The 114,489-nt window shown below is 64.8% G+C and carries 101 protein-coding genes and 1 tRNA gene (1 of these 102 only partly in view); 46 read left to right on the forward strand and 56 right to left on the reverse strand.

Features of this window, described 5'->3' with window-relative positions:
* The first annotated feature begins 102 nt into the window (after positions 1-102).
* Complete coding sequence (locus tag BM193_RS13905) at positions 103-1,707, forward strand: response regulator (protein WP_092796651.1); 1,605 nt, start codon at positions 103-105, stop codon at positions 1,705-1,707.
* A 26-nt stretch (positions 1,708-1,733) separates the two neighbouring features.
* On the opposite strand, the gene BM193_RS13910 is transcribed toward BM193_RS13905, so the two are convergent.
* Together BM193_RS13910 and BM193_RS13915 are read right to left on the reverse strand one after the other, a co-directional pair.
* Positions 1,734-2,189: a response regulator gene (locus tag BM193_RS13910; protein WP_092796653.1), complete on the reverse strand. Its 456-nt coding sequence runs from the start codon at positions 2,187-2,189 to the stop codon at positions 1,734-1,736.
* Between the two features lie 9 nt (positions 2,190-2,198).
* The gene (locus BM193_RS13915) at positions 2,199-4,439 is read right to left on the reverse strand and encodes an ATP-binding protein (protein WP_092796655.1); all 2,241 of its coding nucleotides are present in this window, start codon (positions 4,437-4,439) and stop codon (positions 2,199-2,201) included.
* A gap of 180 nt (positions 4,440-4,619) precedes the next feature.
* Between BM193_RS13915 and BM193_RS13920 the strand changes: the two genes are divergently transcribed.
* Together BM193_RS13920 and BM193_RS13925 are read left to right on the forward strand one after the other, a co-directional pair.
* Positions 4,620-6,968: a DNA polymerase II gene (locus BM193_RS13920; RefSeq protein ID WP_092796657.1), complete on the forward strand. Its 2,349-nt coding sequence runs from the start codon at positions 4,620-4,622 to the stop codon at positions 6,966-6,968.
* Between the two features lie 285 nt (positions 6,969-7,253).
* Positions 7,254-8,576 (forward strand): enoyl ACP reductase FabMG family protein, encoded by a 1,323-nt coding sequence (locus BM193_RS13925; protein WP_092796659.1) that lies wholly within the window; start codon positions 7,254-7,256, stop codon positions 8,574-8,576.
* A 62-nt stretch (positions 8,577-8,638) separates the two neighbouring features.
* Here BM193_RS13925 and BM193_RS13930 read toward each other — a convergent pair whose 3' ends face one another.
* Positions 8,639-9,403, reverse strand: a complete 765-nt coding sequence (locus tag BM193_RS13930; protein WP_092796661.1) for an SDR family oxidoreductase — start codon at positions 9,401-9,403, stop codon at positions 8,639-8,641.
* A 174-nt stretch (positions 9,404-9,577) separates the two neighbouring features.
* Between BM193_RS13930 and BM193_RS13935 the strand changes: the two genes are divergently transcribed.
* Positions 9,578-9,664 (forward strand) — tRNA-Leu (locus BM193_RS13935).
* Between the two features lie 64 nt (positions 9,665-9,728).
* On the opposite strand, the gene BM193_RS13940 is transcribed toward BM193_RS13935, so the two are convergent.
* The 3 genes from BM193_RS13940 to BM193_RS13950 form a co-directional block, all read right to left on the reverse strand.
* Positions 9,729-10,304, reverse strand: coding sequence for a GNAT family N-acetyltransferase (locus BM193_RS13940; protein WP_092796663.1), 576 nt, complete (start codon positions 10,302-10,304; stop codon positions 9,729-9,731).
* Between the two features lie 19 nt (positions 10,305-10,323).
* On the reverse strand, positions 10,324-10,902 hold the full coding sequence (locus BM193_RS13945) for an NnrU family protein (RefSeq protein ID WP_092796665.1): 579 nt from the start codon (positions 10,900-10,902) through the stop codon (positions 10,324-10,326).
* 69 nt (positions 10,903-10,971) lie between these two features.
* Entirely contained in the window at positions 10,972-11,364 is a 393-nt protein-coding gene (locus BM193_RS13950; RefSeq protein ID WP_092796667.1) for an Imm10 family immunity protein, read from the reverse strand.
* A 147-nt stretch (positions 11,365-11,511) separates the two neighbouring features.
* Here BM193_RS13950 and BM193_RS13955 point away from each other — a divergent pair, with 147 nt between their 5' ends.
* The 3 genes from BM193_RS13955 (at position 11,512) to BM193_RS13965 (ending at position 13,249) form a co-directional block, all read left to right on the forward strand.
* Positions 11,512-11,928 (forward strand): GNAT family N-acetyltransferase, encoded by a 417-nt coding sequence (locus BM193_RS13955; RefSeq protein WP_254786124.1) that lies wholly within the window; start codon positions 11,512-11,514, stop codon positions 11,926-11,928.
* A 7-nt stretch (positions 11,929-11,935) separates the two neighbouring features.
* Positions 11,936-12,682: a M56 family metallopeptidase gene (locus BM193_RS13960; protein ID WP_092796671.1), complete on the forward strand. Its 747-nt coding sequence runs from the start codon at positions 11,936-11,938 to the stop codon at positions 12,680-12,682.
* A gap of 66 nt (positions 12,683-12,748) precedes the next feature.
* Positions 12,749-13,249, forward strand: a complete 501-nt coding sequence (locus tag BM193_RS13965; RefSeq protein WP_092796673.1) for a hypothetical protein — start codon at positions 12,749-12,751, stop codon at positions 13,247-13,249.
* Between the two features lie 3 nt (positions 13,250-13,252).
* Here the strand turns inward: BM193_RS13965 and BM193_RS13970 are convergent, their stop codons facing one another.
* A complete protein-coding gene (locus tag BM193_RS13970; protein WP_092796675.1) occupies positions 13,253-14,059 on the reverse strand; it encodes a class I SAM-dependent methyltransferase in 807 nt (268 codons plus the stop codon).
* A gap of 293 nt (positions 14,060-14,352) precedes the next feature.
* On the opposite strand from BM193_RS13970, the gene BM193_RS13975 reads away from it, so the two are divergent.
* From BM193_RS13975 to BM193_RS13990, 4 genes are all read left to right on the forward strand, one after another.
* Entirely contained in the window at positions 14,353-17,709 is a 3,357-nt protein-coding gene (locus BM193_RS13975; RefSeq protein ID WP_254786125.1) for an MHYT domain-containing protein, read from the forward strand.
* Positions 17,709-18,728, forward strand: a complete 1,020-nt coding sequence (locus BM193_RS13980) for an HD-GYP domain-containing protein (protein ID WP_092797190.1) — start codon at positions 17,709-17,711, stop codon at positions 18,726-18,728. The genes BM193_RS13975 and BM193_RS13980 overlap by 1 nt, the downstream gene beginning before the upstream one ends.
* Positions 18,729-19,051: 323 nt before the next feature.
* The gene (locus BM193_RS13985; RefSeq protein ID WP_092796677.1) at positions 19,052-19,888 is read left to right on the forward strand and encodes a universal stress protein; all 837 of its coding nucleotides are present in this window, start codon (positions 19,052-19,054) and stop codon (positions 19,886-19,888) included.
* Positions 19,889-19,957: 69 nt separating this feature from the next.
* The gene (locus BM193_RS13990; RefSeq protein WP_092796679.1) at positions 19,958-20,827 is read left to right on the forward strand and encodes a hypothetical protein; all 870 of its coding nucleotides are present in this window, start codon (positions 19,958-19,960) and stop codon (positions 20,825-20,827) included.
* Between the two features lie 51 nt (positions 20,828-20,878).
* Here the strand turns inward: BM193_RS13990 and BM193_RS13995 are convergent, their stop codons facing one another.
* From BM193_RS13995 to BM193_RS14005, 3 genes are all read right to left on the reverse strand, one after another.
* Positions 20,879-23,197 carry an NADP-dependent malic enzyme gene (locus BM193_RS13995; protein ID WP_092796681.1) on the reverse strand — a complete coding sequence of 773 codons (2,319 nt, stop codon included), beginning with the start codon at positions 23,195-23,197 and terminating at the stop codon, positions 20,879-20,881.
* Between the two features lie 192 nt (positions 23,198-23,389).
* Positions 23,390-23,752, reverse strand: coding sequence for a hypothetical protein (locus BM193_RS14000; RefSeq protein WP_217638421.1), 363 nt, complete (start codon positions 23,750-23,752; stop codon positions 23,390-23,392).
* A gap of 33 nt (positions 23,753-23,785) precedes the next feature.
* The gene (locus BM193_RS14005; protein ID WP_092796683.1) at positions 23,786-24,985 is read right to left on the reverse strand and encodes an MFS transporter; all 1,200 of its coding nucleotides are present in this window, start codon (positions 24,983-24,985) and stop codon (positions 23,786-23,788) included.
* Between the two features lie 137 nt (positions 24,986-25,122).
* Here BM193_RS14005 and BM193_RS14010 point away from each other — a divergent pair, with 137 nt between their 5' ends.
* Positions 25,123-25,641: a MarR family winged helix-turn-helix transcriptional regulator gene (locus tag BM193_RS14010; protein ID WP_092796686.1), complete on the forward strand. Its 519-nt coding sequence runs from the start codon at positions 25,123-25,125 to the stop codon at positions 25,639-25,641.
* Here the strand turns inward: BM193_RS14010 and BM193_RS14015 are convergent.
* Positions 25,638-26,240 (reverse strand): hypothetical protein, encoded by a 603-nt coding sequence (locus BM193_RS14015; RefSeq protein WP_092796688.1) that lies wholly within the window; start codon positions 26,238-26,240, stop codon positions 25,638-25,640. The two genes, BM193_RS14010 and BM193_RS14015, sit on opposite strands and share 4 nt — an antisense overlap.
* Positions 26,241-26,329: 89 nt before the next feature.
* Here BM193_RS14015 and thiL point away from each other — a divergent pair, with 89 nt between their 5' ends.
* A complete protein-coding gene (thiL, locus tag BM193_RS14020; RefSeq protein ID WP_092796690.1) occupies positions 26,330-27,310 on the forward strand; it encodes a thiamine-phosphate kinase in 981 nt (326 codons plus the stop codon).
* 2 nt (positions 27,311-27,312) lie between these two features.
* Here thiL and BM193_RS14025 read toward each other — a convergent pair whose 3' ends face one another.
* From BM193_RS14025 to BM193_RS14035, 3 genes are read right to left on the reverse strand one after another with little or no spacing between them, the layout of a single operon-like run.
* Positions 27,313-29,889 carry an EAL domain-containing protein gene (locus BM193_RS14025; protein ID WP_092796692.1) on the reverse strand — a complete coding sequence of 859 codons (2,577 nt, stop codon included), beginning with the start codon at positions 29,887-29,889 and terminating at the stop codon, positions 27,313-27,315.
* The gene (locus BM193_RS14030) at positions 29,886-31,916 is read right to left on the reverse strand and encodes a sensor histidine kinase, YfiR-like protein-associated (RefSeq protein ID WP_092796694.1); all 2,031 of its coding nucleotides are present in this window, start codon (positions 31,914-31,916) and stop codon (positions 29,886-29,888) included. Before BM193_RS14030 ends, BM193_RS14025 begins: the two co-directional genes overlap by 4 nt.
* Positions 31,917-32,438 (reverse strand): TOL_0243 family YfiR-like periplasmic protein, encoded by a 522-nt coding sequence (locus BM193_RS14035; protein ID WP_175533279.1) that lies wholly within the window; start codon positions 32,436-32,438, stop codon positions 31,917-31,919. It lies immediately after the preceding gene.
* Between the two features lie 318 nt (positions 32,439-32,756).
* On the opposite strand from BM193_RS14035, the gene BM193_RS14040 reads away from it, so the two are divergent.
* Positions 32,757-33,239: a CinA family protein gene (locus tag BM193_RS14040; RefSeq protein WP_092796698.1), complete on the forward strand. Its 483-nt coding sequence runs from the start codon at positions 32,757-32,759 to the stop codon at positions 33,237-33,239.
* Here the strand turns inward: BM193_RS14040 and BM193_RS14045 are convergent, their stop codons facing one another.
* Positions 33,240-35,021, reverse strand: a complete 1,782-nt coding sequence (locus BM193_RS14045) for a GGDEF domain-containing protein (protein ID WP_254786126.1) — start codon at positions 35,019-35,021, stop codon at positions 33,240-33,242.
* Between the two features lie 212 nt (positions 35,022-35,233).
* On the opposite strand from BM193_RS14045, the gene BM193_RS14050 reads away from it, so the two are divergent.
* The 3 genes from BM193_RS14050 (at position 35,234) to BM193_RS14060 (ending at position 39,232) form a co-directional block, all read left to right on the forward strand.
* Positions 35,234-35,962 (forward strand): P-loop NTPase family protein, encoded by a 729-nt coding sequence (locus tag BM193_RS14050; protein ID WP_092796702.1) that lies wholly within the window; start codon positions 35,234-35,236, stop codon positions 35,960-35,962.
* A complete protein-coding gene (locus BM193_RS14055; RefSeq protein ID WP_092796704.1) occupies positions 35,962-36,333 on the forward strand; it encodes a hypothetical protein in 372 nt (123 codons plus the stop codon). The genes BM193_RS14050 and BM193_RS14055 overlap by 1 nt, the downstream gene beginning before the upstream one ends.
* Positions 36,334-36,418: 85 nt before the next feature.
* On the forward strand, positions 36,419-39,232 hold the full coding sequence (locus BM193_RS14060; RefSeq protein ID WP_092796706.1) for a M16 family metallopeptidase: 2,814 nt from the start codon (positions 36,419-36,421) through the stop codon (positions 39,230-39,232).
* Between the two features lie 6 nt (positions 39,233-39,238).
* Here BM193_RS14060 and BM193_RS14065 read toward each other — a convergent pair whose 3' ends face one another.
* Complete coding sequence (locus BM193_RS14065; protein WP_092796708.1) at positions 39,239-39,640, reverse strand: ribosomal maturation YjgA family protein; 402 nt, start codon at positions 39,638-39,640, stop codon at positions 39,239-39,241.
* Between the two features lie 113 nt (positions 39,641-39,753).
* Positions 39,754-40,659: a LysR family transcriptional regulator gene (locus tag BM193_RS14070; RefSeq protein ID WP_092796710.1), complete on the reverse strand. Its 906-nt coding sequence runs from the start codon at positions 40,657-40,659 to the stop codon at positions 39,754-39,756.
* A 97-nt stretch (positions 40,660-40,756) separates the two neighbouring features.
* Between BM193_RS14070 and BM193_RS14075 the strand changes: the two genes are divergently transcribed.
* A complete protein-coding gene (locus tag BM193_RS14075; RefSeq protein ID WP_092797194.1) occupies positions 40,757-42,049 on the forward strand; it encodes an SGNH/GDSL hydrolase family protein in 1,293 nt (430 codons plus the stop codon).
* Between the two features lie 164 nt (positions 42,050-42,213).
* Here BM193_RS14075 and cysK read toward each other — a convergent pair whose 3' ends face one another.
* Both cysK and BM193_RS14085 read right to left on the reverse strand, forming a co-directional pair.
* A complete protein-coding gene (gene cysK, locus BM193_RS14080) occupies positions 42,214-43,146 on the reverse strand; it encodes a cysteine synthase A (protein ID WP_092796712.1) in 933 nt (310 codons plus the stop codon).
* A gap of 88 nt (positions 43,147-43,234) precedes the next feature.
* Positions 43,235-43,699, reverse strand: coding sequence for an FKBP-type peptidyl-prolyl cis-trans isomerase (locus tag BM193_RS14085; protein WP_092796714.1), 465 nt, complete (start codon positions 43,697-43,699; stop codon positions 43,235-43,237).
* A 94-nt stretch (positions 43,700-43,793) separates the two neighbouring features.
* Between BM193_RS14085 and thpR the strand changes: the two genes are divergently transcribed.
* Positions 43,794-44,318, forward strand: coding sequence for an RNA 2',3'-cyclic phosphodiesterase (gene thpR, locus BM193_RS14090; protein WP_175533280.1), 525 nt, complete (start codon positions 43,794-43,796; stop codon positions 44,316-44,318).
* On the opposite strand, the gene tcdA is transcribed toward thpR, so the two are convergent.
* A complete protein-coding gene (gene tcdA, locus BM193_RS14095; RefSeq protein WP_092796718.1) occupies positions 44,315-45,157 on the reverse strand; it encodes a tRNA cyclic N6-threonylcarbamoyladenosine(37) synthase TcdA in 843 nt (280 codons plus the stop codon). The two genes, thpR and tcdA, sit on opposite strands and share 4 nt — an antisense overlap.
* 113 nt (positions 45,158-45,270) lie before the next feature.
* Here tcdA and pdxH point away from each other — a divergent pair, with 113 nt between their 5' ends.
* Positions 45,271-46,494: a pyridoxamine 5'-phosphate oxidase gene (pdxH, locus tag BM193_RS14100; protein ID WP_092796720.1), complete on the forward strand. Its 1,224-nt coding sequence runs from the start codon at positions 45,271-45,273 to the stop codon at positions 46,492-46,494.
* Between the two features lie 113 nt (positions 46,495-46,607).
* Positions 46,608-47,849, forward strand: a complete 1,242-nt coding sequence (locus BM193_RS14105) for an SAM-dependent methyltransferase (RefSeq protein WP_092796722.1) — start codon at positions 46,608-46,610, stop codon at positions 47,847-47,849.
* Between the two features lie 34 nt (positions 47,850-47,883).
* Here the strand turns inward: BM193_RS14105 and msrA are convergent, their stop codons facing one another.
* Positions 47,884-48,417 carry a peptide-methionine (S)-S-oxide reductase MsrA gene (msrA, locus tag BM193_RS14110; protein ID WP_092796724.1) on the reverse strand — a complete coding sequence of 178 codons (534 nt, stop codon included), beginning with the start codon at positions 48,415-48,417 and terminating at the stop codon, positions 47,884-47,886.
* Positions 48,418-48,627: 210 nt separating this feature from the next.
* Between msrA and BM193_RS14115 the strand changes: the two genes are divergently transcribed.
* Positions 48,628-49,134, forward strand: a complete 507-nt coding sequence (locus tag BM193_RS14115; RefSeq protein WP_092796726.1) for a flavin reductase family protein — start codon at positions 48,628-48,630, stop codon at positions 49,132-49,134.
* Positions 49,135-49,172: 38 nt separating this feature from the next.
* Here BM193_RS14115 and BM193_RS14120 read toward each other — a convergent pair whose 3' ends face one another.
* The 11 genes from BM193_RS14120 to BM193_RS14170 all read right to left on the reverse strand — a co-directional run bounded on the left by BM193_RS14120 (position 49,173) and on the right by BM193_RS14170 (position 60,454).
* Positions 49,173-49,859: an OmpW/AlkL family protein gene (locus BM193_RS14120; RefSeq protein ID WP_175533281.1), complete on the reverse strand. Its 687-nt coding sequence runs from the start codon at positions 49,857-49,859 to the stop codon at positions 49,173-49,175.
* Between the two features lie 99 nt (positions 49,860-49,958).
* Positions 49,959-51,374: an SGNH/GDSL hydrolase family protein gene (locus tag BM193_RS14125; protein WP_092832393.1), complete on the reverse strand. Its 1,416-nt coding sequence runs from the start codon at positions 51,372-51,374 to the stop codon at positions 49,959-49,961.
* Between the two features lie 242 nt (positions 51,375-51,616).
* On the reverse strand, positions 51,617-52,657 hold the full coding sequence (locus BM193_RS14130; RefSeq protein WP_254786129.1) for an L-threonylcarbamoyladenylate synthase: 1,041 nt from the start codon (positions 52,655-52,657) through the stop codon (positions 51,617-51,619).
* Positions 52,654-53,850 (reverse strand): 5-(carboxyamino)imidazole ribonucleotide synthase, encoded by a 1,197-nt coding sequence (locus BM193_RS14135; RefSeq protein WP_092796730.1) that lies wholly within the window; start codon positions 53,848-53,850, stop codon positions 52,654-52,656. The genes BM193_RS14130 and BM193_RS14135 overlap by 4 nt, the downstream gene beginning before the upstream one ends.
* 15 nt (positions 53,851-53,865) lie before the next feature.
* The gene (gene purE / locus BM193_RS14140) at positions 53,866-54,366 is read right to left on the reverse strand and encodes a 5-(carboxyamino)imidazole ribonucleotide mutase (RefSeq protein WP_092796732.1); all 501 of its coding nucleotides are present in this window, start codon (positions 54,364-54,366) and stop codon (positions 53,866-53,868) included.
* A 1-nt stretch (position 54,367) separates the two neighbouring features.
* The gene (locus BM193_RS14145; RefSeq protein ID WP_092796734.1) at positions 54,368-55,261 is read right to left on the reverse strand and encodes a phosphoribosylaminoimidazolesuccinocarboxamide synthase; all 894 of its coding nucleotides are present in this window, start codon (positions 55,259-55,261) and stop codon (positions 54,368-54,370) included.
* Between the two features lie 104 nt (positions 55,262-55,365).
* The gene (gene fba, locus BM193_RS14150; protein WP_092711814.1) at positions 55,366-56,430 is read right to left on the reverse strand and encodes a class II fructose-bisphosphate aldolase; all 1,065 of its coding nucleotides are present in this window, start codon (positions 56,428-56,430) and stop codon (positions 55,366-55,368) included.
* Between the two features lie 78 nt (positions 56,431-56,508).
* Positions 56,509-57,969: a pyruvate kinase gene (gene pyk / locus BM193_RS14155; RefSeq protein ID WP_092796737.1), complete on the reverse strand. Its 1,461-nt coding sequence runs from the start codon at positions 57,967-57,969 to the stop codon at positions 56,509-56,511.
* A 118-nt stretch (positions 57,970-58,087) separates the two neighbouring features.
* Entirely contained in the window at positions 58,088-59,299 is a 1,212-nt protein-coding gene (locus tag BM193_RS14160; RefSeq protein WP_092796739.1) for a phosphoglycerate kinase, read from the reverse strand.
* Between the two features lie 77 nt (positions 59,300-59,376).
* Positions 59,377-59,718, reverse strand: a complete 342-nt coding sequence (locus tag BM193_RS14165; protein ID WP_175533291.1) for an AzlD domain-containing protein — start codon at positions 59,716-59,718, stop codon at positions 59,377-59,379.
* A 1-nt stretch (position 59,719) separates the two neighbouring features.
* Positions 59,720-60,454 (reverse strand): AzlC family ABC transporter permease, encoded by a 735-nt coding sequence (locus tag BM193_RS14170; protein ID WP_092796743.1) that lies wholly within the window; start codon positions 60,452-60,454, stop codon positions 59,720-59,722.
* Positions 60,455-60,712: 258 nt separating this feature from the next.
* Here BM193_RS14170 and BM193_RS14175 point away from each other — a divergent pair, with 258 nt between their 5' ends.
* The 4 genes from BM193_RS14175 to BM193_RS14190 are packed head-to-tail and all read left to right on the forward strand — an operon-like array spanning position 60,713 to position 62,999.
* Entirely contained in the window at positions 60,713-60,907 is a 195-nt protein-coding gene (locus BM193_RS14175; protein WP_092796745.1) for a zinc-finger domain-containing protein, read from the forward strand.
* A gap of 58 nt (positions 60,908-60,965) precedes the next feature.
* Entirely contained in the window at positions 60,966-61,391 is a 426-nt protein-coding gene (locus BM193_RS14180; RefSeq protein WP_092796747.1) for a YybH family protein, read from the forward strand.
* Positions 61,391-62,416, forward strand: a complete 1,026-nt coding sequence (locus tag BM193_RS14185; protein ID WP_092796749.1) for a YheT family hydrolase — start codon at positions 61,391-61,393, stop codon at positions 62,414-62,416. Before BM193_RS14180 ends, BM193_RS14185 begins: the two co-directional genes overlap by 1 nt.
* Positions 62,409-62,999, forward strand: coding sequence for a DUF2946 family protein (locus tag BM193_RS14190; protein ID WP_092796751.1), 591 nt, complete (start codon positions 62,409-62,411; stop codon positions 62,997-62,999). Before BM193_RS14185 ends, BM193_RS14190 begins: the two co-directional genes overlap by 8 nt.
* Positions 63,000-63,002: 3 nt before the next feature.
* Here the strand turns inward: BM193_RS14190 and BM193_RS14195 are convergent, their stop codons facing one another.
* Entirely contained in the window at positions 63,003-64,616 is a 1,614-nt protein-coding gene (locus BM193_RS14195) for a M48 family metalloprotease (RefSeq protein ID WP_254786133.1), read from the reverse strand.
* Positions 64,617-64,794: 178 nt separating this feature from the next.
* On the opposite strand from BM193_RS14195, the gene moaC reads away from it, so the two are divergent.
* Positions 64,795-65,301, forward strand: a complete 507-nt coding sequence (moaC, locus tag BM193_RS14200) for a cyclic pyranopterin monophosphate synthase MoaC (RefSeq protein ID WP_092796753.1) — start codon at positions 64,795-64,797, stop codon at positions 65,299-65,301.
* Here moaC and BM193_RS14205 read toward each other — a convergent pair whose 3' ends face one another.
* A complete protein-coding gene (locus BM193_RS14205; RefSeq protein WP_092796755.1) occupies positions 65,302-65,682 on the reverse strand; it encodes a DUF6713 family protein in 381 nt (126 codons plus the stop codon).
* 162 nt (positions 65,683-65,844) lie between these two features.
* On the opposite strand from BM193_RS14205, the gene BM193_RS14210 reads away from it, so the two are divergent.
* Entirely contained in the window at positions 65,845-66,567 is a 723-nt protein-coding gene (locus tag BM193_RS14210; protein ID WP_092796757.1) for a flagellar brake protein, read from the forward strand.
* A 21-nt stretch (positions 66,568-66,588) separates the two neighbouring features.
* Here the strand turns inward: BM193_RS14210 and BM193_RS14215 are convergent, their stop codons facing one another.
* From BM193_RS14215 to recA, 6 genes are all read right to left on the reverse strand, one after another.
* A complete protein-coding gene (locus BM193_RS14215; RefSeq protein WP_092796760.1) occupies positions 66,589-67,053 on the reverse strand; it encodes a pilin in 465 nt (154 codons plus the stop codon).
* A 218-nt stretch (positions 67,054-67,271) separates the two neighbouring features.
* Entirely contained in the window at positions 67,272-68,153 is an 882-nt protein-coding gene (gene sucD / locus BM193_RS14220; protein WP_076565931.1) for a succinate--CoA ligase subunit alpha, read from the reverse strand.
* 13 nt (positions 68,154-68,166) lie between these two features.
* A complete protein-coding gene (sucC, locus tag BM193_RS14225; RefSeq protein ID WP_092796762.1) occupies positions 68,167-69,336 on the reverse strand; it encodes an ADP-forming succinate--CoA ligase subunit beta in 1,170 nt (389 codons plus the stop codon).
* Between the two features lie 84 nt (positions 69,337-69,420).
* Positions 69,421-69,981, reverse strand: a complete 561-nt coding sequence (locus BM193_RS14230; protein ID WP_092797202.1) for a DUF2889 domain-containing protein — start codon at positions 69,979-69,981, stop codon at positions 69,421-69,423.
* 527 nt (positions 69,982-70,508) lie between these two features.
* Entirely contained in the window at positions 70,509-70,964 is a 456-nt protein-coding gene (gene recX, locus BM193_RS14235) for a recombination regulator RecX (protein ID WP_092797204.1), read from the reverse strand.
* A gap of 190 nt (positions 70,965-71,154) precedes the next feature.
* The gene (recA, locus tag BM193_RS14240) at positions 71,155-72,261 is read right to left on the reverse strand and encodes a recombinase RecA (protein WP_071321836.1); all 1,107 of its coding nucleotides are present in this window, start codon (positions 72,259-72,261) and stop codon (positions 71,155-71,157) included.
* Positions 72,262-72,511: 250 nt separating this feature from the next.
* On the opposite strand from recA, the gene BM193_RS14245 reads away from it, so the two are divergent.
* The 8 genes from BM193_RS14245 (at position 72,512) to BM193_RS14280 (ending at position 84,687) form a co-directional block, all read left to right on the forward strand.
* Positions 72,512-73,231, forward strand: a complete 720-nt coding sequence (locus BM193_RS14245) for a response regulator (protein ID WP_092796764.1) — start codon at positions 72,512-72,514, stop codon at positions 73,229-73,231.
* Entirely contained in the window at positions 73,228-74,760 is a 1,533-nt protein-coding gene (locus BM193_RS14250) for a sensor histidine kinase (protein ID WP_254786137.1), read from the forward strand. Before BM193_RS14245 ends, BM193_RS14250 begins: the two co-directional genes overlap by 4 nt.
* Positions 74,753-75,028 carry a DUF4212 domain-containing protein gene (locus BM193_RS14255; RefSeq protein ID WP_092796766.1) on the forward strand — a complete coding sequence of 92 codons (276 nt, stop codon included), beginning with the start codon at positions 74,753-74,755 and terminating at the stop codon, positions 75,026-75,028. The genes BM193_RS14250 and BM193_RS14255 overlap by 8 nt, the downstream gene beginning before the upstream one ends.
* Entirely contained in the window at positions 75,025-77,073 is a 2,049-nt protein-coding gene (locus tag BM193_RS14260) for a sodium:solute symporter family protein (RefSeq protein WP_092796768.1), read from the forward strand. The genes BM193_RS14255 and BM193_RS14260 overlap by 4 nt, the downstream gene beginning before the upstream one ends.
* A gap of 109 nt (positions 77,074-77,182) precedes the next feature.
* Complete coding sequence (locus BM193_RS14265; protein ID WP_092796770.1) at positions 77,183-79,234, forward strand: S9 family peptidase; 2,052 nt, start codon at positions 77,183-77,185, stop codon at positions 79,232-79,234.
* Positions 79,235-79,315: 81 nt separating this feature from the next.
* The gene (locus tag BM193_RS14270) at positions 79,316-81,319 is read left to right on the forward strand and encodes a S9 family peptidase (protein WP_092796772.1); all 2,004 of its coding nucleotides are present in this window, start codon (positions 79,316-79,318) and stop codon (positions 81,317-81,319) included.
* Positions 81,320-81,382: 63 nt separating this feature from the next.
* The gene (locus BM193_RS14275; RefSeq protein WP_092796774.1) at positions 81,383-83,440 is read left to right on the forward strand and encodes an alpha/beta hydrolase family protein; all 2,058 of its coding nucleotides are present in this window, start codon (positions 81,383-81,385) and stop codon (positions 83,438-83,440) included.
* 32 nt (positions 83,441-83,472) lie between these two features.
* Positions 83,473-84,687, forward strand: coding sequence for a 6-phosphofructokinase (locus tag BM193_RS14280; protein WP_092796776.1), 1,215 nt, complete (start codon positions 83,473-83,475; stop codon positions 84,685-84,687).
* On the opposite strand, the gene BM193_RS14285 is transcribed toward BM193_RS14280, so the two are convergent.
* Entirely contained in the window at positions 84,684-85,532 is an 849-nt protein-coding gene (locus BM193_RS14285) for an IclR family transcriptional regulator (protein WP_092797208.1), read from the reverse strand. The two genes, BM193_RS14280 and BM193_RS14285, sit on opposite strands and share 4 nt — an antisense overlap.
* 164 nt (positions 85,533-85,696) lie before the next feature.
* Between BM193_RS14285 and BM193_RS14290 the strand changes: the two genes are divergently transcribed.
* Complete coding sequence (locus BM193_RS14290; protein WP_092796778.1) at positions 85,697-87,313, forward strand: GMC family oxidoreductase; 1,617 nt, start codon at positions 85,697-85,699, stop codon at positions 87,311-87,313.
* A 160-nt stretch (positions 87,314-87,473) separates the two neighbouring features.
* Positions 87,474-88,796, forward strand: a complete 1,323-nt coding sequence (locus BM193_RS14295) for an MFS transporter (protein ID WP_092796780.1) — start codon at positions 87,474-87,476, stop codon at positions 88,794-88,796.
* 66 nt (positions 88,797-88,862) lie between these two features.
* On the opposite strand, the gene purM is transcribed toward BM193_RS14295, so the two are convergent.
* Positions 88,863-89,906, reverse strand: a complete 1,044-nt coding sequence (gene purM, locus BM193_RS14300) for a phosphoribosylformylglycinamidine cyclo-ligase (protein ID WP_092796783.1) — start codon at positions 89,904-89,906, stop codon at positions 88,863-88,865.
* A gap of 188 nt (positions 89,907-90,094) precedes the next feature.
* On the opposite strand from purM, the gene BM193_RS14305 reads away from it, so the two are divergent.
* From BM193_RS14305 to panB, 6 genes are all read left to right on the forward strand, one after another.
* Positions 90,095-91,177 carry an AI-2E family transporter gene (locus tag BM193_RS14305; protein WP_092796786.1) on the forward strand — a complete coding sequence of 361 codons (1,083 nt, stop codon included), beginning with the start codon at positions 90,095-90,097 and terminating at the stop codon, positions 91,175-91,177.
* 77 nt (positions 91,178-91,254) lie between these two features.
* Entirely contained in the window at positions 91,255-91,923 is a 669-nt protein-coding gene (gene hda, locus BM193_RS14310; RefSeq protein ID WP_092796788.1) for a DnaA regulatory inactivator Hda, read from the forward strand.
* A complete protein-coding gene (locus BM193_RS14315; protein ID WP_092797210.1) occupies positions 91,923-92,594 on the forward strand; it encodes a histidinol-phosphatase in 672 nt (223 codons plus the stop codon). Before hda ends, BM193_RS14315 begins: the two co-directional genes overlap by 1 nt.
* A complete protein-coding gene (gene pcnB, locus BM193_RS14320) occupies positions 92,587-93,963 on the forward strand; it encodes a polynucleotide adenylyltransferase PcnB (RefSeq protein ID WP_092796790.1) in 1,377 nt (458 codons plus the stop codon). Before BM193_RS14315 ends, pcnB begins: the two co-directional genes overlap by 8 nt.
* 8 nt (positions 93,964-93,971) lie before the next feature.
* Positions 93,972-94,460 carry a 2-amino-4-hydroxy-6-hydroxymethyldihydropteridine diphosphokinase gene (folK, locus tag BM193_RS14325; RefSeq protein WP_092796792.1) on the forward strand — a complete coding sequence of 163 codons (489 nt, stop codon included), beginning with the start codon at positions 93,972-93,974 and terminating at the stop codon, positions 94,458-94,460.
* Between the two features lie 110 nt (positions 94,461-94,570).
* The gene (panB, locus tag BM193_RS14330; RefSeq protein ID WP_175533282.1) at positions 94,571-95,446 is read left to right on the forward strand and encodes a 3-methyl-2-oxobutanoate hydroxymethyltransferase; all 876 of its coding nucleotides are present in this window, start codon (positions 94,571-94,573) and stop codon (positions 95,444-95,446) included.
* Positions 95,447-95,549: 103 nt separating this feature from the next.
* Here panB and BM193_RS14335 read toward each other — a convergent pair whose 3' ends face one another.
* The 7 genes from BM193_RS14335 to BM193_RS14365 all read right to left on the reverse strand — a co-directional run bounded on the left by BM193_RS14335 (position 95,550) and on the right by BM193_RS14365 (position 103,881).
* On the reverse strand, positions 95,550-97,037 hold the full coding sequence (locus BM193_RS14335) for an aldehyde dehydrogenase (protein WP_092796794.1): 1,488 nt from the start codon (positions 97,035-97,037) through the stop codon (positions 95,550-95,552).
* A 30-nt stretch (positions 97,038-97,067) separates the two neighbouring features.
* Positions 97,068-97,919: an ABC transporter permease gene (locus BM193_RS14340; RefSeq protein ID WP_092796796.1), complete on the reverse strand. Its 852-nt coding sequence runs from the start codon at positions 97,917-97,919 to the stop codon at positions 97,068-97,070.
* Positions 97,916-98,845, reverse strand: coding sequence for an ABC transporter permease subunit (locus BM193_RS14345; RefSeq protein ID WP_092796799.1), 930 nt, complete (start codon positions 98,843-98,845; stop codon positions 97,916-97,918). The genes BM193_RS14340 and BM193_RS14345 overlap by 4 nt, the downstream gene beginning before the upstream one ends.
* A gap of 7 nt (positions 98,846-98,852) precedes the next feature.
* Positions 98,853-100,001, reverse strand: a complete 1,149-nt coding sequence (potA, locus tag BM193_RS14350; RefSeq protein ID WP_092796801.1) for an ABC transporter ATP-binding protein — start codon at positions 99,999-100,001, stop codon at positions 98,853-98,855.
* Between the two features lie 218 nt (positions 100,002-100,219).
* Positions 100,220-101,680, reverse strand: a complete 1,461-nt coding sequence (locus tag BM193_RS14355) for an aspartate aminotransferase family protein (RefSeq protein WP_092796803.1) — start codon at positions 101,678-101,680, stop codon at positions 100,220-100,222.
* A gap of 11 nt (positions 101,681-101,691) precedes the next feature.
* Entirely contained in the window at positions 101,692-103,062 is a 1,371-nt protein-coding gene (locus BM193_RS14360) for a glutamine synthetase family protein (protein WP_035822563.1), read from the reverse strand.
* A gap of 54 nt (positions 103,063-103,116) precedes the next feature.
* On the reverse strand, positions 103,117-103,881 hold the full coding sequence (locus BM193_RS14365; protein ID WP_092796805.1) for a gamma-glutamyl-gamma-aminobutyrate hydrolase family protein: 765 nt from the start codon (positions 103,879-103,881) through the stop codon (positions 103,117-103,119).
* Positions 103,882-104,157: 276 nt separating this feature from the next.
* Here BM193_RS14365 and BM193_RS14370 point away from each other — a divergent pair, with 276 nt between their 5' ends.
* Positions 104,158-105,303, forward strand: a complete 1,146-nt coding sequence (locus BM193_RS14370) for an MFS transporter (RefSeq protein WP_092796807.1) — start codon at positions 104,158-104,160, stop codon at positions 105,301-105,303.
* 6 nt (positions 105,304-105,309) lie between these two features.
* On the opposite strand, the gene BM193_RS14375 is transcribed toward BM193_RS14370, so the two are convergent.
* From BM193_RS14375 to BM193_RS14395, 5 genes are all read right to left on the reverse strand, one after another.
* On the reverse strand, positions 105,310-106,095 hold the full coding sequence (locus BM193_RS14375; RefSeq protein WP_092796809.1) for a hypothetical protein: 786 nt from the start codon (positions 106,093-106,095) through the stop codon (positions 105,310-105,312).
* The gene (locus tag BM193_RS14380) at positions 106,092-106,655 is read right to left on the reverse strand and encodes a sigma-70 family RNA polymerase sigma factor (protein WP_254786140.1); all 564 of its coding nucleotides are present in this window, start codon (positions 106,653-106,655) and stop codon (positions 106,092-106,094) included. Before BM193_RS14380 ends, BM193_RS14375 begins: the two co-directional genes overlap by 4 nt.
* A 49-nt stretch (positions 106,656-106,704) precedes the next feature.
* Positions 106,705-108,591 carry a beta-propeller domain-containing protein gene (locus BM193_RS14385; RefSeq protein WP_092796811.1) on the reverse strand — a complete coding sequence of 629 codons (1,887 nt, stop codon included), beginning with the start codon at positions 108,589-108,591 and terminating at the stop codon, positions 106,705-106,707.
* A 96-nt stretch (positions 108,592-108,687) separates the two neighbouring features.
* Entirely contained in the window at positions 108,688-109,311 is a 624-nt protein-coding gene (locus BM193_RS14390; protein WP_092796813.1) for a trimeric intracellular cation channel family protein, read from the reverse strand.
* Positions 109,312-109,315: 4 nt separating this feature from the next.
* Entirely contained in the window at positions 109,316-111,745 is a 2,430-nt protein-coding gene (locus BM193_RS14395; RefSeq protein ID WP_092796815.1) for a penicillin-binding protein 1A, read from the reverse strand.
* A 144-nt stretch (positions 111,746-111,889) separates the two neighbouring features.
* Between BM193_RS14395 and BM193_RS14400 the strand changes: the two genes are divergently transcribed.
* Positions 111,890-112,777: an HTH-type transcriptional regulator ArgP gene (locus BM193_RS14400; RefSeq protein ID WP_092796817.1), complete on the forward strand. Its 888-nt coding sequence runs from the start codon at positions 111,890-111,892 to the stop codon at positions 112,775-112,777.
* Here BM193_RS14400 and BM193_RS14405 read toward each other — a convergent pair whose 3' ends face one another.
* Positions 112,778-113,650 carry an ABC transporter permease gene (locus tag BM193_RS14405; protein ID WP_175533283.1) on the reverse strand — a complete coding sequence of 291 codons (873 nt, stop codon included), beginning with the start codon at positions 113,648-113,650 and terminating at the stop codon, positions 112,778-112,780.
* Positions 113,647-114,489 carry the 3' portion of an ABC transporter ATP-binding protein gene (locus BM193_RS14410; protein ID WP_092796820.1) on the reverse strand. 3 nt of this gene lie beyond the right edge of the window, so only the last 843 of its 846 coding nucleotides appear in the window; the start codon falls outside the window, past its right edge; the stop codon is at positions 113,647-113,649. Before BM193_RS14410 ends, BM193_RS14405 begins: the two co-directional genes overlap by 4 nt.

A 114,489-nucleotide genomic window follows, 5' to 3' on the forward strand; every position in this document is an offset into this window, starting at 1 on the left:
TCCGCAGCCATGCCGGCAAAGGGATGCGTCAAAGCTCCTGTAGAATATTTTTTGCGCCAGCCTGGCATGCCGAATAGCGCCTCCTTTACCCCGATTTTGCTTATGAATCAAGAATCTCCGTGCTTCTCCGTTTTACTCATCGATGATGAAGCCCTGGCGCTCGATTTCATCGCGTACGGCTTCGAACACTGCAACGATGTGCGGCTGCGCTACGACGCCCGCTCGGAAAACGCAGTGGCCCTGGCCCGCGAAGTGTCGGCCACCACCGTGCTGGTCGACTTGCGCATGCCCGGCGCGGACGGTTTCGATGTCATCCGCATGCTGCGCGCCGATCCCGCCACGGAGCATATTCCCGTGGTGTTGCTGTCATCCGAGGAAGATCCGTCGATCAAGGTGGCCGCCTTTGCCAGCGGTGCCAATGATTACCTGGTGAAATGGCCGGACCCGCGCGAATTGCTGGCCCGCGTGCGCTACCACAGCGCAGCCTACGTGGCGCGCCAGCAGCGCGATGCCGCCTTCATCTCGCTGCGCCTGAGCCAGGAAGAACTGGCCGTGAGCCAGTCGGCGCTGCACCAGGCGCAGAAGATGGAAGCCATCGGCCAGCTGACGGGCGGCGTCGCCCATGATTTCAACAACGTGCTGCAAATCATCGGCGGCAATCTGCAGCTGATCAAACTGCTGGGCGGCGTCAGCGAGAAAGCCCTGCGCCGCATCGACATCGCCCTGGGCGGCGTGGAAAGGGGCGCCAAGCTGTCGGCGCACCTGCTGGCGTTTGCCCGGCGCCAGCCGCTGCAGGCGCAACTGGTCAATCCGGGCCAGGTCTTGCGCGATATGGGCGACATGATCCGCCGCCTGCTCGATCCCCGCGCCACCATCGTCACCGATATCGAAGCGGGGCTGTGGAGCACCATGGTCGACGCCAACCAGCTCAATAATGTGCTGCTCAACCTGGCCATCAACGCGCGCGACGCCATGGGGAGCGATGGCACCCTGACCATCCGCGCGCAAAACCTGCCGGCCGGCTCCGCCCTGCTGTCGGAGGTGGGCAATGAAAATTATGTCATGTTGGAAATTGCCGATACGGGCAAGGGCATGGAGGTGGCGGTGCTGCAGCGCGCCTTCGAGCCATTCTTCACCACCAAGCCCACGGGACAGGGCACGGGCCTGGGCCTGAGCATGGCGTACGGTTTCGTCAAGCAATCGGGCGGCGAAATCATTCTCGACAGTACGCCAGGCGTGGGCACCAGCGTGAAGATTTTCCTGCTGCGCAGCGAAAGCCAGGCCGCAGCCGTCGAGGAGCCCGTGACAGTGCCGCTCAGCCGGGGCCTGGAAACCATCCTGGTGGTCGAAGACGAGGAAGAGGTGCGGCGCTCGACCGTCGAACTGCTGTCGGCCCTGGGCTACCGCGTGCTGCAGGCGGCCGATGCGGGCAAGGCCATGAGCCTGGTCCATTCCGGCATGCCGATCGACCTGGTGTTTACGGATGTCATCATGCCGGGCGACACCAGCAGCCTGCAGCTGAGCGAGGCCGTGCGCCAGCATTTGCCCGACACGCAGATCCTGTTCACCTCGGGCTATGCCGAGGGCGTGCTGACGCATGAGGGACGGCTCGATCCCGGCGTGAACCTGCTGCAAAAACCGTATACGCCGGACGTGCTCAGCGCGCGCATCCGGCATTTATTGCGCCGGCGCAAGGCCGCCGGCTGAGACCGGCCTCAGGCCGGCCCGCCCTCCTATTGCGGACGCACGTAGCGGTGCGATCCCGGTGGCGGTTCGTTGAGGACCGCCCAGAATATGCCCAGGTCGGCAATGGCGCGCACGAATTCCTCGAAATCGACGGGCTTGACGACATACGCGTTCACGCCCAGCTCGTAGCTGCGCAACAGGTCCTGCTCCTCCTTTGATGAGGTCAGCATGACCACCGGGATGCTGCGCAATCCCGTCGTGCTGCGAATTTCCTTCAACACTTCCAGTCCATCGACTTTCGGCAGCTTCAGGTCCAGCAGGACGACGGCCGGGTTGCCCGCCTCGCGCCGCGCGAACTGCTCGCGGCACAGCAGGTAGTCGAGCGCTTCGGCACCGTCGCGGGCGATGATCACTTCATTGGCCAGCTGGCTTTTCGCCAGGGCGATCAGGGTCAGTTCCAGGTCATGCGGGTTATCTTCGACTAACAGAATGGGTTTTAACATAGGCGTTCCTTACATAACAATGTCTTTGGGGATACTGAACGAAAACGTGGCGCCGGCGCCGGGCACGGACTCGGCCCAGACCCTGCCGCCATGGCGTTCGATGATGCGGCGCACATTGGCCAGGCCGATGCCCGTGCCGGGAAAATCCTCCATGCGGTGCAGGCGCTGGAAGACGCCGAACAGCTTGTGCACATATTCCATATTGAAGCCGGCGCCATTGTCGGCCACGTGGAACACCACTTCCTGCGCGTTCTCGCTGGCCGTGACGGCAATGCGCGCGAGCGCTTCCTGGCCCGTGAATTTCACGGCGTTCGACAGCAGGTTGTACAGCGCCAGCTGGATGAACGTGGGATCGGCCTGCACGGTCGGCAGGATGCCGATGTCCCACTCCACCTGGCGCCCGCGGATATCGAGCGCCAGCTTCTGGATGCAGCCGCGCACCAGCTCCGTCATGTTCACCAGGCTGGGGTGCAGGGAAGCGCGGCCCATCTGCGAAAAGCTCAGCAGATCGTCCACCAGCTTGCCCGCCAAGCGCGCCGAATCCTTGATGTTCTTCAGGAAGCGGCGCCGCTTTTCCTGGTCTTCCGCGCCCGCCGTCTCCATCAGCAAATCGGAAAAGCCCACGATATGGCGCAGCGGCGCACGCAAATCATGCGATACGGAGTACGAGAATGCCTCCAGTTCCTTGTTGGCGCGCCCCAGTTCCTCGGCCAGCTCAGCCATCTGCTCGGCGCGCTCGAGGACAATGCCCAGCAAGGCGCCGCGGAACTCCGTCGCCAGTTCGATTTCGCCGTCATGCCAGGGCAGGCTGCTGCCCAGAATGGTTTCGCGCCAGGCATCAAAGCTCAGGCGCGGCGTCAGCTGGTGCACGCCCGCCTTGTCCTGCGGCTTGCCGGCCCAGTCGATCGTATGCACGACTTCAGGGCGGAACCACAGCAAATAATGCGGATGGATGCGCGAGATCGACATCGACAGCAGGCCGCTGGCATTGCGCGTATAGGCGGCAGCCGGCGGGTAATCCCGGCTCAGCTGGTCGGTATGGAACACCTCGCCATGGCCACTCGCGCCCAGCCATTGCACCAGCGCCCGGATCTCGTGTTCGGCAGGGGTGTCGCCATGGCACAGCACGCGGTCGTCGACGACGATGGCAGCGCCGCTGGCGCGGGCAAAGCGCAGCAGCTCGGGAAACACGCCGCTCAGGTTATCGGCAAAATCGCCCTGCTGCGTCAACCCGGCCAACATGCTGACCATGGTGCGGCGCACTTCCAGGCGAAATTGCAGCTCGCCCGCATCCGTGCGTGTCTCGATGCACAGGGCCAGGATCTGTCCCAGCTGCTCGCACACGGTGCGCTGTTCGAAGGCCACCGGCATCGGCGTCGCGTTGTGGCAGGAAATCAAGCCCCACAGCTGCCCCTTGACCACCAGCGACACCGACATCGAGGCCAGGGTGCCCATGTTGCGCATGTATTGCAAATGGATGGGCGAGACGCTGCGCAGCGCGGCGAACGACAGGTCGTTGGGCGCGCCCGTCAGCGGGTTGAGGTCCGGCACCAGGCGCGCCGGCGTGTAGTTGGCGTCGCCAATCAGGCGGATGCGGTTGAGCATGTACAGTTCGCGCGCCTGGCGGGGAATATCCGAAGCGGGAAAGCGCTGGCCCAGGTAGGAGGCATAACCCTCCTCCCGGCTTTCCGCCAGCACGTGGCCGTGGCCGTCGCGGTCGAACTGGTACACCATCACGCGGCCAAAGCCCGTCACCTCGCGCATTTGCGCGGCGGCCAGCGCGCTCATCTCGGCGATGTCCTGCACGTCGTTGATTTTCAGGAGGAAGTTCCCCACCTTCGGATACAGGTGGCGGAAATCGGGCGCGGCGGCGCGGCGCGCCGCCTCGAACTCCAGCAGCAGCAACTGGTCGCACACATGGGCCAGCACGTCGAAGTGGCGCCCATTGGCGATCCGCACCGTGCCCAGGTAGACGGGCTGCGCGCCGGGCGCGCCGGCGGCCAGCGCGGCTTCGAGCTGCGCCGCAGCCGGCGCGCCCAGGATGGCGTCCCAGTCCCGCCCCAAGGCTTGCGCTGCCGAGACGTCCGTCATCTGCGCCAGGTTGGCGCTCGCCTGCAGGATGGTGCGCGCGCCCTCCTGCGGCAAGGCCAGCAGGAATCCATGCGGCTGGATGCTGCCCGGTATGCGGATCGGTTCCTGCTCACAAGTCGTCAGGTTCAGGGGATGGGGAGCGGGCGTGACTGGCAGCATATTATTTCATGTCGGCAACTCGTGCCTGTGCGGCGGTGGGAGATGTTTTATTCTACTAGAGGCCGACAACGTCGCGCCGCACCGCATGGCTGGCGGCGGCATAGGCGAATGGGGGCATTTACATTACCATGCAGCACCGCCGGATGGCGGCGAGCATTTTTAATCAACAAGGGCAGCGCGGTGCATCCATCACAACAGGGGTTTATCCTGACCCGCCACTGGCGCGACACCAGCGCCGGCTCGGAGGTCGATTTCTGGCTGGCAACAGACGCCGGCCCCCGCCACGTGCGCCTGCCCGTGCAGACGGCCGTCGCTTTTATTCCCATGGAGCAGCGCGAGCAGGCGGAACGGCTGCTGCGCGGCGAACGCCATGCGGAACTGCGCCCCCTGTCGCTGTGCGATTTCCACCACCGGCCCGTGCTGGGGCTGTACTGCAAGCAATACCGGCATTTGCTGAAACTGGAAAAGCAGCTGCGCGCGCACGGCATCGATGTGTACGAGGCGGACATCCGCCCGCCCGAGCGCTACCTGATGGAGCGCTTCATCACGGCGCCCGTCACCTTCAGCGGCGACGCGGCGCAGGAGGTGCAGCTGAAACCGGTAGCCGGCTACCGTCCCGCATTAAAGCTGGTGTCGCTCGATATCGAAACGACGGCCCACGGCGAGCTGTATTCGCTGGCGCTGGAAGGCTGCGGCCAGCGCCAGGTGTACATGCTGGGGCCGCGCAATGGCGGCGAGGAGGCGCTGGACTTCGACCTGGAATACTGCGACACGCGCGCGCAGATCCTCGAACGCCTGAACGCCTGGATGGCGCGGCACGATCCGGACGCCATCATCGGCTGGAACCTGGTGCAGTTCGACTTGCGCGTGCTGCGCGAACACGCCGAACGCTACCAGGTGCCATTGCAGCTGGGGCGCGGCGGCGCCGTGATGGAATGGCGCGCACACGGCGGCAAGCAGGAGCATTACTTTGCCACCGCCGCAGGGAGATTGATCATCGACGGCATCGAAGCGCTGCGCTCGGCGACGTGGAACTTTTCCTCGTTCAGCCTGGAAAACGTGGCGCAGACCTTGCTGGGCGAAGGCAAGTCCATCGACAATCCCTACCAGCGCATGGCCGAGATCGACCGCCGCTTCCGCGAAGACAAGCCGGCGCTGGCGCGCTACAACCTCAAGGATTGCGAACTGGTCACGCGCATCTTCGCGAAAACCGAACTGCTGACCTTTTTGCTGGAGCGGGCCAGCGTGACGGGCCTGGCGGCCGACCGCAGCGGCGGCTCCGTGGCCGCCTTCGAGCATCTGTATCTGCCGCTGATGCACCGGCAGGGCTACGTGGCACCGAACCTGGGCGACGTTTCCGGCGAGAACAGCCCCGGCGGCTTCGTCATGGATTCGCAGTCTGGCCTGTACGATTCCGTGCTGGTGCTCGATTACAAAAGCCTGTATCCATCCATCATCCGCACTTTCCTGATCGACCCCGTGGGCCTGGTGGTGGGCACCAGCGGCGACGAGGCCGATACCGTGCCCGGCTACCGGGGCGCGCAGTTTTCACGCGTCAAGCACTGCCTGCCGGCCATCGTGAAACAGGTGTGGCAAGGACGCGAGGTCGCCAAGCGCGAGCGCAACGCGCCCTTGTCGCAAGCGTTAAAGATCATCATGAACGCGTTTTATGGCGTGCTGGGGTCCAGCGGCTGCCGCTTTTTCGACCCGCGCCTGGCCTCGTCGATCACCCTGCGCGGCCACGACATCATGCACCGCACGCGCGAACTGATCACGGAACAGGGCTACCAGGTCATCTATGGCGACACGGATTCCACCTTCGTGTGGCTGAAGACGGCGCATACGGATGAAGAAGCGGGCACCATCGGCCGCGCCCTGGTGGCGCACGTGAACGCCTGGTGGCAGCGGTACCTGCGCGAGGAATTCGGCCTCGAGAATGCGCTGGAGCTGGAATTCGAGACGCATTACCGGCGCTTCCTGATGCCCACCATCCGCGGCTCGGAAGAAGGCAGCAAGAAACGCTACGCGGGCCTGGTGGGCAAGCCCGACGGCAGCGAGGAGATGGTCTACAAGGGCCTGGAAACGGTGCGCAGCGACTGGACGCCGCTGGCGCAGCAATTCCAGCAGGAGCTCTACCGGCGCATCTTCCAGCGCACGGCCTACCAGGACTATGTGCGCGACTACGTGGCGCGCACCGTGCGCGGCGAATGCGACGCCTTGCTGGTCTACCGCAAGCGCCTGCGCCGCCCGCTCGACGATTACCAGCGCAACGTGCCGCCCCATGTGCGCGCGGCGCGCACGGCCGACGCCTACAACCTGGCGCAGGGACGGCCGCTGCAATACCAGAACGGCGGCTGGATCAGCTATGTGATCACGGTGGCGGGACCGGAGCCGCTGGAGACGCAGCGCTCGCCCATCGACTACCAGCATTACCTGACGCGCCAGCTGCAGCCGGTGGCCGACGCCATACTCCCCTTCCTCGGCGACGATTTTTCGCGCCTCGTGTCGGGCCAGCAAGATCTGTTTTGAATTTGTTTTAAATCAATTCTGCTTACCTGCACGGCCAAGCTGAGGTAATATCGGCGCCTGCCGGGCGTCGTCTGGCCCTGTCCGCAGGCGCTGCGCGCCGCGGCAGCGTAAAATACGCCATGGCGAAAGAATAAGAGCTCTACCCAAGAAGAAGATGCCGTTCCAGACGAGAATCGTTCGCAAGCGGATTTTCCCCTCTGGAATGGCGCATAATTTACAACTCTGTTGAACCAGCTGGCTGGACTGCCCATCGTCCGCCGGCTAATTTTTGAATGAATTGACACCATGACCGAGATCACGTCCCTGAGAGACATCCCGCAAAAAAATATCTTCCGCAAGGGCGACACCTTTGTGCTGTTCGGCGAGCTGTTCGGCCGCGGCTATGTGAATGGCTTGCTGGACGAAGCGCGCAAGGCGGGCATGAATATCGTCGGCATGACGGTGGGCCGCCGCGATGAAAACATGGCGCTGCGCCCGCTGAACGCGGAAGAGCTGGCCGAAGCCGAAGCCAACCTGGGCGGCCGCATCATCAACGTGCCGCTGATGGCCGGTTTCGACCTCGACGCGCCACCGGGCGAGCCGACGCCGACGGCCCTGCTGGCCGACATGACCCTGAAAAGCTGGCAGGAAGACAAACTGGACTGGGCGCAGATCGAGCGCTGCCGCGAAGCGGGCGTGGCCCGTTTCACGGCCTCCGTGGCGAAAGCCATGGCCGAGCTGGACACCTTGATTCCTGACGGCAGCAATGTGTATTTCGCCCACACCATGGCCGGCGGCATTCCGAAGGTCAAGGTCTTCCTGGCCATCGCCAACCGTATCTATAAAGGCCGCGGCGAGCGCTTCATGTCTTCGCGCGCCCTGCTCGACAGCGACTTGGGCAAGCTGATCCTGATGAACTTCGACGAAGTCACGGCCAACACCCTGCAGCACCTGATCGACGGCAGCGCCGCCATCCGCGCGCGCATCGAGCAAACGGGCGGCCAGGTACGCTACAGCGCCTACGGCTACCACGGCACCGAGATCCTGATCGACGGCAAGTACCAGTGGCAAACCTACAGCAACTACACGCAAGGCCTGGCCAAGATGCGCCTGGAAAACGTGGCCAAGGCCGCGTGGGAAAAAGGCATCAAGGCCACCGTGTTCAACTGCCCGGAAATCCGCACCAACTCGTCCGACATTTTCGTGGGCGTGGAACTGTCGCTGTTCCCCCTGCTCGACGCGCTGAAAAAAGAAGGCGGCGCGGCCTGGGCCGAAGAGCAGTGGAAAATCTGCCAGGGCTTGCTGGAAGACGGCGTCTCGCTGCAGGACTTGCTCGACCGTATCGCCGCCTACAACGGCGACGCCACCAGCGTGCAGTTCCGCAACTTCGCCGCCTGGCCGATGGACAACACGCCGGAACTGGCCGAAGTCATGATCGGCACCTCGGATGACATCACCAAGCTGCACAAGGACCGCAAGGAACTCATCACCGACCATCTGAGCTCGCTGGTGCTGGAAGGCACGGGCCCGCTGATGTTCCACGAAATGTCGGACCCGAAAGCGCCCGTCATCTGGCTCAACCACGACATCATCGCGCGTCAGTTGAACTCGGTTCACAACGGAGCCTGATGTAGCAAACCACCACCGACGGCCCGGCTCATCCCCGGGCCGTCGGCGTTTCTGCGCATGTTTTATGCGCGCACGATGGACACGCCGCCGTCGGCCAGCAGCGCCGTGCCGGTGGTAAAGCTCGAGGCATCGGACGCCAGGTACAGCGCCGAGCGGGCGATCTCGTCCGGCGTGGCCAGGCGTTTTAACGCATGCAAGCCCGCCACGAAGGCCAGCGCCTCGGGCGTGGCGGCCACCGCGCGCCCCATGGGCGTATCGGTGCCGCCCGGCAGCAAGGCATTCACGCGGATGCCCGCCGCGCCATACTCGGCCGCCAGGGCCTTCGTCAAGCCGATCACGCCCGCCTTGCTGGCCGCATACGCGGCCATGCCGGACATGCCCAGCGTATGGCCGACAAAGGTCGAGGTAAAGATCAGCGAGCCGCCGCCGCGCGCCGCCATGGCGGGCAGCTGGTATTTGGCGGCCAGGAAGGCACTGGTCAGATTGGTGTCGACGGCCGCGCGCCAGTCTTCCAGGGCAAGCTCGGGCGTGGGTCCCATGGGCCCCAGGGTGCCCGCATTATTGAAGGCGATATCGAGGCCGCCAAAGCGTTGCAGCGCCAGCGCCACGGCCGCTTGCGCGCACGCCGCGTCGGCCACATCGCCGGCACAGGCCACGGCTTGCGCACCGCCGTCCGCCAGCTGCGCCACCAGCGCATCGAGTTCCTTCCGCCGCCGCGCCACCAGCACCAGCCGCGCGCCATGGCGCGCAAACAGCCGCGCCGCAGCATGGCCGATGCCCGAGCTGGCGCCCGTGATGATGGCGACTTTATTTTCCAGTTGTAACATTTGCTTCCCCTTCAAGTGGTTGAAAGGGAAAAGATAGGCCGGCAAGCCAGGCGCGGCACTCCGCTTCTTGCGCTGGAATCGGCGTCTTCACAGATTCTCCCTGCTTGTGCCAAACGCACGCCAAGCATAAAACTTGCCAGATTGTGACAAATCAGTGATAATGCGTCTCGCGTTGCCGGGATGGCGGAATAGGTAGACGCACGGGACTCAAAATCCCGCGCTGGAAACAGCGTGCCGGTTCGATTCCGGCTCCCGGCACCACAGGACATCGCGTAGTAATGATTGAAACCCGCACATCGCCAGATGCAGCGGGTTTTTTTATGCCCTAGCGCCCCAGCCTGCGTTCCAGCCCCGCCTTCACCGCTGCCCACTCCGTATCGATAATGCTGAAGCGCACGGAATTGCGCTTGCGGCCATCCGGCATGATGCGCTCGTGGCGCACGATCCCTTCCTGCACGGCGCCCAGGCGCAGGATGGCGGCGCGCGATTTGTCGTTCAGTTCATCGGTGGTCAATTGCACGCGCACGGCGTGCATGGCTTCGAAGGCGTGCGTCAGCAGCAGCCATTTCGCTTCCGTGTTCACGCCCGAGCGCTGCGCCGAGGCGCCGAGCCAGGTGTGGCCGATTTCCATCTTGCGGTTGAGGCGGTCGATCTTCCAGAAGCGCGTGCTGCCGACGATGGCGCCGGTGGATTTGCGCACGATGACGAAGGGCATGACCGTGCCCGCCTGCCGGCCCTGCAGCGCCGTGGCGACGTAGCGCGCGATGGTGTCGGGACCCGGCACGACCGTCACGGTCATGTTCCACAGCTCGCCGTCGGCGGCCGCCTGCAGCAGCTGCGGCGCGTGTTCCGCCTGCATGGGCAGCAAGTCGACCAGCTGGCCGTGCAAGCTGGGCTGCATCGTTTTCTCCATGTCATCCCTAGCCAAACGGCCGCACGCCGAACAGCACGCCATGCAGCCAGAACGCCAGCAGCAGCCACAGCGCGCAGCCCGCGACTATGGCGATCACGGTGCCTTGCGCGGTGCCGCCCTCGTACGCCACGCCGGCCGCGCGGTCGCGCCGCAGGGCGGAGCGCAAGTCGGCCAGCGACCAGATGAGAAAACCGCCGAACAGCAGCACGTCGGCCACATTGCCGTTGGCCAGCAAATGCGCCACGGCCCACAGTTGCGTGCCCAGCAGCATGGGGTGGTGCACCACGGTCTTGATGCGGTTGCGCGGCACATTGGCCGCCGCCAGTAAAATCAGCGAAAACAGCATCAGCAGGCCGCTGGCGTGGCGCATGCCCATGGGTGGCGTCCACAGCACTTGCGGCTGCTGGCGCGCCAGGCCGTAGCCCCAGATGATCAGGCCCAGCCCCACGAACGCCACCAGCGAATAGACGCCCTTCCAGCGCTGCTCGCCCAAGCGCGCCAGCTGGGCGCTGCGCCAGCCGTCGGCAACGATGCGCACCGAGTGCAGACCGAGAAACAGCAGCAAACCGAGTATCAGCAACGTCATCGTCTTCTCCCCCAGTTGGTACCCGCTATCGAGCATACGCGACGCCGTGGCCGGCGCCGTCCGCGCAGATCAACGCTCCTCGCGATAATAGTCGCAACCGTCGAACGTGGTGCGCAGCGCCTGCTGCAACTGGGCGTAGCGCTCCGGCGTCAGGTTGAAGCGCACGTCGATCTGGCCGTCGTCGTCCATCTGCATGGCCGCCTCGGCATCCATCTGCACGGACAGGCGGTTCGGATGCAGGATCACGGCGTGCATGTGGCCGTACCAGGCAAATTCCTGGCCGCAGTATTCAATATACGGTTCGTCCATGCCCAGCGCCACGTCCTGCTCGTCGTATTCATCGGCGCGCTGCAGCATCAGGTAGACGGGGTCGCCCTTGGCGGCAGGCGCGGCCAAGGTGGTGATCAGGGCCTCGTCTTCATTCGTGACGGACAATTCGGTGGCGGTAAATCCTGCGGACATGGCGTGCTTTCAACAATTCAAGGGATGCCGCCACCATAGCGCAAAAGCGGCGCGGACAACATAGGGCGCGGCGAATAAAGCGTACGGCCCCGGCGCGCGATGGCCCACTATAATTGCCCAATATCATACATTTCACAGGAGACCGCCTTGACCGCCGCAACACCCTACACCATTCGCCTGGCCATCCCTTCCATCGCCACCTACCGGCAACTGCGCGTCGCCGCCGGCCTGAGCGCGAAAACAGCGGAGGCGGCGGCCAAGGGCTTGCCGAACTCCCTGTTCGCCGTGCAAATCCTGCACGGCGACGCGGTGGTGGGCATGGGCCGCATCATCGGCGATGGCGGCTGCTTCTTCCAGGTGGTCGATATCGCCGTGCTGCCGGCCCACCAGGGCAAGGGCCTGGGCAAGCGCATCATGCGCGAGATCCGCGCCTTTATCGACAGCGAGGTGCCGGCCAGCGCGTATGTCAGCCTGATCGCCGATGGCCAGGCGCAAGACCTGTACGCGCAGTTCGGTTTCCAGCACACGGCGCCCGCCTCCGTCGGCATGGCGCTGAAGCGCTAGGCGCCCGATGCCGGTCTGGCTGCTGTGCTGCATGCTGCTGGCGCTGCTGTTGAGCGCTGCCGCCTGGCGCGCCGAACGCGCGCGGCAGCGGCGCGGACGCACGACGCGCTGGCCGTGGCTGGCGGCCATCGCCGCGTCCGTCATCGTGCCCCTGGCGTGGCTGCCCGGCGTGCTGGCGGCCATGCCGGCGGAGCAGTCACAGCTGAAACTGGGCTGGTTTGTCTTATCGAGCGGCATGCTGCTGATGCTGGCGCTGCGCAGCCTGTGGCTGCTGTCGCACCAGCGCCGCTGGCAAAAAACCGCCTTGCTGGGCACGCCCGTTTTCCTGAGCGGCGGCATCGGCCCCTGCGTGGCGGGCTTGCTGCGCCCGCGCATCGTGATGCCCGTGTGGCTGTCGCTCATTTCACCCCAACAACAGGCGTTGCTGCTGGCGCACGCGCAATGCCGGCTGGCGGCGCGCGACCCGCAATTACTGGCCCTGGCGTATGCCCTGATCGCGCTCATGCCGTGGAACCTGCCCCTGTGGTGGCAGCTGCACCGGCTGCGCTTTGCCATCGAAGTCGACTGCGACTCCCGCATGCTGGCGCACGGCCATGCCGTGCGTGACTATGCCATCGTGCTGCGCCAGCACGGCCAGTATTATTCGGGCCTGACGGGCGCCTCGCCGCTGGTGCTGAACGACCCGCGCGCGCTGCGGCGCCGGAGGCGCCTGATGGGCAGATTTAGCCGGGGCCAGGCGGCGAACTTGCTATAGTAGCGGCAGCGGCGCGCCGCGCGCCCGTGCCCCCGGCTTACCCTACCCCGAAATCAGAGAGATACCATGCTTTACCTGCTTGCCATCGTGATCGTCATCGCCCTGCTGTATTACGTCTTCAGCGGCCGCACGCCCGCGCAGCCCCTGCAAAAACCGCTGCTGTCGATACGCCAGTACGTGCCGACGATTCCGCCCGGCGCGCCCGCGCACCACTGGAGCGACGGGGGACGCTTTGCATCGGAAGTGGAAAATGAATCGATGTACCAGAGCGCCATCGCCAAGCTGGCTGGCGAGCATGGCCCCGGCAACGCGGAAGAAAAATGCCTGGCCCTGCTCGTCTGCGACGACGCCAACCCGTTCCAGGACAAGGCCATCGCCGTCTTCATCGATGGCCAGCTGGTGGGCTACCTGTCGCACAACGACGCCCTGCGCCTGCGCCGCAACCTGGGCCGCCAGGACCTGGTGGGCCAGCTGACCTCGTGCGACGCCGTCATCCGCGGCGGCGGCCTGTGGAATGGCAAGCGCCTGGCGTACGCCGTGTGGCTCGACCTGCAGCCCTACAACTAAAACCTATGCCGCGCGCGCCTGCCTGACGGCGCGCGTGGCGATAAAGCTGGGCAGGTATTTTTCAATTTCAAAGCGCGGGTGGGGATGCATTTCCTCGTGATACCCCGCCAGCATGAAGCCCGCCGCCAGCTGGCCGCCGATCTGGCTGTCCAGACCGTGGCCGAAGACCAGCGCCTCGCCCCTCTCCATGCGCGCCGCCAGCGCATCGGCTTGCATATCCTTCACATCCGAATATGGCAGCACAAAACGGGGCCGTATCAAACCCTGCTGCGCCCATTGCGGATCGCGGTCGCCGATGAACACGGCAGGATTGAAGAAACTGCTCAGCAGCACGCCGCCATCGGCCAGCACGCGCGCGCATTCGCGCCACACGGGGGCGATATCGGGCACGTACTGGTTCGACACGGGGTGGACGATGACATCGAAGCTGGCATCGGCAAAACAGCCCAGGTCGCGCATGTCGCCCTGCACCGTGGCCAGCTGCAAGCCATCGCGTTCGGCCACCATGCGGTCTTTCGCCAGTTGCTGCTCGGACAGATCGAAGACGGTCACGTGCGCGCCGGCGGCAGCCAGCACGGGCGCCTGTTGCCCGCCGGCACCGGCCAGGCACAAGATGCGCTTGCCGTGTACCGCATCCAGCCAGCCGGCCGGCAAAGGTCCGGGCGTCAAGTGGATTTGCCACTGCCCGGCGCGGGCTGCGGCGATGCTGGCGCTGTCGACAGGCTGCGACCATGGACTATTCTGCGCCGCCTGGGCATCCCAGGCTTGCTGGTTGTGCTGCAAGAAGTTGTTACCTAAAGGCATCGTCATCCTTTCAGAAAAAGCAGGACGCGAATGTAGCATGGCACAAGGTACGACGTCGCACTTTGCAAAAAAACCACACAATTCCTCATCGCAACTTCCTCGCCAGCAGCGCCCTTCCATGGGGGCGGCAAGGTATGCGCCCCGCTTTCCCGCATGGCCACGGCTTGGACGACAGGGAAAATAATTACAATTAAGATATTTGTTTCCTGAAATCTGGTAAGGTAATCCGCAGCGGCACCCCGCAGTGGCGGCCGGTCCCGATCGTGTTTCCAGCGCCAAGACGCTCTACCTGTCTGTTTATGATGATCCCTGCCAGCGTCCAGCAACTATTTCATCTTCCCGCCGATCCGGCCCTGCTGCACCATGGACAGCATGCGCCGGGCCTGGTGGTCCTGTCGCTCGTGATCGCCATTTTCACGTCGTGGATGGCGCTGCAGATGACGGCCTACAGCCGCTCGCAGGCCAGCATCAGCCGCCAGCTGCACCTGCTGTGCCTGATGGCCGGCAGCCTGGCGCTGGGCTGCGGCGTGTGGGCCATGCATTTCATCGGCATGCTCGCTTTCGAACTGGGCACCAGCGTCGATTACGCTCCCGGCCTGACCCTGCTGTCCATCGTGCCCGGCGTGGTGGCCTCGTTCGTGGCGCTGTCGACCATCAGCCGGCGCGCCATCTCCGCGCAGCGGCTGCTCGGCAGCGGGCTGCTGGTGGGCCTGGGCATCGGCGCCATGCATTACCTGGGCATGCATGCCATGCGGCTGGCCTTGTCGCTGCGCTACGACCCTGTGCTGTTTGTCCTGTCGCTGCTGGTTGCCGTGGTGCTGGCCACCCTGGCCCTGTGGATACGTTTCGGCCTGCGCGGCTGGAGCACCACCCTCGGGCCGTCGCAGCGCAACCTGATCGGCGCCGGCGTCATGGGCTGCGCGATTGCCGGCATGCATTACGTGGGCATGCATGCCGCGCGCTTCGTGGGAACGATCCCTCCTGGCAATGATGCCGATGCGGATCGTCCCTTGCTGGTCTTCAGCGTGACCCTGATGACCATCGCCCTGACCATCCTCGTCGCCTCGGCCGTGGGCGTGCTGCGCTACCGCGAACTGTTCCGCCACCTGAACCAGAGCGAAAACTGGACGCGTTCGCTGCTGACGAGCACGGTCGACGGCGTCATCACCATCGACAGGGCGGGCCAGATCGTGGCCTTCAACGGCGCCGCCGAACACATCCTTGGCTGGCGGCAGGCGGATATCATCGGCCGCCATGTCAGCGCGCTGATCACGGATGTGCGCCAGTCGGAAGAGCACGGCCTGCTGCACTATCTGCGCACGGGGGAAGGCGATGCCTTCCACAGCAGCAAGGAAGTGCTGTACATGCGCAAGGATGGCGCCCCGGTGGCCGTGCAGCGCTCGATGGCCCGCGCGCGCCTGGCCGACCAGGACTTGTACGTGCTGTTCATTACGGACATCAGCGAACGGCGCGCCATGCTGGCCGCCCTGCGCGAAAGCGAGCAGCAATTCCGCTCGCTGATCGGCAACATTCCCGGCATCGCCTTCCGCTGCACCACGGCGGAAAACCAGCCCATGCTGTTCATCAGCGACGGCGTGGAGGCCGTCACCGGCTATCCGCCCGCCGACTTCCTGGGCGCCACGCCGCGCCTGAGCGTCACGGGGCTGATCGTCGCCGAAGATCGCGGCTACGCCATCGACGTCTTCAACCGCAGCGTCGCCAGCGGCGAGCCCTACCTGCTCGAGTACCGCCTGCGGCACGCCGACGGCAGCCTGCGCTGGCTGTGGGAGCGGGGCGCCGTGGTGCTCGACCAGATGGGCGCCGTGCGCTGGGTCGACGGCGTCATCCTCGACATCAGCGAGCGGCGGCAAATGGAGGAGGACTTACGCATGGCCAAGGAAAAGGCGGAGCTGGCGGCCGCCACGCGGGCCAGCTTTGTCGCCAACATGAGCCATGAAATCCGCACGCCCATGAATTCCATCCTCGGTTTCACCGATGTGCTGCTCGATTCGCCGTTGACGCCGGAACAGCGGCGCCACCTGGACACGGTGCGCCAGTCGGGCCGCTCGCTGCTGCGCCTGCTCAATGAAGTGCTCGATACAGCCAAGCTGGAAAAAGGCGCCGTGGCGCTGGAATTGCGCGACTACAGCCTGCTGGCCCTCATCGATGAACTCGCGTCCACGTATGGCGGCAATGCGCGCGCCAAGGGCTTAACCATGGAAATCGAGTACGACCCGCAACTGCCGGCCATGCTGCATGGCGATGAACTGCGCATGCGGCAAGTGCTGGGCAACCTGCTCGACAACGCCATCAAATTCACCGCCCGCGGCGCCGTCAGCCTGACGGCCCGCCAGGAAAACGGCCGGCTGCACCTGCTGGTGCAGGACAGCGGCATCGGCATCGCCCCCGAGCGGCGCGAGGCCATCTTTGAACCGTTCGTGCAAGCCGACGCCTCGACCACGCGGCGCTATGGCGGCACGGGCCTGGGCACCACCATCAGCAAGCAGCTGGTGACTCTGATGCGCGGCAGCATCCGCGCCGAGGCCGCCGTGCCGCACGGCAGCGTGTTCCACGTCATTTTGCCCCTGAGCCCGGCACGCCGGGCGGCGCTGCCCGCCAGCGAACGCCGTAGCGTGGCCTTGCCCCCGCTGCGCGTGCTGGCCGCCGACGATGTGCCGCAAAACCTGGAACTGCTGTGTTTGCTGCTGCGCCAGCGCGGCCATACGGTGCAGACGGCCAGCGATGGCGAGCAAGCCCTGCACATGTCACAGCGCGATGATTTCGACGTGCTGCTGCTGGATCTGCAAATGCCGCGCATGGATGGCCTGGCCGCCACCCAGGCCATCCACGCCGCCGCCCTGCGCGACGGGCGTCCACGCGTGCCGGCCATCGCCATGACGGCCAGCGTGCTCGAGGCGCACCGCAAGGCGGCGCTGGCGGCCGGCATGGATGGCTTCGCCACCAAGCCCGTCGACTGGCATGCCCTGTCGCAGGAAATCGCGCGCGTGCTGGACTTGCGCGCCGGGAACCTGGCCGACAACGACGAGCAGGCCGCGCCTGCGGGGCGGCGCGTGCTGCACCATGCGGGCGCCGTGCAGCGCTGGGCCGGCAACGACAGCGCCTACCGCGCCGCGCTGGAACGTTTCGGCCAGGAACATCCGCGCGTGCCGACCGCGCTGCTGGCCGCCATCGACGCCAGCGACCACGCGCGGCTCCTGCCCCTGTGCCACCGGCTGCGCGGCGTGGCGGGCAACCTGGGCCTGGAACAGCTGGCGGCCAGCCTGGCGGCGCTGGAGCAATGCTGCGCCACGCACACGTCCGCCTCGGCGCAGCTGCCGGCTGAAATCACCGGCGCCCTGCTGACGCAATGGCCGGCGGCGCTGGCCGCCATCGCCAGGCTGAGCCCGCCGGAAAGCGCGGCGGCGGCGGCCGGTGACGCCGACCGGCCGGCGGCCCGGCAAGCGGCCGATGCCCTGCTGCACGCCTTGCGGCGTGGCGAATTGCACGACGCGGCGCAGGCCCAGCTCTACCGCGCCCTGGGCGGCCAGGCGGCGAGTCTGGCGCCGCTGCAACGCGCCATCGACGACTTCGATTTTCCCCTGGCACAGTCGCTGCTGCACGACTTGCTGCAATTATTAGAACAGGAACATCCATGATGCGTGTGCCACGCCCTGCCAAGCCCCTGCTGCTGGTCGTCGATGACGAGGCGGCCAATCTGCAACTGCTGCGTCAGATCCTGCAGGACGATTACGCGCTGCTGTACGCCAAGGATGGCGCGCGGGCCCTGGCACTGGCGCAACAGGAACGCCCGGCCCTGATCCTGCTCGACGTCATGATGCCCGGCATGAGCGGCCACGACGCGTGCCGGCGCCTGAAAGCCGAGCCGCTGACGGCCGCCATTCCCGTCATTTTCGTCACGGCGCTGAACGACATGCGCGACGAACTGAGCGGCTTCGAGGCGGGCGCCGTCGATTACATCACCAAGCCGCTCAGCCCATCCATCGTGCGCGCCCGCGTGCGCACGCACCTGTCGCTGGTGCGCAGCGACGAATTAAAGGAAACGCGGCTGCAGATCGTCCAGCGCCTGGGACTGGCGGCCGAATACAAGGACAATGAAACGGGCTTGCACGTGATCCGCATGAGCCATTACGCACGCCTGCTGGGCGTCGCCGCCGGCATGGACGCGGCGCAGGCGGACGACCTGCTGCACGCGGCGCCCATGCACGACGTGGGCAAGATCGGCATCCCCGACCGCATCCTGCAAAAGCCGGGCAAGCTGGACGCCGACGAATGGGCCATCATGCAGACCCACGCCAGCATTGGCGGCGACATCATCGGCGAACACGCGCAGGGCGGCATGCTGGCGCTGGCGCGCGAGATCGCCCTGTCGCACCATGAAAAATGGGATGGCAGCGGCTACCCGCACGGCCTGGCCGGCAGCGATATCCCCCTGGCGGCGCGCATCGTGGCCGTCGCCGACGTCTTCGACGCGCTGACCTCGGCGCGCCCGTACAAGCGCGCCTGGCCGGTGGCCGACGCCGTGGGGTATTTGCGGGAGCAAAAAGACCGCCACTTCGATGCGCGGCTGGTCGACCTGTTCATCCAGGAACTGCCCGCCATCGAGGCCATCCGGCTGCGCTGGGCGGAGAAAGAGGACCACCAGGCACCGGCATAGGCAGGCATAAGAAGTGAACTCCCGCCACGCCCGGTGTTGTTGCGTCACACAAAGAAGTGCCAAACACGATGGTGCTGGCGCCGATGCAGACCACTGGAAGGGCCAGGAGTTCAATGCCATTATGGCTGACCTGCCCTGCAACAATTTGATGCACATCAAATAGGCCACGATTTGCCGCAAACTGGCTTGTCGCCGGCCGCAGGCTGTCTTTTTTTGACCCACATCAAGCAGTCCAAAACAAAACCGCCCGCCACCACGGCAATGCTGGACTTGCCCGTGTTGCCGTTTTAGCCTTGTTGCCATCTTTATTCACGGGTGAACACATGGCTTACAAATCCATCCTGGTGCATGCCGACCTGTCGCGCCACGCGCCGCAGCGCATCGCCATCGCCGCGCGGCTGGCGCACACGCACCAGGCGCATCTGATCGGCGCGGCGATGACGGGCGTGTCGCGCTTTACCCTGGAGAATAACCGCGGCATGCGCGGCGGCGCCGTGGTGGCGCAGATGTCGGCGCTGCACGGTCATGCGCAACAGGCGCTGGAGCAGTTTGAACAGCTGGCGCGCCAGGCCGGCGCCGTCTCGCTGGAACGGCGCCTGATCGAAGACGATGAAGATGATGGCATGGCCGTCAGCGCCCGCTACAGCGACCTGACGGTGCTCAGCCAGCATGACGCCAGCGAAGCGCTGCCCGGCGCCATGCGCGACCTGGTGCCGTACGTGATGCTGAACGCGGCCCGCCCCGTGCTGATCGTGCCGCGCAGCGGCCAGTTTGCGCAAGTGGACAATACCGTCGTCGTGGCCTGGGATGGCAGCATGGAGGCGACGCGCGCCATCGGCCACGCCCTGCCCCTGCTGCGCGCGGCGCGCCTGGTGGTGCTGGCCCTGCTGCACCCGCCGGCCGGCCATGCGCAGCCGGCGCGCCATCCGGGCGCCGACATCGCCGCCTACCTGAGCCGCCACGGCGTGCAGGTCGAGGTGCGCCCGTCCGTCACCACGGGCGACATCGGCGCGGCCCTGCTGGCGATGGCCGCCGAAGTGCATGCCGACCTGCTGGTGATGGGCGGCTACGGCCACGCGCGCTTCCGCGAGATTCTGCTGGGCGGCGTGACGGAAACCGTGCTGCGCCAGATGACACTGCCCGTGCTGATGGCGCACTGAGGTCCCGCGCGCCACGTTTTGTTGCACAATGGCTATACTTGCCTGATTTTCTATATCAAGGCAATGTAGATGAAGCAACAACTGATCAATTGGGGCAGCGCCCTGGCGCCGTTCGGCAGCGACCTGCTGTGGACGGTCCTGCCGTGGATGCTGCTGTATGGCGTGCTCGGCTTTGTGCTGGCGCTCGGCATCTGCCACCAGCTGGCCAGAAAATGCCTGCTGGTGCGCCGTCCGCCCGCCTGGCATGTGGCCGCCAAGCTCAGCTATGTGTTGATCCTGCTCGCGCTGCCGTTCCTCGGCGGCGGATTTGGCGCCGTGCACAGCGTGCACCGCGTGGTCAACCAGGCCCTCGAGCGCGACCTGCAGCCGGTGGTCGAAGCGCAGATGCCGGCGCTGCGCGTCTACCTGGAACAGCAGGCCAGGCTGATCGCCCCGGGCCAGCCGGTCAGCATGCGCAGCCTGATCGAGCCTTTCGTGCAAGACATGTATTACCGGCCCACGTCCAACAGTTACTGGGAACGCAGCAAGGCGCGCTGGATCAATGAATTCATTCTGCGCCGCGGCAGCGTGCTGCTGATGCAGGTGCTGCAGGAACAGCTGATCGCCAGGGCCGGCGTGCTGGGCGAAGCGCTCAAGGGCGCCGGCTTCCGTGGCCAGGCGACGGGCGAACTGGCCAGCCTGGGCACCGACCTGGCCGTGCGCCTGACCACCGATGTGGCGCGCCAGGCCGACTTCAGCAAACTCGACAAATCGGTGCCGATGATTTTCGTCGACGCCATCAAACGCCAGGCCGGCGCCTATTTCAATTCGCTCAAGATCACGCTGGGCCTGTTCGCGCTGGTCGCGCTGCTGCTGGTGTGGGGCGAGATCATGCTGTACCGCCACTATTACCTGCGCCGCCAGCCGGCCGCCACGGCCCTGCCCGTGCCACCGATGTAAAAAAGCCGCCCCTCCTTGCGGACGGGGCGGCTTTTCATGTGCAGCTAACGCTTAGACTTTACGCTGGGCGACGGCGTCGACCACGCACAGCGCCGTCATGTTGACGATGCGGCGCACGGTGGCCGATGGCGTCAGGATGTGCACGGGCTTGGCGCAGCCGAGCAGGATCGGGCCGACGGCGATGCCGTTGCCGGCCGCCGTTTTCACCAGGTTGTAGGCGATGTTGGCCGACTCGATGTTCGGCATGACCAGCAGGTTGGCGTCGTTCTTCAAGGCCGAATTGGGCATGAGTTTTTGACGCAGCTTGCTGTCGAGGGCCGTATCGCCGTGCATCTCGCCGTCGATTTCCAGATCCGGCGCGCGTTCCTTGACGATGGCCAGCGCGGCGCGCATCTTTTGCGCCGAGGCGCTGTCGCTGGAACCGAAGTTCGAGTGCGACAGCAGGGCCGCGCGCGGCGACAGGCCGAAGCGGGTCATCTCTTCGGCGGCCATGATGGTGATCTCGGCCAATTGATCCGCGTCCGGGTTTTCGTTGACGTGGGTGTCGACCATCACCAGCTGGCGTTCCGGCATGATCAAGACGTTCATGGCGGCATACACATTGCTGCCGGCGCGCTTGCCCAGCACCTGGTCGATGTATTTCAGGTGCAGCTGGGTGGTGCCGAAGGTGCCGCAGATCATGCCGTCGGCGTCGCCCTTGTGGATCATCATCGAACCGATCAGGGTATGGCGGCGGCGCATTTCCAGCTTCGCGTATTCCTCGGTGACGCCCTTGCGGCTGGTCATCGCGTAATACGTGTTCCAGTAATCGCGGTAGCGCTCGTCGAAGTCCGGGTTGATGACGTCGAAGTCGACGCCTTGCTTCAGGCGCAGGCCGAATTTCTGGATGCGCGCTTCGAGCACGGGCGGGCGGCCCACCAGGATGGGACGCGCCAGTTTTTCATCGACCACCACCTGCACGGCGCGCAGCACGCGCTCTTCTTCGCCTTCGGCGTAGACGATGCGTTTCAGCTCGGCCGGCGTGGATTTGGCCATCAGGAACAGCGGCTTCATGAAGGTGCCGCTGCGGTAGACGAATTGCTGCAGGCTGTCCGCATACGCCTGCAGGTCCTTGATCGGACGCGTGGCGACGCCGGAATCCTCGGCCGCCTTGGCGACGGCGGGCGCGATCTTGATCAGCAAGCGCGGATCGAACGGCATCGGAATCAGGTATTCAGGGCCGAACGACAGGTTGCTGATGCCGTACGTGGTGGCGACGATGTCCGACTGCTCGGCATGCGCCAGGTCGGCGATCGCGTGCACCACGGCAATTTCCATTTCGCGCGTGATCGTCGTGGCGCCGCAATCGAGGGCGCCGCGGAAGATGTACGGGAAGCACAGCACGTTGTTGACCTGGTTCGGATAGTCCGAACGGCCCGTGGCGATGATGGCGTCGCTGCGCACGGCCTTGACTTCTTCCGGCAGGATTTCCGGATTCGGGTTGGCCAGCGCCAAGATCAGCGGGTTCGGCGCCATCTTGCGCACCATGTCCTGTTTCAGCACGCCGCCGGCGGACACGCCGAGGAAGATGTCGGCGTCCGGGATGATCTCGGCCAGGGTGCGCAGCGGCGTGTCTTGCGCGAAGCGTTCCTTGTCCGGGTCCATCAGTTCCGTGCGGCCCTTGTAGACGACGCCGGCCAGGTCGGTGACGTAGATGTTTTTCAGGGGGAAGCCCAGGTCGACGATCAGGTCCAGGCAGGCCAGCGCGGCCGCGCCCGCGCCCGAGACGACCAGCTTGCAGTCCTCGATCTTCTTGCCGACGGCTTTCAGGCCGTTCAGGATGGCCGCGCCGACGATGATGGCGGTGCCGTGCTGGTCGTCATGGAAGACGGGAATCTTCATGCGGTCGCGCAGCTGGCGCTCGATGTAGAAGCACTCGGGCGCCTTGATGTCTTCCAGGTTCACGCCGCCGAAGGTCGGTTCCAGCGCGGCGATGATGTCGACCAGTTTATCCGGGTCCGATTCGTTGATCTCGATGTCGAAGACGTCGATGCCGGCGAACTTCTTGAACAGCACGCCCTTGCCTTCCATCACCGGCTTGGCGGCCAGCGGGCCGATATTGCCCAGTCCCAGCACGGCCGTGCCGTTGGTGATGACGGCCACCAGGTTGCCGCGCGCCGTATATTTATACGCATTCGCCGGATCGATGACGATTTCTTCGCAGGGGGCGGCCACGCCTGGCGAGTAGGCCAGGGCCAGGTCGCGCTGGTTGGTCAGTTGTTTGGTGGGCGTCACGCTGATTTTGCCGGGGCGCGGGCACTCGTGATACTCGAGTGCGGCCAAGCGCAATTGTTGACGCAATTCTTCTTTTTTATCAGATGACGAATCCATGCTGTGCTGCCTTCCTGTTTGGTCGATCGGGTGTTTCGGATTTTATCAGACCGATTCTTTCAATTAGCTAGGTATTTTCCGCTAGCCACAGTCTGATATCACGAAAACGCATAACCTGCCATTGTAAGGCCGTCCGGCAGCGCAAACGTCCCCAACAGGAAAAACTATCAATTTTAAGGTTTTAATTGTTTTTTATGATCGCTGACCAGGCGCGCGCCACAGCGGCAGCGCGGCGACGGCGCGCTCGATATCGTCCATGTCGTCGTCGCCCAGGCTGGTGTCGAATGGCGCGGACAGGATGCGGCGCATCAGCGCCAGGCGGGTCGTCGCTTGCTCCTCGTCGATGAAGCGCGTCGTTTCCGCGCAGTACTGGGCGCGGCGCAGGGCATCGGCGCCGCCATCGTCGCCGTCGGGATAATAATGGCGGCCGATGTGATGCAGCGATATCAACAAAAATTCGATCTCGCGCAGGATGCGCAGCGCATCCTCGCCGGACAGCACGATGCGGCGGTTGGCCGGCAGCAGCGAGGGCGGCGCGGCAGGGGGGGCAGCCATGGCGACCTCTTTCTTTCTGGAAAAAGCGACAGCCTACGCGATTTTCGCTGCCGGCGCCGCCAGCCGCGCCCCCGGCGCGAAGCGCACGGCGATCAGCAGCAACAGCACCACGCCGCCCGCCATCACCATCCACGCCTGCGCCAGGCTGGACGCATGCTGGCGGATCAGGCCGGCGATGAAGGGCATGCTGCTGGCGATGATGTAGCCGCCGCCCTGCACGAAACCGAGCAGGGCGCCGGCACCGGCCGGCTCAACCACGTGGTCCATGCTGACGATCAGCGACAGGGGGAACAGCGCGCCGATGCCGCAGCCCAGCAGGATCACGGCGGGGATGGCCAGTTGCGCGGGCGCGGCGATCAGGCAAGCCAGGCCGCCCAGCACGGCCAGCAGCACCGGCAACAGCAGGATGCGGCGGTCGGGGAAGCGGTGGATGACGCTGGAAATCACCAGTCCCGCCAGCACTTCCACGAGGGTCAGGCCGCCCAGCAGCAAGCCGCTGTCGGCGGCGCTCCAGCCCAGCTCCGTATAAAACGGCGGCAGCCAGGCCAGCACCAGCGTGTAGGCGCCCGTGCCGATGCCAAAGAACACCATCAGCAGCCAGGCGCGGCCACTGCCCACGGGCAGGCTGGCGCCCGCGCCGCTGGCCGCCTCCACGCGCGAGGCGGCGGCGCGGCGCCACAGCAGCGCGGCCGCCACGGCGGGCAGCGCCCACAGGGCCAGCAGCGCATTCCAGCCCCAGCTTTGCGCCAGCGGCGAGGCGGAGGCGGCGGCAATGGCCGCGCCGCCCATGATGCCCGTCGTATAAAAACCCATCAATTGCCCGGCCCGCTCGGGGAAATGGCGCTTGATGAAAGCCGGCAACAGCGCCTGCACCAGCGCGATGCCCAGGCCGCCCAGGGCCGCCGTGGCGATCAGGCCGCCGCTGCCGTGCAAGGGCCAGCGCAGCGCGCAGGCGCCAGCGATGATGGCGATGCCGAGCGCAATGCCGCGCGCCACGCCCAGGCGCCGCTGCAGCTGCGCGCCAGCCAGCGCGCACACGCCCATGGCAAACACGGGCACGGTGGTCAGCAAGCCTGCGTCGGCATTGCTGATGCCCGTGCTGGCCTGGATGCTGTCGAGCAAGGGACCGATGGCCGCCAGAATGGGGCGCAGGTTCAGACCCAGCAGAATGATGGCGGCCACCAGCAAGGCGGACGAGGGAAGCGCGGAAGGAGCAGGTCGTTGGGATGGCATGGGATAGTCCTTGCCTCGCAGGGAGGCACATGGTTTAATGCGTCATCAAAATATGACTCGATGAAAAGTATCTTAACATAAAGATAGAAAGTTATCTTGAGGTCGAGATAGATGATCCAAAGATACCCGGATACCCCATGACTGATACCCCGCAAGAACATACGCGCGCGCAATTTGCCGCCCAACAATGGCAACGCGAACTGCCGCAAATGGATACGCGCGCCATGCAGCTGGTCGGCCAGCTGGGCACGGTGGCGCAGCTGATGGCGCGCGACTGGCTCAACCCCCTGTTCGCGGAACACGGCTTGCAGCCCGGTGAATTCGACGTGCTGGCGACCTTGCGCCGCTCGGGCGCGCCGTATGCGCTGACGCCGACGGCCCTGTATGAAGCGGCCATGCTGTCGTCGGGCGGCATGACCAACCGCATCGACCGGCTGGAAGCGGCAGGCTTGATCGAACGGCAAAAGCACCCGACGGACCGGCGCGGCGTGCTGGTGGCGTTGACGCCCAAGGGAGTGGAATTGATTGAAAGGCTGGTGCTGCTGCACGTGGAGAACGAGCGCAGGATGCTGGACGCCTTGAGCGCGGACGAGCAGCGCCAGCTCGACCAGTTGCTGGCCAAGCTGCTGCACGGCATGGCGCAGGCGAAGCGCTAGGAAAGCAGCTGCGCCAGCTCGCGCAGCGCCGCATGGCCGCGCCGGGCCAGGCGCTGCAGGTCGGCGGGGTCGCGGCTGTCGTACAGGGCCTGGACATGGCCCACGCTGGCCGCGCGCAAGTCGATATCGCTGTCGCGGTCGGGAAGCTCGGCGTCGGCCACGTGGCCCTCGACCAGGGTCAGATAGTAATGGCGGGGCTTGCCGCGCAAGTTGGCGGCAAACTGCAGCACCAGGCCGCTGTCGAACAGCAGGGCGCCGCTGCGGCCGCCCTGTTCCAGCAGCACGCGAAACGCCGGCAAGGGCTGCGCCGCGCGCAGGAAACCGGCCAGGCGCACCTGATAGCCCAGGTCCAGGCCATTCGCGCCCAGCTGGCCGCGCTGCAGATACGCCTTGAACGACGCCTGCACGGGCCGTTTGCCACGGCGGAACAGGCGCTCGTCCTCGTACAGGCACAGCTGGCCGCCGTCGCTGATGGCGTCGAAGCCATGCGCCACCAGCTCCTGCGCCTCGAAGGTGGCCAGGCCGACGGCTTGCGGCTCGCGCAGCCAGCCGTGATCGAGCCAGGATTGCAGTAAGACGTGAATATCGGAAATGGGCATGGCAAGTTGTTCGGCAGTGGCAAAGGCCCGTATTGTAGGCCAGCCTATAATAGCCGGGCCACACCATCATTCAACGCACACACAACGCCATGGCCCCACACGACGCGCTTTCCGAATTCGACCTGATCAAACACTATTTCGTGCGCCAGCGCCCCGGCCGCGCCACCCTGGGCATCGGCGACGATTGCGCGCTGCTCACGCCCGGCGCGGGCAAGCAGATCGCCATCTCCTCGGACATGCTGGTCGAGGACCGGCACTTCTTTGCCGGCGCCGATGCCCGCATGCTGGGGCACAAAAGCCTGGCCGTGAACCTGTCCGACCTGGCCGCCATGGGCGCGCGTCCCGTGGCATTTACCTTGGCCCTGGCCCTGCCGCAAGCGGAACGCGCCTGGCTGGCCGGCTTTGCCGAGGGCCTGTTCGCGCTGGCCGACGCGTTTGATTGCGAGCTGATTGGCGGCGACACCACCAGGGGCCCGCTGAATATCTGCATCACCGTGTTCGGCGAATTGGCGCCGGGCCAGGCCCTGCGCCGCAGCGCGGCCGTGGCGGGCGACGATATCTGGGTCAGCGGCACCCTGGGCGACGCGCGCCTGGCACTGGCCGGCTACCGCATGGAACAGGAACTGGCGCCAGCCGACCTGCTGATGGCCGCCGCGCGCATGCACACGCCCACGCCGCGCGTGGCGCTGGGCTGCGCGCTGGCGGAACAGGGCCTGGCGCATGCGGCCATCGACATCTCGGATGGCCTGGCGGGCGACCTGGGACACATCTTGAAAGCGTCGCAAGTGGGCGCCACGCTCGACGTCGACGCCCTGCCGGCCGGCCCGATACTGGCGCGGCAGGATGCGCAACTGCGCCGCCGCTACACGGCCGCCGGCGGCGACGACTATGAACTGTGCTTCACGGCGCCGGCATCCTCGCGCGACGCCATCGCCGCCCTGGCGATCAGCTGCGGCACGCCCGCCACGCGCGTGGGCCGCATCGAGGCGCAGGCGGGCTTGCGGCTGGTCGATGCACAGGGACTGCCGCTCGATCTGCGGTTATCGTCGTTCGACCACTTCAGCGACTAACCTTAGCGCACCGCCGCGCGCGCCAGCCCCGGCTGGTTCACCATCCAGTAGTGCTGGAAGGCCAGGCGGATGTTGTCGCGCAGCTGGGTGTCGTCCCACGGTTTCGTGTAGAAGCGGTAGATGGCGCCCCGGTTGATCGAGTCGAGCACCGCTTCCAGCCCCGTGTAGCCGGAGAGGATGATGCGGATGGTTTCCGGGTACAGCTCCTTCACTTTGCTGAGGAATTCCGTGCCGCTCATGCTGGGCATGCGCTGGTCGCAGACGATGACGTGCACGCGGTGCAGCGCCAGCATCTCGAAGCCTTCGGCCGGCGTGCTGGCCGTGAGGATGTGGTAGCCCTCGGGGCGGAACAGGCGGTGCAGCGACGACAGCACGTTGACGTCGTCGTCGACGATCAGCAGCGTCTGCGCCGGCTGCGCGGCCGGGTCGTGGCCCGGCGGCAGGCCGGCGCCGGCGCCGATCATCTGGCCCAGTTCCAGCGCCGGCAGGGCGCGGCTGAAATAAAAGCCCTGGATTTCATCGCAGCGGTTGCGCCGCAGGTATTCCAGCTGCGGGCGCGATTCCACGCCTTCGGCCACCACGCTCAGTTTCAGGCTGTGCGCCATGCTGATGATGGCCAGCGCGATGGCCGCGTCGTTCGGGTTGCTGGTGATGTTGCGCACGAAGGCGATGTCGATCTTCAGCTTGTCGATGGGGAAGCGCTGCAGATACGCGAGGCTGGAATAACCGGTGCCGAAATCGTCGATGGCCACCTTCACGCCGATTTTTTTCAGTTTCCCCAGCACGACGATGGTGCGCTCGGCGTTCGACATCAGCGCCGTTTCCGTCAGTTCCAGTTCCAGCAACTCGGGCGCCAGGCGGTGCTGCGCCAGCGCGCGCGTCACTTCGCCTTCCAGGTCGCCCTCGGCGAACTGGCGGCTCGACACGTTCACGGCCACGTGCACGGGGCCCACTTCGCTATCGCGCCACTCGGCGATCTGGCGGCAGGCGGCGTGGATCACCCAGGCGCCCACGCGCACGATCAGGCCCGTGTCTTCCAGCACCGGCACGAATTCGGCCGGCGCCACCAGGCCGTAGCCGGGACGGCGCCAGCGCAGCAGCGCTTCCACGCCGCTGATGCGCCCCGTGCGCAAATCCACCTTGGGCTGGTAGTACAGGATGAACTGCTCGTGTTCCAGCGCATGGCGCAGCGCCAGTTCCAGGTCGAGGCGCGCCAGCACCTGCACGTTCATGCCGGCCGTGAAAAAACGGTAGCCGTCGCGGCCCGCCTGCTTGGCGCCGCCCATGGCCGTATTCGCGTACTTGATCAGGGTTTCCGGGTCGGTGGCGTCGTCCGGATACATGGCGATGCCGATGCTGGCCGTCAGGGTGGCCGCATGGCCGCGCAAGTCGAACGGCGCGCGCAGCGCTTCGCGCACCTGGTTGGCCACCGCCACGGCTTCCTGCTGGTTGCGGCTCATGGTCAGGATCAGCGCGAATTCGTCGTTGCCCAGACGCCCCACCGTGTCGCGCAGGCGCACGCACTCGACCAGGCGGTTGCTGAACTGGCGCAGCAGCTCGTCGCCCAGCGCCGCGCCCAGGGTGTCGTTGATGCTTTTGAAGCGGTCCAGCGCGATGAAGAGCACCACGATGCGCCAGCTTTTTTCCTGCGCCAGTTCGACGGCCTGGGCCAGGGTCTGGTAGAACAGGCTGCGGTTCGGCAGCCCCGTCAAGCCGTCGTAGTGGGCCAGGTGCTTCAGGCGTTCCTGCGCCTGGCGCCGTTCGCTGATGTCGCGCGCCACGGCGATCAGCAGCAGGCCGCCCGCCGCATGTCCCCCCGGCACCGGCGACTGCGCATACCAGTGCCAGCTCAATTCCACCGGCACCAGGCTCAGGTCGTGCCGTACCAGCTCGCATTCCGTCACTTCCGTCGCCAGGTGGGCCGGGCCGCCCTGCAGCGTGACCAGCGGCGCGGGCGGCGGCGAAGGCAGCAAGGCGCCCGGCGACAGCGACAGCAGCTGCGCACGCGCATAGCCCAGCAGACGGCAGGCGCCATCGTTGACGTCGACCAGGGCCATGCCCAGCACGTCGACGAGGAAGATGGCATCCGTGGTGGCATCCATGGCGCCGCGGAAGCGCTGCAGTTCCGCCGTGCGCTGGCCCACCGTGCGTTCCAGCAGCGCGTTGTACTGGCGCGCGGCGCGGTGCAGCAGCCGCACTTCGAGCATGTTGCGGATGCGCGTGAGCACTTCGAGCGCATCGAATGGCTTGCTGATGAAATCGCGCGCGCCCGCCTCCAGCGCGGCCAGTTTGGCGTCCGGGTCGGCGGCGATCACCAGCACGGGCAAATAGCCTTCCAGCTCCAGCGGGCGCAGCGCATCCATCACGGCATAGCCGCTCATGGCCGGCATCACCAGGTCGAGGATGATCAGGTCGAACTGGTGGCGCTGGTGCAGGCCCGCCACGGCGCGCGCGTCGAGGGTGCTGCTGATGGCCGTGTAGCCGCCGCTTTCCAGCAGATGCTCGAGCAGGCGCAGATTGACTTCCTGATCGTCGACGATGAGGATTTTCGCGCCATAGATGTCGGCCTGGCTGATCATGGCGCGCCTGTTCCCTTCTGCCGGCGCTGCTGCGCCACGTAAGCCAGGGTGCTGTTGATCGCCTCGGTGAATTCCTCAAGGTTGATCGGCTTGGTCAGGTAGCGGTAAAAACCCTGTGCCATGCTGCGTTCGACGTCGCCCGGCATGGCATTGGCCGTCAGGGCGATGACGGGAATGTGCGCCGTGCGCGGGTCGGCGCGCAGCAGTTTCAAGGCGTCGGTGCCGTTAATGTGCGGCAGGTTGATGTCCATCAGGATCACCTGCGGCAACTGCGTGAGCGCCATGTCCACGCCCAGGCGGCCATCCCTGGCCGTCAGCAGCCGCAGTTGCGGGCAGTAGCGCACGATTTCCTCGACCAGGGTGAGGTTGGCGGGATTGTCTTCCACGTACAGCAAGGTGACAGGCGCGCTGTTGTCGAGCAGCGCGCCGGCCAGATCCGGCCGCGGCAGGGCCGGCGACACCGGTAGCGGCACGCTTTCAGCCACGCGCAGCTCGATCCAGAAGGTGCTTCCCACGCCCGCCTCGCTGGTCACGCCGATATGGCCGTCCATCAGTTCCACCAGGCGCTTGGTGACCACCAGGCCGATGCCGCTGCCCTCTTCCGTGCCGCCTTCCTGCCCCAGGCGGTTAAACGGCTGGAACAGCAGCGCCACCTGGTCGCTATCGAGGCCGATGCCCGTGTCGCGCACGCTGATGCGCACGCGCCCGCCCGGCTGCACTCCGCACGCGACGCTCACCGTGCCGTGTTCGCGGTTGTACTTGAGCGCATTCGACAGCAGGTTGAGCAGGATCTGCTTCAGGCGCGTGCGGTCGGCCAGCACGTTCAGCGGGCAGGCGTCGGGAAAGGCCATGCCGATGCCGCGCTGGCTGGCCAGCGGCGCGATCATGTCGCGGCATTCCTGCAAGATGGCGTCCAGCGCCACCGGCTCGAGCGACAGGTTGACGGTGCCCGATTCGACCTTCGCCAGGTCGAGGATTTCATTGATCAGTGTCAGCAAGTGGCGTCCCGATTTCAGGATATGGCCGGCGAATTCCTTCTTTTGCGCCAGGGTCGACGGCAGGCGGTCGGAGCTGAGGATTTGCGCGAAGCCGAGGATGGCATTCAGGGGCGTGCGCAATTCATGGCTCATCGACGACAGGAAGGCCGACTTGGCGTAGTTGGCGCTGCGCGCCTCTTCCATCGCCATGGCCAGTTCGCCATTCGTCATTTCCAGCTGCACCGTGCGTTCATGCACGCGCACTTCCAGCTCCTGGTTCAGGCGCATGACTTCCTGCTGCGCCTGGGCGCGCTGTTCCGCCTCGCGCGCCAGCTCGCCGTTCGAACGCTCCAGCGCCTGCGTGCGCAGTTCGATCTCGGCCAGCATCTTGTTGAAGGAGTCGACCAGCTGCGCCACTTCATCGGCGCTGAGCTTGCGCGCGCGGCGCGAATAGTCGCCCGTCTCGATCACTTCGCGGGCCACGTCGGCGATGTCGAGGATCGGCTGCGTGATCACGTGGTCGAGGCGGCGCAGCAGCAGCAAGGCCACCAGCAGCGCCAGCACCGTCACGCCCAGGGCGATGGCCAGGTAGTCGACCGTGCGGCCCGCCAGCTCATAGTCGGCGCGCAGGTAGACGGTGCCCAGCAGCTCGCCATTGTCGACGATGGGCTTGAACAATTCGACCGATTTGCCGGCGATGCTTTCGCCCTCCTTGCCGACGTGCGCCGGCGGCGCCGCCGCCTGCGCGCTGGCGCGGTAGCTGGCAAACAGGCTGCCATCGGCCTTGTACAGGGCGCCGGCCGTCACGCGCGGGCGGATGCGCATCAGGTTGAGGTTTTCCAGCGCCAGGCGGTCATCGTCGAAGGCCAGCGCGGCCGAACTCATGTGCCCCAGCAGCTCGGCCTGGGTACTGATGTCGGCCACCAGGTTGCGGTGGTAGGCGCGCAAGTCGTAGACGACGATGGTGCCCAGCGAAATGACGAGCGCCACCAGGGTGGTCAGCAAGACCACCGACATCAGCTTGCGGCGGATGGAACGCAGCCTGATCATCTATGCGCCTCCCGTCTGCACGCGATAGGCGGCCAGCAGCATGCGCGCACTGATGCGGATATGCGCCTGCGCCACGGGTTTCAGGGCCACGTCGAAACGCACCTTGTCCTCCGCCATCACAAAATTGATCATGCTGCCCATGGCATAGACCTCATCCGAATCGGAGACCGTCAGCAACGCCAGGCCGCGGCTGGCGGCCAGCATCTCCTGCAACACGGCCTTCTCCAGCGCGCCCAGGTACAGCACGTGCAAGCCGGCCAGCGTCTCGCCACGGCGCACCTTCTTCACCTGCACGCTGCGCCCGTTGACGCTGTGGCCCGCCACGCTCAGCTCCAGCTGCTCGGCCAGCGCATCGGCGCCGGCCACGCCGATCACCAGCGGCGCATCGGGGCGGGCGAAGCTGCCGTCGGGCCACTCGACAAAACCGGCGAACTTGTACAGATACGCGGCCTTCACCTGGCGTTCCAGCTCGCCGGGCACTTGCGCCCGCGTACCGGTGCACAGCACGCTCAGGAGCAACAATAGCCAGCCCCATCGGAGTGGCCGGCGGCGAGCACCGTGCAAGGGGTGACACAAGGGGCCAGCTTGCTGCCGCCAGGTCCAGTTCAGAAGTGCCATGACAACCGAGTAAAGATAATGCGTTCGAAGGCGCGGCGCCATGCCGCGTCCCAATAGGGGCGATGCGAACCAGCGTGGAGCAGCGGCAGAACGCCTGCCAGCCCAGATTGGTAGCAAATGTATAAAAGAGTGTACGCATTTTCGCTGATAGCGGGGAAAGTTTCTTTTACCGTAGGCCATGCTACAGTCACGCTATCTCCCCACCGCTAGCAGGCATCCCGCATGAATACCGCTCTCCTCGCCCTTTCCACTGCCGTCGGCCATGCTTTGCAGGCCCGTGGCTTGCTGCTGGCCACGGCGGAATCGTGCACGGGCGGCGGCGTGGCGCAGGCCGTCACCGACATCAGCGGCTCGAGCGTCTGGTTCGAGCGGGGTTTCGTCACCTATTCCAATGGCGCCAAGACCAGCATGCTGGGCGTGCCGGCCGAGCTGATCGCCGCGCACGGCGCCGTCAGCGAGGAAGTGGCCGCCGCCATGGCGCAAGGCAGCCTGGCGCACAGCGACGCCCAGGTGGCCGTCTCGACCACCGGTATCGCCGGCCCCACGGGCGGCGTACCGGGCAAGCCCGTCGGCACCGTCTGCTTCGGCTGGGCCATGGACGGGCGTGTGCTGACGCAGCGGCGGGTATTTGCGGGCGACCGCCAGGCCGTGCGCGAGCAGGCCGTGACGCATGCCCTGCAGGAACTGCTGCGCTTTATCGGCTGATCAAGCCACGCCGCCGCTGATCTCGGCGATGCAGGCGCGGTCGCGGCCCGCCTGCTTGGCCGCATACAGGGCGCTGTCGGCGCGCATCAGCAATTCATGGCGGCCGGCGCCATGACGCGGGTATTCGGCGATGCCGGCGGAAAAGGTGCAGCCCGTCAAGCTGTGCGGCGCCTGGCGGATCAGCAACTGGCGGTAGCGGGCGGCGATGTCGTCGATCTTGTGCGCGGCGATCACGCTGTCGGCTTCGCGCAACAGCAGGCAGAATTCCTCGCCACCATAGCGGCACAGCATGTCGCTGCCGCGCAACTGACTCTCCACCAGGCGCGCGAACTGGATCAGCACCTCGTCGCCAAAGTTGTGCCCATACGTATCGTTGACACGCTTGAAGAAATCCAGGTCGATGATGGCGATCGAGACGGGCGCATCCGCATCGGCCCCGTGCAAGATGGCGTTCAAACAGGTTTCAAAATGGCGGCGGTTGTACAGGCCCGTCAGGTGATCGCGCATGGCCTGTTCCTTCAGGCTGTCCTGCAGGGAATTGACATGCAGGATCTGGTGCGCCAGTTCGCGGTTCAGGTGCTCGAGCTTGACGTTTTCCGACTCGCGCGCCGCCTGCAGCTCCAGCGCCTTGTCGCGCTCGGCCTTCAGGCTGTGCATTTCCTTTTCCAGGTTGCGCATCAGGCTGCGCGAGGCGCGCGCCGATTTGCTGCTGGCCTCGAAGGCGGCCTGGTATTGCTGCAGGAAACCATATGCCGTCTGCCATTCCCCCAGCTGGGCATTGATCTCGGCCAGTCCGCGCAGGATCTGTTGCTGGTGAAACGGATTGCATGTCCAGCTCAACAGGCTGTGCGCCTGTGTCAGCGACGCCAGCGCCTGCGCCGTCTGGCCCGCATGCAGGTCCAGCTTGCCGCGCACCAGCCAGGCATGCATCTGCTCTTCCAGGTCCTGCCCGCGGCGCGCGTATTCTTCGGCGCGCAGCAGCAATTGCAGGGCGCTGGCGGGCCGCTGCAGCAGGATGGCCGCATGCGCGGCGATGCAGAACAAAAAGGCGCGCACGGCCAGGTCTTCTTCCGGCCACTCGTAAAACGGCTCGACCAGCGCCAGCGCCTCGGCCGGCTTGCCCGTGGCCAGCAGACACATGGCCAGGTTGGCCGAGACGATGGTTTGCTGGTATTTGAGCTTTTGCGTGCCGATGATCTCGAGCGCCTCGACCAGCAGGGGAATGGCGTCTTCATCGTTGCCCAGGTCGTGCTGCGACGAGGCCAGGTTCGACAGGCTGTTGACGCGGTGCGCGGGGCTGCCGAAGCGCTCGGCGATATCGAGCGCCAGCAGGAAGTTGCGCGGACCGTCCTGCGTGTCGCCACGGTTCAGGGCATCGACGCCCAGGCGCGCGTACAGCATGAATTTATGCAGCGAATCGGGAATCTGCGCGGCCTGGCTGCGCGCCAGCAGGAAATGCTGTTCCGCATCGGCAAACTCGCCGCGCCGGCTCGCATATGCGCCCTGCAGGGCGGCCATTTCCATGCCGCCTTCCAGGTCGCCCGTCTGCTGGAAGTAATCGCGCAGCGGCGCGCACGCCGGTTCCGGCTCCCCCGCGTAATACGCCAGCCAGCAGTGGTTCAGTTCGGCATATGCGCCGCCGCGCGCATACTGCTGGCGCTGCGCCGCCGCCAGCGCCATCTGCGCCAGGCGCCGCGCCTGGCGCCGGTTGCCGACCAGGCAAGACAGCGCTTGCTGATTGAGGCGGTCTATGTCAGCTTTATCGAGACTGGAGATCGGCACTACGTCCTCGTTCACACTCTGGGGTGGATTTTTCACACAAAACTTGCTCTGCATCAATGGTATCCTGATTAACATCATAACCAGATTCGCTCTTCCCCATGGCATATTTGCAAAGGATTGTGGTAAAAATGCCAGTTGCAGTCTGGCCGGGAGCAATCGCCGCTGTCACGGAACTTTTGTAGTCACTGACGCAACAACTTGGAGTAGTCGCAATGCAAAACACGGTACATTTCATCTTGCAGGGCAAGGGCGGCATCGGCAAGACCCTCGTCTCGACCCTGCTGGCGCAATGGATGGGCGGCAAGGATGGCACGCCGCTGCGCTGCTATGACACCGACCAGGAAAACGCCACCTTTTCGCGCTACAAGGCGATGAACGTCAAGCACGTGCCCGTGATGACGGATGCGCGCAACATCGACCCGAAACGCTTCGATGCGCTGATGATCGATATCCTGGAAGAAGACGGCAACTGCGTGGTCGACAATGGCGCGAATACCTTTTCGCCGCTGATGGGCTACCTGCTGGAAAACGACTGCTTTTCCCTGCTGGAAGAGTCGGGCCGCAAGGTGTATATCCACACCATCGTCGGCGGCGGCGACACCCTGCACGACACGGCCACGGGGTTTGTCGCCACGGCGCAATCGACGAAGGTGCCGCTGGTGCTGTGGCAAAACGAACACTTCGGCCTGCTGCAATCGGCGTCCGGCAAGCAATTCGTCGAATCGCAATCGTATGCCGACAACCGCGCGCGCGTCAAAGGCAGCATCACCCTGAGCCAGCGCAATCCCGACACCTTTGGCGCCGACGTCAAGAAGATGAACACGGCGCGCCTGACGATGCAGGAAGTGCTGCAGAACGACAAGTTCAACATCATGGAAAAGCAGCGCATCAAGGTCGTCTACCGCGACATCTTCGAACAACTGGACAAGGTGCAGTGGTAGTGGACCGGCACGCCCTGCGCAGCCACGTGTTCGACAAGACGGGCATCAAAGTCGACGTGGACGACCCGATCTTCGCCCTGGTGGCCTTGAACGAAGCGGTGCTGGCGGACACCGTCGAGCGCCAGCTGGCCCTGCTGGACGCCGCCACGCAGGCGCTGGCGGCACAGGCGCGCGCCACGGGCGGCTTGCCGGCCCAGCCCGCGCCGGCCCAGCCCCCGCCCCCACCCCAGCCCCAGCCCCAGTCCGCGCCATCGCCGGCCGGGGCGGCCCGCTTCACGCCGCGCGAATGGCGCTTGCTGGCCGCCGCCGCCATCGTGTCCCTGGCCTGTGCCCTGCTGGTGCTGGGCGGGGCGGCGCTGCTGTATAAATAAATGTATCATCGGCAACACCTGCGGCAGCCACGGCGCCAGCCGCAGGCTACCGCAGCATTCTTCCCACCCTCTTCTGGAAGCACGCATGAAACCGATCAAACTGCTGGCCATCCCCGCCCTGATGCTGTCGCTGTACGGCGCCCCGCTCACCCTCAGCCACGCCGCCGATGCGGCCGTCGCGACGGGCGCCACGGCCGTGCCGCATATCGCCTACGAAAAATACACCTTGCCGAACGGCCTCGACGTGATACTCGTGGAAGACCATAAATTGCCTGTCACGGCCGTCAACATCTGGTACCACGTGGGGCCCGCGAACGAGGCGCCGGGCCTGACGGGCTTTGCGCACTTGTTCGAGCACATGATGTTTGCCGCCACCAAGCACGTGCCGCGCGGCATGGCCGACCAGTTGCTGGAAGGCGCGGGCGCCACCGATTCGAACGGCAGCACGGATTTCGACCGCACCAATTATTTCGATACGGTGCCATCGAACCAGCTGGAACTGGCCCTGTGGGCCCATTCCGACCGCATGGGCTACCTGCTTGACGTGCTCGACCAGACAGCGCTGACGAACCAGCAGGACGTGGTGCGCAACGAACGCCGCCAGAGCGTGGAAAACGCGCCCTACGGCATCGTGCAGGAAGCCCTGTACCACCAGCTGTTTCCGAAGACCCACCCGTACTACGCCAGCGTCATCGGTTCCCACGCGGATATCCAGAATGCAAAGTTAGCCGACATCAAGGAATTCTTTACCAAATACTATGGCCCCAACAATGCCAGCCTGGTGATCGCGGGCGACATCGACAAGGCGAAGACCAAGGAACTGGTCAACAAGTATTTCGGCAGCTTCAAGAGCGGCCCCGCCGTGGCCAAGCCCGACGTGGTGACGCCGCCCATCACGCAGGAACGCCGCATCGTGGTGCCGGACCGGGTCGAGCTGCCGCGCGTCTTCATGGCCTGGCTGACGCCGTCCGCCTTCGCGCCCGACGATGCGGAACTGTCGATGGCCGCGCAAATCCTGGCCGGCGGCAAGTCCAGCCGTTTATATAAATCCCTGGTGTACGACAAGCAGATCGCCCAGGACGTGGGCGCCAACCAGAGTTCGAACGCCCTCACCTCCGTGTTCACCATCGACGTGACGGCCCGCCCCGGCCACCAGCCCGAGGAAATCGAGCAAGCCATGCAGGCGGAACTGGAGCAATTGCGCGCCAAGGGACCCAGCGAGAAGGAAATCGAGCGGGCCCGCAACAGCATCGAAACCGCGATGTTGAGCCAGGTGGAAAAAGTGGGCGGCAACGCCAACCTGATGAACCAGTACAACCAGTACCTGGGCGATCCCGGCTACCTGGGCAAGGATATCGAGCGCTACCGCAAGGTGACGGCGGCCGGCGTGCAGCGCGCCGTCGACACCTACCTGAAAAACCAGGCGCGCGTGGTGGTGTATGGCGTGCCGGGCACGCCGGACCTGGGTCCGGAAGTGGCCACGCCCGCGCCGGGCAAGGTCAAGCCGGCGCCAGGCACGGCCATCAATGCGGACGAGCCATGGCGCAACGCCGTGCCGAAGGCCGGTCCCGCGCCGAAGATCGTGCTGCCGCAAGCCACCGCATTTACCCTGAGCAATGGTTTGACGGTGATCCACAACTACAACCCGGCCGTGCCGCTGATTTCCAGCCAGCTGGTAGTAAAAAGCGGCTCGGGCGCCAATCCGCTGGCGCAGCCGGGCTTGTCCAGCTTTACGGCGCAATTGCTGCAGGAAGGCACCAGTACGCGCAGCGCGCCGCAGATCGCCGATGACGTGGCGCAACTCGGTGCTTTTCTCGGCACGGGTTCCGGCGCGGATGCGTCGTTCGCCCAGCTGACGTCGCTGAAAACCACCTTCCCGCAAGCGCTCGACGTGCTGGCCGACGTGGTGCAGCACCCGCAATTCCCGCAAGAGGAAGTCGAGCGCCAGCGCGCCAGCCGCATCGGCGAACTGGCGCAGCAGCGCGAAAACGCGGGGGCCGTGGCGGCCCGCGTGGAAGCGGCCGCCCTGTACGGCCCGCAGCATCCGTATGGCACCATCCAGCTGGGCACGGAAGCGGCCCTGAAAGCCACCAGCCGCGCCGACCTGCAGGCGTTCTGGCAGCAGCACTACCTGCCCAACAATGCGGCCCTGATCGTCTCGGGCGATATCGGCGCAGCGGAATTGAAGGCGCTGGCCGAAGCCAAGTTCGGCGGCTGGAAGGCGGGCGCGGTGGCGCCGTCAGTGGCGGCGGCGCCGGCCACGACGAAAGCCAGGCTGATCCTCGTTGACAAGCCGGGCGCGCCGCAGACGGCCGTGCGCCTGTCGACCATCGCCGTGGCCCGCTCCACGCCCGACTATGCGCCGCTGCAAGTGATGAACGCGGCGCTGGGCGGCTTGTTTACGAGTCGCCTGAGCAATAACCTGCGCGAGGAAAAGGGCTACACGTATGGCGTGCGCTCGCAATTCCAGTATCGCCGCCAGCCGGGACCGTTCTCGATCGCCGCCGGCGTGCGCACCGATGTGACGGGCGCGGCCGTATCGGAAACCTTCAAGGAAATCCGTGCCATGATCGCCAAGCCCTTAAGCGCCAAGGAGTTGTCGAATGCGCGCAATTCGCAGGTGCTGTCGCTGCCGGGCCAGTTCGAGACGAACGCCAGCATCAGCGCCAGCATGGCCAGCACGTATATCTACGACCTGGGCCTGGACTACTACGCCACCCTGCCACAGCGCTTTGCGGGCGTGACGGACAAGCAGGTGCAGCAGGTGGCGAAGAAATACCTGCAGCCGGAAAAGCTGATCGTCATCGGCGTGGGCGACCAGGCGAAGATCGCCCCGCAATTGTCGAAGCTGAAACTGGCGCCCGTGGAAGTGCGCGACGCCGAGGGTAACGTCAAGTAAGCGGGACTAGCGGCGCCTGAACAGCGCCGCCGCATCCACCAGCGCCGCGACCGCCACGCCGGCCGTGTAGGCGATCAGGTCGACCCAGCCGAAGTGCGACCCCAGTACCAGGTGCCCCAGCGGATGGGCGCGCAGCGCAACGAGCCAGGGCGCCTGGAGCAGCTGGCTGAACTCGACGCCAAAGCAGATCAGCAAGGACCACAGGGTCAGCTGCCAGGTGCGCATGCGCGTGGCGATGGCGCCCAGCGCAAAGACGATCATCATGGCCCACAGGGCGTCGCCCGGATATTTACCCAAGGCAGCAGGAAGATACTGGGGATAGGCGCGCGAGGCCAGGCCCAGCGCGATGACAGCCACGGTCGCGCCCACCTGCAGCAGGCGGCGGCGTTCAGGTTTTACCAGGAACATATTTCCATTCACAGACACGATGCTGGCCGAACCATTGCGGCCTGCATTTATTGTATGGCGATATTGTACTGCTCCTGCCGGGCCCGCCTGGCGCATATTTCGTCAAAGCAAGTTCAATCGAGCTTCACCTGTTCCGCCAAGAAATCAAGCAAGGCGCGCACGCGCAGCGGCAAATGACCGCCCTGCCCCACGTAGACGGCGTGCACGTCTTCGCTGTCGCCCGGATTGCAGTCTTCCAGCACGGCCTGCAAGCGGCCGGCCGCGATATCGGCGCGCACCTGGAAGGCGGCCAGGCGCGCCAGTCCCAGTCCCGCCAGCGCCAGTTGCCGCAAGGCTTCGCCGTCGCTGGCCTGCGCATTGCCCGTGACGGGCACAACGATGTCGCCACCGGCCTGGCGCAGCGGCCAGCCCGAGCGCGAACGCGCGTAATTGGCGTCCAGCAGGTTGTGCGAGGCCAGCTCGGCCGGCAGCAGCGGCGTGCCGCGCCGCGCCAGGTAAGACGGCGCCGCCACGATCAGCATGCGCGTCCGGCCCAGCTTGCGCGCCATCAGGCTCGAACTGGCCAGGGGACCGGCCCGCACGGCCACGTCCGCGCGCTGCTCGAGGATATCGACGACGGTATCGGTGAGCACGATGTCGAGCGTCACCTCGGGATTGCGTTCCAGGAACAGCGGCGCCAGCGGCAACAAAAAATGCTGGCCGAACGGCACGTTCGCATTCACCCTGATCTTGCCGCGCGGGACATCCTGCACGCCCGCGCAGCGTTCGGCCTCGTCCAGCGCCGCCAGCACCTGCACGCCCCGTTCATACAGGCCGCAGCCTTCGGCCGTCAGCTGCAGCTGGCGCGTGGAACGGTTCAGCAGGCGCGCGCCCAGGCGCCGCTCCAGCCGCGACACCAGCTTGCTGACGGCCGACGGCGTTATGCCGCAGGCGCGCGCGGCCGCTGAAAAGCCGCCCAGTTCGATAACCCTGACAAAAATTTCCAGCTCGCCCGAGCGGTTGACGTCGACTCTGCCCATTGTGAATTCAACTCATAAATGTTCTTCTCTATGACAGTCTAGTGCATAAAAGGCAGGAACGGCATCATGGCGCATCCCCTTGACGGAGCCTGACACCATGACTTCCCTGCCTGCCTTCCCCGCCAGCGCCGCGCTGGCCCTGAGCTTATCCCTGAGCTTATCCCTGAGCAGCGCCCCCGCCAGCGCGGCCGATGCCGTGGCCCGGCCTCCCGCCGCCTGGCTGGCCAGCTGGACGGCCAGTCCGCAAGCCGTATGGGGCAGCGACTTTGTGCTTCCAGCCAACGTGCCGGCCGTGCTGCACGGGCAGACCGTGCGCCAGGTGGCGCGCGTCAGCGTGGGCGGCCGGCGCGTGCGCATCGTGCTGTCGAATGCGTATGGCAAGTTGCCGCTGCGCATAGGCGCGGCCAGCGTGGCCCTGGCCGCTTCCGGTTCGGCCATCGAAGCGGGTAGCCTGCGCACGCTGACGTTTGCCGGCCAGCCATCGGCCACAGTGGCGCCGGGCGCGCCCCTGATCAGCGATCCCGTCACGCTCAGCGTGCCGGACCTGGCGCGGCTGGCGGTGAGCATGTACGTGCCGCACCGTACGCCGGCCACCACCTTTCACTGGGATGGGCGCGAGACGGCGTGGCTGGCGCCGCAGGACCAGACGCGCGCCATGCGCATCGATGACGCGCCCGGCGTGCAGACCACCACGGCGCGCATCTTGCTCAGTGCCATCGAGGTGGAGGCGGCGCCGGCGGCCCAAGCGGTGGCCATCCTCGGCGACTCGATCACCGACGGCGCCAGCGCCAGCCTGGGACAAGATACGCGCTGGCCCGACGTGCTGGCCGAACGACTGGCGCCGCACGGCGTGGCCGTGCTCAATGCGGGCATTTCCGGTGGACGGCTGTTGTCCGACGGCATGGGAGAGAACGCCCTGGCGCGCTTCGAGCGCGACGTCTTGCATCAACCGGGCGTGCGCGCGGTGATTGTCCTGATCGGCATCAACGATATCAGCTGGCCCGGCACGGCGTTCGCGCGGCAGGAAAAGCGGCCCACGCTGGAAGCGCTGAAGGCCGGCTACGCCCAGCTGATCGCCCAGGCGCGCAGCCGTGGCGTGCGCGTGATCGGCGCCACCCTGACGCCGTTCGGCGGAGCCCTGCCGGGCACGCCGCTGGACGACTATTACCAAGAGGAAAAAGATGCGCTGCGCCAGCAGCTCAATGCGTGGATACGCGGCAGCGGCAGCTATGATGCGGTGCTGGACTTCGACGCCTGGGCGCGCGATCCGGCCCATCCGCAGCGCCTGCTGCCCGCCTACGACTCGGGCGACCACCTGCACCCGGGCGACGCGGGCAACCGGGCGCTGGCGGAAGGCATAGACCTGTCCCTACTGTTGCCAGCGCGGTAGCCGTAACTGACCTTACAACGCCGAACAAAACCGTAGCGAGCGGAAGGAAGGCTCGGCGCCCCCGTTGGCTCGAGAAGCGCAACTGTACGAAGGTACGGGGGCGCCGAGCCAGTGAGCATCGCAGGCCGCAAATTACGACGCGCAGTAGGTTTTGATAGGCGTTCCTAGTCGCCCAGGCCCGCGTACAAGGCCGTGCTCAGGTAGCGTTCGCCGAACGACGGAATGATGGTGACGATGGTCTTGCCCGCGTTTTCCGGACGGCGCGCCACTTGCAGCGCGGCCCACAGGGCGGCGCCCGACGAGATGCCCACCAGCAAGCCTTCATCGCTGGCGGCCAGGCGCGCCGTGGCGAACGCGTCGTCGTTCTTGACGCAAATGATGTCATCGTAGATCGCCGTGTTCAGGATCTGCGGCACGAAACCGGCGCCGATGCCCTGGATCGGGTGCGGCCCCTTGGTGCCCTTCGACAGCATCGGCGACGCTTCCGGTTCCACGGCGATCACTTGCAGGCCGGGCTTGCGCTCCTTCAGCACTTCGCCGATGCCGGTGATCGTGCCGCCCGTGCCCACGCCGGCGACGACGATGTCGACCTGGCCATCCGTGTCGCGCCAGATTTCCTCGGCCGTCGTGGCGCGGTGGATGGCGGGATTGGCGGGATTATTGAATTGCTGCAGCATCAGGTAGCGCGGATCGGCCGCCACCAGTTCCTCGGCCTTGCGGATGGCGCCCAGCATGCCTTCGCTGCCCGGCGTGAGCACCAGCTCGGCGCCGTAGGCGCGCAGCAGGATGCGCCGCTCGCGGCTCATGGTGTCGGGCATGACGAGGGTGCAGCGGTAGCCGCGCGCGGCACAGACCATGGCCAGCGCGATGCCCGTGTTGCCGCTGGTGGGCTCGACGATGACGGTGTCGGCATGGATCTTACCGGCGCTTTCCGCGGCGACGATCATGGACAGGCCGATGCGATCCTTGACGCTGTGCGCGGGATTGTAGAATTCGAGTTTGGCCAGGATGGTGGCAGTGCAGCCGGCGGCGATGCGGTTGATGCGCACCAGCGGAGTGTTGCCGATCAGTTCAGTGACGTCGTTGGCGATGTTCATGGGTGTGGTCTCCACAGCAATTACAGGAGAACCCAGTCTACCGCGTTTTACCAGCGGCGCGCAGCGGCGCCGCTGGTAAAACAAGCCATTACTTCACGTCCAGCAGTTCCACGTCGAAGATCAGTGCCGAGTTCGGTGGAATATCGCCATTGCCGGCGCCACGCGGGCCATACGCCAGTTCGCCTGGAATGATCAGGGTGCGCTTGCCGCCCACTTTCATGCCGGCCACGCCCTGGTCCCAGCCCTTGATGACCATGCCCTTGCCCAGCTGGAAGTCGAACGGGCCACGGCCGACGGAGCTGTCGAACTGCTTGCCGCGCGAATTCTTCGCCAGCGGACGGTACAGCCAACCCGTGTAGTGCACGGTGACGGTATTGCCGGCGGACGCTTCCTTGCCCGTGCCGACCTTGTTGTCGATCAAGATCAATTTATCGGCGACAGGGCCTGGGCTCATCGATACGGCGGAGGCGGGAACAGGGGCTGGCGCCTGTGCCTGCGCCAGCGACGCGGCGACGGAGCAGATCAGGGCAAACAAAACGGAGCTACGCGTCATGATGTATTCTTTCAGTGAGTTTCGGTGAGATCCCTGCGCGTCAACATGGCAGGGCACGCCAATGATAGCAAACCGCCGCTACGATAGGAAAAACTTGTCACCCGGTTCACACTTTCCACGCTTGTTCTACGCCCTGTGGCCCGATGCGGCCACGCGGGCGGCCCTGGCCGCCTGGCAAGCCAGCCTCGGCGGCAAACCCACGCGCCCGGACAAGCTGCACCTGACCCTGGCCTTCCTGGGCCAGCGCCCGGCCAGCGAATTGCCCGCCCTGCTGGCGCTGCTGGAGCAGCTGCCGGCGCGCGCCATGCCCCTGGAATTTGACCACGTCAGCCATTTCCCCCGGCTGGCCATCGCCTGGGCCGCCCTGGCACAGCCATCGCCCGCCCTGCTGGCATTGCGCGGCGCCTGCATGCGGGCGCTGGCGCAGCAAGGCCTGGCGCCCCGCTTCGAGCACGACCGCTACACGCCGCACGTGACCCTGGCGCGCCAGGCGCCACCGCCACCAGCGCCGGCAACAGCGCGGCCCGCCATCGTCTGGCAAGCCAGCGAACTGGTGCTGGTGGAATCGTTCAAGAGCAGCGGCGACTACCGCATCGTGGCAAGCCGCCGTCTGACTTAAGCCGCTGCCGGCACGGCGGCAGGTTTTTCCTGGCGCAAGCTTTTCAGCGCATGCGCGGCCGCCACCATGCCGAAGCTGGCCGTCACCACCACGCTGGAGCCGAAGCCGGCGCAATTGAGGCCCGTCACGCCGGTGGCCGTGCCATCGATGGCGCATGCTTGCGCGCTCTCGGGCGTGCTCAACGGTTCCATGGAAAACACGGCATCGACATTGAATTTGTTTTTCACGCCACGGGGAAAGCCATATTCGGTACGCAACAGTTTGCGCACACGCTTGAGCAGCGGCTCCTGTTCCGTTTTCGACAGGTCGCGCACGGCGATGAGCGTCGGGTCCGTCTGGCCGCCCGCGCTGCCGATGGTCAGCATGGGAATGTTGCGCGCGCGGCAATATGCGATCACGGCCGCCTTCGCCTTGGCATTGTCGATGGCGTCGATCAAATAATCGAAATCACGCCCGCCCAGCAATTCTTCCAGGTTGTCGGGAGCAATAAAATCTTCGACCTGCGTGACCTGGCAAAACGGGTTGATCAGTTCGATGCGTTCCGCCAGGGCCGTGATCTTGGCCTTGCCGATGGTGTCGCTCATGGCCTGGATCTGGCGATTGATGTTCGATTCGGCAACATTGTCCAGATCGATCAGGGTCAGGTGGCCCACGGCGCTGCGCGCCAGCGCTTCGACGATCCAGGAACCGACGCCGCCCACGCCGATCACACACACATGGGCGGCGCGGAAACGTTCCAGCGCGGGGGCGCCGTACAGGCGGGCAATGCCGCCGAAACGCCGCTCAAAATCGATCTCGGTCAAGTCCGTGGAAATTAGTTCATTGGTGGAGGTATGCATGCCGCCATTTTAACGGACACTGCGCTGGCGGATATTCTAAAATAGCCGAATAGACACAGCGACAAGGTTCGATTGTCGCCGCGCCCCAACACCGCCCACCATGAGAACACGCCATGACTACCCCTCTGTTCGACTCCGTTCCCGGCTTTGACCAGCCAATCGCCGTGCTCAAGCATTGCCACGACAAGATCCGCAAGCAATTGACGACCCTGCAAAACCTGCTGGGCCACCTGGCGCAGCACGGCAATACGGACGACGCGCGGCAGGCGGCCCAGGCAGTATTAAAATATTTCGACAAGGCCGCCCACCTGCACCATGACGATGAAGAGCAGGACCTGATGCCCATGCTGCAGGCCACCGCCACGGGGGCGGACGCGGCGCTGCTGGCGACGCTGGTGCCGGAGATCCTCGCCGACCACCAGCGCATGGACCAGGCCTGGCTGACCCTGCGCCCGGAGCTGGACGCTATCGCGGCGGGCACGGGCACGCAGCTGTCGGCCGAGGGCGTGGCCAGCTATGTGGCCGCCTACCAGGCGCACATGAGCAAGGAAGAGGGGCAGCTGGCGCCGATGGCCAAGCGCCTGTTCAGCGCGCAGCAGATGGAACAGCTGGGCACTGCCATGCAGCGGCGCCGCGGCATCGCGCCCGAGGCCGCCGCAGCGCCCGCGCCCACGTCCGCCGTGCCCGTGCATGACGCCGCCAGCCTGGCCGCCATGCGCATCGACTACGTGCAAAGGCTGTTATCCGAGCAAGACGTGCAGCGCGACCCCATCGCGCAATTTGAAACCTGGTTCGACGAGGCCCTCAAGGCGCAAGTCAGCGAACCGAACGCCATGGGCCTGTCGACCGTCAGCGCGGACGGCAAACCCAGCTCGCGCATCGTGCTGATCAAGCAATTCGACGAACGGGGCTTCACCTGGTACACGAACTACCACAGCGACAAGGGCCGGCAGCTGGAGCAGAACCCGCACGCGGCCCTGCTGTTCTTCTGGCGCGAGCTGGAGCGGCAGGTGCGCATCGAAGGCACGGTGGTGAAAACCACGGCCGCGGAGAGCGACGAGTATTTCAATGTGCGCCCCGTGCAAAGCCGGCTGTCGGCGATTGCCTCGCAACAAAGTGCCCCGATCGCCAACCGCGCCGCGCTGGAAAGCAACTATGAAGCCGTGGCCGCCGCCATCGGCGACGCCCCGCCGCCGCGCCCGGAACACTGGGGCGGCTACCGTTTGCAACCGGAACGCATCGAGTTCTGGCAGGGACGCCGCTCGCGTTTCCACGACCGCATCGTCTACACGCGCGGGGCGGACGGGCAATGGAGCATGCAACGCTTGCAACCGTGAAGACACCGTGCAAAGCAAACTCGGCAATATAGGTGTAGCCTATAAGGTGTAGTACTTGGATCATTGTTTCTCAATTAGCGGCCGCGTCAGCGGCCGCTTCATTGGAGGCCATTTTGTTTGTACAAAACCAACTCAAGTCCTGGATTGCCGGTATCCGCAGCAAGACCGCCTTGCCGCTGCGCATAGAATTGTGGAACGGCCAGCAGGTTGACCTGTCCAGCGAAGCGCCCAGAGTCACCATCCGCCTGCCGACCGCCGCCGCGGCCCGCTACCTGCTGAACCCGTCGCTGGCCAATCTGGGTTCGGCCTATGTGGAGGGCAATATCGAGGTCAAGGGCAAGGCGATGGACATGATCGCCATCTGCAACGCGCTCGCGCGCAGCACGCTCAAGCCGGAAGGCAAGCTGGCCCGCATCGTGCGCAGCTTTACGCACGACAAGAGCAAGGACGCCGAAGCCATCCGCTATCACTACGATGTGTCGAATGCGTTCTACGAACAATTCCTCGACCCCGCCCTCGTCTATTCCTGCGCCTATTTTGAACATGGCGATGAAACACTGGCGCAGGCGCAAGTCAAGAAGATCGACCATATCCTGAAGAAAATCCAGTTGCAGCCAGGCCAGACCCTGCTCGACATCGGCTGCGGCTGGGGCGCGCTGGTCATCCGTGCGGCGCAGCAATACGGCGCCCGCTGCGTGGGCGTGACCCTGTCGGAAAACCAGTATGCGCTGGCGCGCGAGCGCGTGGCCGCCGCCGGCCTGGAACACCTGATCGAGATCCGCCTGCAGGACTACCGCGACGTCACGGGCCAGTTCGACCGTATCACCAGCGTGGGCATGTTCGAACATGTGGGCCTGAAACATTTACCCGCGTATTTCGGCATCATCAACAAACTGCTGGCGCCGGACGGCATGGCCATGAACCACGGCATCACCTCCACCGACCCGGACAATGGCGAAACGCCGTATGGCGGCGGCGAATTCATCGAAAAATACGTGTTTCCGCACGGCGAACTGGCACACATCGGCAATGTATTGAAAACCATGCAGCAAGGGGGGCTGGAAGTGCTGGACGTGGAAAACCTGCGCCGCCACTATGCGCGCACGTGCGCCCTGTGGACGGAAAACTTCGAAACCAACGCCGAGCAGATCCGTCCGCTGGCGGGCGAGCGGCGCTTCCGCATCTGGCACGTCTACCTGGCCGGCTGCGCCTACGCCTTCGAACAGGATTTGATCAGCCTGTACCAGATCGTCTGCGTGAAGGCGGGGCGGCGCTCGTCCACCCTGCCATGGTCGCGCAACTACATGTATGAGAACAGCGTGAACCCGGCACCAGCGCCGGTGCTGCCGGCTTGAACAGTTGCAGGCGCCCGGCACACCGCCGGGCGTGTCACTTCACGCGGTGCGCATACATGGCGCGGAATTTCTCCACCTTGGGCGCGACGACGCAGGCGCAATAGCCCTGCAGCGGATGCTGTTCGACGTAGTGCTGGTGGTATTCCTCGGCCGGGTAATAGGGCTGCGCCGGCGCCAGTTGCGTGACGATGGGCGCATCCCACACGCCGGCCATCTCGGCGAGCACCTTGCGCGCCACCGTTTCCTGCTGGGCCGACTGGTAGTAAATGACGGAACGATATTGCGTGCCGACATCGTTGCCCTGCCGGTTCAGGGTGGTGGGATCGTGGATCGTGAAGAATATTTCCAGCAAGTCGTGATAACTGATGATGGCCGGATCGAATTCCAGGCGCACCACTTCCGCGTGGCCCGTTTCACCCGTGCATACCTGCTCATACGTGGGATGCGGCACGGTGCCGCCCGTGTAGCCAGCCTCGACGCGCGTCACGCCGCGTGCTTCCTGGTACACGGCTTCCAGGCACCAAAAGCACCCGCCCCCCAGTACCGCAACGTCCGTCTGTCCAGTCATGATGTCCTCCCGCGTGTCGCCAATCCGGGGCCGCTGCCGGCCTTGAAAAACAGAAGATGCGTGCCTCCGACATCACTGTAGCGCAAAGCGCCAGCGCTTGCAGTGCCGCTTGAAACGGCGCGTGGGACACCGCACATAAGCGCATGCCGGTCAGGATCGCGCTGGCATGGCCGATTTTTGGCATAATGGCAGCAAATACACAGGCCTCCCATGAACACACGCTCTCCCCGCGCGCCAGCGCAAGAATTCGATACGACACATTTCCGCCAAGCACTGTCGCAGTTTGCCACGGGCGTGACGGTGATTACCACGCGCCTGGCGGACGGCAGTTTCCGCGGCCTCACGGCCAGTTCCTTCAATTCCGTTTCGCTGTCGCCGCCGCTGGTGCTGTGGAGCCTGGGATCGCTGGCCAACAGCATGCCCATTTTCAGCGGCAATTCGCATTACGTCATCAATGTCCTGGGCGCCGATCAGGCAGAGCTGGCGCAGCGCTTTTCACGCCGCACGCCGAACCCGTTCGAGGGGGTCGAGTACGAACTGTCGCGCACGGGCCAGCCCATCCTGAAGGGTGCATCGGCCTGGTTCGAATGCCATAACCGCAGCCGCTACCCTGAAGGCGACCACGTCATTTTCGTGGGGGAAGTGGAACAATGCGCGTTTGCCGCGCAGCCCCCCTTGATTTACCATAACGGCCAGTTCAATACGCCGCCAGCCTGAACGGGCAAAAAAAATCCGCCGAAGCGGATTTTTTTGCATTACAGGGTGAAGTTGTAGCCGATGCTGACACTCACGGCCAGCGGGTCGAGCTTGATGTCCTGCGTCTGCCCCGTCGAGAATTTCGCCTTGGTTTTCAGGAAAGTCTTGACCACGGCCACGTCGGCAAACCAGCGTTCATTGATGGCCAGGGTACTGCCGATCACCAGGCTGCCTGCCAGCTTGTTGTCCATGCGGTAGGTGACAGGGCTGCCACCCGGATCCAGCAAGGCCGTCAGCTGGCCTGAACCCTTTTCTTTCTGGAAATAAGCATACGTCAGGCCCGCGCCCACGTAGGGACGGATCTTCGCGGCAGGCTGGAAGAAGCGGTATTGAATAAAGGCCGTCGGCGGCAAGGCTTCCGCCGTGCCCAGCTTGCCCGTACCCTTGATGGCGCCGTCACCAACCAGCTCATGCTTGTAGGGCACGCCCAGGATCATTTCAGCGGAAATATTGTCCGTGATCATGTAGGCAAAAGTCAGGATGGGCTTGGTATCGGACTTGACGTCGGCTTTCGTGCCCGGCAAGGCCGGCGCCGACACGTCGCCGCTATCCACATGCGGCGTGATCTTGTTGACGCCGACCTTGGCCATCCAGGTGCCTGCACTTTGCGCCGATGCGCCCGTCGCCACGGCCAGCGCGGCGGCGGCGGCCAGCAAGCGCACAGCGGTATTCAAACGATTCTTCATATAGTCTCCTGATTCATTATGTGCGGAGTGTTCCGCTATCGAGTCTTGTCGCTGCCGGCACCGGCCGCGCCCCGCAGGCGCAGCCGGTGCGGCCATCCCTTACAGCCAGCCGCGCACGACCATTTCCTTGGCCACATAGCGGGCCAGCAGCAGGTTGTTGAACGGCGTCGGATGCACATCGTCGGCATACGCATAGTGGCTGACGTCGCCCGCTTTCAGGTTCGAGCCGTTGCACACCAGCGAGCTGCCCAGGATATTGCCCGGGGCAGTCAGGTCGCACGCCGTCTCGCTGACGTTGGTCAAGCCATATGGACCAGGATTGACGCCCTGGTCATGGCTGACGGCAAACACGTCGACCAGCAAGACTTTCGCGTTACCGTTCAAGCCGGCGCTCAGCTCACCGTTGAAGGCGCTGACCATGGCGTTGATGAGCGCCTTGGTATTCGCATCCTTGCTCAGGCCCGATGGCGTACCGGCCACGTCCGGCAGATTGTTGACCACCACGTAGTTGGCGCCTTTGGCGATGATCTGATCCTTGACCAGCGCCACCAGTTCGGTGCCGGCCTGTTTCATGGAGGCCACCAGCGTCGGGCCCTGGGCCGCGGCGTAATCCGCACCAGCCTTGGCGCCGGCAGCGGCGCCAGCGGCGTTACCCGTGACGGTCGCGTCGGCTTGCGCCTTGGTCACCAGCGGGCCATACACGGCTGGTGAGGCTAACGCCGTATCGCCGGCCGTGGCAGCAGCGGTCACGGCAGCACCCACGATCGATGCGGAGGTGGCGCCCGGCGCCGCACTGGCGGTAGCCACGGCCGCGCCGATGGCTTGCGCCGCCGTCGCAGGATTGGCCGCGCGGGCCGCGAAGGCCGCCACCAGGTTGGTGGCAAAGGCTTTCGCGCCGGCATCGGCGCCCGCTTTCGCGCCGGCCGCCTGGCCCGCCGCCGTCGCGCCGGCCTGCAAGGCGCCCAGCTGGTACAGCACGTCATTGCCGCCGGCCATCACGAACACGGCTTCCGTGCCGCTGAACTTGCCGCCGGACACGGCCAGGTGATTGGCGATCTGCGTCACCACCGGCACGGTCAGGGCGCCCAGCGCGCTGCCCGTCAATTTATTGTTCGGGCCGACCGGATTGGTCACGCGCGAACCGCCCATGGCGTAGCCGAAGCAGCCGGCATGCTTGACGCGGGGAACCTCCAGTCCTTGCGCGGCATTGCCTTCCAGGCCGGTCTCGGCGGCGCACGGCACTGGCAGGCTGAATTGGGCGGCCATGTGCTCGGTCCAGTTCTTGCCCGTCAATTCAGGATTGATCTTGGTATTGTCGCCATTGATGGTGAATTTGCCGCCGCCCTTGGCCAGCACGGTGCCGACGGCATACGAACCCACGTCGGACAGGCTGTCGCCGAACGACACCTGCGCCGTATATTTGACTTTAAAGGTTTGACCACCGCCGCTGGAGCCGCCGCAACCGGCCAGGACAGCCGCCGCCAGCACGGCCAGCGCGAATTTTGTTTGATGCATTTTGTCTCCTCGAGTCTCTTTTTTGGTTTCTAAACGAACGGGCGTGCTATTCGCTACCCAACTAATATGCCATCGTTCCTTGGGCTTGTATAGAAAATATGCTTTAAAAATCAACTAAATAACAACACCGCCAGCGCCCCGTCACGACAGGGCGATCGAATCAATTATGGGGGATTTAAGATGTTTCGTGGCAAGCATCTCTATTGCGCTGCATCAAGAAAAAGCCCCTTGCGGGGCTTTTTTCAGGCGGATAGAAATTGTTGCAAGATACCACTTGAGCCGAACGCGGCGCGCCGCAAACGGTCATTGATGCCCAGCCACTCGGGGCCGGTGGGCGGCGCTTCGACGAGGATCAGTTCGGCGCCCACCTGGTCCATCGTCCGCAGCGAGGCATACAGCGCATGGGCGTAGTTTTCCGGCACGGCGGCCAGGCGCACGCTGGCGCTGGCCGCTGGCATGTCCGAATAATGGATCAGGGCCACGCGACGCCCGTCATTGAGCAAACGGTTCAGGGTCTCGCCCAGTGCATCGCTGTGCTGCATCGCAACAGGCGTGTGTGGCGCGTAATGCGATTCCAGCGTGCCCGAGGCGCGTGGCGCGGCCGCATCGGCCACCGCCGGCGCGCGGCCGATCACGGCGGCGATTTGCGCACTGCTGATATGGCCTGGACGCAACAGCACGGGACCGTGCGTGGCCAGACGCGACAAGTCGACAATGGTCGATTCGATGCCGACAGCGCTCTGGCCGCCATCGAGCACGGCGCCCAGCAAGCCGCTTGCCAGTTCCGCCTCGAACTCGTCGCGCACGTGCTGCGCCGTGGTGGGGCTGACATTGCCGAATTTATTCGCCGACGGCGCCGCCAGTCCTCCCTTGCCGCCCTTGAAGGTGCGTAGCAATTCGATAGCCACCGGATGCGACGGGCAGCGCAGGCCGACCGTGTCCTGGCCGCCGGAGACGGCGTCGGGAATGTGCGCGGCGCGCCTGACGATCAGGGTCAGCGGGCCGGGCCAGAAGGCGGCCACCAGCTGCTCCGCTTCGATGGGAATGTCGTCGGACCAGTGCGCCAGGTCGGCGCCGGGCGCCACGTGCACGATCACGGGATGGTCGGACGGGCGGCCCTTGGCTTCATAGATGCGCGCCACGGCGGCCGGGTTTTCCGCATCGGCGCCCAGGCCATACACCGTTTCCGTGGGAAAAGCGACGAGGCCGCCCGCTGCCAGCACGGCGGCCGCCGCCGCGATGGCGGCCGAGTCCAGGTCCAGCTTGTCTTGCGTCGGACTCACGGTGCGATTCCCAGGATCAGGCAAGCGTCGCGCAGGCGCTGCTGCGCCTGCGGCAAGGTGGCGGCGATGAACGTCAGATGGCCCATCTTGCGGCCCCGGCGCGGGTCATCCTTGCCGTACAGGTGCAGGCAGGCGCCCGGCAGCGCCAGCACCCGGTCCCAGGCCGGCTCGCTGGCGACATCGCTGCCGTCGGCAAACCAGGCGTCGCCGAGGAGGTTGAGCATCACGGCCGGCGAATGCTGGCGCACGTCGCCCAATGGCAAGCGCGCCATGGCCCGCACCTGCTGCGCGAACTGGCTGGTGACGCAGGCATCCATCGTGTAGTGGCCGCTGTTGTGCGGACGCGGCGCCATTTCATTGACCACCAGGCTGCCATCTTCCAGCACGAAAAATTCGATGCACAGCACGCCGACATAGCCGAGTTCAGCGACCATGGCCTGCGCCGCCCGCTGCGCCTTCGCGGCGCTGTCGTCGGACACGTTCGGGCCCGGCACCGTGGTGGTAAACAGCACGCCGTCGCGGTGCACGTTTTCGGCGATCGGATACACGACCGATGCGCCGTCCACGCCGCGCGCCGTCAGCACGGACACTTCATACGCCAGCGGCAGCATCTTTTCCAGCAGGCAAGTTACCTCGCCCATTTCCGCGAACGCGGCGCGCACGTCGTCGCGCGTGCGCACGCGGTACTGGCCCTTGCCGTCATAGCCCATGCGCACGGTTTTCAGGATGCCTGGCAGCAAGTCGTCGGCGATGCTGTCGATGTCCTGCTGCGTGGCGATCACCATGTGCGGCGCCGGCAGCACGCCGGACTTGGCGGCGCAGTCGACAAAGAACCGCTTTTCCGCGATGCGGTCTTGCGCCACCGACACGCCGTGCGCGTTGGGCGCGACAAACACGCGTTCGGCCAGGCGCGACAGGCTGTCGGCCGGCACGTTCTCGAATTCCGTCGTCACGGCCAGGCACTGCGCGGCCAGCGCGTCGAGGCCAGCCTCGTCGTCATAGCCGGCGTTGATCAGGCGCTGCGCCACCTGCCCCGCAGGGCAGGCGTCCGATGGTTCCAGCACAGCCACCTGGTAGCCCATGCCTTGCGCGGCCTGGGCAAACATGCGGCCCAGCTGGCCGCCGCCCATCACGCCCAGCCATGCCGCGGGATGGGCGGCGGGCAGCAATGGGGAAGTCAATTTACTATTCATTATTTTTCAAACACATTAGTCTAGCGGCAAGACCATCGCCTGGGCGGCGGCGGTCTGCGTGAGGCGGAACGTTTCGAGCTGTTCGGCCAGGGCATCGTCATTGGCGGCCAGCATGGCCACCGCCGTCAGCGCCGCATTTGCCGCGCCCGCTTCACCGATGGCGAAGGTGGCCACCGGCACGCCCTTGGGCATTTGCAGGATGGACAGCATGGAATCTTCGCCGCGCAGGTATTTGGATGGCACGGGCACGCCCAGCACGGGCACGATGGTCATCGCCGCCACCATGCCAGGCAGGTGGGCCGCGCCGCCGGCGCCGGCGATGATGGCGCGCAAACCGCGCGCGCGCGCGCTTTTCGCATACGCATACATCTCGTCGGGCATGCGGTGCGCGGAAATGACTTGCGCCTCGAACGGCACGCCAAACTGTTTCAGGATGGCAACCGCGTTCTGCATCACGTCCCAGTCCGAGGACGACCCCATGATGACGCCAACCAATGGCTTGTTTTGCGCGGTCATCTTATGCCTTCAGCTTCTCGCCCGTCAGGCGTTCGATGGCTTCGAAATACTTGGCCTGGGTTTTGGCGATGACGTCGGCCGGCAGCGCAGGCGCTGGCGCGGTTTTGCCCCAGGTCAAGGTCTCCAGGTAGTCACGCACGAATTGCTTGTCGAACGACGGCGGCGAAATGCCTGGCTGGTAGGAATCGGCAGGCCAGAAGCGCGACGAGTCGGCCGTCAGCACTTCATCCATCAGGTGCATGACGCCATTGTCGTCCAGGCCGAATTCAAATTTGGTGTCCGCGATGATGATGCCGCGCGTGGCCGCGTATTCGGCGGCCGTCTTGTACAGGGCGATGGCGACGTCGCGCATCTTGGCGGCCAGGTCCGCGCCGATACGCTGTTCCATTTCGGCAAAGCTGATGTTTTCATCATGCTCGCCCAGTTCGGCCTTGGCGGCCGGGGTGAAGATCGGCTCCGGCAATTTTTCCGCCTGCTGCAGGCCCGCTGGCAGCTTGATGCCGCAGATGCTGCCCGTGTCCTGGTAATCTTTCCAGCCCGAACCGATGATGTAGCCGCGCACGACCGCCTCGACCATGATCGGCTTCAGGCGCTTGGCCACCACCGCGCGGCCTTGCACCTGCTCCACTTCCTCCGGCGCCACCACGGATTCCGGCGCCACGCCCGTCAAGTGATTCGGCACGATGTGGCCCAGTTTCTCGAACCAGAAATCGCTCATCTGATTGAGGACCTTGCCCTTGCCGGGGATAGGCTCGTTCATGACGACATCGAAGGCCGACAGGCGGTCCGTGGTGACGATCAGGATCTTGTCGTCGCCAACGGCGTAATTGTCGCGGACCTTGCCGTGGCCCAGCAGTGGCAGGGAATGGATGGAAGTCTGATAGAGGCTGTTCATAGCGGGGGAATAGTTGGATGAAACGAAACCGGCAGGCAGGGGGCGCCTGCCGGTCGAGAAAATCGGGCACGGAGGGAAGCCTCCGGCCCGTTCCAGACAGAATTTTACTTCACAATCTGCGCCAGCTCGCCGGCCTTGTAGCGCTCGGCCATTTTTTCCAGTGGCATGGCCTTGATTTTCGACGCCTGGCCTTCGCAGCCGAAAGCCTGCATGCGCGCGCGCACGATTTGTTCCGCAGCCAGGCGGGCGGGCTTCAGGTAGTCGCGCGGGTCGAATTTCGATGGATTTTCAAACAGGTACTTGCGGATCGCGGCCGTCATCGCCAGGCGGATGTCCGTGTCGATGTTGATCTTGCGCACGCCGTGACGGATGCCTTCCTGGATTTCCTCGACCGGCACGCCGTAGGTTTCCTTCATGTCGCCGCCGAATTCGCGGATGATGGCCAGCAATTCCTGTGGCACCGACGACGAGCCGTGCATCACCAGGTGGGTATTCGGGATGCGCGCGTGGATTTCCTTGATGCGGTCGATGGCCAGGATGTCGCCCGTCGGCTTGCGCGTGAATTTATACGCGCCGTGCGAGGTGCCGATGGCGATCGCCAGGGCGTCGCACTGGGTGCGCTGCACGAAATCGGCCGCTTGCGCCACGTCCGTCAGCAGTTGCTCGCGGGTCATGGTGCCGTCGGCGCCGTGGCCGTCTTCCTTGTCGCCCTTCATGGTTTCCAGCGAACCGAGCACGCCCAGTTCCGCTTCCACCGTCACGCCGATGGCGTGCGAGAATTTCACCACTTCGCGCGACACTTCCACGTTGTATTCGTAGGAGGCAACCGACTTGCCGTCCGCTTCCAGCGAACCGTCCATCATCACGGACGTGAAACCCGAGCGGATGGCGGCCATGCAGACGGCCGGCGACTGGCCGTGATCCTGGTGCATGACGACGGGAATGTGCGGGTACGCTTCGACGGCCGCGTCGATCAGGTGGCGCAGGAACGCTTCACCGGCGTACTTGCGCGCGCCGGCCGACGCCTGCATGATCACCGGGCTGTTGAGCGCATCGGCGGCGGCCATGATGGCCTGCACTTGCTCCAGGTTGTTGACGTTGAAAGCAGGAATGCCATAACCGTTTTCGGCGGCGTGGTCCAGCAGTTGACGCATGGATACGAGAGACATGGTAATACTCCAGATAACAATAGAAACCGTTGCGGCGCTTCGCGGTTCATGACCGCGGCGGCACCTGAATTCTTTACCTCAAATCAGCACGGCATCGAGGTCGCCTACCTTCACAATCTTGAGCGCGTTGGTGCCGCCCACCTGGCCCATCGGCTCGCCCCAGGTAACGACGATCATGTCGCCCTTTTTGACGATGCCCTGTTCCACCAGCAAGTCTTCCGCCTGCTTCAGCACGTGCGCGCTGGGCGCGTTCTGCATCAGATGATACGCCCGCACATTGCGGTACAGCGCCGCTTTGCGCAACGTCGTCACGCTCGGCGTGAGCGCGTAGATCGGCGTGTCGATGCTGTGGCGACTCATCCACAAGGCGGTGGAGCCCGATTCCGTCAGCGCCACGATGGCTTTCACGCGCAGGTGATGGGCGGTAAACAATGCGCCATACGCGATCGACTGGTCGATGCGGGTAAACGTGACGTTGAGGAAGTCGGCGTCGAGCTTGTTGTATTCGGACTGTTCCGCCTCGACGCAGATGGCGGCCATCATTTCCACCGTTTCGATCGGGTACTTGCCCGAGGCCGTCTCGGCCGACGTCATGACGGCATCCGTGCCGTCGAGCACGGCGTTGGCCACGTCAGACACTTCGGCGCGCGTCGGCACGGCGTTGACGATCATCGATTCCATCATCTGCGTGGCCGTGATCGCCAGCTTGTTCGACGCGCGCGCCATCTTGATCATGCGTTTTTGCAAGGCCGGCACGGCCGCGTTGCCCACCTCGACGGCCAGGTCGCCACGCGCCACCATGATGCCGTCGGAGGCGTCGAGGATTTCCTGCAGCGCGGGAATGGCTTCCGCGCGTTCGATCTTGGCGATCATCATCGGCTTGTGGTGATACGGCTCGCCGGCGATATTGGCCAGCTGGCGCGCCATTTCCATGTCGGTCGCGCATTTCGGGAAGGAAATAGCCAGATAGTCGGCCTGGAAACTCATGGCCGTCTTGATATCTTCCATATCCTTCGCCGTCAGGGCCGGCGCGGACAGGCCGCCGCCCTGGCGGTTGATGCCCTTGTTGTTCGACAACTCGCCGCCAATCTTGACGGTGGTGTGGATTTCGCTGCCGTGGATGCGCTCGACGATCAGCACGATGAGGCCATCGTTGAGCAGCAGCACGTCGTGCTTGTGCAAGTCGCGCGGCAGGGCCTTGTAGTCGAGGCCGACTCTTTCCTGGTTGCCCAGTTCGCCGTTTTCTCCCCACTTGGCGTCGAGGATGAACTTGTCGCCCGCCTCGAGCTGGATGCGGGTATTTTCAAACTTGCCGACACGAATCTTCGGCCCTTGCATGTCGGCCATGATGGCCACTTCGCGGCCGCATTCGAGCGCGGCCAGGCGCACCAGCGCCGCGCGGTCGATATGGTCTTGTGCCTTGCCATGGGAAAAATTCAAGCGCACCACGTCGACGCCCGCACGTATCATCTTGACCAGGATATCGAGGTCGGTCGAGGCGGGGCCGATTGTTGCTACGATTTTTGTACCACGTGGCATAGGATTCCTTTGCGCCAACAAGACGCTAGCTGAGCAAGACCTGGCGGCTGCGCCGCCCGGCAAGGTAAAAGCGCAGCGGTCAGGCTGCGCTTGGTACTGAACTGCTAACTGCTGCGCCTCAGGCGGCGCGCTGCATGAGGATTTCGACCGCTGGCAAAGTCTTGCCTTCCAGGAATTCCAGGAAAGCGCCGCCGCCCGTCGAGATATAGCTGATTTTATCGGTAATGTCGTATTTTGCAATCGCCGCCAGGGTGTCGCCACCGCCGGCGATCGAGAAGGCTTTCGATTCGGCAATCGCCAGGGCCAGGGTCTTGGTGCCGTTGCCGAACTGGTCGAATTCGAATACGCCGACGGGGCCGTTCCAGACGATGGTACCGGCGGCGGCGATCTGCTGCGCCAGCAAGGCTGCCGTTTTCGGGCCGATATCGAGGATCATGTCGTCGTCCGCCACGTCGGCCACGTCCTTGACGGTGGCGGCGGCCGTTGGCGAGAATTCCTTGGCGCACACGACATCGACGGGAATCGGCACTTGCGCGCCGCGCTGGGCCATGATCTCGATGATGGCTTTCGCTTCATCGACGAGTTCCGCTTCCACCAGCGACTTGCCGACGTTCAAGCCGACGGCCTTCATGAAGGTGTTGGCGATGCCGCCGCCGACGATCAGGTTATCGACCTTGTCGGACAGGGCTTTCAGGATGGTCAGCTTGCTCGACACTTTCGAACCAGCAACGATGGCCAGCAAAGGACGGGCCGGGGCGTGCAGCGCCTTGCCCAGCGCGTCGAGTTCGGCGGCCAGCAGCGGGCCGGCGCAGGCGACGGGCGCGAACTTGGCGATGCCGTGCGTGGACGCCTCGGCGCGGTGGGCCGTGCCAAACGCGTCATTGACGTAGATATCGCACAATTTGGCCATTTTTTGCGCCAGCTCATCGCTGTTTTTCTTTTCGCCCTTGTTCACGCGCACGTTTTCCAGCAAGACCACTTGGCCGGCGGCCAGCGATTCCAGGCCGGCGCCATCGACCCAATCTTGCTTCAATGCCACGTCCTGGCCCAGCAGCTCGGACAAACGGGCGGCCACGGGCGCCAGGCTGTCGGCCGGCTTGAACTCGCCTTCCGTCGGACGGCCCAGGTGCGACGTCACCATGACGGCGGCGCCCGCATCGAGGGCGGCGCGGATGGCCGGCACCGAGGCGCGGATGCGCGTGTCTTCGGTAATCTTGCCACTGTCATCTTGCGGGACGTTCAGGTCGGCGCGGATAAATACGCGCTTGCCTTGCAGTGCATTTTGGGCGATCAAATCTTGCAGACGGATGAAGTTGAGAACAGCTGACATGGCGATCCAGATGACGAGTGGAAGGAAGTGCGCTATTTTACCGCAATGACCAGACCAAATCGCCGATTTGTCCTGCTTTACTGAAAAACATGCAACAGTCGCAAGCCCGTGAAAACCAGCATGCCAAACACGATGGTTTGCAGCATATTGCGGCGCATCACGAAAAAGATCGTGGCGGCAATACCCGACAAGAGTTTCAAATTCGACAATTCGAAGTGCACCTGCTGCCCGTCCATCAGCATGTCGGGCGCGATGATGGCCGCCAGCGCGCACGCGGGCGCATAGCGCAGCATCTCGCCCACCCGGCGCGGAATGGTGATGTGGTGGCCGACCAGCCAGAAGGTGCTGCGCGTGGCGGCCGTGGCCACCGCCAGCACGGCGATGGCGATCCACACGTCAAGCCGGCCCCAGTCGATCATGTCAAACATGGCGTTTCATCCACTTTTCCGTCAATTCTTCCACCGCCATGGCGCTCAGCATGCCCACCAGCACGGCCACCAGCAAGCCCAGCTTGTACGGCAAGCCATACGCCAGCACGGCCACCGTGCCCGCCACCAGCACGCCGCACAGGGCCGCGCGGCTCTGGATCAGCGGTATCGTCACGCACAGGATCGCCAACGTTCCCGCAAAGCCCAGCCCCCATTCGGCCGGCACGATGGCGCCCAGCACGATGCCGATGAAGGAGCCAATTTGCCAGGCCAGCCAGTTGGGGTAGATCAGGCCCTTGAGGAAGGGCAGCTTGGCCGGGTCCGGCGTCTCGTCCGTGTAGCGCTGCAGGAACAGGCCCACCGTGATGTCGCCGGAAACATACCCGAGCGCAAAACGCTGGCGCCACGGCAGGTGGGCGAAATGCGGCGCCAGCAGGACGGAAAAGATGACAAAGCGCAAATTGACGACGAGGGCCGTGGCGAAGATGACCCACACGGGCGCCTGCGCGGCCAGCAGGGGCAAGGCGGCCAGCTGGGCCGAACCGGCAAAGACCAGCAAGGTCATGGCCCCCGCCTGCGCCACGGTCAAGCCGCTTTTCACCATGGCCACGCCCACCACCATGCCCCAGGCGGCAATGCCCAGCAGGCTGGGCGCGCCCAGTTTCAGGCCGGCGCGCCAGGCGTCTTTCAGTACGCCATCGTCGCTGGAGGCCACGACGGTGTTCACGCGGGACTCCCGCAGGCGGACTGTGGTAACTGCACAACAATGGTGCGCGGAGAACGGCTCCGCAACGGTGATACCGGCAAGGCAAATCCAGTCAGGGTGGCGCTGCGGCTGGCAAGTTGCCGCGAAAAACCGCGCCGCAGCCGCAAATGATCAAGACGACATTTTAGCGACGATTTTTGCTGTCTGCCTGAATCCGTTAAAATCGTGCTTTTGGCAGCAGCCGACTTCCTTCCATACAGCCTCACGGAGCATGACAAGATGACAAAACCCACCCAGCCAGCGGTCGAACTCGACGGTAAAGACTTGCCAGCCCACTGCCCTAACCCGGCCATGCCGCTGTGGTCGTCGCATCCGCGTGTGTTCCTGGAATTCAACAAGGACGGCATCGCCAAGTGCCCCTATTGCGGCACGGCCTATACCCTGAAGGAAGGCGCCAGCGCCGGCCACCATTAAACTGCCCAGCGGCGCGCCCCCAGCGCGCCGTTTTTATTTGCACCAGCCCGGAGTCGTCATGAAACGTCTGAAGGAACTCAATGGCAGCGCCGCGGAAGTCGAAGCGGCGTTCTACGATGCGCTGCACCGCGCCGACCTCGAAGCGCTGATGGCGCTGTGGGCCGACGATGAAGAAATCGTCTGCATCCATCCCGGCGGCGCGCGCCTGATCGGCCACGCGGCCATCCGCACCTCATGGGAAACCATCCTGGCGGGCGGCGGCCTGCATATCGTGCCGGCGCAGCTGCATGAAACGCATAATTTAATGAGTTCGGTGCACACGGTCATCGAAGGCGTCACCAATGAAGATGGCGCGCCCGCGCACTTGCTGGCCACCAATGTGTATGTGAAAACGCCGCGCGGCTGGCGCATCGTGCTGCACCACGCCTCCATCGCCCCGGGCGGCGCGCCGGCCGACGCTGCGGGAGCGCAGATCCTGCACTGATGTCTTTATCTCTTTCCTACACCGCCCCGCTGTGGCTGCCCGGCGGCCACGCGCAGACGATTTATCCGGCCGTGTGCCTCGGCAAGCCGGCCGTGGCGTTTCGCCGCGAACGCTGGCAGGCGCCCGATGGCGACTTCGTCGACGTCGACCTGGTCGACGGCCAGCCGGGACAGCCTTTCGTGGTGCTGTTTCACGGACTGGAAGGCTCGTCGAACAGCCATTACGCGTGCGCCCTGATGGCCGAGGTGGCGGCGCGCGGCTGGTCCGGCGCCGTGCCGCACTTTCGCGGCTGCTCGGGCGAAGCCAACCTGGCGCCGCGCTTTTACCATTCGGGCGACGCGCCGGAAGTGGACTGGGTCTTGCGCACGTTGCGCCCGCGCGCCACGGGCAAGTTTTACGCGGCCGGCGTCTCGCTGGGCGGCAATGCCCTGCTGTGCTGGCTGGGCCAGTGGCAGCATCAGGCCGAGATCGTCGATGCGGCCGCGGCCGTGTCCGCCCCGCTGGACCTGGCGCAAGGGGGCAAGGCCCTGTCCACGGGTGCCAACCGGCTCTACACGCGCATGTTCCTGAACACCTTGAAACCGAAATGCCTGGCCAAGCTGGAGCAGTTTCCCGGCCTGTTCGCGCGCGACGCCATGCTGGCCGCGCGCGACTTGCACGCCTTCGACGATGTCGTCACGGCGCCCCTGCATGGCTACCGTGACGCCGACGATTACTGGCACCGCGCCAGCGCCAAGCACGTCCTGCACGACATCACCGTGCCGACCCTGGTGCTCAATGCGCAGAACGATCCGTTCCTGCCCGGGCGCTTCCTGCCGGCCAGCGCGGCGCCGACCGTCACGCTCGAGTATCCGCGCCACGGCGGCCATGTCGGCTTTGCCGGCGGCGCCTTGCCGGGCAGCCTCGCCTGGCTGCCGCAGCGGCTGCTGTCTTTTTTTGAACACGGCAACGCGGCGCCATCCGCGCCGCAAAGCTGTCACGCTGGTACTGAACCCACTTACCCGGAAAATGCCTTGCATGGATGATCTCGTCAAACAGGCCCTGGCCAAATGGCCGAACGTACCGCACTGCTACGGTTGGCTGGGCCTCGATGCGCGCGGCCACTGGCGCATGCGCGACCAGCAGGCGCAGCAACAGCAACTGCCGGGCGACAAGATCGCCCACGCGGCCCTGTTGAACTTTATCAACCGCAATTACGGCCAGGATGAACGGGGCTGCTGGTTTTTCCAGAACGGCCCGCAACGCGTGTATGTGAACCTGGAAGCGACGCCGTATATCGCCCGCAGTGACCCGCGGCACGGTTTTGTGTTGCAGACAGGGGCGCCTTTGGCGCAGGTGGAGCAGGTGTATTGGTGCGACAACGGCGCCTTGATCTTGCGCCACGGCGATATCGTGGCGCAGGTGGATGACCGCGACATGGCGCAGGTGCTGGACGCGCTGCGCCTTGATGGCCAGGCAGCCAGCGACGAGGCCTTGCTGGCCTGGCTGGCAGACGGCCAGGGCCAGCTGACCCTGTCGCATGCCGGCCAGGAAATTGCCGTACAAGCGCTGGCGTATGCCAAGGTGGCGCCGACTTTCGGCTTCCAGCCGGCACCAGCAGGCCAGTAAGCGCTAGCTTTTCTGGTCCTTCAGCTGCTCGCGGCGCTTTTCCTGCAGCTCGCGTTCGCGCGCATCGATCACGGCTTGGTCATAAAAGGTGGCGTCCGTCGATTTGCGGGCGATCGTCAACTGGTCCAGCGCGGCCATGGTGGCGCCCTGCAATACATAGGATTCGGCCAGCGCCATGTGCTGCAAGGTCATCTTGCCCTGGTCCGCGTAGGCTTTCGCCAGCAAGTCATACAGTTCCGGCTCTTCCTTGTACAACTGCACCTGGTCGCGCAGATACAGGGCGGCCTGCTCCAGCTTGCCCGCCGCCATCAGCGCTTCCGCATACTGGCGGGCAATGCCGCGCGACAGGGGAAACCGCTGGCGCGCCGAATCGGCCGCCGTCAACGCTTGCTGCGCCACTTCCTTCTTTTGCGCCGGCATCAAGAGCACTTCCAGGGACATGGCCGTCAGCAGGGAATTCGGCCCCTGCGTGCCGCCCGAGGTAAACACGTTCGGCCCGGCCGGCTGGTACAGCGCGGCATTGGCCGCATCGAATTCTTTCTGCGCCTCGGCCGGCTTGCCCTGCTTGATGGCGACGAATGCCAGGCCATAGTGGGCGGCCGTCACCTGGAAGCGGCTTTGCTGCTCCAGCTGGGTCGTGAAGACGGCCTTGGCATTGAGCAAGCCTTGCACGCTTTCATCCTGCAGCACGCGGGCACGTGCCCGCGCCAAATGGAAATTCAGGCTGTTCGGACGCTGCTTGTAGGGCTGCTCGCGGATGCGCGCCTGGATGTCGGCGATGCGTTCCGTCGTCAACGGATGGGTTTGCAAATAGGCGGGCATCAGGTCGCTGTACGAACGGCTGGCCGCCTGCATGCGGCCAAAGAAGGCCACCATGCCGGTGGTGTCGAACCCGGCCTCGCCCATGATCTGGAAACCGATGCGGTCCGCCTCGCGTTCGGCATCGCGGCCGAAATTGAGCTGGCGCTGGATGGCCAGGCCCTGGCCGGCGGCAAACACGCCCATGGCCACATCGCCGCCCGCGCGCGACGCCAGCGCCGCCAGCAGCATGGCCGCCAGCGGCATCAGGGCATCCTGGCGCTGCTGGCCCAGCATGCGGGCGATATGGCGCTGCGCCACGTGGCCGATCTCGTGCGACAGCACGGACGCCAGTTCCGCCTCCGTCTGCGCGGCCAGCAGCAAGGCCGAGTGCACGGCGATGAAGCCACCGGGCAAGGCGAACGCGTTCAATTGCGGATCGCGCACGGCAAAGAAGAAATAATCAAAATTGGTTTCACCACGCACGCTGGGCCGCGCTGCCACGAGGGCGTTGCCAAAGGTATTCAGGTATTCCAGCAAGGGTGCGTCGTCGAGGTAATCGCGGTCGCCGCGGATGCCGCGCATGATTTCCTCGCCGATCTTGCGCTCCATCGCGGGCGACAAATCCTCGCGCGAAGTATCGCCCAGGTTAGGCAGATTCGGCGCCGGCGGCACGGGCAGCTGCGTCCAGGTGCTGGCCGGCTTGGCCGGCGCGCTGGCGGCGGGCGCCGCAGGCGCGGAAGTATAGGTTTGTGCCAGCGCCAAGGGGGCGGCCAGCCACAAGGCGGCGAGCACGGGCGCACGCCATGGCCGGCGCATCAATGATGATGGCGCGGTGGCATGTGGCGGCGGGTTCTGGAGGGAAGTTTTTGCATTCACGGGTGCTATCATACCTTGTTAGCGGCGCCCTTTCTCACGCAACAGGCATGCGATATGCTTGTGACATGCGTGCAGGATCGAGCATGCCGCACCCTCCATCCTGACCTGATTTGATGCCATGACAACTGCAGACCAACACGCCCCCGTCGGGGAACTGACCCATTTCGATGCTACGGGCCAAGCCCATATGGTCGATGTGGGCAGCAAGGACGATACGCGCCGCAGCGCCGTGGCCGCCGGCAGCATCCGCATGCAGCCGGCCACCCTGGCCCTGATCATTTCCGGCAACGCAAAAAAAGGCGACGTGCTGGGCATCGCCCGCATCGCCGCCATCATGGGCGCCAAGCGCACCAGCGATCTGATTCCCCTGTGCCACCCGCTGGCGCTCACGCGCGTCACGGTTGACTTCGACATCGACGAAGCCGCCAACAGCGTGCACTGCCGCGCCCAGGTCGATACGACGGGCAAGACGGGCGTGGAAATGGAAGCGCTGACCTCCGTGCAGATCGGCCTGCTGACCATCTACGACATGTGCAAGGCCATCGACCGGGGCATGGTCATGACCAACGTGCGCGTGCTGGAAAAGCATGGCGGCAAGTCGGGCGACTGGCACGCCGAGGTGTAATTAAGCTGCCTGGCGCGCCAACTGGCCCTGGGCGTGGCGCAAGTCGCGCAGCAGCCACACCGCGCACGCCAGGCACAGCACGATGATGGCCACCGACAGGGGCAGGTGGAATTGCTCCAGCCCTGCCAGCACGAAGCCGGCGTGGATCAGGCTGGTGCCTATGCCCAGCGCGGCGCACACGCCCGCATAGAACTTCGCCCGCTGGGTACCCAGCAGCACGTGCCGGTAGCCCACGAGCACCAGGGCAATGGCCGCCAGGTTGAAGACCAGGAAGCCCTGCACGCCGCCCGGCAAATAAAACATTTCCCATTCTTTCCAATAGGCTGCATCGATTTGATGCAAGATCAGGAACAACATGGTCCAGAAGTAGCTGCGCGTCATAACATTTACATTCGTCAATCTTGCCGCAATTGTAAAGCGTGTAACGCCCGCCGGTGCGCCGCACTGCAATTTTTACTGCCAATCGCCATTTTATTGATGTAAATGCTTTTTCATCAAGAATTCATGCATACTGCTATTCGACGACATTGAGATGAGCATCGCATGACAAGTAACAAATCCGCTGCGGAAACCAAGCTCCAGGACTTCGAATTCGACGCCATGAATCTGCAGGTGGGGGGGCGCATCCAGTTCATCACGCACCGCACCATCAAACCCATCCAGCATTTCTCGACCGTGATCGGCTATGTGAAGGATGAGTATTTGATCGTCAAGATCCCCATGGAAAATGGCGGCGCCATCGTGCTCAACGAAGGCGACAAGCTGACCATCCGCGTATTTTCCGGCGTCACCGTGTGTTCCTTTTCCTGCAGCGTGCTGCGCATCTTCGGCCGCCCGCTCAATTATGTCCACCTGAGCTTTCCCGACGCCATCCAGGGCACCAGCCTGCGCACCGCCATGCGTGTGAAAGTGGAAATCCCCGCGCAGCTCAGCTACCGCGACGTGGCGGCCGTGCCCGTGTTCATCGTCAACCTCAGCGTGTCGGGCGCGCTGATCGAATCGCCGTGCATGCTGACGCCCGACGACACGGGCGTGGCGCTCAGTTTTACGTTGCTGGTACAGCCGAACAAGCACCAGATGCGCGTCAATACGCGCGCCCGCATCCAGAACGTCAGCGTCGGCAAGCCATCGAATGGCCATGCCGCCGACGTGGCGGAAATCCATACGTACGGCGTGCAATTCATCGACCTGGAACCGACCCACTACACGCTGCTGCAAAACCTCACTTATGAGGCGCTGATCGCGGACCGGCAAAAAATCGTCTGACACAGGCGCAGCAGGCGCCGCTCACTGCGTCGCCACCACCTCGGGAATGTTGTTTTTGGTAATCGCTTCCTTCGCGGCCAAATTCGTCACGGTGGTGCTGTTGAACCAGCTCAAACTGCTGCTGCCCAGCTTCATCGTCATCGTCACGCTTTGTCCGCCAATCCCCTTGCCCAGGTCGGCAGCGAGGGTCAGCAGGATATTTCCCTTGTCCACTGTGGCGCTCGCCACTTCGCGCGTGGCACTGAACAGGGGAATCGAACTTGGCACGCTCTCGGTGGCCGTGCTGCAGGCCGCCGCCTCGCCGCCATTTTCCTGCACGCACAGGGCCACGGCCGTCTTCAGCGGCGCCGCGGCCGCCAGCACGTTGCTGACCTTGGCCCGCATCGTGTAGTCGCCATACTGGGGAATGGCCACGGCCGCCAGGATGCCGGCGATGGCCACGACGATCATCAGTTCTATCAGGGTAAATCCGCTCTGTCCGCGCATCGCATCCTCCCGTGGTGCGGTTGATCACGCCATGCAGGGTGCAAGCGCCATGCCAGCACGCTTCACGGGCTACGATGGTCCAGGAGGCAAGAAAAAGGACGCGATTCGGTCGCTGGAGGCAGCTTGTGTCGCTTCCCGGCGCCAGAGTGCGCATTTCTTGCGCGCATGAAAAAAGGAGCCGAAGCTCCTTTTTTGTCCCGCAGCAAGTCAGGCTGAAATTACAGCATGGCTTTCAGCAGACGCGCCATTTCCGACGGGTTCTTGGTCACGGTGATGCCGCAAGCTTCCATGATTTCCAGCTTGGCTTGCGCCGTATCGGCACCGCCCGAGATCAGCGCGCCGGCGTGGCCCATGCGCTTGCCTGGAGGAGCCGTCACGCCAGCGATGAAGCCGACGACCGGTTTTTTCATGTTGTCTTTGATCCAATAAGCCGCGTTGGCTTCGTCCGGACCGCCGATTTCGCCGATCATGATGACCGCGTCGGTATCTGGATCGTCATTGAACATCTTCATGATGTCGATGTGCTTCAGACCATTGATCGGGTCGCCGCCGATGCCGACTGCCGACGATTGGCCCAGGCCCAGTGCGGTCAGCTGGCCCACTGCTTCATAGGTCAGGGTACCCGAACGCGAAACCACGCCGATGCGGCCCTTTTTATGGATGTGGCCTGGCATGATGCCGATCTTGATTTCGTCTGGCGTGATCAAGCCTGGGCAGTTAGGGCCCAGCAGCAAGGTCTTGCTGCCAGCTTTGGCCATGCGGTCTTTCAGGACCATCATGTCACGCACAGGAATGCCTTCGGTGATGCAAATGGCCAGATCCATTTCAGCTTCGACAGCTTCCCAGATCGCCGCTGCCGCGCCTGCTGGCGGTACGTAGATCACGGAAACATTGGCGCCAGTTTCTTTTTTCGCTTCGGTCACGTTGGCGAAAATGGGAATGCCTTCGAAATCTTCGCCGGCTTTCTTCGGGTTCACGCCTGCCACGAAGGCGGCTTTGCCGTTCGCGTAGTCGCGGCAACCGCGGGTGTGGAACTGGCCGGTCTTGCCGGTGATCCCTTGGGTAACGACTTTGGTATCTTTATTGATCAGAATGGACATGTTGATTCCTTAATTAAGCTTGACCGGCAGCAGCGGCAACGACGCTCTTGGCTGCATCTTCCATGGTGTCGGCTGCGATGATAGGCAGACCGGAATCGGCCAGCATCTTCTTGCCCAGGTCTTCGTTGGTGCCCTTCATGCGCACCACCAACGGTACGTTCAGCGAGACGGCTTTCACTGCGGCGATGACGCCTTCAGCGATCACGTCGCAACGCATGATGCCGCCGAAAATGTTCACCAGGATGGCTTTCAGGCCTGGGTTTTTCAGCATGATCTTGAACGCTTCGGTCACTTTTTCCGCCGTGGCACCGCCGCCGACGTCCAGGAAGTTGGCAGGCTCGCCGCCGAACAGCTTGATGGTGTCCATGGTGGCCATGGCCAGGCCGGCACCGTTCACCAGGCAACCGATGTTGCCGTCGAGCGAGATGTAGGCCAGGTCGAATTTCGACGCTTCGATTTCAGCTGGATCTTCTTCGTCCAGATCGCGCAGGGCGACGATTTCCGGATGACGGAACAGGGCGTTCGGGTCGAAGTTGAACTTGGCGTCCAGGGCGATGACCTTGCCGCTGCCGGTGACGATCAGCGGGTTGATCTCGGCCAGCGAGCAGTCGGTTTCCCAGTAGGCTTTGTACAGGCCTTGCAGGTTGACGCGGGCGTCGGCGATGGAACCGGCAGGCACGCCGATTTTGGTCGCGATGTCGTCAGCCTGGGCATCGGTCAGGCCGACGCCCGGATCGATGGTCACGTGGTGGATCTTCTCCGGGTGGCTCTCGGCCACTTCTTCGATGTCCATGCCGCCTTCGGACGACGCCATCAGGACGATTTTCTGGGTGACGCGGTCGGTGACCAGCGAAACGTACAGTTCCTGTTTGATGTCGGCGCCTTCTTCCACCAGCAGGCGGTTGACTTTCTGGCCTTCGGCGCTGGTCTGGTGCGTGATCAGCTGCATGCCCATGATCTGGTCAGCGTATTCCTTGACCTGTTCAATCGATTTTGCCACTTTCACGCCGCCGCCCTTGCCGCGACCACCTGCGTGGATCTGCGCCTTGACGACCCATACCGGACCGCCCAGGGTTTCCGCAGCCTTGACGGCTTCGTCGACGGACATGCACGGAATACCGCGTGGTACCGTCACTCCGTGCTGCCGGAGGATTTCTTTGGCTTGATACTCATGGATTTTCATGCTGGCTTCCCTTCTGATACTGATTTGTAAAAATACGGTTAGTGGTGCAAAAAAAACAGAAAAACGGGAAAAACAGCGCCGGGATCACGCTTTGGCTACCCAGCGCGGGTAATACTGTGCAACCGCCCCGCCATCGGTGCGCAGGGCATGACATTTGTCGAGTTGAAACGGCTTTTCATGCGGCAAATCAGCATTCTCACCGTCGCGGGTCGACCAGACATCGCCGGCAAATGCCTGAACCGTCGCAGTCGGCAAGACTTGCGCCAGTTCGGTCAAATGGGTACAGCCGGCGATTCCCGCCAGGCGCTGTTTCAAGTCGCGGCGGAAATTCTTCAATAAATTCAGACCGATCAACGCCCTGTAAGCGGGGCCGATGGTATCGCAAAAACCGGGATACGGCACGGCATCGGAGGCGGCTTCGGCCTCGACGATGGTCAGTGCGTGATCGACGGTAATGCGTAAATGGAGGTCATGCAGAGGGGTGCCGGCGGGACGGGGGCCGGAGGCCAGCATCGCGTCGTAGCTTTTGATGTCGGTAATGCGCGCGTCAATATCCCACAGGCCGTCGTCGCGCATATACGCTTGGACGTCGATAACGCGGGAGTGCCGGAGGGCGCGCCGGGATACGGGAGTTGACAGGGGCATAAGACCGATGCCGCTTGCGCGGCCAAAATTTAGTAAGCAGCCATGTGCATAAAGCACGCCGTTCGCAGCTTCTACGAACAGCAACCGCACCTGCGGCGCCGCAAAAACCCTAAAAGTGTAGCACACTGGACGCCGGTTGCGCCGCAACATAATTTTTCATTGCTTTGATAAAAACATTTCAAAGTATAAAGAAACAGCATGGAAATTGACGCTGTTATCACGGATGGTGATGATCGATATCGGCGGCGGCGGCCCTATCCGCGTTAGATTGCCGCGCTCGCCAAGCGCATGCCCGCGCTGGCGGCGATGGCCGCACGCAACGCAACAATATGCCGGGCGTTTTGAACGGCGGGTGCCAGGCACCGGGCACTTACCAGGAATGCAACGACCGCTAGGCGGCTGAGTGACAGGGGGGATGCTGGCCTGGCACCGACTGTTGCAGAAGGAACACAGCCCGGCGCGGACAGGCCGTGCGGCAAGCGCGCACGCCAGCGGTGGCGCAGCGTCAAGGCGGGTGTTGGGCCATGTTAATCGTCTTCCGGCTCCAGCCCCTTCAGGGCCACCTGCACCGCCCGCTGGGAAAAACCGCGCTGCATCAAGAAACGCATCTGCTTGTTGCGCTGCTCCGCATCCTGCGCCACCTGGCCGAACTTGCGGCGCCACACCTCGCAGGCGCGTTCCGTTTCACCTTCGGCCAGGCCCGCCTTGAGCTCCTGCAGCGCTTCGCCGCCGATGCCATGGCTTTGCAGTTCCGCCATGATGCGGCTGTTGCCAAAGCGCGCCGAACGGCGGTGGATCAGCGATTCCGAGAAGCGCTCCTGCGACAGCCAATTGGCCTGCTCCAGGCTGTCGAGCAGGGCTTCCACGTCATCGCCTTCCTGCGCATGGCGCTGCAGCTTGCGCCGCAATTCCATGCGACTGTGCTCGCGCATCGACAAAAAGCGTAGCGCCCTGCCCTTCAGGCTCAGTTGTACCGCTGCCATCATTCCACCCCATCATCCATCACATCAACAAAAACACGCGGCACCAAAAGACAAATGCCGCCTGGCGCACAGGCGCGAGGCGGCATTCATTGTAGATCTTTTATGCGGCAGGCCACGGCGCAAGGGGCCGCGGTCCACCGCAGGCAGAACCAGCCGCAGCCGGCCAGGCCAGCACAGCCGTGTGACTTGCTTACTCGGCGGCTTTGGCTTCCGCAGCCTTGGCAGCCTTGTCGGCGGCCTTGTCCGCTTTTTCCGGCTTTTCAGCGGCCAGCGGCGGCAGTTCACGCACGCCCAGCGACGCGCGGACCTTGTTTTCAATCTCGCGGGCCAAGGCCGGACGCTCTTGCAGGAAGGCGCGGGCGTTGTCCTTGCCCTGGCCGATGCGTTCACCGTTGTAGCTGTACCACGAACCGGATTTCTCCACGATCTTGGCATCCGAGCCCAGGTCCAGGATTTCGCCTTCGCGCGAGGTGCCGGCGCCGTACAGGATGTCGAAGTGCGCTTCCTTGAACGGTGGCGCGATCTTGTTCTTGACGACCTTGACCTTGGTTTCGTTGCCGATTACTTCATCGCCGGACTTGATCGAGCCGGTGCGGCGGATATCCAGGCGCACGGAGGCGTAGAATTTCAGCGCATTGCCGCCGGTGGTGGTTTCCGGGCTGCCGAACATCACGCCGATCTTCATGCGGATCTGGTTGATGAAGATGACCAGGGTATTCGTGCGGTTGATGGAACCGGTCAGCTTGCGCAGGGCTTGCGACATCAGGCGCGCTTGCAGGCCTGGCAGGGAATCGCCCATGTCGCCTTCGATCTCGGCGCGTGGCGTCAGCGCGGCCACGGAGTCGATGACGACCAGGTCGACGCTGCCCGAACGCACGAGGGCGTCGCAGATTTCCAGCGCCTGCTCGCCCGTATCCGGTTGCGAGATCAGCAATTCATGCAGGTTCACGCCCAGCTTTTGCGCGTAGCCGACGTCGAGCGCGTGCTCGGCATCGATAAAGGCGCAGGTGCCGCCCAGTTTTTGCATTTCGGCGATGGTTTGCAGGGTCAAGGTGGTTTTACCGGACGATTCAGGACCGTAGATTTCCACCACGCGGCCGCGCGGCAAGCCGCCGACGCCCAGCGCGATATCCAGGCCGAGCGAACCGGTCGACACGACTTGCACTTCTTCGATCGGTGCGCTGGCATCCATGCGCATGACCGAACCTTTGCCAAACTGCTTCTCGATCTGCGCCAGTGCGGCGGCGAGCGCCTTGGCTTTTTCCGATGCGGGTACTACAGCTTTTTTATCGTCCATATGTTCTTTCAGCCGTTCTACAGGTGCGGATTCACTGGAATCCTGCAGCCTGCGATAGCGCCAGTGGGTTAAATTCTTTACACAGACAGTACTGTATAAAAAAACAGTGATCAATGCAAGCGGAACGTGGATTTGTTTTGAAACAGATCAATACAGCCCTTGTTTTTCACAAAAACTCGCCACCTTGCGGAAAATGAAACACAATATAGACTTCTGATGTCCTGATGTTGCAAGCAGAGGAAGCCTCACCATGCGTATTTTACTTGCCGAAGATGACAGCGTCCTGGCCGATGGATTGACCCGTTCGCTGCGCCAGTCCGGCTATGCCATCGACTACGTCAAGAATGGCCAGGAAGCCGATACGGCCCTGTCCACCCAGGAATTCGACTTGCTGATCCTCGACCTGGGCTTGCCGAAAATGTCCGGCCTGGAAGTATTGCGCCGCCTGCGCGCGCGCGCTTCCCTGCTGCCCGTGCTGATCCTGACGGCCGCCGATTCCATCGAACAACGCGTCAATGGCCTCGACCTGGGCGCCGATGATTATATGGCCAAGCCGTTCGCCCTGTCGGAACTGGAGGCAAGAGTGCGCGCCCTGACGCGCCGTGGCGCCGGTGGCGGCGCCACCATCATCAAGCACGGCCCGCTCAGCTATGACCAGGTGGGCCGCAGCGCCTACATCAACGACCAGATGCTCGACCTGTCGGCGCGCGAGCTGGGCTTGCTGGAAATCCTGCTGGGCCGCACCGGCCGTCTCGTCTCGAAAGAGCAACTGGTCGACCACCTGTGCGAATGGGGCGAGGAAGTGTCGAACAACGCCATCGAAGTGTATGTGCACCGCCTGCGCAAGAAAATCGAAGTGGGCGGCGTGCGCATCGCCACCGTGCGCGGCCTCGGTTACTGCCTGGAAAAATACTCGGAAGCGCGCCTGCACGCCGAGGCGGCCGACGCCACTGCCCCCGCCAGCAAGTGAAGGGACGCGAGGCGCCGCCGGACGAGGCCGTCGACGACGACTGGTTCGAGCCGCCCACGACGGAGCAGGACGACACCATCGAGCACTCGCTGTTTGGCGAAATCCTCGACTGGATGCTGGCGCCCCTGCTGCTGCTGTGGCCCATGAGCATCGCCATCACCTATCTGGTCGCCAAGAGCATCGCCAACCAGCCTTTCGACCATGCGCTGGAAGACAGCGTCACCGTGCTGACGCAGCAGGTCAAGCAGGCCGATGGCGAGCTGCTGCACCGCATGCCGGAAAAGAACAGCAGCGGCCGCGACTTCCTGCGCGGCGACGATATCGACACGCTGTACTACCTGGTGGTCGGTGCGCGCGGCGAGTATCTCGACGGCGACCGCGACTTGCCGCCGCCGCAAGACCCGGACAAATACCGCAGCGGCACGGTGCTGTTCCGCAACGACACCATCCACGGCACGCCCGTGCGCGTGGCGTTCACCTATCTCGACATGCCGGCCAGCACGGAAGAGGAACCGCGCCGCGCGCTGGTGCAGGTGGCGGAAACGCTGGAAAAGCGCGCCCAGCTGGCCAATGAAATCATCAAGGGCGTGATCTTGCCGCAGTTCATCATCCTGCCCGTGATCCTCGCCCTGGTCTGGTTCGCCCTGGCGCGTGGCCTGTCGCCGCTGGCGCAGTTGCAGGAACGCATACGCGCGCGGCCGCCCGACGACCTGAGCCCCATCGAATCGGGGCAGGTGCCCGAGGAAATCACCCCGCTGGTCGGCTCGCTCAACGAGATGCTGGCGCGGCTGTCGCTGTCGATCGACATGCAGAAACGCTTCATCGCCGATGCGGCGCACCAGATGAAGACGCCGCTGGCGGGCATGCGCATGCAGTCCGAGCTGGCATTGCGCCAGACCGACCACGACGAAATCCACCGCTCGCTGCTGCAGCTGGCGAAAAGTTCGGAGGCGGCCACGCGCCTGGTGAACCAGCTGCTGGCACTGGCGCGCGCGGAAAACCAGCCGCAGGCGGGCACCACCTTCGAGCCCATCGAGCTGAGCGAACTGGCGCGCGGCGTGGTGCAGGACTGGGTGCAAGCCTCGTTTGCCCAGCATATCGACCTGGGCTTCGAGCAGCCCGCGTATTCGATCATGATTTCCGGCAATGCCATCATGCTGCGCGAACTGCTGAGTAACCTGATCGACAACGCCCTGCGCTACACGCCGGCCGGCGGCAGCGTCACCGTGCGCGTGCGCGGCACGCTGGAACGGGCCATCCTGGAAGTGGAGGATACGGGGCCCGGCATTGCGCCGGCCGAGCGGGCGCACGTCTTCGAACGCTTTTACCGCATCCTGGGCAGCAATGCCGACGGCAGCGGCCTGGGGCTGGCCATCGTGCGTGAAATTGCCCAGCAACATGACGCCGAAGTCGACATTTTTCATAATCCGCGCGCCACCTCGCCCAAGCTGCCAGGTACGCTGTTGCGCCTGAGCATAGCCCTGCTATTGCCGGACGCGCCCGAAGAGGATGACATCACCTATGGATAAGCCCAGCCCGGCACTGCAGCAGCGCCTCGATACCCATTGGCACAAGACGCGGCGCCTGACGGCCATCCTGCTGGCGATCTGGCTGCTGACGGGTTTCCTCACCGTGTTCTTTGCCCGCGAGCTGCTGCACCTGAACCTGTTCGGCTGGCCCCTGCCCTTCTACATGGCGGCGCAGGGCGCCTCGCTGGTGTACCTGGCCATCATCGGCTTGTATGCCTGGCGCATGCGGCGCCTCGACCGCGACTTCCATGCCGGGGAGGAAGCATGAGCGGCCAGCGCACCTTCTTTGCCCGCCTGTGCCGCTACTATCTGCTGTTTTCCGCCGGCTTCGCCGCCTTCCTGCTGGCCCTGACGGTGCTGGAACAGGAAGGCATGCCGCGCGCCTGGATCGGCTACCTGTTCATGCTCGTCACCATCACCCTGTACGCCACCATCGGCGTCATCAGCCGCACCTCGAACGTCACCGAATACTATGTGGCGGGGCGCCGCGTGCCGGCCATGTTCAATGGCATGGCCACGGCGGCCGACTGGATCTCGGCCGCCAGCTTCATCAGCCTGGCCGGCGGCCTGTACCTGAACGGTTTCGACGGCCTGGCCTTCATCATGGGCTGGACGGGCGGCTACTGCCTGGTGGCGCTGCTGATCGCGCCGTATCTGCGCAAGTTCGGCCAGTACACGATTCCCGACTTCCTCGCCGCCCGCTACGGCAGCGGGCGCGACGGTCGCGGCGCCGCCGTGCGCGTGGTGGCCGTGGCCGCCACCATCATCGTCTCGTTTACCTATGTGGTGGCGCAGATCTACGCGGTGGGCCTGATCGCCTCGCGCTTCACGGGCGTGGATTTTTCCGTCGGCATCTTCCTGGGACTGGCCAGCATCCTCGTGTGCTCCTTTCTCGGCGGCATGCGCGCCATCACCTGGACGCAGGTGGCGCAATACATCATCATCCTGATCGCCTTTTTGATCCCCGCCATGTGGCTGTCGGTAAAACATGCGGACAATCCCGTGCCGCAGATCGCCTACGGCAAGGTCTTGCCGCAGCTGAGCACGCGCGAGCACGTGCTGGAAAACGATCCGAAAGAAAACGAGGTGCGCGCCATCTTCCGCCAGCGCGCGCAAAGCTACCAGGCGCGTATCGATGGCTTGCCCGCGTCGTGGGAACAAGGCCACCTGACGGCCCAGCGCCAGCTCGACAATTTGCGCAAGCGCAATGCATCGCTGTTTGACATCCGCAACGCGGAGCGGGCCCTGATCGCCTACCCGAAGAATCCCGAAGAAGCGCGCGTGCTGTGGCAGGCGGCACAGGCCGGCAACCAGAAACGCGCCGAACCGATCACGCCGCATGCGCAGCCGTTTCCCGCCCCTGACCGGGCACAGTCCGATATCAAGCGCAACAATTTCCTGGCCCTCGTGTTTTGCATGATGCTGGGCACGGCCGCCCTGCCGCATATCCTGATGCGCTCCTACACCACACCGTCCGTGCACGACACGCGCGTCTCCGTGTTCTGGACCCTGTTCTTCATCCTCCTGATTTATCTGACGATTCCCGCGCTGGCCGTGCTGGTCAAGTACGATATTTATTCCGCGCTGGTGGGCACGCAATATGCCAACCTGCCCACCTGGGTCTCGTACTGGGCCAACGTGGACAAGCTCAGCCCGCTGATCAGCATCGTCGACGTGAACCGCGACGGCATCGTGCAGCTGGCGGAAATTGCCATCGATGCCGACGTGCTGGTGCTGGCCACGCCCGAGATCGCCGGCTTGCCCTACGTCATTTCCGGCCTGGTGGCGGCCGGTGGCCTGGCCGCCGCCCTGTCGACGGCGGACGGCTTGCTGCTGGCCATCTCGAATGCCCTGTCGCACGACATCTATTACAAGGTGGTCGACCCCACCGCCTCGACGCAGAAGCGCGTGACGATTTCAAAATTGCTGCTGCTGGCCGTGGCCTTCATCGCCGCCTATGCGGCTTCGCAAAAGCCGGCCGACATCCTGTCCCTCGTGGGCATCGCCTTTTCGCTGGCCGCCTCGACCCTGTTCCCGCCCCTGGTGCTGGGCGTGTTCTGGCAACGCAGCAATCACCAGGGCGCGCTGGCCGGCATGCTGACGGGCTTTGGCGTGTGCCTGTATTACATGCTGCACACGAGCACCATGCTGGGCGGTAACGCCGGTGGACAATGGTGGCATATCGCGCCCATTTCCGCCGGCATCTTCGGCGTGCCGGCCGGCCTGGCCGCCACGGTGCTGGTCAGCTGGCTGACGCCGGCGCCGAAACGGCGCAGCACGGGACTGGTCGAGCATATCCGGGCGCCGGAATAATGACAGAAAAATACATGGTGGGACTCGCAAAACAACGCCGCAGATGATAGCCTTGCGGAAATAGTATTCAAAATGAATACTGTATCTTGCAACTTGATGCGGAGTGTCCATGCGGTCCAGCCTTGCCTGTCTTACCCTTGCCATCCTGTTGCCGGCCAGCGCCGCCAGCATAACAGCCCATGCGGCAGTGCCCGTGCCGGCGGCGGCGATTCCCGCCGCCGATTTCTTTGCCAATGCGACGCTCAGCGGCGCCGTGCTGTCGCCGGACGGTCGCCATGTCGCCGTGCTGGTCAGCGCCAAGGGCGGCCGGGTCCAGCTCTACACGGTCAATTTGCCCGGCATGCAGGTGCAGCCCCTGACCTCGTTCGAGGATGCCGATATCAGCAGCATCGCCTGGGTGAACGAGCAACGCATCGTGTATAGCGTCATGGATCGCAATATCGCCCAAGGCGATGTGCAGTACGGACCCGGCCTGTATGCGATCAATATCGATGGCAGCGGCTACCGCCAGCTGGCCAGCAACACCAATTCGCGCAAGACGACGCGCGGCGCGCCCGAAATGCTGAGCTGGGATACGCGCTTGCTCAGCGCCAGCGGCGACCAGGGCACGGACGACGTGTATGTCACGCAAGCCCAGTTCAGCACCACCGGCATCGCATCGCAGACGCTGCTGCGTCTGAATACCGTGACGGGTGTCAGCAAGGTCGCCGCCAGCGTGGCCGATGCCCAGGGCTGGCTGCTGGACCAGAAAGGCGAAGTGCGCATCGCCCTGACGATCAATGAGAACAAGCGTACCCTGCTTTATCGTGAGCATGCCGGCGTCCCATGGCGCAAACTGCGCGAGAGCGATGTGTACCTGGCGGCGCCAGGCGATTTCTCGCCGGCCTTCTTCGATGCCAAGGGCAATTTCTACGTGCACGCGAACTACCAGGGCGCCGAAGCCGTGTACCGCTATGACCTGGCCACGGACACGATCCAGGGTGCGCCACTGGCGAACACGCCCGGCTATGATTTCGCCGGCATCCCCGTGCAGGGCGCCGACAAGTTGCTGGGCATGCGCTTTGAAACGGATGCGGCCGGCACGGTCTGGTTCGACAAGACGCTCGATGGCGTCCAGGCCAAGGTGGATGCCTTGCTGCCGGCCACCGTGAATATCATCTCCGTGGCCAAACGCTCGGCAACACCGTTCGTGCTGGTGACGGCAAGTTCCGACGTGCAGCCGGCAACCGTCCTCATCTTCAATACCGACACGGGACAGCTCATGCCCGTGGGCAGCAGCCATCCTGCCATCGACCCTTTGCACATGTCGCGCAAGACCCAGGTGCGCTACCAGGCGCGCGATGGCCTCACGATTCCCGCCTACCTGACCTTGCCCAAAGGGCATCCCGGCAAGAATCTGCCCATGGTCGTCATGGTGCATGGGGGCCCCTGGGTGCGCGGCGGCCACTGGGACTGGAACCGCGAGACGCAGTTCCTGGCCTCGCGCGGCTATGCCGTGCTGGAACCGGACTACCGCGGCAGCACCGGCTATGGCGCGGCCCATTACAAGGCCGGCTGGAAGCAATGGGGCTTGAAGATGCAGGACGATATCGCCGATGGCGCCCGCTGGGCCATCGCCAAGGGCTACGCCGACCCGCAGCGCATCTGCATCGCCGGCGCCAGCTATGGCGGCTACTCGACATTGATGGGTTTGCTCAACGACCCCGAGCTGTTCAAGTGCGGCATCAACTGGGTCGGCGTGACCGACATCAACCTGATGCGCGACGGGCACTGGACGGGCGATTCCGACCTGGCCGACTCATACAAGAAAAGCGGCATGAAGGACATGGTCGGCGATGCCGTGCTCGATGCCGCGCAACTGCGGGCGACGTCACCGCTGCAGCAGGCGGCCCGCATCAAACAACCTTTATTGCTCGGCTATGGCGGCGCCGACCAGCGCGTGCCGGCAAGCCAGGGCCGCCTGTTCTACCAGGCCGTCAGCAAGACCAACCCGCATGTGGAATGGGTGCTGTACAACGAAGAAGGCCACGGCTGGGCGCTGCAAAAGAACAATGTCGACTTCTGGACGCGCGCCGAAAAACTGCTGGCCCGCAGCATCGGCCCCACGGTGGCGCCAGCGCCAGAACCGGCGCCTGCCGGCACCCCGGCCAGCGCCCCGTAAGACCACCGCCGGGCGCCGCAGACGCCAGCGCCCGGCAAGTAGCGCCCCCAACCTCCCCTACACTCTGATTGCCAAGCGCTTATGCCTGTCCCTCCTTTCCTGCGCGTCATCCTGCTGCTTGCCTGCCTCTGCGCGCCGCCCGCCATGGCCCAGCCTTCCGCGCCGCCACCGCTGGCCGCCTTCTTCGCCAATCCCGAGTTCAGCGGCGCGCTGCTGGCGCCCGATGCGCGCCGCCTGGCCGTCAAGGTCAACGGTCCCAACAAGCGGGACCGGCTGGCCATCGTCGACCTGCGCGACAACAGCATCAAGGTGGTGGCGCAGTTCGATGACGCGGACGTGGGCGACATCGAGTGGGTCAATCCGCAGCGCCTGGCCTTCAATCTGCACGACCGCCAGACGGCCTCCGGCGATGTGCGCTACGGGCCGGGCCTGTACGCCGTGAATGCCGACGGCAGCCAGTTGCGCCAGCTGGCCAGCCGCAGCGGCGCGCCCAACCTGTCGACGTCCATCTACAAGGTGCTGCCGTGGCATACCTACCTGAGCAGCCAGCGCGGCGCGCAGGATAGCGATGCCATTTACGTGCTGAGCACGGTATTCACGGCCACGCGCGAAGTCGATTACCAGGCCCTGCTGCAGCTCGACACCGTCACGGGCCGCAGCACGCCCGTCACGCCGCCCGGCAAGGTGCGCCGCTGGCTGCTCGACCAGCGCGGCGAGCCGCGCCTGGCCGTCACGCGGGAAGGCCATATCGACAGCGTGCGGTACCGCGATCCCGCCAGCGGCGCCTGGCGCACGCTGGCGCAATTCGACGCCTATGTCGGCGGCGCCGAGGCGTTCACGCCGCTGGGCTTCGGTCCCGACGGCACGCTGTACGTGAAGGCCCGCCTGGGCAGCGATACGCTGTCCGTGCATGCATATGACCTGGCCAGCGACAGCATCGTGCCCGCGCCCCTCATCGCGCTCGATGGCTACGATTTCACGGGGGGACTGATCGTCCGTGACGGCAAGCTGCTGGGCGCGGGCTACCTGGAAGAATCGCGCGCCACGCGCTGGTTCGATCCCGCCATGGCCGCCCTCCAGGCGCGCATCGATGCGCTGATGCCCGAGACGCGCAATCTCGTCTCCCTGGCGGCCCGGCCCGCCACGCCGTTCGTGCTGGTGCAGTCGTTCTCGGACGTGCAGCCGATGCGCTATGCGCTGTTCAACGGCGAGACAGGGCGCCTGACGGCCATCGGTGATAGCCAGCCGCAGATCCAGGCCGCGCAGATGAGCGCACAGCGGCTGGTGCGCTACCCGGCGCGCGATGGCCTGTCCATTCCCGCCTGGCTCACCGTGCCAAAAAACAGCACGGGCAAGGAGCTGCCCCTGGTGGTGCTGGTGCATGGCGGCCCGTATGTGCGCGGCGCCGAGCGGCAATGGGATGGGCAGGTGCAGTTCCTTGCCTCGCGCGGCTATGCCGTGCTGCAGCCGGAATACCGGGGCAGCACGGGCTTCGGCAAGCGGCACTTCCGCGCCGGCTGGAAGCAATGGGGATTGAAGATGCAGGACGATATCGCCGACGGCGCGCGCTGGGCCATTGCCCAGGGCATCGCCGACCCGCGCCGCGTCTGCATCGCCGGCGCCAGCTATGGCGGCTATGCCACTTTGATGGGCCTGATCAACGACCCCGACCTGTACCGCTGCGGCATCGACTGGGTGGGGGTGACCGACATCGGCCTGATGTACACGGGCCACTGGAGCTTCGCCTCCGATCTCTCGGACGACTGGAAGCAGTACGGCATGCCGCAGCTGATCGGCGACCCGCTGAAGGATGCGGCGCAGTTCCAGGCCACCTCGCCCATCGCCCAGGCGGCGCGCATCACCCAGCCCTTGCTGCTGGCCTATGGCGCGGCGGACAAGCGCGTGCCGCTGTACCACGGCAAGCAGTTCCACGCGGCGGTCAAGCCGCACAATCCCGACGTGGAATGGGTGGTGTACGAGGACGAAGGACATGGCTGGTACCTGCCGGCCACGCGCGTCGATTTCTGGCAGCGTGTCGAGAAATTTTTGGACCGCAATATCGGCCCCGGCAGCGCCAGCCAGTAACACCGCGCAGCGGCCGTGCTGCGCCGGCATGCTGTCAGCGCAACCCACCGAGGAAAAGAAAGAATGATAGTAAGATTGCCAATGCTGCGCCGCCGCGTGCTGCTTCCCCTCCTGCTGGCGCTGGCATCCCTGCCGTGCGCGGCGGTACACGCGCAGGTGGCGCCGGCGCTCCCGGTCCCGGCCGCAGCCCCGCTGCCGGCCAGCCTGTTCTTTGCGCCCCGCTCGCTGGGCGGCGCCACGCTGTCGCCCGACGGGCGTTTCCTGGCGATGCGCGTCCTGCCGGCCGGCGAACGGCAGCGGGTGCGCTTGAGCGTGCTCGACCTGGCAAGCATGCACGCCACGGTGGTGGCTTATTTCAACGATGCGGATATCGCCAATTTCCAGTGGGTCAATAACGACCGCCTGGCCTACAGCCTGGTGGACCGGCAACGGGGCCAGGGACGGCAGCGGTTTGCCTCCGGCATGTTTGCCGTCAACAAGGATGGCAGCGGCTACCGCCAATTGGCCACCCGCGAAGGCATCGTGCGCGACCGGCCCGGCATGCTGCTGCAGCCATGGTCGACCTTCCTGATCGACGATATCAGCGCGCAGACCGGCAACTTCGTGTATGTCTGGCGCACCCATCTGAGCCGCCTGAACTCGATCGCCGACACCTCGACGGGCCGCCTCAACACGCTGACGGGTGGCTACGAAACCGTCAAGATGCCGCCGGACCTGCTGTACTGGATGAGCGACTCGGGCGTGGCCTGGCGCATGGACAAGGAATTCGCGGAGCAACGCAACATGGCCTACACCTTCGACCGCCCGGCCGGCACCTGGCGCAAGCTGGCACAGGTAATACCGCACGACCCCGCCGGCGAAGCCATCGCCCCCGCCTTCCTGGCGCCGGACGGCCAGCTGTATGTGTATGCGCGCCATGGCGGCGACAAGCTGGCGCTGTACCGTTTTGACCAGCAGGCCCAGCGCCTCGATGGCGCCCCCGTGCTTGCCTCGCCCGGGTATGATATCGCCGCCACCATGGTGCATGACGATGCGAAGCTGCTGGGCATCCGCTACCGGACCGATGCGGAAACCACCTTGTGGCTCGACGCGGACATGCAAGCCATGCAGCAAGCCGTGAATGCGCGCCTGCCCGCCACCGTCAATACGCTGAGCGTGGCGCAGCGCACGGATGCGCCCTACGTGCTCGTATCGAGCTGGTCCGATGTCCAGCCCCTCATCTATCGCGTGTTCGAGCGGGCCAGCGGCAAGTTGATCCCCTTGGGCAAGGCCTATCCCGCCGTCGACCCCGGGCGCATGGCGTCAAGACAATTGCAGCACGTCCAAGCCCGCGACGGCCTGACGCTCCCCGCCTGGCTGACCTTGCCCAAGGGCGGCGGCCGCCAGCTGCCGCTGGTGGTGCTGATCCATGACGGTCCGTGGCAGCGCGGCGACTGGGGCTGGGAGCCGGCCAGCCAGTTTCTCGCGTCGCGCGGCTATGCCGTCCTGGAACCCGATTACCGGGGCAGCACGGGACTGGGCGCGCGCCATTTCCGCGCTGGCTGGAAACAATGGGGCCTGGCCATGCAGGACGATATCGCCGATGCGGCGCGCTGGGCCGTTGCGGAAGGCATCGCCGATCCGCAGCGCATCTGCCTGGCCGGCGGCGGCTACGGCGGCTATGCCACCCTGATGGGGCTGCAGCGCGATCCGGCCCTGTTCCGCTGCGGCATCGCCTGGTCCAGCATCCCTGATTTGCGCGAACTCAAGGATGAAGTCAACTGGTGGCTCGATGACGATTTGCGCAACAGCAATGAGCACTACACCCTGGCCATGTTGCTGGGCGATGCGGACAACGACAAAACCTTGCTGCGCGAGAACTCGCCTGGCCGGCAGCCGGCCCGCATCACCGCCCCGCTGCTGATGGCCCACGGCTATACGGACCATATCGTGCCCATGTCGGATGCCCGCGCGCTGTACGACGCCATCAGCAAGACCAATGCCCACACGCAATGGATAGAGTATGACGAAGAGGGCCACGACTGGGTCCTGCCGCAAACCCATGCCGACTTCTGGCAGCAGAGCGAGAAATTCCTCGGCAAGCACATCGGAAAAGACGGCGCGGCGGCAAAAAAGGAGTAGGCTGGAGGGCCTGCCACTTACGAGGAAAACCCATGCCGTCTGGAAAAATTCTTGTCGCCCAGGGAGGCGGGCCCACCGCCGTCATCAACCAGTCGCTGGTGGGCGTGGTGCTCGAATCGCGGCGTTTTCAACATGTCACGCGCGTGTATGGGGCACTGCACGGCGTGCGCGGCATCATCAATGAAGAGTTTGTTGATCTGACGCAGGAAACCAGCCATAACCTGGAACTGGTGGCCGCCACGCCCTCGTCGGCGCTCGGCTCCACGCGCGACAAGCCCGACATCGCCTACTGCCAGCAGATCTTTGAAGTGCTGCGCGCGCACGAGATCGAGCATTTCTTTTACATCGGCGGCAATGACTCGTCCGACACGGTGCGCATCGTCAGCGAGGAAGCGCACAAGGCCGGCTATCCGCTGCGCTGCATCCACATCCCGAAAACCATCGACAACGACCTGGTGGGCAGCGACCACACGCCCGGCTTTCCATCCGCCGCGCGCTTCGTCGCGCAAGCGTTCGCCGGCGCCAACCTCGACAACGCCGCCTTGCCCGGCGTCTATGTGGGCGTCGTCATGGGCCGCCACGCGGGCTTTTTGACGGCCGCCTCGGCGCTGGGCAAGAAGTTCCCCGACGATGGCCCGCACCTGATCTACCTGCCCGAGCGCGTCTTCGTGCTGGAAAACTTCCTTGCCGACGTGAAGGCAACCTATGAAAAGTATGGCCGCTGCGTGATCGCCGTCTCGGAAGGCATCCACGACGCCTCGGGCGAGCCGATCGCCAGCCTGTTGGCGAAAGAAGTCGAGCGCGACGCGCATGGCAACGTGCAATTGTCGGGCACGGGGGCGCTGGCCGATTTGCTGTGCGACGAGATCAAGGCCAAGCTGGGCATCAAGCGCGTGCGCGGCGATACCTTCGGCTACCTGCAGCGCTCCTTCATCGGCTGCGTCTCCGACGTCGACCAGCGCGAGGCGCGCGAGGTGGGCGAAAAGGCCGTGCAGTTCGCCATGTGGGGCGAGCGCGACGGCTCCGTCGCCATCAAGCGCACGGGTTTTTATTCCGTCGACTACGAACTGCTGCCCCTTTCCGACGTGGCGGGCAAGACGCGCACCATGGAAGACGAATTCATCAGCGCCAGCGGCACGGACGTCACCGATGCTTTCCGGCTGTATCTGCGTCCGCTGCTGGGCTCCGGCATGCCGGACGCGTTCCGCCTGCGGGCGGCCAAGGTGGCGAAGGTCTTGAACCCTTAGCTGGACTCCGCCAGCAATAGCGGCCGCAGCTTGACGGCCGCTTCTTTTAACTGCGGCACGTGCTGCAGCAATTGCTCCACGGACTTTCTCGCCACGGGCGCGTGGCAGGCGACGGCCGCCACGATGCGCCCGTCGGCGGCGCAGATGGGCACGGCCACGGCCACCATGCCGTGCACGAATTCCTCGTCGTCGATGCCGATGCCCAGGCGGGCGATGCGCACGATCTCGCGTTCCAGCAGCACCGCATCCGTGATGCTTTTCGGCGTGCGCGCCTCCAGCGTGAGCATGGCCAGCAATTCACGCCGCTCCAGCAAGGTCATGTGCGCCAGGAACAGCTTGCCGCTGGCCGTGCAATGCATGGGCGCGCGCGTGCCCAGCACCAGGTGCAATCGCAGCGGTTCCTGCGTTTCCACCCGGTCCACATACACGATCGCATTACCCTCGGGAATGGCGAGGTTGCACGTCTCGCCCGTGGCCGCCACCAGGCTGCCCAGGATGCTGCGGCTGACGCGGATCAGGGCATTGTTGCGCAGGGTCGCCAGCGCCAGGTTGGTCGAGGCGGCGCCCGGCACGTAGCCGCGTCCCACAGGCGTGCGCAGCACATAGCCGTGCTGCTCCAGGGTATCGAGCAGGCGCATCATGCTGGCCTTGGGCACCTGCATGCGCGTGGCCAGTTGCGACAGGGTCAATGGCTGGCTGGCGCTGGCCAGGTGCTCGATCAGGCGCAGCACGCGCAAGCCCCGCGCCTCGTCGCCATGGCTGGCCGCCGCGCCGGCATTCGCCTGGCTGCCCGCTGGCTCACCGTCCGCAGCCTCGGCCGCCCGTTTTTGAAACGCATCATGCATGTTCTGTTTCACCTCTCGCGTATGCGGCGGTTTCCGCTTGTCCCGGTGCTGCACGTCTTTTATAAATGGAACCAGACGTTCCAAAAATAACCAATAAAGACCAGTGTATCGCAAAAAACGCCCGTCGAGGCGGCTGAGATACCGCAACGCAGGAGACAAGCACCATGTTGCAAACACACTACGATTACATCGTCGTCGGCGCCGGTTCGGCCGGCTGCGTGCTGGCCAACCGCCTGTCGCACGACAGCGGCAACCAGGTCTTGCTGCTGGAAGCAGGCGGCAAGGATAACAATCCCTGGATCCACGTGCCGGTCGGCTATTTCAAGACCATGCACGACCCGAACCTGGACTGGTGCTACCGCACGGAAGCGGACGCCGGCATCGCCGGACGCCAGTTGCAGTGGCCACGCGGCAAGGTGCTGGGCGGCTCCAGCTCCCTCAACGGCCTGCTGTACGTGCGCGGCCAGAAAGAGGATTACGACCGCTGGGCGGAACTGGGCAACCCGGGCTGGAGCTATGCCGAGGTGCTGCCCTACTTCAAGAAATCGGAAGACCAGGAGCGCGGCGCCAGCGACTACCACGGCGTGGGCGGCCCATTAAAAGTGTCGGACCTGCGCCTGCGCCGCCCCATCGCGGAACACTTCATCGCCGGCGCCACGGAAAGCGGCATCCCTTTCAATGCCGACTACAACGGCGCCACGCAGGAAGGCGTGGGCTACTTCCAGCAGACGGCCAGCAACGGCCTGCGCTGGAGCACGGCGAAAGCCTTCCTGCGGCCCGCCCGCAAGCGCGCCAACCTGCGCGTGGAAGTGCGGGCGCAAATCACGCGCGTGCTGTTCGAGGGCAAGCGCGCCGTCGGCATCGAGTTCCGCCAGGATGGCCAGCTGCGCCAGGCGCGCGCCAGCGGCGAAGTGATTTTATGCGCGGGCGCCATCGGCTCGCCGCAGATCCTGCAATGCTCGGGCGTGGGTCCGCGCGCCCTGCTGGAGGAAGTGGGCGTGCCGCTGGTGCACGACTTGCCCGGCGTGGGGCAAAACCTGCAAGACCACCTGCAGATCCGCCTGGTCTTCAAGACGCGGCTGAAAACCCTGAACGATGAAGTCAACAGCCTGTGGGGCAAGCTGTGGGTGGGCATGCAGTATGTGTTTGCGCGTTCCGGGCCTTTGACATTGGCGGCCAGCCAGGTGACGGTATTTACCCGATCCTCGCCGGAAGTCGCGCGGCCCGACATCCAGTTCCACATGCAGCCGCTGAGCGCCGACAAGCCGGGCGAAGGCGCGCATCCGTTTTCCGCGTTTACGTCGTCCGTGTGCCAGCTGCGCCCGCACAGCCGCGGCCACGTGTCGATCAAGTCCGCCGATCCCCTCGCCTATCCGGGCATTTATCCCAATTATCTGTCCGACCCGCGCGACCAGCAGACGGCGATCGCCGCCCTGCGCGTGGCCCGAAAAATCGCCGCCGCGCCGTCGCTGGCGCCGCACATCATTGCCGAATTCGTGCCCGGCCCGCAGTTCCAGAGCGATGAAGAATTGCTCGATGCGGCGCGCCGCTTCAGCCAGTCCATCTACCACCCCAGCGGCACCTGCAAGATGGGCCATGACGCCATGGCCGTCGTCGATGCGCGCCTGCGCGTGCACGGCATGCAGAACCTGCGCGTCGTCGACGCCTCGATCATGCCGGAAATCGTCTCGGGCAATACGAACGCGCCCACCATCATGATCGCCGAAAAAGCCGCCGACATGATCCTGGCGGACGCCGTGCGCCTGCCCAGGGCGGCCTAGCCGGCGCCCCGCGCCTTCCCCATTCCACCCGACCAAGGAGGATGCCAGCGGCAGGCAGACCGGCCCGCCCCTGTTGTACCGGCCGCCGCGCCAGCAGCGCGGTGGTTGTAACCCAACCATCTAAAAAAAATACATAATCGATATCGATTGGAGACTAGATATGGACAACAATCCGAAAAAGGCCAAAGAGCTGCGGAAAGTCGTGATGGCCAGCGTGATCGGCGCCACCATCGAGTGGTACGACTTCTTTTTATACGGCGTCGTCGCCGGCATCGTGTTCAGCAAGCTGTATTTCCCGGGCGGCGATCCGCTCGTCTCGACCATGCTCGCCTACGGCACCTTCGCCGTGGGCTTCCTCTCGCGCCCCATCGGCGGCGTGATCTTCGGCCACTTCGGCGACAAGATCGGCCGCAAGAGCATGCTGGTGATGACCCTGATGATCATGGGCATCTCCACTTTCCTGATCGGCGTGCTGCCGACGTATGACCATATCGGCTACTGGGCGCCCGGCCTGCTGCTGTTCCTGCGCGTGCTGCAGGGCATCGGCCTGGGCGGCGAATGGGGCGGCGCCGTGCTGATGGCATATGAATATGCGCCGCCAAAAGACCGCGGCTTCTATGCCAGCCTGCCGCAGATCGGCCTGGCCATCGGCCTGTGCCTCGCTTCCGGCGTGGTGGCCATCCTGTCGCACAGCTTGAGCGACGCGCAGTTCCTGTCGTGGGGCTGGCGCGTGGCCTTCATCCTGTCGGCGGCCCTCGTCTTCATCGGCATGTGGATACGTTTGAACGTGATGGAAACGCCGGAATTCCAGGCCGTCAAGGAAAAGAACGCGGAGACGCAGATCCCGTTCTTCGACCTCTTGAAACGCTATCCGGGCAATGTATTAAAAGGCATGGGCGCGCGCTATATCGACGGCGTGTTCTTCAATATCTTTGGCGTCTTTTCCATCACTTATCTCACCAACACCATCAAGATAGCCCGCACGGAAGCACTGATGGGCGTGATGGCGTCGGCCGTCGTGATGTGCTTCTGCATTCCGTTCTTCGGCCGCCTGTCGGACCGCATCGGCCGCAGCAAGGTGTTTTTCTGGGGCTCCTTGATCACGGGCGTGTCGGCCATTCCCGCCTTCTGGATCATGCTCAACCACGCCGACAATCCGCTGCTGCTGTGGTGTTCCGTGATCATCCCGCTGGGCGTGCTGTATTCGGCCGTGTACGGCCCGGAAGCGGCCCTGTTCTGCGACCTGTTCGACGCCAAGGTGCGCTACACGGGCATCTCCTTCGTGTACCAGTTCTCCGGCATCTTCGCCAGCGGCCTGACGCCCATCATCGCCACCTACCTGCTGAAGACGGGCAATGGCGAACCGTGGCACATCGTCGGCTACATCCTGTTCGCCTCCCTCGTCTCGGCCGTCAGCGTGGCCATGATCGGCAAGGGCGGTTCGCAGCCCGACGGCCGCATGAAGCCGGCGCACGCGCGGTAAGATATCGCGGCGCAAAAAAAAGGCAGGCCTCTTGCGAGTGCCTGCCTTGTTTGTTCAAGCGACAGCTTAGATAACAACTGTTTGATGCTCGTCGCCTACGCGGGCGCGGATGGTGCCGATGCGCGAGACGGTTTCGCCGGCCGCTTGCAGCTGGGCGATGGCGGCGTCGGCGTTTTCCTGCGAGACGATGACGGTCATGCCGATGCCGCAGTTGAAGACGCGGTGCATTTCGGCGTCAGCCACGCCGCCGTGCTGTTGCAGCCACGTGAACAGCGGCGGCATGGTCCATGCCTTCGAGTCCAGTTCGGCCACCAGGCCAGGCTGCAGCACGCGCGGGATGTTTTCCACCAGGCCGCCGCCGGTGATGTGCACCATGCCCTTCACTTCCATGGCATCCATCAGCGCCAGCAGCGGCTTGACGTAGATGCGCGTCGGCTGCATCAGCACGTCGGCCAGCTTACGGCCATGGAAGTCGCCTTCCAGGTCCGGCTTCGCCACTTCGATGATCTTGCGCACCAGCGAGTAACCGTTCGAGTGCACGCCCGACGAGGCCAGGCCCAGCACCACGTCGCCCGGAGCGATCTTGGTGCCGTCGATGATTTTCGATTTTTCCACGGCGCCGACGGCAAAGCCTGCCAAGTCGTATTCGCCGGCCGGGTACATGCTCGGCATTTCCGCCGTTTCGCCGCCGATCAGCGCGCAGCCCGCTTGTTCGCAACCCTGGGCGATGCCCTTGATGACGTCGGTGGCAATCGCCACGTCCAGCTTGCCGCAGGCAAAATAGTCGAGGAAGAACAGGGGTTCGGCGCCTTGCACCAGGATATCGTTGACGCTCATGGCGACCAGGTCGATGCCGACCGTGTCGTGGCGGTTCAATTCGAACGCCAGGCGCAATTTCGTGCCCACGCCGTCGGTGCCCGAGACCAGCACCGGTTCCTTGTACTTCTTGCTGATTTCAAACATGGCGCCAAAACCGCCCAGGCCGCCCATCACGCCTTCGCGCAGGGTGCGCTTGGCAAACGGCTTGATTGCTTCGACTAAAGCGTCGCCCGCGTCGATATCGACGCCAGCGTCACGGTAGGAAAGGGAAACATTAGAAGTCTGGTTCATGGTGTGGGGGCAGCGGAGGCGGTAAAATAGAAGGCGGATACCCGCCGGCACGCGCGCGCGTGGATGTTTTTGACACCCTGCGACAGGCGGCCAGCCGGTGAATTCGGTCGATCAAGACGCTATTTTATCAAACTGCCCCCACAATTTCGTAATTAACTGCCTTTTTTTAACGCAACAGCCCAAACCCCATGCCATTTCCGATCACCGCCGAACAGAAGCAAACAGCATTTTGGATCGCGGTCTGGCTGGCATTTCTGCTGTTGCTGGTCAGCCTGGGCCCCATCCTGACGCCCTTCCTGGCGGCGGCCATCCTCGCCTACGTGCTCAATCCCGGCGTGGACCGCCTGCAGCGCCTGCACTACAAGCGCCTTTATGTGCCGCGCCCGCTGGCCGTGCTGGTCATCGTGGTGTTGTTTTTCCTCGCCATCACGGCGCTGGTGCTGATCGTCGTGCCCGTGCTGCAAAAGGAAATCCCCCTGCTGCAGGCACAGATTCCCCAGTTTCTCAGCAAGGCGAATGACTTCCTGGCGCCAAAGCTGCGCGACCTGGGCATCCGCGTGCGCCTGGACGGCACGGGCATCAAGCGCATGCTGAGCCAGCAGATGGCCACCAGCGGCGATGAAATCTGGAGCACCGTGCTGGCCTCGGCCCGCATCGGCGGCACGGCCGTGCTGGGCTGGCTGGCCACCGTCGTGCTGATCCCCGTGGTGCTGTTCTACCTGTTGCTGGACTGGCACCCGATGCTGGCGCGCATCGCCGGCGCCGTGCCGCGCCGCTGGGTCGGCCGCACGGTGGGCATGGCGCAGGAAGTCGATACCCTGCTGGCGCAATACCTGCGCGGCCAGCTGCTGGTGATGCTGGTGCTGGCCACGTATTACTCGGCGGCGCTGGCCATCGCCGGCTTCGAGGTGGCATTGCCGGTGGGCATCATCACGGGCTTGCTGGTATTCATTCCCTACCTGGGCTTCGGCCTGGGCCTGATGCTGGCCCTGATCGCCGCCCTGCTGCAGTTTGCCGACTGGAGCGGCGTGATCGCCGTGGCCGTCATCTACGGCTGCGGCCAGGTCATCGAAGGCTTTTTCCTCACGCCGCGCCTGGTGGGCGAACGCATCGGCTTGAATCCGCTGGCCGTGATCTTCGCCTTATTGGCCTTCGGACAATTGTTCGGTTTCGTCGGCGTACTGCTCGCCTTGCCCGCTTCTGCCGTCCTGATGGTCGCTTTTAAGCATCTTCGGCGCCACTATCTATCCAGCACCTTCTATAATGCATAGTAAAAGCGGATATCATATCAACCTGGCAATACCAATGATGCACAAGCAGTAATGAAAAACAGGACAAGGCGTACGCCATGAAACAACTGGTGCTCGATTTAGGCACAGACCAGGCGCACAGCCTCGATACCTTCGAGGTGGGACAGAATGCCGAAGTGGCGCAGCTGATGCGCCAGTTCGCCGCGCGCACGTCGCGCGAGCATTTTGCCTATCTGTGGGGCGAACTGGCCGCCGGCAAGAGCCATCTGCTCAAGGCCCTGGCCAGCACCGAGCGCGCGCGCTACATTTCGCCATTCTCGATCGAGTCCGAATTCGTGTATTCGCCCGAGGTGGACCTGTACCTGCTCGACGATTGCGAAAAGCTGTCGCCGCTGGCGCAGATCGACGCCTTTGCCCTGTTCAATGAAATCCGCGCCAACAAGGCCTATATGGTGTGCAGCGGCGCCGTGCCGCCGGCCGTGCTGCCCGTGCGCGAAGACTTGCGCACGCGCATGGGCTGGGGCCTGATCTACCAGATCCACGGCTTGACGGACGATGAAAAAATCGCCGCCCTGACCCAGGCGGCCGCCACCCGCGGCTTGACCTTGTCGCCGGGCGTGTTACCCTATCTGCTGTCCCATTTCCGGCGCGACATGCGTTCGCTGTCGACGATGCTGGACTCTCTTGACCTCTACTCCCTGGAAACCCAACGCCCGATCACCTTGCCTTTATTGCGCGAGTTGCTGCAGGCGGAAGCGAAAGAATGATGAATCTGGCCCTGTTTGACCTCGACCACACCCTGCTGCCCATTGACTCGGATCACGAGTGGGGCGAATTCCTGGTACGCATCGGTGCCGTGGACGCCGCCGAATTCACCCGCCGCAACAACGAATTTTTCGCGCAATACCAGGCCGGCACGCTCGACCCGGTGGAATACCTGGAATTTTCGCTGGGCACCCTGGCGCAATTCCCGCGCGAACGCCTGGAAGCGCTGCACCGCCAGTTCATGGCCGAAGTGGTCATGCCGGCCATCCGCCCCGAAGTCGTGGCGCTGCTGAAACAGCACCAGGACGCGGGCGACCTGCTGGCCATCGTCACGGCCACCAACCATTTCATCACCAAGCCCATCGCCGAAGCACTGGGCGTCGAGCATCTGCTGGCCGCCATGCCCGAATACGACGACGCAGGCAATGTCACGGGCAAGCTGCTGGGCACGCCCACCCTGGGCGCGGGCAAGCTGACCCACACCCATGCCTGGCTGGAAAAGATGGGCAAGGAGCTGGGGCAATTCGAGCGCAGCTATTTTTACAGCGATTCGCACAACGACATTCCGCTCATGTCCGTCGTGACCCACCCTGTCGCGACCAATCCCAATGCCGCCTTGAGCGCACACGCATCCCTCCACGGCTGGCCATCACTCCACTTATTCAATGATTAAAAAATTCATCCGCAAGATCCTCGGCGTTAAAAAAGAGGCAGCGCGCGACACCACGGCACCTGTCGTGCTCGGTCCCGCGCAACACGGAATCGACCCGAAACTGGTGTCGTCGAATGCCATCCGCGTCACCAGCAGCCTGCAGGAAGCGGGCTTCGAGGCCTTCGTCGTCGGCGGCGCCGTGCGCGACCTGCTGCTGGGCGTGAAACCGAAAGACTTCGACATCGCCACCAACGCCACGCCGGAACAGGTCAAGCGATTGTTCCGCCGCGCCTTCATCATCGGCAAGCGCTTCCAGATCGTGCACGTGATGTTCGGCCAGGACCTGCTGGAAGTGACCACCTTCCGCGGCGCCGGCGCCGACTCCGCGCCGAAGGATGAACATGGCCGCGTCCTGCGCGACAACACGTTCGGCTTGCAGCACGAGGACGCGCTGCGCCGCGACTTCACCATCAACGCCATGTACTACAACCCGGCCACGCAGGAAGTGCTGGACTACCACGGCGGCGTGGAAGACATCCGCGCCAAGACCTTGCGCATGATCGGCAAGCCGGAAGAGCGCTACCGCGAAGATCCCGTGCGCATGCTGCGCGTGGTGCGCTTCGCCGCCAAGCTGAAATTCACCATCGAGCCGCATACGGCCGCGCCGATTCCCGTGATGGCGCCGCTGATCAACAACGTGCCGGCGCCACGCGTGTTCGACGAGATGCTCAAGCTCCTCATGAGCGGCCACGCGCTGGCCTGCCTGCAGCAGCTGCGCAAGGAAGGCTTGCATCACGGCCTGCTGCCGCTGCTCGACGTGGTGCTGGAACAGCCGCTGGGCGCGAAATTCGTCACCCTGGCGCTGGACGCCACCGACCAGCGCATCGCCGCCGGCAAGACCGTCTCGCCAGGCTTCCTGTTTGCCTCGCTGCTGTGGCACCAGGTGCTGGAAAAATGGACGGCCTACCGCGCCGCCGGCGAATCGACCATCCCTGCGCTGCACCTGGCGGCCGACGACGTGCTCGATTCGCAAACGGAAAAACTGGCACTGCAGCGCAAGATCGGCTCGGACATGCGCGACATCTGGTCGATGCAGCCGCGCTTCGAGCGCCGGGTCGGCAAGGCGCCATACAAATTGCTGGAACACCTGCGCTTCCGCGCCGGCTACGACTTCCTGCTGCTGCGCTGCGCCTCGGGCGAGATCGACATGGACATCGGCGAATGGTGGACGGCGTTTTATGAAGGCGACGAGGAAACGCGCGAAGCGCTGCTGGTCAGCGCGAATGCCGCGCCGGGCGCCGTCAAGAAGAAGCGTCCGCCACGCCGCAGCACGCGCAGCAAATCGGCTGGCGGCGGTGGCAGCACCACCGGCAGCACCAGCGGCGAGTGAACGCAGTCATGCAGCCAGTAAGGGAAGTTACCGCCTACATCGGCATCGGGGCGAATTTGGGCGACGCGCGCGCGAATGTGCAGGAGGCGATCGCGCGCCTGGCGCGCCTGCCCGGCGCGTCCCTGGTGGACGCCTCGCCCAGCTACCGCACGGCGCCCATCGATTCGAGCGGCGACGACTATATCAATGCCGTGGCGCGCATCACGACCACCCTGCCGGCCGAGGCATTGCTGCAAGCGCTGCACGCCATCGAGGCGGCGCACGGGCGCGAGCGGCCTTACCGCAACGCCCCGCGCACCCTGGACCTGGACTTGCTGCTGTACGGCGACGAGCAGATCGCCAGCGCCACCCTGACGGTGCCGCATCCGCGCCTCACCGAGCGCGCCTTCGTGCTGGTGCCGCTGCTGGCCCTGGCGCCCGCCATCGCCGTGCCCGGACTCGGTCCGGCGCAACGCTACCTGGCGGGCGTGGCCGACCAGGCCATCAGCCAGCTCTGAGCCGCCGCGCCAGACATACACTACAATGCCGCCCCTGCACGCCGCCATATAAAGTACTACACTAGCGGCGTCGCAATAGCATCACCCCCCTTTCACTCTAGAGAATACCTATGTCCGCTTATTTGCAAGGAACAGATCTGGCCGCAAAAGACAAGGCCGCCACACCGGCGCCGGCGCCATCCAAGCCTGTCGCCAACAAGGCCGTGACCATCCATACCCTGGCCACGCTGCGCGCCGCCGGTGAAAAGATCACCATGCTGACCTGCTATGACGCCAGCTTCGCCTCCCTGATGGACCGCTGCGGCGTGGAGATCCTGCTGATCGGCGATTCGCTCGGCATGGTCTGCAATGGCCACAACTCGACCCTGCCCGTCACCGTGGCCGAACTGGCCTACCACACGGCGTCCGTGGCGCGCGGCAGCAAGTCGGCCATGATCATGTCCGACCTGCCGTTCGGCGCGTATGGCACCCCTGAAACGGCGTACGCCAACGCCGTCATCCTGATGCAGGCGGGCGCGCACATGATCAAGATCGAAGGCGGCGCCTGGCTGGCCGAGACCGTCCGCTTCCTCACCGAGCGCGGCATCCCCATCTGCGCCCACATCGGCCTGACGCCGCAATCGGTGCACCAGCTGGGCGGCTATAAAGTGCAAGGCAAGAGCACGGAAAGCGCCGCCGAACTGAAGAACGACGCGCTGGCGCTGCAGAACGCGGGCGCGGCCATCGTGCTGATGGAAGCCATGCCATCGCAGCTGGGCAAGGAAGTGACCGACATGCTGACGATTCCGACGATAGGCATCGGCGCCGGTCCCGACTGCTCTGGCCAGGTCCTCGTCATGCACGACATGCTGGGCGTGTTCCCGGGCCGCAAGGCGCGCTTCGTGCGCAACTTCATGGAAGGCGCGGCCAGTATCGACGACGCCGTCACCGGCTATGTGAAAGCCGTCAAGGATGGCAGCTTCCCGGCGCTGGAACACTGCTTCTGATGGTTTGATTGGAGTTCACGGTTATTCGCTGAACCCCACAGCAACTACCGGGGTCAGACCCTCAGGGTCTGACCCCAGCCCTTCGTTTGGGGTTATCTGTAATTCACCCCACCTGTATCCACGTCGTCTTCAGCTCCGTGTACTTGTCCAGCGCGTGCAGCGACTTGTCGCGCCCGTTGCCCGACTGTTTATAACCGCCAAATGGCACGGTGATGTCGTCGCCGTCGTACTGGTTGACGTGCACGGTGCCCGCGCGCAGGGCGCGCGCCGTCTGGATGGCCTTGGTGATGTCCGAGGTCCACACGGCCGCCTGCAAGCCGTAGGGCGTGGCGTTGGCTTGCTGGATGGCTTCGGCGAGCTCCGTAAAGCCCAGCACGGACAGGACCGGGCCGAAGATCTCTTCGCGCGCGATCGTCATGCCGGCGTCCACGCCGAAGATGGTCGGCTGCACGTAGTAGCCGCCCGTATCCGTGCGCACGGCCTCGCCGCCGCCCAGCAGCTGCGCGCCTTCCTGCTTGCCGGCCGCGATATAGCCCATGACGGTTTGCATCTGCGTGGCGTCGACAATCGCCCCCATGACGGTGGCTTCATCGAGCGGGTCGCCGGGCTGGAAGCGGGGCAGCATGGCCAGCGCCCTGGCGATAAACTCTTCCTTGATCGATTCCTCCACGAACAGGCGCGACGGCGCATTGCAGCTTTCGCCCTGGTTGAAGAAGATGGAGCCGACGGCGGCCGCCACGGCCTTGTCCAGGTCCGGGCAATCGGCGCAGACGATGTTGGCGGACTTGCCGCCCAGCTCCGTCCACGCCCGTTTCAGGTTCGACTGGCCCGCCATCTGCACGATCAATTTGCCCGTGCGCGTGGACCCCGTAAAACCGATGCAGTCGACATCCATGTGCAGCGCCAGCGCGGCGCCCGCCTCGTTGCCGTAGCCGGGCAGCACGTTGAAGACGCCGGGCGGCACGCCCGCCTGCAGCGCAATGTCGGCCAGGCGCAGCGCCGTCAGCGGCGATTTTTCCGACGGTTTCAATATCACGCTGTTGCCGGCGGCGAGCGCGGGCGCGATCTTCCAGGCGGCCATGATCATCGGGTAGTTCCACGGCACGATGGCGGCGACGACGCCCACCGGTTCGCGCGTGATGAGGGCCAGGCTGTTGGCGGGCGTCGGGGCGATTTCATCGTAGACCTTGTCGATCGCCTCGCCATACCAGCGCAGGCAGTTGGCGGTGGCGCCCACGTCCACGCTCTGGCTGTACTTGATCGGTTTGCCCATGTCCAGGGTTTCCAGCAGGGCCAGCTCGGGGCCGTGCTGCTGCACCAGGTCGGCGAACTTGATCAGTATCCGCTTGCGCTGCGCCGGCGATTGACCGGACCAGCGGCGGTCGTCGAAGGCGGCGCGGGCGGCCAGCACGGCCGCGTCCACGTCGGCGCCATCGCAGCGCGCCACCTGCCCCAGCAAGCGCCCGTCGATGGGCGAGAGATTGTCGAAAGTCTGGCCGGATATTGCCCCTGTCCGTTCGCCGTTGATGAACGCGCGGCCATCGATCGTGAGCGCTGCGGCCCGTGCATGCCAGCTGGTGTTTTCCGTCATCGTCGTCTCCTCGAAGGTGAAGACGCCAGCTTACTCCTGATCCGCCCCATATGCCGCGGACAGTTGCTTGCGCCGTCTGCGGTCGGCACGCGCCAGCATCACTGCATACACGATCACGGCAAGCGTCACGGCCAGGATGGTCAGCGCGGCGATCGCGTTCACGCGCGGGTCGAGTCCCAGGCGCGCGCGCGAGAAGATCACCAGCGGCATCGTCGTCGAGCCGGGACCGGACAAAAAGGCCGACAGCACCACGTCGTCGAGCGACAGGGTGAACGTCAGCAGCCAGGCCGAGGCGAGCGCCTGCGTGATGTTCGGCAGGGTCACGAGGAAGAACACCTGGTGCGCGCGGCAGCCCAGGTCCATGGCCGCTTCGGCCAGCGACTTGCTCATTTCCTGCAGGCGCGACTGCACCACCACGGCCGCATACGCCATGCCCAGCAGGGTGTGGCCCAGCCAGATGGTCAGCACGCCCCGTTCGGGAAAGCCGAAGACCTTTTGCATGGACACCAGCATCAGCAGCAGGGACAGGCCGATGATCACTTCCGGCATCACCAGCGGCGCGCTGGCCATGGCGGAAAACATGGTGCGGCCACGGAAGCGCTGGTAGTTCGTCAAGGCGAAAGCGGCGAAGGTGCCGAGGATGACGGACGAGGTGGCCGACATGAAGGCGATTTTCAGCGACAGGCCAAAGCCCGAGATGATCTCCGTGTCGTTCATCAACTCGCTGTACCAGCGCAGCGAAAAGCCGCTCCACACCATGTCCTGGCGCGAGCTGTTGAACGAAAAGACGATCAGCACGATGATGGGCAGGTAGAGGAACAGGTAGCCCAGCGAGAGCCAGCCGCGGCCGAACCAGCGCTGCAGGAAAGTACGACCGTTCATTGCTTCTCTCCCTGGTTCTGGTCCGTCTTGTATTTGTTAAAAATCGCCATCGGCACGAGGATCAGCAGGATCACCAGCACCGTCACCGACGAGGCCATGGCCCAGTCGTTGTTGGTGAAATACTCATCCCACAGCACCCTGCCGATCATCAGCGTTTCCGGGCCGCCCAGCAGCTCGGGAATCACATATTCGCCCACGGACGGAATGAACACCAGCATGGCGCCGGCGATGATGCCCGACTTCGACAGGGGCACGGTGATGCGCCAGAAGGCTTGCAACGGCGTGGCGCCCAGGTCGGCCGCCGCTTCCAGATAGCGCACGTCCATTTTCACCAGGTTGGCGTACAGGGGCAGGATCATGAACGGCAGGTAGGCGTACACCATGCCGACCACCAGCGAGAACGAGGTGTTCATCATGTGCAGCGGCTCGCTCACCACGCCCAGCGCGATCAAGAGATCGTTGAGCAGGCCGTGGTTGGCCAGGATGCCCTTCCACGCATACACGCGCAGCAGGAAGGAAGTCCAGAACGGCAGCATCACCAGCATCATCAGCACGGGGCGGATGGACGGCCTGGCGCGCGCCATGAAGTAGGCGAACGGGTAGCCGATGAAGAGGCAAATGGCCGTGGTGATGGCCGCGTATTTGATGGAGCTGAGGTAGGTGAGCAGATACAGTTCATCGGCGGCGATGAACAGGTAGTTGGCGATTTTCACCTTCAGCACGACGATGCCGTCGACATACGACAGCAAGCCGCCGAACGGGCTGCCCGCCGTGTCCATGTCGGACAGGCTGATGCGCAGCACGATCAGGAAGGGAACTAAAAAAGCCGCCGTCAGGAACAGTGTCGGCACGGCGATGACGGCGGCGCGCCCAGTGACCCAACGCAGGGCGACGAGCTTGCGCAGCGATTGCAGAATGGACGTCATGATGGCCTCAGCTGGTCAGCACGACGATGTCGGCGCCATCCCACCATAGCCACACGCGCTGTTCGCGTTCGAGGCGCGCGGCGTCGTGGCGGGCCGCGTTGGTGCGCGAGACTTTCACCACCGTGCCGCTGTCGAGGCGCACATGGTAGCTGGTTTCATTGCCAAAATACGCCATGGCGACGATCACGCCCTGGGCGCAGTTGTAGCCATGTTCCTTTGGCGACGCCCGCTCTTCCAGGGCAGGCGGCGCGCTCTGGATGCCGATTTTCTCGGGGCGCACGGCCACCGAGACATCCATGCCCAGGTTGCCCGTGATGCCATGCGCGACATAGTGGCGGCCGTCGGGCGTGTCGATGACCACGTGATCGGGTTCGTCTTCCGTGATGCGGCCGTCGAACAGGTTGACGCTGCCGATGAAGTCGGCGACGAAGCGGCAATTCGGCGTTTCGTAGATTTCACCGGGCGCGCCCACCTGCAGGATGCGCCCCTCGCTCATGACGGCGATGCGCGTGGCCATGCTCATGGCCTCGTCCTGGTCGTGCGTGACCATCACGCAGGTGACGCCCACCTGCTCGATGATGTTGACCAGTTCCATCTGCGTGCGTTCGCGCAGTTTTTTATCCAGCGCGCCCAGCGGCTCGTCGAGCAGCAGCAACTGCGGACGCTTGGCCAGGCTGCGCGCCAGCGCCACGCGCTGCTGCTGGCCGCCCGACAGCTGGTGCGGCTTGCGCTGCGCGTATTGGCCCAGCTGCACCAGCGCCAGCATCTGCTCGACGCGCGCCGCCACTTCCGCTTTCGGCAAGCCATCGCGGCGCAGGCCGAAGGCGATGTTGTCCCACACGGACAAGTGCGGGAACAGCGCATACGACTGGAACATCATGTTGATGGGCCGCTGATGGGGCGGCACGTCGACGATGCTGTTGCCCGCCAGCGCGATGCGGCCCGAGGTCGGCGTCTCGAAGCCGGCCAGCATGCGCAGCAGGGTCGACTTGCCGCAACCTGAACTGCCCAGCAGGGCGAAGATCTCGCCCTTGTTGATCGTCACGGAAATACCATCGACGGCGCGCACGCCATCGAATTCCTTGACCAGCTGATCAATCAGCAAGAAAGGCGCTTGGGCGTCGCTGGCCGACGCGGCAGGTGTTGCTATCGTCATGTGTGGGTAGCTTCTGGGTAAGAGGGTGTCAAAATGAAAAACTGGCCGCTACAAAGAGCGGCCAGGATGGAAGTTTAGCGGAACTGCCGCCATTGCGGTCCAAAAAAACTTGAGTTGGCGTCTATTTGGGTAAAAAACTGACACCACCCCAAGAGCCAACCCCGGGGTCGTACCCTGAGGGTACGACCCCAGCCCTTGCGTTTGGGTTCAGCCAGAACCTACACCCAGCCCTTCGCTTTCACATCCGCATACGTCTTGTCCAGGCACAGCCGTATTAGCGCCACCATCTCATCGATCTGAGCGCGCGTCATGACCAGCGGCGGGGCGACGATCATGCGTTCGCCCACGGCGCGCATGATGACGCCGTTGTCGAACATGTGGCCGCGGCAGATCATGCCCACACCTTGATCCTCGTCGAACAGCTCGTTATCGTGCACGCTGGCGCCCTTGCGGCGCACCAGGTTCAGGCCCGCGACGAGGCCGCAGCTGTCCGCGTAACCGACCAGCGGATGCCCGGCCAGGCTGGCGAAGCACTGCTTCAGGTAAGGTCCCGTGTCGTCGGCCACCTTGGCCACCAGCTGCTCTTCCTCGATGATGCGGATGTTTTCCAGCGCCGCCGCGCAGGCCACGGGGTGGCCCGAATAGGTAAAGCCGTGCGTGAATTCGCCGCCCTGCTCGATCAAGACCTTGGCCACCCTGTCGCCCACCAGCACCCCGCCCAGCGGCACATAGCCCGAGGTGACGCCCTTGGCAAAGGTGATCAGGTCGGGCTTGATGCCGAACAGTTCGGAGCCGAACCAGCGCCCCAGGCGGCCAAAACCGCAGATGACTTCATCGGCGATGAGCAAGATGCCGTACTTGTCGCAGATGCGCTGGATTTCCGGCCAATACGTCGATGGGGGGATGATCACGCCGCCCGCGCCCTGCACCGGTTCGCCGATGAAGGCGGCCACCTTGTCGGCGCCGATTTCCAGGATCTTGTCTTCCAGCCAGCCGGCCGCCTTCAAGCCGAAGGCTTCCGGCGTCAAGCCGTGGCCCGATTCCAGGTAGTTGGGCTGGCCGATATGCGCGATGCCCGGTATCGGCAAGCCGCCCTGTGCATGCATGCCATCCATGCCGCCCAGCGACGCCCCCGCCACCGTGCTGCCGTGATACGCGTTGTGGCGGCTGATGATGGTATGCCGCTCCTTGTGGCCGAGGATATCCCAGTAGCGGCGCACCATGCGCAAATTCGTGTCGTTGCCCTCGGAGCCCGAGCTGGTGAAAAACACGTGCTGGAACTGCGGCGGCGATATCTGCGCCAGCTTGGCCGCCAGCTGCGCGGCCGGCACGTTGGTCGTGCCAAAGAAGCTGTTATAGAAGGGCAGCGTCTCCATCTGTTTGTACACGGCTTGCGAGATCGACGTGCGGCCATAGCCCACATTCACGCACCACAGGCCCGACATGCCGTCGACGATCTTCTTGCCCTGGCTATCCCACAGGTAGACGCCGTCGCCGCGCACCATCACCCTGGCGCCCTTGCTTGCCAGGTCCTGGAAATCGGTGAACGGATGCAGGTAGTGGGCCGAGTCCATTTTCTGGATGGCGGCCGTGTCATACACCTGCGGCGCCGCGTTTTTCTGCGCCACGGACGATACAAATGCGGCGCTCGGCGCCAGCGGATTGTTGGATGTGCTCATGCGTGTTCCTTTTAAACGTGTAATAACAGGTGTTCGCGCTCCCACGGACTGATGACGGTCATGAATTCCTGGTGCTCCAGGTCCTTGATGGCCGCATACACGTCGATGAAGCGCTCGCCCAGCACCGTGCGCAGCTTGTCTTCCGCGCGCAGCAGCTGCAGGGCTTCGGGCAAGCCTTGCGGCAGCTCGAACTTCATGTCATAGGCGCTGCCCACCATCATCGGCGTCGCTTCCAGCTGTTCCGTCATGCCCAGGTAGCCGCAGGCCAGGGTGACGGCCAGGGCCAGGTAGGGATTCGCATCGGCGCCGATGATGCGGTTTTCCACGCGCCGGTCCTGCACGCCCGACTCGGGCACGCGGAAGCCCACGGTGCGGTTGTCCAGGCCCCACTGGATGTTGATCGGCGCGGCCGTGTGACGCACGATGCGGCGATAGGAGTTCACATACGGCGCGACGATGGCCATGGCCGACGGCATGTAGCGCTGCAGGCCGGCGATGTAATGCTTGAAGATGGGCGCGGCCGAACCGTCCTCGTTGCTGAAGATGTTCAGGCCCGTCTTCGCATCGACGACGCTCTGGTGCACGTGCATGGCGGACCCCGGCTCGCCGGCCATGGGCTTGGCCATGAAGGTGGCGTACATATCGTGTTTTAACGCCGCCTCGCGCAGGGTGCGCTTGAAGAAGAAGACCTTGTCGGCCAGGCCCAGCGGGTCGCCGTGCAGGAAGTTGATTTCCATCTGTCCCGCGCCGATTTCGTGGATCAGCGTATCGACGTCAAGGTTCATCAGTTCGCAGTAATCGTAGATATCCTCGAACAGCGGATCGAATTCGTTGACGGCGTCGATGCTGTACACCTGGCGGCTCGTCTCGGCCCGGCCGCTGCGCCCGATGGGCGGCTTCAATGGCAGGTCGGGGTCCGTGTTCTTCGCCGTCAGGTAGAACTCCAGCTCCGGCGCCACCACGGGTTTCCAGCCCTTGTCCGCATACAGTTTCAGCACGCGCCGCAGCACGGAGCGGGGTGCAAAATCGACCAGCGCGCCATCGGCAAAATAGCAGTCGTGGATGACTTGCGCGGTGGGATCGGTCGCCCACGGCACCATGGTGATGGTGGTGGGATCGGCCTTCAAGATCATGTCGCGGTCGGTGCTGGAAATGGCGCGGTCGTAGCCGCCATCGTCGACCGGGTAATTGCCCGTCACCGTCATGCCCAGTACCGCTTCCGGGATGCGCATGCCGCGCTCCTGGGTGAATTTCCCGCGCGGCAGGATCTTCCCCCGCGCCACGCCCGTCAGGTCGGGCACCAGGCATTCGATTTCCGTGACGCGCTTTTCATTGAGCCACAAATCCATATCCGTATAGGTGAAATTTTCGCGTATTGCCATGTTTCCCTCTCGCTGGTCTTGATCAAACACCGCGTGCTGCGGGCGGTGCGCCTGTCATTCTGTCTTTCTGTGCTGCTCCTGGTAATCGCGGCAAGCCTGGCCGAAGGCGCCGAACAGGCGCAAGGATTGCGGGTTGTCCTCGACCTGCCATTCCGGGTGCCATTGCACGGCCAGCGCAAAGCCGGCGGCGCTGGCCACCGTATACGCTTCCACCAGGCCGTCATCGGCCAGCGCTTCCACCAGCAAGCCATCGGCCAGCCGGGCGATGCCCTGGCCGTGCAGGGAATTGACCATCATCTCGCTGTCGCCGCCCAGCAAGCGCGATAGCAGGCCGTCGGGCATCAACTTGATGCGGTGCGCGGGCGCGTACTGGCGTTCCAGCGGATCGAGCACGTTTTCGCGGTGATCCATCATGCCCGGCACGGCCTGCACGGCCTGGTGCAGGCTGCCGCCCAGGGCCACGTTGACTTCCTGGAAGCCGCGGCAGATGGCCAGCAGCGGCAACTGCGACGCCAGCGCGGCGCGGATCAGGGGCAAGGTGGTGGCGTCGCGCGCAGGGTCCTGCGGCAGCTCGGGATGCAGGATGTCTTCGCCATAAAGGCGGGCATCGACGTTCGAGGCGGAACCGGTCAGCATGACGCCGTCGGCAATGTGCAGCGCCGCCGCCAGGTCGGCATCGGCGCCCAGGGCGGGCAGCAGCAGCGGCATGCAGCCGGCGCCGTGCAGCACGGCGTGCAGGTATTTGTCCTGTGCCATGTGCCAGGCATGGCTGCCAAGCTGGCGCTGGCAGGCGGGAACGAGAACGATGGGACGGCGCATACAGTGCTACCTCGCTGGCGTGACAATCCAATGGCAGCGCCATGACAGCGCTGCCGCTCGCTTCACTGTACAGCAGAGCCGGTAGAAACGGCCACACGTGGCCAACAGGGGCCCACATCGCCTACACTACGGCTTTGCAATATTGCACTTAGTAAAATCATCATATGCCCGTCCGGCGCCAAACACCAGCGCCACAGGCAAAGCCGCCTATTTTTCCATGCATCCACACCACTGTTCCGTTCCTTCCAGCGCCGTTTCCACCCTGCGGGGGCAGCCATGAAGCAGATGCCATGGCGCGATTTCTTCGCCCTCGTGGTCAGCATCGGCGTGGTCGGACTGGGCCTGGGCGCCACCATGCCGCTCACCGCGCTGACCCTGCACCAGCGCGGCGTGGGCACGGATATCATCGGCATGATCACGGCCGTCAGCGCCCTGGGCATCCTGGCCGCTTCGCCATTCGTCTCGGGCTGGGTGGGACGCTTCGGCGCGCGCGCCACCATGCTGGGCGCCGTCTGGGTGGCAGCGCTGGCGACGATCGCCATGCAGTTCAGCGACCATCTTCTGGCGTGGAGCGTGCTGCGTTTCCTCTTCGGCGGCGCCATGGGCGTGCTGTTTACCATCGGCGAAGCATGGGTCAACCGCCTGGCGCCCGACAATTCACGCGGCAGGGTGGTGGCCATGTACACCACCAGCTTTACTTTCTTCCAGCTGATCGGCCCCGCCCTCGTGGCCCTCTTCAACGACAAGATTTCATGGAGCTTCGCCGCCTGCGGCCTGCTGTTCCTGCTGGCCGTGCCGGGCCTGATGCTGATCTCGAACAGCGGCCCGGAAAGGGAGCCGGAAGAGCATGGCGTCAAATGGACCCTGATCCTGCCGCGCATGCCGATGATCGTGCTCGGTGCCGCCTTCTTCGCCCTGTTCGACACCCTGGCATTGAGCTTGCTGCCCCTGTATGCGATGGAACACGGCATCGGCACGGACCTGGCCCTGCTGTCGGCCACCGTGGTACTGGTGGGCGACACGGGCCTGCAATTCGCGCTGGGCTGGATGGCCGACCGCTTTGGCCGCGCCAGGGTGCACGCGGGCTGCGGCGTGGCCGTCTGCCTGCTGCTGCCGCTGCTGCCGTTCGCCGTCGGCACGCCGTGGCTGTGGTGGACCCTGCTGCTGTTGCTGGGCGCGGCGGCGGGCGGCATCTACATGCTGGCGCTGGTGGCCTGCGGCGAACGGTTTACGGGCCTGTCGCTGACCAGCGCCAGCGCCATCGTCAACGCCACCTGGGGTATCACCAGCGGCGGCGGGCCACTGCTGACGGGCGTGCTGATGCAGTCCGTGGGCGTGAACGCCCTGCCGGCCGTGATGTGGGTGTGCTGCGCCATTTTCGTCGGCAGCGCCGTGTGGGAGCGCAGGAAGGGAATCGTCTAGCGTTTTTTACTTCTTTTCCAACCGCTGCCGCAGCTCCTCGGCCACCGGATAATCGGGATAGGCCAGCCGGAACGCGGCCCATTCCTCGTGCGCCAGCGCGCCCTCGCCCGCCTTGAGCAGGGCGTCGATCTTCACCAGCCACACGGCGGCGTCGAGCCTTGCCGGCGGCGGCAGCGGCGCGGCGCGGGCGGCGACGGGAGCGGGCATGGCCAGCGCGCGCTGCGCGGGCGCCCGGCGCTGCAGGGTCGATTCATCCTGCATGGCGGCTTTCTGCTCCATCTGCGCCTGCATCTGCTGGCCCATTGCTGCGGCAGGCGGCGGTGGTGGCGCCGGGGGTGCCAGCTCGGCCTGCGCCGCAGGCTTCGTTGGCGTCCTGGCCTTCGCCAATGGCGCCGGCGCCACTGGCGAAGGGGGCGCCGGCGGCGCGGAATCTTCTGCGGCAGGCGCAGGCGCCACCGCCTGCGTGGCCGGCTCGCCGACCACGGGGAACTGCGCCGGCTTCGAGCCGAACCAGTCCACGCCGATCAGGTTGACCGTCAGCAGCACGGCGGCGGCGAGCCCCAGCGGAATGCGCCAGCGCTGCAGGTGGTCGGGGGCTTTCTTCACAGGCAGGGTGCGCAGCGCGCCATCGGCGCTGTCGTTGGCCGCTGCCGGCTGGTGCACGGCTTTTTCCGCGTCGGCCAGGATGGCCGCATCGAGCGCGCTGGAAGGCGCCGGCTGCGGCAGGCTGGCCAGCAGCGCGTTCAATTCCGCGTCATCGGCTTCGTCGTGATCTTGATCGTGCGTAGTCATGCCTGTCCTCCCGTGCCTGCCGCGCCATCCAACTGGGTCCGCAATTTCTGCATGGCGTAGCGCAGCCGGCTCTTGACGGTTTGCGCTTCCGTCTCCGTCACCACGGCGATATCCTGGATGCTCATGCCGCTGAACTGCTGCAGCACCAGCGCTTCCTTTTGTTCCACCGGCAGCGCGGCGATGGCCGCATGCAGGCGCGCATGCTGCTGCTTCTGTTCCAGCGACCGCTGCGGCGATGCGCCCTCGTCCGGCAGTTCGCCCGCTTCCTGTTCCTGCCCTTGCCGCTGGCGCAGCAAATCGATCAGCCGGTTGCGCGCAATCTGGTACAGATAGGTGCGAAACGCCGCCTGCGGCTGGTAGCCGGCGCGCGCCGCATGCAGGCTGGCCCACGCATCCTGCACGATCTCGTCGACCCACGCGCGGCGCGGCGAACGCCAGGCCACGAAGCGGTACAGGCCCTGGCTGTGGCGCCGGTACAGTTCGCGAAACGACGGCAGGTCGCCGGCGCCGTAGCGCAGCATCAGGTCTTCATCCGTGGCGGTGAGTAAAGTGTCGGGCATGCGAAGCAGTGTAGCCGAACTGCGCGGCAGCGACAATTTCTGTCCGCCGTCAGCGTGCGGCTGGTGCATAGCTGATGCGGCGCACTTCGCGGATCTGTCCCTCCCTGAGCGCCCCTTCCACCAGTTCATAGCCGAGCAGGGCGAAGACGCGGCCCTGCAGGAACAGCGGCCGTGCATTGCCATACCAGTCCACGCACGATGCGCGGCAGCCGTCGTCCGGCGCCGGACCGGGACGCGCCGCCAGCGCGCCCAGTTCCGTCAAGGTCAAGCCGCTGTTGCGCAGATACAGGACGGAGGCGGCTGAACGGTTCAAGCCGGGCCGCTCGTCCGCGCCCAGGATGGGCAGGCCGAGCAGACCCTCATTTTGAGCTTGCGGCTTGTAGAAGAAGCCGTGGCTGCGCGACTCGCCCTGCGCCGCGTCGGCGCGGATGTAGCGCGTGGCGACGGCCGCCTGCGGCCCCAGGCGGATGCTGCTGAAATGCAGATCCCTGCCCTGCGCGCCGATCACCACGGCGTCATCGCCCAGCGCCTCGATGCGTTCCACGCCATGCGGCAGGGACAAGGCTTGCACGCTGCCCGCATCGGCCCAGCGCACGGCATACAGGGGCTGGCGCGGCCAGGCCTGGTCGGCCTTGCGGCGTCCGGCATTGCCCGGATTGCCATACAACAGATACGCCCCCACGTAGCGGTTCTGCAGCCCGTAGCCGCCACCGCCGGGCAGCGGCCGGTAGCTGCCGGCCGGCGCACTGTCGCGGCCATCGGAAAACGACGCCAGTGGCACGCGCAGCAGCGCCATGTCGCCGCGCCCGCGCGCGCCATCCCACATGGCATCGCCCTGGCCCTCGGCGCGCAGCAGCACGTTCAGGTGGCCGTCGCCGCTCTCCAGGAACGAGAACTGGTCGACGGGCGCGCCGGCCACCTTCAGGGCGCTGGGCGCCGAGCCGTCGAGGGGAATGCGGAACACGCCCGAGTCGCTGCCCCGGCGCGTGGTCCACACGAAAACGGACTCGCCCGACACGTAAAACACGCGGCCCTGCGGCCCCATCACGGCCGTCGCTGCGCAGCGCATGTCGCGCTGCGCCAGGTCGCAGACGGTCACCGTATGCAGGGTCACGCCATTGCCCGGCTCCAGCTCGTCGTCGGTGCGGTAGATGTGGGTGGCCGGGGCGATGCGCTTGAAGTCCGATGGCACGGCGTCAGGGCGCCAGCGGCGCAGGGCGGGAAAGCCGCCGAAGATATCACCGCGGCGAAAATCCAGCGACAGGGGCGAATAGAACACCAGCTTGCTGCCGATCAGGCGGCTGGCGTAATTGCGCGACGAGTAGTAATCGTTGGAGCGCAAGTGATACGTGGCACGGTAGGCCAGCTTGCCGTCCGCGTTGATGTCGAACAGGCCGATTTCCGTGCCGCCACGGCTGTAGCTGTAGCCGATCACCGCGACCGTGTCGCCATCGACCAGCATCTCGTCGTACCAGCTGCCGGACGGGTCGGCCCCCGGCGCAAATGCGTCGAGCGAAGCGACGGGCTGCAGGGCATTGCCGCCCACCTGCACGGTGAACAGCTTGCCGCGCCGCAGGATCACCAGGTGCTTGCCATGCAGCTTGACGATGCCGCCTTCGTCCACGCCCGTCGTCTGCACATTGGTGACGGATTCGGCCGCCTCCGCCGATGCCGCCGGCGCCGGCGCCGCTTTCGCCACCATCGGCGCGGGGGCAGCCGGCGGGGCCGCCGCCATGGACTGCGCCGTGGCGCGCTGCAGTTGCCGCTGCTCCCTCTGCAATGCCGCCTGGCGCGCCTGCAGCTGCCGCAGGTAGTTGCTCAAGGCTTGCTCGCTGGCGAATGGCGCCAGGGTTTTCCTGGGCGCCGTCCCGGCGGCGTGGCTGGCCGCCGACAGCAGCAGGGACAGTATCAAGGTGATCGTGCGGGCGCTGGACATCGCTTCTTCTCCGGTTGGCTGGGGTGTCCAACATGAAACGCGGCGACGCAGAAAAAGGGGTTAAATGCGCGTCGACCTCTTCTGCAAGTTGTCGCCTTACTCGAAACCCCGGATGCGGTCGCCGTTAAAATTCGGCAGGCGCCACTCGAAATGCAGGGCCAGGAAACGGAACAGGAAGCCGGCGCCGATCGACGCCAGTTGCGCCACCGAGCTGTCGACCTTGAAGTACAGCAGGCCGACATACAGGCTGCCCGTAAACAGGGCCACGGTGGCATACACTTCGCGCTGCAGGACCAGCGGAATCTGGTTGCACAGGATATCGCGCAGCAGGCCGCCAAAGACGCCCGTGATCATCCCCGCCAGCACCACGATGGCAGGGTGCATCTTGGCCGACATGGCGATGTCGCAGCCGATCACGCAGAACGCCACCAGTCCCAGGCCGTCGACCAGCAGGAACACCGTGCGCAGGTGGTGCAGGTAGCGCGCCACCACGGCCGTGACAACGGCCGCGCCCACCGTAAACAGCAGGTATTCGGGATGCGCGATCCAGCCCAGCGGGTAGTGCCCCAGCAGCACGTCGCGGATGGTGCCGCCACCGAGCGCGGTGACGGTGCCGATCATGCAGATGCCGAACAAATCCATGCCGCGCCGCATGCCCATGATGGCGCCGGACATCGCTTCGGCGACGATCGCCACCAGGTAAATCGTATATAACAGCATGCTCTTACTCTTCCGAAAATGATTTGAGAATTTGTTCGCGTTCGCGCGCTTCGCTCAGGGTGCGCGCCTCGTGGCCAGCGCCGCTGCTGCCCCGCTCTTCGCCATTGGCCAGGCGCGTATCGGCGTTATCTGCGCCACTGCCGCAGCTGACACTGCTGTGGATAAAGGCGAAGTTATCCTTCAGGCAGTCGCCGGCCAGGTATTCGGCGTACACGTAGTCGCCGTCGAGCAGGGCCAGGCCTTGCGGTTCGGCCAGCACCTGTTCGCGGCGGCCCTGCACGGCCACCTGCATGTAGTCGCGCCAGACGGGCAGCGCCAGGGTGCCGCCGGTGGCGTTGCCCAGGCTTTTCGGCTGGTCGTAGCCGAGCCAGACGACGGACACCAGGCCCGAGGAATAGCCGGCGAACCAGGCGTCGTACGCATTGTTCGAGGTGCCCGTCTTGCCGGCCGCGTCGCCGCGTCCCAGCGCCAGCGCGCCGCGTCCCGTGCCGCTCTTGACGACGTCGCGCAGCATGCTGTCCATGACGTAGGCATTGCGCGTGGAGATCACTTGGGTACCGGGTGCCGGCTCGCCCTTGGCGCGTGGCGCCGCATCGGAAAACAGCACTTCTCCGCTGCGGCTGCGCACTTCCTTGATCAGCTTTGGCGGCATCTGCAGGCCGCCATTGGCGAACACGGCATACGATTGCGCCAGCTGCAGCGGCGTGACGGCGCCCGCCCCCAAGGCCAGCGGCAGCGACACGGGATTGCGCGCGCTCTCGAAACCGAAGCGCGTGGCGTAGTGCTGCACGTAGCCGGGACCTGCCGCCTGCATCAGGCTGACGGCCACCAGGTTTTTCGAGCGCACCAGGCCGCGCCGCACGCTGATGAAGCCTTCGTAGTTGTTGCCGTAATTGCGCGGGCGCCAGGGCTGCGCGCCCGTTTCCTGCGGCAGCAGCAGGCGCTGCGTGTCATCGACTGACGTGCCGGGAAAATATCCCTTTTCCAGCGCCGCCGAATACACGAAAGGCTTGAAGCTGGAACCGGGCTGGCGGTAGGCCTGCGTGGCGTGGTTGTAGTGGTTGCGGTAGAAATCGAAGCCGCCCGCCATGGCGACGATTTCGCCGCTGTGCGCGTCGACGGAAATGAGCGCGCCTTCCATCTCCGGCAGCTGGCTCACCAGCCAGCGGTTTTTCGCCGCCTCGTGCACCACGCGAATGACGCTGCCCTCGACGATGGCGCGCTTGCCATCCCACTGCAGCTTTCCGCCCAGGCGCGCATCCGATGCGGTGAGCACGATCTCGTCGCCATTGCGCAGCTGCGCCTTGATCTGGCGCGCGCCGGTGGTCTCCACCTTGCGCACGAGGGCGGCGCGCAGTTCGCCGCTGTCCGGGTAGGCGGCCAGCCGGCGCGCCACGCTGTCTTCGGAAGCGGCCAGGCGCGCTTCCGGGCCGCGATAGCCGCGGCGCGCCTGCGCATTCAATAGCCCATCGCGCAGCGCCTTGTCGGCCGCGCGCTGCGGCGCCATGCGGATGGTGGTGGTCACGTCCAGGCCCATGCTGTAGGCGCCTTCCGGGTAGCTTTGCACAATCAGCTGGCGCGCTTCCTCGACCGCATACGCGGCCGCGTGCACGGAGCTGTTGCGGTCCTTGTTCAGGGCCAGCTTTTCCGCCACGGCGGCCGTGTATTCGGCCGGCGTGATGTAGCCCAGTTCGCGCATGCGCTGCAGGATGTAATGCTGGCGCACGGTGGCGCGCTGCGGATTGGCGACGGGGTTATAGGCCGATGGTGCCTTCGGCAAGCCGGCCAGCATGGCCGCCTCGGCGATGCTGACATCGGCCAGCGGCTTGTCGAAATAAATGTTCGAGGCGGCGGAAAAGCCGTAGGAACGCTCGCCCAAATAAATCTGGTTCATGTACAGCTCCAGCAGCTTGTCCTTGCCGTAGTGCTGCTCCAGCTTGTAGGCGAGCAGCATCTCCGTCAGCTTGCGCTGCACGGTCTTTTCGCGCGACAGGAAAAAGTCGCGCGCCACCTGCATGGTGATGGTGCTGGCACCCTGCGCATGGTGGCCCGTGACGACGTTGGCCAGGGTGGCGCGCGTCAAGCCATAAAAGTCGACGGCGCCGTGTTCGTAGAAGCGCGCATCCTCGATGGCCAGCAGCGCCTGGCGCATGCGCAGGGGGATGTCCTTCAAGGACAGGAATTCGCGGCGCTCTTCGCCGTATTCGGCCAGCAGCTCGCCTTCGCTGGAGAGGATGCGCAGCGGCAGCGCGGGCTGGTACTGGGCCAGGTGCTCGACGGCGGGCAAGTCCTGCCACGCCTGGCGCAGCCAGTAGCCGCCCGCCAGCGCGCCGGCCAGGCCCAGGCCCAGGGTCAGTCCCAGGCCGAATTTGAGGTTGCGCGCCAGTTGCGACTGCGGCTTGCGCGTGGTGGTGTCGTTCGCTTGTGCTTCCATGTGGTGATTCCCTTGCTGCCAGGAGGCGGCGCGTGGGCGCGCGGCACTCCATCAAAGAGGCATTGTGCACTGCAACACACCAATCCTTATCAAAAGTAAGTATTATTTAGTATTGATAAATTTTTCTTATGTTAGGCGCGCACCATGAACCTGAACCCCAAGCATACGGAAGCGTTCCGCGCCGTCGTCGAAACGGGCAGTTTCGAGCAGGCGGCGCTGCAGTTGCACCTGACCTCGCCCGCCATTTCGCAGCGCGTGCGGGCGCTGGAAAGCCAGCTGGGCAATGCCCTGATCGTGCGCAGCCGTCCCGCGCGCGCCACGCGCATGGGCCAGCGCCTGATGCAGTACCTGAAGCGGGCCAAGCTGCTGGAAGCGGACTTGCAGGCGGAACTGGCGGTGCAGCAGGATGCCCCGCTGACCCTGGTGCTGGCGCTGAACGCCGATTCCATGGGCACCTGGTTTTTCCCCGCCCTGTCCGAGGTGCTGATCCGCGAACGCGTGCTGCTGGACTTGACGGTGGAAGACCAGGATCACACGTATACCTTGCTGGAGACGGGCATGGCCATCGGCTGCATCAGCACGGAAGCGAAACCCATGCGCGGCTGCACGGCCGAGCCGCTGGGCGTGATGCGCTACTGGCTGGTGGCCACGCCCGCGTTTCGCCAGCAGTGGTTTGCGCACGGCCTGACGCGCAAGGCGGCGCGCACGGCGCCCGTCGTCGCCTACACGCGCAAGGACACCCTGCAATCGTCGTTCCTGCAAGAGGCGCTGGGCTTGCCCGAAGGCGCCTACCCCTGCCATTACGTGCCCGGCGCCACCTCGCACTTCAACGCCATCCGCTACGGCCTCGGCTACGGCATGGTGCCCGAGTTGTTATTGAAAGCGAACACGGATGGCGAACTGGTGGAAATGCTCACGCCCAAGACGCCGGCCGACGTGGCCCTGTACTGGCATACGTGGAAGGTGCAGTCGCCGCGCCTGGAGCAGCTGTCGCGGCACATCATCGCGGCGGCGCGCAGCATGCTGAAATAACTACCGTTGCATGCCCCAGCGCTTCAGCGTCACGCGCTCCAGGCTGCGAAAGCCCAGGTTTTCCACGATTAAACCGATGACGATGACGGCGGCCAGGCCGGCGAAGACCTTGTCCGTGTACAACTCGTTGCGGTTCTGGAAGATGTACCAGCCCAGGCCGCCCTGCCCCGACGTGGTGCCGAATACCAGCTCGGCCGCGATCAGGGTGCGCCAGGCGAACGCCCAGCCGATCTTGAGGCCCGAGACGATGGACGGCAAGGCGCCCGGCACGAGGATGTGCAGCACCAGGCGCAGGCCGTTCAACCCGTAATTGCGGCCCGCCATGCGCAGGGTTTCCGGCACGCTCTGGAAGCCCGCATAGGTGTTCAAGGCCAGCGGCCACATCACGGAATGCACGATGACAAAGATCAGGCTGGCGCGCCCCAGGCCAAACCATAACAAGGCCAGCGGCAGCAGCGCGATGGCGGGCAAGGGATTGAGCATGGCCGTCAGGGTTTCCAGCAGGTCGCGCCCGAGGCGGCTGGAGACGGCCAGCAAGGTGAGCACGAAGGCGGCCAGCACGCCCACCGCGTAGCCCTGCAGCAAGACGATCAGCGAGGCGGCCGTACGCGTGAGCAATTCCCCGCTGGCGATGCCATCGATAAACGCCTGCGCCGTCTGCAGAAAACTGGGCAGCAATAAATCGTTGTGCGTCCAGCGCGCCGCGCCTTCCCACAGCAGGGCCAGGCCAAGCAAGATGACGATCTTGCGCCACAGCGCATGCTGGCTCAAGCGCTGCCAGCGCGACAGCGGCCGCTCGACGATGACGCCGGCCGGCGGCGGCGCCGCATGCACGAACTCCTGGCGGATGGGCGGTTCCAGCAGCACGCTCACACGGCCTCCCGCTGTGGCGTGTCCGCCTGCGGGGCAGGAACGGCATCCTCGTCGAACAACAGGCCGTGGATGCGGCTGCTGGCGGCCTGGAATTCCGCGCTGCCCGCGCTGTGCAGACCGAATTGATGGCTATTGAGTTCGGCGCGCACCCTGCCCGGATGCGGTGACAGCAGCAGGATGCGGTTGCCCACCACCAAGGCTTCCTCGATCGAGTGCGTGACGAAGACGAGCGTGAAGCGCAGTTCCTCCCACAGCCGGCTCAGCTCTTCCTGCATCTTGCGCCGCGTCAAGGCGTCGAGGGCGGCGAACGGTTCGTCCATCAGCAGCACTTCCGGCTGCATGGCCAGGGCGCGGGCGATGGCCACCCGCTGCTTCATGCCACCCGACAAGGTGTGCGGATGCGCGTCCTCAAAGCCGGCCAGGCCCACCTTGGCGATCCAGTGATGGGCGCGCTCGCGGGCCGCCTGCTTGTCCAGCCGCTTGCTGGCCAACAAAGGGAAGGTGACGTTTTCCAGCACCGTTTTCCACGGCGGCAACTGGTCGAATTCCTGGAACACGACGACCCTGTCCGGTCCAGGCCGGCTGATGGGCTGGCCGTGCATGGCGATGCTGCCGCCGCGCGGCGCGATGAAGCCGGCCACGGCTTTCAGCAAGGACGACTTGCCGCAGCCCGAGGGGCCCAGCAGCACGAAACGGTCGCCACGGAAGACGTCGAAACTGACGTCGTGCGTGGCCCGCACGGTGCGCTGCTCCGTCCGGTATTCCAGGCTGACATGCTTGACGCTGAGTAATGGCTCCACCGTGACGGGCGGACGTACCAGGTGAAAAGCGGGCGCGTG

This window comes from Janthinobacterium sp. 344 (assembly GCF_900112025.1).
Lineage (GTDB): Bacteria > Pseudomonadota > Gammaproteobacteria > Burkholderiales > Burkholderiaceae_D > Janthinobacterium.

Excerpts from the sequence above, each read along its gene's own strand:
- BM193_RS14135 (WP_092796730.1), bottom strand. The coding sequence starts at position 53,850 with ATGAATAGTAAATTGACTTCCCCATTGCTGCCCGCCGCCCATCCCGCG.
- BM193_RS13980 (WP_092797190.1), top strand. The coding sequence starts at position 17,709 with ATGCGTGTGCCACGCCCTGCCAAGCCCCTGCTGCTGGTCGTCGATGAC.
- BM193_RS14165 (WP_175533291.1), bottom strand. The coding sequence starts at position 59,718 with ATGATCGACTGGGGCCGGCTTGACGTGTGGATCGCCATCGCCGTGCTG.
- BM193_RS14185 (WP_092796749.1), top strand. The coding sequence starts at position 61,391 with ATGTCTTTATCTCTTTCCTACACCGCCCCGCTGTGGCTGCCCGGCGGC.
- BM193_RS14085 (WP_092796714.1), bottom strand. The coding sequence starts at position 43,699 with ATGACGCGTAGCTCCGTTTTGTTTGCCCTGATCTGCTCCGTCGCCGCG.
- BM193_RS14365 (WP_092796805.1), bottom strand. The coding sequence starts at position 103,881 with ATGCGCCGTCCCATCGTTCTCGTTCCCGCCTGCCAGCGCCAGCTTGGC.
- BM193_RS14385 (WP_092796811.1), bottom strand. The coding sequence starts at position 108,591 with ATGTCCAGCGCCCGCACGATCACCTTGATACTGTCCCTGCTGCTGTCG.
- BM193_RS14390 (WP_092796813.1), bottom strand. The coding sequence starts at position 109,311 with ATGCTGTTATATACGATTTACCTGGTGGCGATCGTCGCCGAAGCGATG.
- BM193_RS14175 (WP_092796745.1), top strand. The coding sequence starts at position 60,713 with ATGACAAAACCCACCCAGCCAGCGGTCGAACTCGACGGTAAAGACTTG.
- BM193_RS14315 (WP_092797210.1), top strand. The coding sequence starts at position 91,923 with ATGAATCTGGCCCTGTTTGACCTCGACCACACCCTGCTGCCCATTGAC.
- sucD (WP_076565931.1), bottom strand. The coding sequence starts at position 68,153 with ATGTCCATTCTGATCAATAAAGATACCAAAGTCGTTACCCAAGGGATC.
- BM193_RS14180 (WP_092796747.1), top strand. The coding sequence starts at position 60,966 with ATGAAACGTCTGAAGGAACTCAATGGCAGCGCCGCGGAAGTCGAAGCG.
- BM193_RS13970 (WP_092796675.1), bottom strand. The coding sequence starts at position 14,059 with ATGACGATGCCTTTAGGTAACAACTTCTTGCAGCACAACCAGCAAGCC.
- BM193_RS14005 (WP_092796683.1), bottom strand. The coding sequence starts at position 24,985 with ATGCCATCCCAACGACCTGCTCCTTCCGCGCTTCCCTCGTCCGCCTTG.
- BM193_RS14265 (WP_092796770.1), top strand. The coding sequence starts at position 77,183 with ATGCGGTCCAGCCTTGCCTGTCTTACCCTTGCCATCCTGTTGCCGGCC.
- BM193_RS14210 (WP_092796757.1), top strand. The coding sequence starts at position 65,845 with ATGACAAGTAACAAATCCGCTGCGGAAACCAAGCTCCAGGACTTCGAA.
- BM193_RS14275 (WP_092796774.1), top strand. The coding sequence starts at position 81,383 with ATGATAGTAAGATTGCCAATGCTGCGCCGCCGCGTGCTGCTTCCCCTC.
- BM193_RS14370 (WP_092796807.1), top strand. The coding sequence starts at position 104,158 with ATGAAGCAGATGCCATGGCGCGATTTCTTCGCCCTCGTGGTCAGCATC.
- BM193_RS13990 (WP_092796679.1), top strand. The coding sequence starts at position 19,958 with ATGAAGCAACAACTGATCAATTGGGGCAGCGCCCTGGCGCCGTTCGGC.
- BM193_RS14355 (WP_092796803.1), bottom strand. The coding sequence starts at position 101,680 with ATGAGCACATCCAACAATCCGCTGGCGCCGAGCGCCGCATTTGTATCG.
- pcnB (WP_092796790.1), top strand. The coding sequence starts at position 92,587 with ATGATTAAAAAATTCATCCGCAAGATCCTCGGCGTTAAAAAAGAGGCA.
- BM193_RS14120 (WP_175533281.1), bottom strand. The coding sequence starts at position 49,859 with ATGAAGAATCGTTTGAATACCGCTGTGCGCTTGCTGGCCGCCGCCGCC.
- BM193_RS14395 (WP_092796815.1), bottom strand. The coding sequence starts at position 111,745 with ATGGAAGCACAAGCGAACGACACCACCACGCGCAAGCCGCAGTCGCAA.
- fba (WP_092711814.1), bottom strand. The coding sequence starts at position 56,430 with ATGTCTCTCGTATCCATGCGTCAACTGCTGGACCACGCCGCCGAAAAC.
- BM193_RS14075 (WP_092797194.1), top strand. The coding sequence starts at position 40,757 with ATGACTTCCCTGCCTGCCTTCCCCGCCAGCGCCGCGCTGGCCCTGAGC.
- BM193_RS14160 (WP_092796739.1), bottom strand. The coding sequence starts at position 59,299 with ATGTCAGCTGTTCTCAACTTCATCCGTCTGCAAGATTTGATCGCCCAA.
- BM193_RS13965 (WP_092796673.1), top strand. The coding sequence starts at position 12,749 with ATGCTTTACCTGCTTGCCATCGTGATCGTCATCGCCCTGCTGTATTAC.
- BM193_RS14125 (WP_092832393.1), bottom strand. The coding sequence starts at position 51,374 with ATGCATCAAACAAAATTCGCGCTGGCCGTGCTGGCGGCGGCTGTCCTG.
- BM193_RS14270 (WP_092796772.1), top strand. The coding sequence starts at position 79,316 with ATGCCTGTCCCTCCTTTCCTGCGCGTCATCCTGCTGCTTGCCTGCCTC.
- BM193_RS14230 (WP_092797202.1), bottom strand. The coding sequence starts at position 69,981 with ATGCCCCTGTCAACTCCCGTATCCCGGCGCGCCCTCCGGCACTCCCGC.
- BM193_RS13960 (WP_092796671.1), top strand. The coding sequence starts at position 11,936 with ATGCCGGTCTGGCTGCTGTGCTGCATGCTGCTGGCGCTGCTGTTGAGC.
- BM193_RS14255 (WP_092796766.1), top strand. The coding sequence starts at position 74,753 with ATGGATAAGCCCAGCCCGGCACTGCAGCAGCGCCTCGATACCCATTGG.
- BM193_RS14025 (WP_092796692.1), bottom strand. The coding sequence starts at position 29,889 with ATGATCAGCCAGGCCGACATCTATGGCGCGAAAATCCTCATCGTCGAC.
- BM193_RS13950 (WP_092796667.1), bottom strand. The coding sequence starts at position 11,364 with ATGTCCGCAGGATTTACCGCCACCGAATTGTCCGTCACGAATGAAGAC.
- hda (WP_092796788.1), top strand. The coding sequence starts at position 91,255 with ATGAAACAACTGGTGCTCGATTTAGGCACAGACCAGGCGCACAGCCTC.
- BM193_RS14040 (WP_092796698.1), top strand. The coding sequence starts at position 32,757 with ATGAATACCGCTCTCCTCGCCCTTTCCACTGCCGTCGGCCATGCTTTG.
- BM193_RS14335 (WP_092796794.1), bottom strand. The coding sequence starts at position 97,037 with ATGACGGAAAACACCAGCTGGCATGCACGGGCCGCAGCGCTCACGATC.
- BM193_RS14215 (WP_092796760.1), bottom strand. The coding sequence starts at position 67,053 with ATGCGCGGACAGAGCGGATTTACCCTGATAGAACTGATGATCGTCGTG.
- BM193_RS14380 (WP_254786140.1), bottom strand. The coding sequence starts at position 106,655 with ATGCCCGACACTTTACTCACCGCCACGGATGAAGACCTGATGCTGCGC.
- BM193_RS14145 (WP_092796734.1), bottom strand. The coding sequence starts at position 55,261 with ATGAACAGCCTCTATCAGACTTCCATCCATTCCCTGCCACTGCTGGGC.
- BM193_RS14340 (WP_092796796.1), bottom strand. The coding sequence starts at position 97,919 with ATGAACGGTCGTACTTTCCTGCAGCGCTGGTTCGGCCGCGGCTGGCTC.
- BM193_RS13910 (WP_092796653.1), bottom strand. The coding sequence starts at position 2,189 with ATGTTAAAACCCATTCTGTTAGTCGAAGATAACCCGCATGACCTGGAA.
- BM193_RS14060 (WP_092796706.1), top strand. The coding sequence starts at position 36,419 with ATGAAACCGATCAAACTGCTGGCCATCCCCGCCCTGATGCTGTCGCTG.
- purM (WP_092796783.1), bottom strand. The coding sequence starts at position 89,906 with ATGAACCAGACTTCTAATGTTTCCCTTTCCTACCGTGACGCTGGCGTC.
- BM193_RS14195 (WP_254786133.1), bottom strand. The coding sequence starts at position 64,616 with ATGCGCCGGCCATGGCGTGCGCCCGTGCTCGCCGCCTTGTGGCTGGCC.
- BM193_RS14030 (WP_092796694.1), bottom strand. The coding sequence starts at position 31,916 with ATGATCAGGCTGCGTTCCATCCGCCGCAAGCTGATGTCGGTGGTCTTG.
- BM193_RS14360 (WP_035822563.1), bottom strand. The coding sequence starts at position 103,062 with ATGGCAATACGCGAAAATTTCACCTATACGGATATGGATTTGTGGCTC.
- BM193_RS13995 (WP_092796681.1), bottom strand. The coding sequence starts at position 23,197 with ATGGATTCGTCATCTGATAAAAAAGAAGAATTGCGTCAACAATTGCGC.
- thiL (WP_092796690.1), top strand. The coding sequence starts at position 26,330 with ATGGCCCCACACGACGCGCTTTCCGAATTCGACCTGATCAAACACTAT.
- BM193_RS14190 (WP_092796751.1), top strand. The coding sequence starts at position 62,409 with ATGGATGATCTCGTCAAACAGGCCCTGGCCAAATGGCCGAACGTACCG.
- BM193_RS14070 (WP_092796710.1), bottom strand. The coding sequence starts at position 40,659 with ATGGGCAGAGTCGACGTCAACCGCTCGGGCGAGCTGGAAATTTTTGTC.
- potA (WP_092796801.1), bottom strand. The coding sequence starts at position 100,001 with ATGACGATAGCAACACCTGCCGCGTCGGCCAGCGACGCCCAAGCGCCT.
- BM193_RS14345 (WP_092796799.1), bottom strand. The coding sequence starts at position 98,845 with ATGACGTCCATTCTGCAATCGCTGCGCAAGCTCGTCGCCCTGCGTTGG.
- sucC (WP_092796762.1), bottom strand. The coding sequence starts at position 69,336 with ATGAAAATCCATGAGTATCAAGCCAAAGAAATCCTCCGGCAGCACGGA.
- pdxH (WP_092796720.1), top strand. The coding sequence starts at position 45,271 with ATGACTACCCCTCTGTTCGACTCCGTTCCCGGCTTTGACCAGCCAATC.
- panB (WP_175533282.1), top strand. The coding sequence starts at position 94,571 with ATGTCCGCTTATTTGCAAGGAACAGATCTGGCCGCAAAAGACAAGGCC.
- BM193_RS13925 (WP_092796659.1), top strand. The coding sequence starts at position 7,254 with ATGACCGAGATCACGTCCCTGAGAGACATCCCGCAAAAAAATATCTTC.
- BM193_RS13905 (WP_092796651.1), top strand. The coding sequence starts at position 103 with ATGAATCAAGAATCTCCGTGCTTCTCCGTTTTACTCATCGATGATGAA.
- pyk (WP_092796737.1), bottom strand. The coding sequence starts at position 57,969 with ATGCCACGTGGTACAAAAATCGTAGCAACAATCGGCCCCGCCTCGACC.
- BM193_RS14050 (WP_092796702.1), top strand. The coding sequence starts at position 35,234 with ATGCAAAACACGGTACATTTCATCTTGCAGGGCAAGGGCGGCATCGGC.
- BM193_RS14295 (WP_092796780.1), top strand. The coding sequence starts at position 87,474 with ATGGACAACAATCCGAAAAAGGCCAAAGAGCTGCGGAAAGTCGTGATG.
- BM193_RS13915 (WP_092796655.1), bottom strand. The coding sequence starts at position 4,439 with ATGCTGCCAGTCACGCCCGCTCCCCATCCCCTGAACCTGACGACTTGT.
- BM193_RS14305 (WP_092796786.1), top strand. The coding sequence starts at position 90,095 with ATGCCATTTCCGATCACCGCCGAACAGAAGCAAACAGCATTTTGGATC.
- BM193_RS14260 (WP_092796768.1), top strand. The coding sequence starts at position 75,025 with ATGAGCGGCCAGCGCACCTTCTTTGCCCGCCTGTGCCGCTACTATCTG.
- BM193_RS13975 (WP_254786125.1), top strand. The coding sequence starts at position 14,353 with ATGATGATCCCTGCCAGCGTCCAGCAACTATTTCATCTTCCCGCCGAT.
- recX (WP_092797204.1), bottom strand. The coding sequence starts at position 70,964 with ATGGCAGCGGTACAACTGAGCCTGAAGGGCAGGGCGCTACGCTTTTTG.
- tcdA (WP_092796718.1), bottom strand. The coding sequence starts at position 45,157 with ATGCATACCTCCACCAATGAACTAATTTCCACGGACTTGACCGAGATC.
- BM193_RS14400 (WP_092796817.1), top strand. The coding sequence starts at position 111,890 with ATGAACCTGAACCCCAAGCATACGGAAGCGTTCCGCGCCGTCGTCGAA.
- BM193_RS14065 (WP_092796708.1), bottom strand. The coding sequence starts at position 39,640 with ATGTTCCTGGTAAAACCTGAACGCCGCCGCCTGCTGCAGGTGGGCGCG.
- BM193_RS14285 (WP_092797208.1), bottom strand. The coding sequence starts at position 85,532 with ATGCATGATGCGTTTCAAAAACGGGCGGCCGAGGCTGCGGACGGTGAG.
- BM193_RS13985 (WP_092796677.1), top strand. The coding sequence starts at position 19,052 with ATGGCTTACAAATCCATCCTGGTGCATGCCGACCTGTCGCGCCACGCG.
- recA (WP_071321836.1), bottom strand. The coding sequence starts at position 72,261 with ATGGACGATAAAAAAGCTGTAGTACCCGCATCGGAAAAAGCCAAGGCG.
- BM193_RS13930 (WP_092796661.1), bottom strand. The coding sequence starts at position 9,403 with ATGTTACAACTGGAAAATAAAGTCGCCATCATCACGGGCGCCAGCTCG.
- moaC (WP_092796753.1), top strand. The coding sequence starts at position 64,795 with ATGACAACTGCAGACCAACACGCCCCCGTCGGGGAACTGACCCATTTC.
- BM193_RS13940 (WP_092796663.1), bottom strand. The coding sequence starts at position 10,304 with ATGCAGCCCAGCTTGCACGGCCAGCTGGTCGACTTGCTGCCCATGCAG.
- purE (WP_092796732.1), bottom strand. The coding sequence starts at position 54,366 with ATGACCGCGCAAAACAAGCCATTGGTTGGCGTCATCATGGGGTCGTCC.
- BM193_RS13945 (WP_092796665.1), bottom strand. The coding sequence starts at position 10,902 with ATGACGTTGCTGATACTCGGTTTGCTGCTGTTTCTCGGTCTGCACTCG.
- BM193_RS14205 (WP_092796755.1), bottom strand. The coding sequence starts at position 65,682 with ATGACGCGCAGCTACTTCTGGACCATGTTGTTCCTGATCTTGCATCAA.
- BM193_RS14290 (WP_092796778.1), top strand. The coding sequence starts at position 85,697 with ATGTTGCAAACACACTACGATTACATCGTCGTCGGCGCCGGTTCGGCC.
- folK (WP_092796792.1), top strand. The coding sequence starts at position 93,972 with ATGCAGCCAGTAAGGGAAGTTACCGCCTACATCGGCATCGGGGCGAAT.
- cysK (WP_092796712.1), bottom strand. The coding sequence starts at position 43,146 with ATGAACATCGCCAACGACGTCACTGAACTGATCGGCAACACTCCGCTG.
- BM193_RS14280 (WP_092796776.1), top strand. The coding sequence starts at position 83,473 with ATGCCGTCTGGAAAAATTCTTGTCGCCCAGGGAGGCGGGCCCACCGCC.
- BM193_RS14010 (WP_092796686.1), top strand. The coding sequence starts at position 25,123 with ATGACTGATACCCCGCAAGAACATACGCGCGCGCAATTTGCCGCCCAA.
- BM193_RS14245 (WP_092796764.1), top strand. The coding sequence starts at position 72,512 with ATGCGTATTTTACTTGCCGAAGATGACAGCGTCCTGGCCGATGGATTG.
- BM193_RS14115 (WP_092796726.1), top strand. The coding sequence starts at position 48,628 with ATGAACACACGCTCTCCCCGCGCGCCAGCGCAAGAATTCGATACGACA.
- BM193_RS14015 (WP_092796688.1), bottom strand. The coding sequence starts at position 26,240 with ATGCCCATTTCCGATATTCACGTCTTACTGCAATCCTGGCTCGATCAC.
- msrA (WP_092796724.1), bottom strand. The coding sequence starts at position 48,417 with ATGACTGGACAGACGGACGTTGCGGTACTGGGGGGCGGGTGCTTTTGG.
- BM193_RS14000 (WP_217638421.1), bottom strand. The coding sequence starts at position 23,752 with ATGGCTGCCCCCCCTGCCGCGCCGCCCTCGCTGCTGCCGGCCAACCGC.
- BM193_RS14375 (WP_092796809.1), bottom strand. The coding sequence starts at position 106,095 with ATGACTACGCACGATCAAGATCACGACGAAGCCGATGACGCGGAATTG.